The 91,264-nt window shown below is 37.1% G+C and carries 80 protein-coding genes and 1 pseudogene; 40 read left to right on the top strand and 41 right to left on the bottom strand.

The genetic code is table 11. From position 1 onward, the window contains the following. Together ACLJX0_RS06220 and ACLJX0_RS06215 are read right to left on the bottom strand one after the other, a co-directional pair. The coding region (locus ACLJX0_RS06220) for a type IX secretion system membrane protein PorP/SprF (protein WP_410879238.1) at positions 1-247 on the bottom strand (247 nt) is incomplete at its 3' end. A gap of 63 nt (positions 248-310) precedes the next feature. Further along, positions 311-5,674 carry a gliding motility-associated C-terminal domain-containing protein gene (locus ACLJX0_RS06215; protein ID WP_410879237.1) on the bottom strand — a complete coding sequence of 1,788 codons (5,364 nt, stop codon included), beginning with the start codon at positions 5,672-5,674 and terminating at the stop codon, positions 311-313. Between the two features lie 343 nt (positions 5,675-6,017). Between ACLJX0_RS06215 and hflX the strand changes: the two genes are divergently transcribed. Both hflX and asnA read left to right on the top strand, forming a co-directional pair. After that, entirely contained in the window at positions 6,018-7,253 is a 1,236-nt protein-coding gene (gene hflX / locus ACLJX0_RS06210; RefSeq protein WP_410879236.1) for a GTPase HflX, read from the top strand. Positions 7,254-7,506: 253 nt separating this feature from the next. Further along, entirely contained in the window at positions 7,507-8,508 is a 1,002-nt protein-coding gene (gene asnA / locus ACLJX0_RS06205) for an aspartate--ammonia ligase (protein ID WP_410879235.1), read from the top strand. A gap of 53 nt (positions 8,509-8,561) precedes the next feature. Here the strand turns inward: asnA and ACLJX0_RS06200 are convergent, their stop codons facing one another. The 6 genes from ACLJX0_RS06200 to ACLJX0_RS06175 all read right to left on the bottom strand — a co-directional run bounded on the left by ACLJX0_RS06200 (position 8,562) and on the right by ACLJX0_RS06175 (position 13,112). Then, positions 8,562-9,407 carry a DUF3078 domain-containing protein gene (locus tag ACLJX0_RS06200; RefSeq protein WP_410879234.1) on the bottom strand — a complete coding sequence of 282 codons (846 nt, stop codon included), beginning with the start codon at positions 9,405-9,407 and terminating at the stop codon, positions 8,562-8,564. Positions 9,408-9,463: 56 nt separating this feature from the next. Next, on the bottom strand, positions 9,464-9,979 hold the full coding sequence (locus ACLJX0_RS06195; protein WP_410879232.1) for a DUF2480 family protein: 516 nt from the start codon (positions 9,977-9,979) through the stop codon (positions 9,464-9,466). Positions 9,980-9,981: 2 nt separating this feature from the next. Continuing rightward, the gene (locus ACLJX0_RS06190) at positions 9,982-10,302 is read right to left on the bottom strand and encodes an iron-sulfur cluster assembly protein (protein WP_410879230.1); all 321 of its coding nucleotides are present in this window, start codon (positions 10,300-10,302) and stop codon (positions 9,982-9,984) included. Between the two features lie 28 nt (positions 10,303-10,330). Continuing rightward, positions 10,331-10,747, bottom strand: a complete 417-nt coding sequence (locus ACLJX0_RS06185) for a SufE family protein (RefSeq protein ID WP_410879229.1) — start codon at positions 10,745-10,747, stop codon at positions 10,331-10,333. 23 nt (positions 10,748-10,770) lie between these two features. Next, entirely contained in the window at positions 10,771-11,985 is a 1,215-nt protein-coding gene (locus ACLJX0_RS06180; protein ID WP_410879227.1) for an aminotransferase class V-fold PLP-dependent enzyme, read from the bottom strand. Positions 11,986-12,314: 329 nt separating this feature from the next. Continuing rightward, positions 12,315-13,112, bottom strand: a complete 798-nt coding sequence (locus ACLJX0_RS06175; protein ID WP_410879226.1) for a M48 family metallopeptidase — start codon at positions 13,110-13,112, stop codon at positions 12,315-12,317. 274 nt (positions 13,113-13,386) lie between these two features. Between ACLJX0_RS06175 and ACLJX0_RS06170 the strand changes: the two genes are divergently transcribed. From ACLJX0_RS06170 to ACLJX0_RS06145, 6 genes are all read left to right on the top strand, one after another. Further along, entirely contained in the window at positions 13,387-14,253 is an 867-nt protein-coding gene (locus tag ACLJX0_RS06170) for a hemin ABC transporter substrate-binding protein (RefSeq protein ID WP_410879224.1), read from the top strand. A gap of 9 nt (positions 14,254-14,262) precedes the next feature. Then, positions 14,263-15,294: a FecCD family ABC transporter permease gene (locus ACLJX0_RS06165; RefSeq protein WP_410879222.1), complete on the top strand. Its 1,032-nt coding sequence runs from the start codon at positions 14,263-14,265 to the stop codon at positions 15,292-15,294. A gap of 1 nt (position 15,295) precedes the next feature. Then, positions 15,296-16,072, top strand: coding sequence for a heme ABC transporter ATP-binding protein (locus tag ACLJX0_RS06160; protein WP_410879221.1), 777 nt, complete (start codon positions 15,296-15,298; stop codon positions 16,070-16,072). Positions 16,073-16,084: 12 nt separating this feature from the next. Then, a complete protein-coding gene (locus ACLJX0_RS06155) occupies positions 16,085-17,125 on the top strand; it encodes a hemin-degrading factor (RefSeq protein ID WP_410879220.1) in 1,041 nt (346 codons plus the stop codon). 415 nt (positions 17,126-17,540) lie between these two features. After that, positions 17,541-18,518 (top strand): ribonucleotide-diphosphate reductase subunit beta, encoded by a 978-nt coding sequence (locus ACLJX0_RS06150; RefSeq protein ID WP_410879219.1) that lies wholly within the window; start codon positions 17,541-17,543, stop codon positions 18,516-18,518. A 28-nt stretch (positions 18,519-18,546) separates the two neighbouring features. Next, a complete protein-coding gene (locus ACLJX0_RS06145) occupies positions 18,547-20,241 on the top strand; it encodes a ribonucleoside-diphosphate reductase subunit alpha (RefSeq protein ID WP_410879217.1) in 1,695 nt (564 codons plus the stop codon). 474 nt (positions 20,242-20,715) lie between these two features. Here ACLJX0_RS06145 and ACLJX0_RS06140 read toward each other — a convergent pair whose 3' ends face one another. The 19 genes from ACLJX0_RS06140 to tssO form a co-directional block, all read right to left on the bottom strand. After that, positions 20,716-20,919, bottom strand: a complete 204-nt coding sequence (locus tag ACLJX0_RS06140; protein ID WP_410879216.1) for a hypothetical protein — start codon at positions 20,917-20,919, stop codon at positions 20,716-20,718. Positions 20,920-21,137: 218 nt separating this feature from the next. Continuing rightward, entirely contained in the window at positions 21,138-21,527 is a 390-nt protein-coding gene (locus tag ACLJX0_RS06135; protein WP_410879215.1) for a hypothetical protein, read from the bottom strand. A gap of 8 nt (positions 21,528-21,535) precedes the next feature. After that, positions 21,536-26,104 (bottom strand): HNH/endonuclease VII fold putative polymorphic toxin, encoded by a 4,569-nt coding sequence (locus ACLJX0_RS06130; RefSeq protein ID WP_410879214.1) that lies wholly within the window; start codon positions 26,102-26,104, stop codon positions 21,536-21,538. Between the two features lie 72 nt (positions 26,105-26,176). After that, complete coding sequence (locus ACLJX0_RS06125) at positions 26,177-26,476, bottom strand: hypothetical protein (RefSeq protein ID WP_410879213.1); 300 nt, start codon at positions 26,474-26,476, stop codon at positions 26,177-26,179. Beyond that, positions 26,473-27,813, bottom strand: coding sequence for a hypothetical protein (locus ACLJX0_RS06120; protein ID WP_410879211.1), 1,341 nt, complete (start codon positions 27,811-27,813; stop codon positions 26,473-26,475). Before ACLJX0_RS06120 ends, ACLJX0_RS06125 begins: the two co-directional genes overlap by 4 nt. A gap of 5 nt (positions 27,814-27,818) precedes the next feature. Next, positions 27,819-29,786 (bottom strand): type VI secretion system Vgr family protein, encoded by a 1,968-nt coding sequence (locus tag ACLJX0_RS06115; protein WP_410879210.1) that lies wholly within the window; start codon positions 29,784-29,786, stop codon positions 27,819-27,821. 176 nt (positions 29,787-29,962) lie between these two features. Beyond that, a complete protein-coding gene (tssD, locus tag ACLJX0_RS06110; RefSeq protein WP_410879209.1) occupies positions 29,963-30,370 on the bottom strand; it encodes a type VI secretion system tube protein TssD in 408 nt (135 codons plus the stop codon). A 356-nt stretch (positions 30,371-30,726) separates the two neighbouring features. Continuing rightward, entirely contained in the window at positions 30,727-32,097 is a 1,371-nt protein-coding gene (locus ACLJX0_RS06105) for a DUF5458 family protein (protein WP_410879207.1), read from the bottom strand. Positions 32,098-32,107: 10 nt separating this feature from the next. After that, positions 32,108-32,554, bottom strand: coding sequence for a hypothetical protein (locus ACLJX0_RS06100; protein WP_410879206.1), 447 nt, complete (start codon positions 32,552-32,554; stop codon positions 32,108-32,110). A 153-nt stretch (positions 32,555-32,707) separates the two neighbouring features. Then, the gene (locus ACLJX0_RS06095; RefSeq protein WP_410879205.1) at positions 32,708-33,862 is read right to left on the bottom strand and encodes a hypothetical protein; all 1,155 of its coding nucleotides are present in this window, start codon (positions 33,860-33,862) and stop codon (positions 32,708-32,710) included. A gap of 10 nt (positions 33,863-33,872) precedes the next feature. Beyond that, the gene (locus ACLJX0_RS06090) at positions 33,873-34,757 is read right to left on the bottom strand and encodes a TssN family type VI secretion system protein (protein ID WP_410879204.1); all 885 of its coding nucleotides are present in this window, start codon (positions 34,755-34,757) and stop codon (positions 33,873-33,875) included. An 18-nt stretch (positions 34,758-34,775) separates the two neighbouring features. Further along, positions 34,776-35,711 (bottom strand): hypothetical protein, encoded by a 936-nt coding sequence (locus tag ACLJX0_RS06085; RefSeq protein WP_410879203.1) that lies wholly within the window; start codon positions 35,709-35,711, stop codon positions 34,776-34,778. After that, positions 35,708-37,597: a type VI secretion system baseplate subunit TssF gene (locus tag ACLJX0_RS06080; protein ID WP_410879202.1), complete on the bottom strand. Its 1,890-nt coding sequence runs from the start codon at positions 37,595-37,597 to the stop codon at positions 35,708-35,710. Before ACLJX0_RS06080 ends, ACLJX0_RS06085 begins: the two co-directional genes overlap by 4 nt. Positions 37,598-37,609: 12 nt before the next feature. Continuing rightward, positions 37,610-38,050 carry a GPW/gp25 family protein gene (locus ACLJX0_RS06075; RefSeq protein WP_410879201.1) on the bottom strand — a complete coding sequence of 147 codons (441 nt, stop codon included), beginning with the start codon at positions 38,048-38,050 and terminating at the stop codon, positions 37,610-37,612. A gap of 2 nt (positions 38,051-38,052) precedes the next feature. After that, positions 38,053-40,551: an AAA family ATPase gene (locus tag ACLJX0_RS06070; protein WP_410879200.1), complete on the bottom strand. Its 2,499-nt coding sequence runs from the start codon at positions 40,549-40,551 to the stop codon at positions 38,053-38,055. Positions 40,552-40,562: 11 nt separating this feature from the next. Further along, positions 40,563-43,064, bottom strand: a complete 2,502-nt coding sequence (gene tssR / locus ACLJX0_RS06065; RefSeq protein WP_410879198.1) for a type VI secretion system protein TssR domain-containing protein — start codon at positions 43,062-43,064, stop codon at positions 40,563-40,565. 2 nt (positions 43,065-43,066) lie between these two features. Continuing rightward, positions 43,067-43,972: a hypothetical protein gene (locus ACLJX0_RS06060; RefSeq protein WP_410879197.1), complete on the bottom strand. Its 906-nt coding sequence runs from the start codon at positions 43,970-43,972 to the stop codon at positions 43,067-43,069. 6 nt (positions 43,973-43,978) lie between these two features. Continuing rightward, complete coding sequence (locus ACLJX0_RS06055) at positions 43,979-44,500, bottom strand: type VI secretion system transmembrane protein TssO (RefSeq protein ID WP_410879195.1); 522 nt, start codon at positions 44,498-44,500, stop codon at positions 43,979-43,981. Between the two features lie 5 nt (positions 44,501-44,505). Then, entirely contained in the window at positions 44,506-45,021 is a 516-nt protein-coding gene (gene tssO, locus ACLJX0_RS06050) for a type VI secretion system TssO (RefSeq protein ID WP_410879194.1), read from the bottom strand. 89 nt (positions 45,022-45,110) lie between these two features. Between tssO and ACLJX0_RS06045 the strand changes: the two genes are divergently transcribed. Next, entirely contained in the window at positions 45,111-45,767 is a 657-nt protein-coding gene (locus ACLJX0_RS06045; protein WP_410879193.1) for a DNA-binding response regulator, read from the top strand. Positions 45,768-45,978: 211 nt separating this feature from the next. Here ACLJX0_RS06045 and sufD read toward each other — a convergent pair whose 3' ends face one another. From sufD to ACLJX0_RS06020, 5 genes are all read right to left on the bottom strand, one after another. After that, positions 45,979-47,298: a Fe-S cluster assembly protein SufD gene (gene sufD / locus ACLJX0_RS06040; protein WP_410879192.1), complete on the bottom strand. Its 1,320-nt coding sequence runs from the start codon at positions 47,296-47,298 to the stop codon at positions 45,979-45,981. 53 nt (positions 47,299-47,351) lie between these two features. Further along, positions 47,352-48,098, bottom strand: a complete 747-nt coding sequence (gene sufC, locus ACLJX0_RS06035) for a Fe-S cluster assembly ATPase SufC (RefSeq protein WP_410879191.1) — start codon at positions 48,096-48,098, stop codon at positions 47,352-47,354. A 59-nt stretch (positions 48,099-48,157) separates the two neighbouring features. Then, complete coding sequence (gene sufB, locus ACLJX0_RS06030) at positions 48,158-49,606, bottom strand: Fe-S cluster assembly protein SufB (RefSeq protein WP_410879190.1); 1,449 nt, start codon at positions 49,604-49,606, stop codon at positions 48,158-48,160. Between the two features lie 87 nt (positions 49,607-49,693). After that, positions 49,694-50,023, bottom strand: a complete 330-nt coding sequence (locus ACLJX0_RS06025) for a HesB/IscA family protein (RefSeq protein ID WP_410879188.1) — start codon at positions 50,021-50,023, stop codon at positions 49,694-49,696. Positions 50,024-50,363: 340 nt separating this feature from the next. After that, positions 50,364-50,528, bottom strand: coding sequence for a hypothetical protein (locus tag ACLJX0_RS06020; protein WP_410879186.1), 165 nt, complete (start codon positions 50,526-50,528; stop codon positions 50,364-50,366). A gap of 25 nt (positions 50,529-50,553) precedes the next feature. On the opposite strand from ACLJX0_RS06020, the gene ACLJX0_RS06015 reads away from it, so the two are divergent. The 4 genes from ACLJX0_RS06015 (at position 50,554) to rnpA (ending at position 55,583) form a co-directional block, all read left to right on the top strand. Then, the gene (locus ACLJX0_RS06015) at positions 50,554-51,414 is read left to right on the top strand and encodes an MBL fold metallo-hydrolase (RefSeq protein WP_410879184.1); all 861 of its coding nucleotides are present in this window, start codon (positions 50,554-50,556) and stop codon (positions 51,412-51,414) included. Between the two features lie 74 nt (positions 51,415-51,488). Further along, positions 51,489-53,102 (top strand): S8 family peptidase, encoded by a 1,614-nt coding sequence (locus ACLJX0_RS06010; RefSeq protein ID WP_410879183.1) that lies wholly within the window; start codon positions 51,489-51,491, stop codon positions 53,100-53,102. A gap of 82 nt (positions 53,103-53,184) precedes the next feature. Next, positions 53,185-55,077: a M1 family metallopeptidase gene (locus ACLJX0_RS06005; RefSeq protein WP_410879182.1), complete on the top strand. Its 1,893-nt coding sequence runs from the start codon at positions 53,185-53,187 to the stop codon at positions 55,075-55,077. Between the two features lie 92 nt (positions 55,078-55,169). Then, entirely contained in the window at positions 55,170-55,583 is a 414-nt protein-coding gene (gene rnpA, locus ACLJX0_RS06000; protein ID WP_410879180.1) for a ribonuclease P protein component, read from the top strand. Positions 55,584-55,703: 120 nt separating this feature from the next. Here the strand turns inward: rnpA and ACLJX0_RS05995 are convergent, their stop codons facing one another. From ACLJX0_RS05995 to ACLJX0_RS05985, 3 genes are read right to left on the bottom strand one after another with little or no spacing between them, the layout of a single operon-like run. Next, positions 55,704-56,648, bottom strand: coding sequence for a DUF4837 family protein (locus ACLJX0_RS05995; RefSeq protein ID WP_410879179.1), 945 nt, complete (start codon positions 56,646-56,648; stop codon positions 55,704-55,706). Between the two features lie 50 nt (positions 56,649-56,698). After that, a complete protein-coding gene (locus tag ACLJX0_RS05990; protein WP_410879178.1) occupies positions 56,699-58,192 on the bottom strand; it encodes a transglycosylase SLT domain-containing protein in 1,494 nt (497 codons plus the stop codon). Positions 58,193-58,247: 55 nt separating this feature from the next. Then, on the bottom strand, positions 58,248-59,438 hold the full coding sequence (locus ACLJX0_RS05985; RefSeq protein WP_410879176.1) for a phosphoglycerate kinase: 1,191 nt from the start codon (positions 59,436-59,438) through the stop codon (positions 58,248-58,250). A gap of 265 nt (positions 59,439-59,703) precedes the next feature. Between ACLJX0_RS05985 and ACLJX0_RS05980 the strand changes: the two genes are divergently transcribed. Beyond that, the gene (locus ACLJX0_RS05980) at positions 59,704-60,852 is read left to right on the top strand and encodes an ATP-binding protein (RefSeq protein WP_410879175.1); all 1,149 of its coding nucleotides are present in this window, start codon (positions 59,704-59,706) and stop codon (positions 60,850-60,852) included. A 5-nt stretch (positions 60,853-60,857) separates the two neighbouring features. On the opposite strand, the gene ACLJX0_RS05975 is transcribed toward ACLJX0_RS05980, so the two are convergent. The 6 genes from ACLJX0_RS05975 to ACLJX0_RS05950 form a co-directional block, all read right to left on the bottom strand. Beyond that, the gene (locus ACLJX0_RS05975) at positions 60,858-63,143 is read right to left on the bottom strand and encodes a helix-turn-helix domain-containing protein (RefSeq protein ID WP_410879174.1); all 2,286 of its coding nucleotides are present in this window, start codon (positions 63,141-63,143) and stop codon (positions 60,858-60,860) included. Between the two features lie 95 nt (positions 63,144-63,238). Further along, a complete protein-coding gene (locus ACLJX0_RS05970; RefSeq protein WP_410879173.1) occupies positions 63,239-63,838 on the bottom strand; it encodes an OmpH family outer membrane protein in 600 nt (199 codons plus the stop codon). A gap of 264 nt (positions 63,839-64,102) precedes the next feature. After that, the gene (locus ACLJX0_RS05965; protein WP_410879172.1) at positions 64,103-64,966 is read right to left on the bottom strand and encodes a class I SAM-dependent methyltransferase; all 864 of its coding nucleotides are present in this window, start codon (positions 64,964-64,966) and stop codon (positions 64,103-64,105) included. An 884-nt stretch (positions 64,967-65,850) separates the two neighbouring features. Beyond that, complete coding sequence (mnmG, locus tag ACLJX0_RS05960) at positions 65,851-67,728, bottom strand: tRNA uridine-5-carboxymethylaminomethyl(34) synthesis enzyme MnmG (RefSeq protein ID WP_410879171.1); 1,878 nt, start codon at positions 67,726-67,728, stop codon at positions 65,851-65,853. A 20-nt stretch (positions 67,729-67,748) separates the two neighbouring features. Next, a complete protein-coding gene (gene ybeY, locus ACLJX0_RS05955; protein ID WP_410879170.1) occupies positions 67,749-68,168 on the bottom strand; it encodes an rRNA maturation RNase YbeY in 420 nt (139 codons plus the stop codon). A gap of 2,287 nt (positions 68,169-70,455) precedes the next feature. Continuing rightward, complete coding sequence (locus tag ACLJX0_RS05950) at positions 70,456-71,694, bottom strand: NAD(P)/FAD-dependent oxidoreductase (protein WP_410879168.1); 1,239 nt, start codon at positions 71,692-71,694, stop codon at positions 70,456-70,458. Positions 71,695-71,798: 104 nt separating this feature from the next. On the opposite strand from ACLJX0_RS05950, the gene hutH reads away from it, so the two are divergent. The 26 genes and pseudogenes from hutH (at position 71,799) to ACLJX0_RS05820 (ending at position 91,197) form a co-directional block, all read left to right on the top strand. Beyond that, complete coding sequence (gene hutH / locus ACLJX0_RS05945) at positions 71,799-73,316, top strand: HAL/PAL/TAL family ammonia-lyase (RefSeq protein ID WP_410879167.1); 1,518 nt, start codon at positions 71,799-71,801, stop codon at positions 73,314-73,316. A gap of 3 nt (positions 73,317-73,319) precedes the next feature. After that, a complete protein-coding gene (locus tag ACLJX0_RS05940; RefSeq protein WP_410879166.1) occupies positions 73,320-73,562 on the top strand; it encodes a WG repeat-containing protein in 243 nt (80 codons plus the stop codon). A gap of 52 nt (positions 73,563-73,614) precedes the next feature. Beyond that, positions 73,615-73,728 (top strand): annotated as a pseudogene (locus ACLJX0_RS05935) (WG repeat-containing protein); the annotation flags it as partial. 105 nt (positions 73,729-73,833) lie between these two features. Next, the gene (gene fabG / locus ACLJX0_RS05930) at positions 73,834-74,565 is read left to right on the top strand and encodes a 3-oxoacyl-ACP reductase FabG (RefSeq protein ID WP_410879165.1); all 732 of its coding nucleotides are present in this window, start codon (positions 73,834-73,836) and stop codon (positions 74,563-74,565) included. A gap of 14 nt (positions 74,566-74,579) precedes the next feature. Next, the gene (locus ACLJX0_RS05925) at positions 74,580-75,800 is read left to right on the top strand and encodes a beta-ketoacyl-[acyl-carrier-protein] synthase family protein (protein WP_410879164.1); all 1,221 of its coding nucleotides are present in this window, start codon (positions 74,580-74,582) and stop codon (positions 75,798-75,800) included. Positions 75,801-75,807: 7 nt separating this feature from the next. Then, entirely contained in the window at positions 75,808-76,056 is a 249-nt protein-coding gene (locus ACLJX0_RS05920; protein ID WP_002988622.1) for an acyl carrier protein, read from the top strand. A gap of 8 nt (positions 76,057-76,064) precedes the next feature. After that, complete coding sequence (locus tag ACLJX0_RS05915; protein ID WP_410879163.1) at positions 76,065-76,952, top strand: lipid A biosynthesis acyltransferase; 888 nt, start codon at positions 76,065-76,067, stop codon at positions 76,950-76,952. A gap of 6 nt (positions 76,953-76,958) precedes the next feature. Then, positions 76,959-77,867, top strand: coding sequence for a dialkylrecorsinol condensing enzyme DarA (locus ACLJX0_RS05910; protein ID WP_410879161.1), 909 nt, complete (start codon positions 76,959-76,961; stop codon positions 77,865-77,867). A 5-nt stretch (positions 77,868-77,872) separates the two neighbouring features. Continuing rightward, entirely contained in the window at positions 77,873-79,006 is a 1,134-nt protein-coding gene (locus ACLJX0_RS05905) for a beta-ketoacyl-ACP synthase III (RefSeq protein WP_410879160.1), read from the top strand. A 2-nt stretch (positions 79,007-79,008) separates the two neighbouring features. Further along, positions 79,009-79,443, top strand: coding sequence for a hypothetical protein (locus ACLJX0_RS05900; protein WP_410879159.1), 435 nt, complete (start codon positions 79,009-79,011; stop codon positions 79,441-79,443). Between the two features lie 6 nt (positions 79,444-79,449). Next, on the top strand, positions 79,450-79,905 hold the full coding sequence (locus ACLJX0_RS05895) for an ABC transporter permease (protein ID WP_410879158.1): 456 nt from the start codon (positions 79,450-79,452) through the stop codon (positions 79,903-79,905). A 3-nt stretch (positions 79,906-79,908) separates the two neighbouring features. Next, positions 79,909-80,313, top strand: coding sequence for a hypothetical protein (locus tag ACLJX0_RS05890; protein WP_410879156.1), 405 nt, complete (start codon positions 79,909-79,911; stop codon positions 80,311-80,313). A gap of 1 nt (position 80,314) precedes the next feature. Next, positions 80,315-81,310, top strand: coding sequence for a BtrH N-terminal domain-containing protein (locus ACLJX0_RS05885; RefSeq protein ID WP_410879155.1), 996 nt, complete (start codon positions 80,315-80,317; stop codon positions 81,308-81,310). Further along, positions 81,310-82,062 (top strand): ABC transporter ATP-binding protein, encoded by a 753-nt coding sequence (locus ACLJX0_RS05880; RefSeq protein ID WP_410879154.1) that lies wholly within the window; start codon positions 81,310-81,312, stop codon positions 82,060-82,062. The genes ACLJX0_RS05885 and ACLJX0_RS05880 overlap by 1 nt, the downstream gene beginning before the upstream one ends. Next, complete coding sequence (locus ACLJX0_RS05875) at positions 82,055-83,332, top strand: ABC transporter permease (RefSeq protein ID WP_410879153.1); 1,278 nt, start codon at positions 82,055-82,057, stop codon at positions 83,330-83,332. Before ACLJX0_RS05880 ends, ACLJX0_RS05875 begins: the two co-directional genes overlap by 8 nt. Continuing rightward, complete coding sequence (locus ACLJX0_RS05870; RefSeq protein WP_410879152.1) at positions 83,307-83,759, top strand: acyl-CoA thioesterase; 453 nt, start codon at positions 83,307-83,309, stop codon at positions 83,757-83,759. Before ACLJX0_RS05875 ends, ACLJX0_RS05870 begins: the two co-directional genes overlap by 26 nt. Next, positions 83,756-84,877 carry a beta-ketoacyl-[acyl-carrier-protein] synthase family protein gene (locus ACLJX0_RS05865; protein WP_410879150.1) on the top strand — a complete coding sequence of 374 codons (1,122 nt, stop codon included), beginning with the start codon at positions 83,756-83,758 and terminating at the stop codon, positions 84,875-84,877. Before ACLJX0_RS05870 ends, ACLJX0_RS05865 begins: the two co-directional genes overlap by 4 nt. Positions 84,878-84,884: 7 nt before the next feature. Then, positions 84,885-85,505 carry a 3-oxoacyl-ACP synthase gene (locus ACLJX0_RS05860; protein WP_410879149.1) on the top strand — a complete coding sequence of 207 codons (621 nt, stop codon included), beginning with the start codon at positions 84,885-84,887 and terminating at the stop codon, positions 85,503-85,505. A 5-nt stretch (positions 85,506-85,510) separates the two neighbouring features. Then, on the top strand, positions 85,511-85,768 hold the full coding sequence (locus ACLJX0_RS05855) for a phosphopantetheine-binding protein (RefSeq protein ID WP_410879148.1): 258 nt from the start codon (positions 85,511-85,513) through the stop codon (positions 85,766-85,768). Positions 85,769-85,770: 2 nt separating this feature from the next. Continuing rightward, positions 85,771-86,967 carry a beta-ketoacyl-[acyl-carrier-protein] synthase family protein gene (locus tag ACLJX0_RS05850; RefSeq protein WP_410879147.1) on the top strand — a complete coding sequence of 399 codons (1,197 nt, stop codon included), beginning with the start codon at positions 85,771-85,773 and terminating at the stop codon, positions 86,965-86,967. 3 nt (positions 86,968-86,970) lie between these two features. Further along, the gene (locus ACLJX0_RS05845; RefSeq protein ID WP_410879146.1) at positions 86,971-87,966 is read left to right on the top strand and encodes a beta-ketoacyl synthase N-terminal-like domain-containing protein; all 996 of its coding nucleotides are present in this window, start codon (positions 86,971-86,973) and stop codon (positions 87,964-87,966) included. Then, positions 87,951-88,718, top strand: a complete 768-nt coding sequence (locus tag ACLJX0_RS05840; protein ID WP_410879145.1) for a polysaccharide deacetylase family protein — start codon at positions 87,951-87,953, stop codon at positions 88,716-88,718. The genes ACLJX0_RS05845 and ACLJX0_RS05840 overlap by 16 nt, the downstream gene beginning before the upstream one ends. Further along, on the top strand, positions 88,715-89,344 hold the full coding sequence (locus ACLJX0_RS05835) for an outer membrane lipoprotein carrier protein LolA (protein WP_410879144.1): 630 nt from the start codon (positions 88,715-88,717) through the stop codon (positions 89,342-89,344). Before ACLJX0_RS05840 ends, ACLJX0_RS05835 begins: the two co-directional genes overlap by 4 nt. Beyond that, positions 89,322-89,948, top strand: a complete 627-nt coding sequence (locus ACLJX0_RS05830) for a hypothetical protein (RefSeq protein WP_410879143.1) — start codon at positions 89,322-89,324, stop codon at positions 89,946-89,948. The genes ACLJX0_RS05835 and ACLJX0_RS05830 overlap by 23 nt, the downstream gene beginning before the upstream one ends. After that, positions 89,945-90,553: a porin family protein gene (locus ACLJX0_RS05825; RefSeq protein WP_410879142.1), complete on the top strand. Its 609-nt coding sequence runs from the start codon at positions 89,945-89,947 to the stop codon at positions 90,551-90,553. The genes ACLJX0_RS05830 and ACLJX0_RS05825 overlap by 4 nt, the downstream gene beginning before the upstream one ends. Before the next feature lie 29 nt (positions 90,554-90,582). Beyond that, positions 90,583-91,197 carry an outer membrane beta-barrel protein gene (locus tag ACLJX0_RS05820; RefSeq protein ID WP_410879141.1) on the top strand — a complete coding sequence of 205 codons (615 nt, stop codon included), beginning with the start codon at positions 90,583-90,585 and terminating at the stop codon, positions 91,195-91,197. Positions 91,198-91,264 lie beyond the last annotated feature (67 nt).

The following is a 91,264-nucleotide window of genomic DNA, read 5'->3' as shown; positions in this document are numbered from 1 at the left end:
CAACACCAACTTTTTTACCTACACGACTGTTGATGAAAAAAGTTCCTGTTTCTGGTGCGCCATCAAAACCAGCCCATTGTTTGCGGTACAAGGCTCCCATAGAGACTGCATCTTTCGATCCAGCATACGCCGGATTCACCACACTCATATTGTACATATACTGCGTATACTGTGGGTTCTGTTGGGCGTGGACCTCAAGGCTACTAAGCAAACCCAGCACACCTAATGTTAAATATAGTTTCTTCATATACGGTTTAATTTTTTATAATAAAAACAACTGTGTGTTTACGCACACAGTTGTTTGTTTGTATTAATAATTCAGCTGTATCCAACCTGATTTACTTTCTCCATTGGCAATGATGAGATAAAAATAGGTTCCTGATGGCAATTTATTGCCCGATTTATCCTGTCCTCTCCATTCTTTTTCATACATCCCTTGGGAATAAACCTCGATTCCATTGCGGTTAAAAATTTGAATCTTAGAAATCCCATATCCCGTCAAATCAAAAGAATCATTTACTCCATCTCCATTTGGTGAAATTCCCTTTGGAATTGGGCATTCTTCGAAATCTATGGTAAAGCTACTTTCATCTACACAAAATGCACCATTTTCTCCTTTATTACTTGCAAAAATATAAATAGTTGTCGGTTCAAAAATAATCAAACCTGGAATTAATTCTTGTCCTTGTCCATTAGGCATCGTAAAATACTTGTTATACTCCGATAGTTCAGGTAGTTTAAATACCTTACAACTAAGCGTCATACTTTCAATTTTATCCGCCACTGGTTGATCTACAATTTCTAATTTAAATTCCGATTGACCATAACAAGCACCTTCTTCTTTATACACATAGATGGTGTGAATACCAATCTCCGAAAATACAGCGCCTCCTTCATATTTAGTTCCTTTTCCATATGGTTGCGTAAAATACGCTTCTCCTTCTGCTAATTTAGGAAGTAAATACGAACCACAAACACTTCGATTCTCTAAAATGGTCACTTCTAATGGTTCATCGACCCCTAAACTAAACGAAGAATATTGTGTACATCCCGTCAACTTATTCTTTAGTTTGATATAGATGGTTTTATTTGATCCCTTATACTTTATAATTTCATCTAATGGATTGATATCTAAGTCCCTATCACTAATCGATCCATAGAATTTAAGGATAAAACGCGTGGGATCCAGATCCCCAAAAATATCAGGATATGTATCTCTTAGTTTAAAGATATTCTCTTCCCCTGGTTTCCGTGTACAATCAATTAAATCATTCACTTTACCTAGCTTAAAATCTTCTTTTAAGAAGATAAATTCTTTGGTTATGATTGTTTCTTCATCTCCACAGATTTCATAGATTGCTTTTGCTGTATATTTTACCGTTTTATCTACTTCAATATGAATTTTTGCTTGATTAGAGAAAAACTCATCATCTTTTTCCCATAAGAATTCTGCTGTAGCCTCACCAGCTGGTTCAAAACGCCAAGCTTCATTCTGAGCTGTCCAACGTCCAACATTACGCCCTGGTGGTACATAAGCAATAGTTCCTGTACTATTTTGAATACCTAAAACTCCATTCCCTCCATTCCATGTACGTGCAGCAGGTCTATTTTTAACATATACTTCAATGATATTGGTTCCTTCATACAATACCACTTGTGTGGTTTGTGTAGATGTATCAATATCTTCACCTCCCTTATAACCATCACTATATAATCCTAAACGATAAATATTAAATACCAATGTTCTACATGGTGCTTTTCCCATAATTTGATAATTAATACTTCTTTCAGGAGGACTACCTGTAGTCCCAACTCTTGGATCTAAATCTTGCAATACACCAAATATAGCATCCACATAAGGAGGACTAGTCCCTCCTGGATCGTAAGGTATCGGATTAGTCGCATTCATTGAATAACCACTGCCACTACCTGCTGTATATCGTCCACCAGGTACAACATTTTTAATACTAAAGGTTATTGCCCCATTATCCGTAATTAACACATTATTGTACTTATTCCCGAAGAAACAGAAATCAAACCCTAAATTAATTACATCGGACCATTTATCATCCGTATTGATTTGTATCGCTCCTCCACCAGTAAAAGGAAATGGAGGTCTATAAGGAATTGGAACAATATTGTATTTTTCTGTTCGTTTAATATCTTCATATGAAGCGCCTAACGAAAAATTAAATGTTCCTTTTTCACAAATAATATATTCTCCTTTTTCATTTCTTGTCAAGCCCTCAATATCGCCAAACTCGATATCTGCTTCTACCTTAGCACAACCCGGTGGTGGAATAAAAGAAATAACAGCAGGACCTGTCCACTTTTTTATATTCGTTCCTTCACAAATAGGGCGAACATAGAAACGATAAAATCGATCCGTCATATTTGTTGGATCTGGATCTACAAATACATAACTAGGTTGATTAACAATAATTCCATTCGGTGTAGTATTCGGATTTGCAGGATCTTCTAATTCAAATATCATCACTTCCCATTGCGTTTCATTTCCATAGGAATCCCATGTTAACAAAGCGCTAACTGGTGATGATCCTTCTATCACTTCTGATTGAAGGTTTCGAACATTTGGACAATTTCCCTTTTCAATTTTAATATTATCAATCGCGGCTGGCGGTTGATCCCCGCTACTCGCATCTTGATTCCATTCAAAAATTAATCGCATAACTTGTCCTTGGAAACGGTTTAAATCAAAATCCGTTGCAACAAAACTGGTAAAGTTTCCTTGTTGATTAAACATAGTCCCAACTTGAATACGGTTATCATCTATTGATGCCGTAATTTGTTGGCCTGCAACTGGAAGATAAGAACCTGGAACGAGCCATACTTTAAAATAATCGCGCTTCGTTGTTGTACCTTCTCCCATACAACGCCAATCAAAACTAAAATTAGTCTCGGCTACTCCCATTGGAATAGCAATATCGCGATAAGCATGGGCCACCGTTCTTACATTTACATCATATGAATTGGTAACTCCTTCGTCTTTCGTTACATAAAGCGATTGAGTACCTCCATTCTGTACAGCTGTTCCAATCACCCATTTATTCACTGTTGGGCTACTAAAGTCCCAATCTAAATTACCTTCAAATTGCTCATCAAATGGAAATTCTGCGGGCACTTGCCCAGTATTAAGCACAAGAGGAACCCAGAAACTTCTGTTGCTATCATTACAAACCGTTCGAATCCAAACGTAATATATTGTTCTTGGTGTTAACCCTGTAATTGTATAGGGATTTCTTGTTGTAATCACAGATCCCGTCACTGTTTCAGCTGGCGGTGTATTGACCGTCGAATAATAAATCTCAAATCTATTTTGTCTAGATACTCTATTCCATTGCACAGTCGCTGTTGTACCGCGTGTTTCCACCACTCTAAAATTTGTCGGTGCTACACATGATTTTGCTTCTACTTTTAAATTATCAATGGCCGCTGGTGGCTGATTTCCACTACTAGCATCTTGTCTCCACTCAAACACCACACGCATATTTTGTCCCGCATAAGCTGTTGCATCAAACGTGTATTCTTCACTTTTAAAAGTCTCACGGTTATTAAACTGTGCTCCGCCTAAGCGAATTCTACCTGTTCCAACTGCAATTTGTGTTCCAATTGACGGAGTGTACGCTACTGGCACTACCCAAACTCTAAAATAATCCGAGATGGTCCCTTCTCCTACACAACGCCAATCAAAATTCACTTTTACTTCTTGTGTTCCTGTAGGAACGATAAAATCTTTATATACATGAGAAACTTGTGCTCCTGTTGGGTTATAGCTATTAGTTTCCCCATAATTTTCACTGATATACAAGGCTTTTGACCCACCATTATTCACGGCTTTTCCAACGAACCACTTATTTTTTGAATCATTTTTCTTAAACTCAAAATTAGTTGTTCGTTCAAAATCTTCACTATAAGGAAGGGCTACTGGTGTCATATTGGTTGCCAAAATTTTTGGTCCTTCCCAGACACTAACCTTACCGGGTTCACATATCGCACGCACCCAAACTAAATACTGTGTACCAGGATTTAAATCGGTAAACGTAAACGTTGGATCTGTCGTACGATAAGGGGTCCTCAATAAATTATTACTATGCGGCAGCGGAGTTCTTGCTCTATCTACAGGTAGATTAGGCGTATCCTCTAGATAAACTTCATAAGCTTCTGCATCAGAAGCCGCCCAACTAACGGTACCTGCTGTAGTTGTAATATCTGTAATTTGAATGGTATTGTTGACCACTTTTTTACAAAAAAATGCTTTGATATTGATGTTATCAATAGCTGCTGGAGGATCTTCCCCAAGGCTTGCATCTTGCTTCCATTCAAAAATAAGGCGCATTTGTTCTCCAGCAAAAGGAGCTACATGAACATAGAATCGTTCATTCAAGAACTCTTCATTTTCATAATACTGCGTTCTTCCCATTTGTACTCGCGTAGCGTTGGCTGTAATCTGTGAACGAACTGTCGGCAAATACGTGATAGGAACAAGCCATACTCTAAAGTAATCCTTTACATTCCCTTGGGCTACACAACGCCAATCAAACTTAATTTCTAAGTCTTCTGCATGTTCTGGAATTTGAACATTCATATAAGCATGAGAGACCTGTACCCCAACGTTATTATAGGTATTGGTTTGTCCACCATCTTTACTAATATACAGTCCTTTGGTTCCTGTGTTACGAGCCGCCGTACCAATATGCCATTTATTATTGGTGTCATTAACGTAGTAAAAAGCAGTTTCCCCTTCAAAATCTTCCGTAAATGGCAAGGTTACAATATCCTGTGGCGTAGTAAACGCTAGACCTGTAGAATACAACGAATTTTGATTATTAGCACATATAGCACGCACATACAAGGTATAATTGGTTTGCTGAACCAATCCTGTCACAACGAATGGTTGCGCACTCAAGTCTGTGATCGTTCCTGAAGCGGCTAAGCCCGTTGCTCCAGAACCTGCAGCACCACTGGTTCTAATTTCATAAGAAAAAGAACTTGTTGTTGTCTGCGATGTAATCGAAAAACGAACACTTCTTGCTTTCACAGTATCAAGAACCGCTTGAATACCATAACACGTAATTTCTGAACCAAACATCATCTTGATATTAGGTTTATTAGAAACAAAAGATAAATTACCCGATGCATCCGTATTATCCACTCGAGTAGTTAAATGTGTATTTGTACTTGTTGATGCTTTAATCTTTAATCCTTCTACCCCATCTATCCCTGCAGCACCAGCATTGGTTTCCACTAAAACCAATACATTTTTAGTTCTATCTGTATAACTAAAACTACGATCCAAATTAATGGTCTGATATCCTAATGCGGTAGTAGGCAAAAAACTACCATTGTAAACTAAGGTAGCACCTGTTGTTAATGTAGTCCAATTTGCAGCAACTAATGTATCTGCTTCAACTAATTTCAAGTAAATTTTCACAGGTCTACGATCGCCCATCTTACCGATATCCCATGCTAACTTATTGATAAAACCAGTCTGATTGATTTCAGTTCCGGTATACAAAGCTGCTGAACGCTGATAACCGTAATAATTAGATAAAGGATACTCTTGAGCAATGGTACCTGTGCCAATCGTAACTTCTTGCCCATGTATAAAGCATATACTGAGCAACAAGAAGAAAAGCACTGTAATTTTTTTCATGTGTATTCGTTTTAGGTTAGTTACTGTCAAATATATAATTTTTTTTATATTAATATTAACAAAAAGCAAATTAATATATGCATACAAATTTTCTTTTTTTATTTAAAAAATGTAGAATATTTCAATTACTTATTATTTTAAATGACTTTTCACGAATTACAACTTCCTAACAAGAAGCTAAAACAGGCTCTTTTATTAACATTTATTCGTCTTTACCTGTTACTAAAACGCTCTCTACCCCTTTGTTTATCCACAATTCCTTAGCTCTCCCCATAAACTCTTGTCCAACAAAACAATCAACCCATATTTTTTTACTAATTTTGTCTACCTAGACAGTATATATATGATTGAAAGAGAAGACATAAATTTTGAACGATCTGTTATTGTAGGGATTGTCAATAGAGATCAAGATGAAGCGAAGTTAAATGAGTACTTGGATGAGTTGGAGTTTTTAACCATTACGGCAGGTGGAGAAGTACACAAGCGTTTTAGTCAAAAATTAGATCAACCCAATGCAAAGACTTTTTTGGGGACAGGGAAAATGGAGGAGATTAAGCATTATATTGTCGAACACGATATTCACACAGTCATATTTGATGATGAACTTTCCCCAGCCCAGCAGAAAAATATTTCTAGATTACTCGATTGCAAGGTTTTAGACCGAACCAACCTCATTTTAGATATTTTTGCTCAACGCGCACAGACGTCTTATGCGCGAACGCAAGTAGAATTGGCTCAATTCCAATATTTACTGCCTCGCTTAGCTGGGATGTGGACCCACTTGGAAAGACAACGTGGAGGAATTGGAATGCGTGGTCCTGGAGAAACTGAAATTGAAACAGATAGACGTATTGTACGCGATAGAATTACCCTCTTACGTGAGAAATTAAAGGTAATTGACAAGCAGATGGCTTCTCAACGAAGTAACCGCGGAGCTATGGTTCGCGTTGCACTTGTTGGGTACACCAACGTGGGTAAATCAACACTCATGAATGCCATTGGAAAAAGTGAAGTTTTTGTAGAAAATAAACTATTCGCTACGCTAGATACGACCGTTCGCAAAATTGTGATTGGCAATTTGCCTTTCCTCTTGTCGGATACGGTTGGATTTATTCGCAAACTTCCAACGCAATTAGTTGAGTCGTTTAAAAGTACCTTAGATGAAGTTAGAGAAGCGGATTTACTTTTGCATGTGGTAGATATTTCACACCATGACTTTGAAGATCACATTGCTTCTGTCAACGAAATTCTAAAAGACATCAAAAGCGACGACAAACCGACGATTATGATCTTCAATAAAATCGATGCCTACCATCCAGAGGTGATTGCTGAAGATGATTTAATCACGGAACGCACCTCCCGTCACTACTCAATCGAAGAGTGGAAGAAAACGTGGATGAATAAAGTAGGTCCCGAGAACGCCATCTTTATCTCCGCAACAAATAAGGAAAACTTTGAAGAATTTAGAAAAACAGTGTATGAAGCCGTTCGACAAATTCACATCACTCGATTTCCTTACAACAATTTCTTGTACCCCGATTTTGATCATTTAATTGAAAATGAAGAAGATAAAAATTAACTTTTATTTTAGAAGGAACCTAAACTAAAAAGTACTACTTTTATTCTTCCGTTAATCAAACGCCAATTCGTTATGCTTATATCAATCTTAACTACTACTAATTTCTCTTCAAATTTGAATTGCAACTGCTCTTCGAAGGGGAATTTCTATGGATTGAGAATAGGCTAATATTTATATTATTTATTCAACGTTTCAAGGCTCCTCATTCGAGGGGCCTTTTTTTATTTATAAACTTTTTAAACCCCAAATTCTTATGCGTAAAGACGAAATTTTACAGACTGAAAAATCTATTGCCTTACTTAAACACACCTTTGCAACTAAACTAAGCGAAGCGCTAAATTTGTTTCCTATTTCATCTCCGATGTTGGTGAATGAAGGAACAGGAATTAATGACGATTTGAATGGCGTAGAAAAAGCGGTGTCTTTTCCTGTCAAATTTTTGTCTACCCATGCGGTGATTGTACACTCTTTAGCCAAGTGGAAGCGCATTCGCCTACAAGAATTGGAATTACCTGTATACGAGGGGATTCTAACCGATATGCGTGCTATACGCGCGGATGAAGAGTATAGCCCGATTCACTCTATTTACGTGGATCAATGGGATTGGGAATTGAGAATTGCACCTCACAACCGCTGTTTAAGCTATTTAAAGATGATTGTGCGCCATATCTACCAAGCGATAAGGGGTACAGAGGCGGTGGCTTGGCAAATGCTCCACATCGAACCTATTTTGCCTTCCACACTTTCGTTTATTCATGCAGAACAACTCTTGCAACTCTATCCTACTTTATCGTCAAAAGAGAGAGAACAAGCCATAACCAAAACGTATGGGGCAGTCTTTATTATCGGTATAGGAGACCTGCTTTCGAATGGGAAGCCCCACGATGGTCGAGCCTCAGACTACGATGATTGGAGTACCCCAACCGAAGAAGGATACCGCGGACTCAATGGTGACTTGTTAGTTTGGCATCCCATATTGGAACAGGCTATTGAACTAAGTTCGATGGGTATACGCGTGGATAAAACGGCTCTAGAACATCAATTAATGCTCACTCAAAGCAGCAGTCGAGCGAATTTATTTTACCATCAATTGGTGCTACAAGACCAAGTTCCCTTGACCATCGGTGGTGGCATTGGCCAATCGCGTTTGTGCCTGTTTTTACTGCGCAAAAAACACATTGGCGAAGTACAAGTAAGCCTTTGGCCCGATGCTGTTCGAGCGCAAGCCGCGCAGCAACAGATTCACTTATTGTAACAAAAAAAGCTCGTGCCTTTGGCACGAGCTTTTCATTAGTATACATTCTACGATTAAAACGTGTAATTTACACCTAAACCAATCATTTCACGTAATTGGAACCCTTGGTATGCTTTATCATCATAAATCGCTTGGAAAGTCAAGTTTGTAGATAAATACTTATTTACTTTCAAAACAACATTCAATTGATAATCCATAATTATATTTTCTGGCTTCTCTAAGTAGTTAGAATACAAGTTTAAGATATTCTCAATAGAAACATTTTCCATTGGATTAAACTTGTAGTACCCGTTGATAGCCATCCCCAGTTGATACTCCATCGTCTTACCTTGTTCAACCCCAAAAGCATCCCCAAATTCAGTAAAATGCTTATGAACCATAATAAAACGCGAAGTCGCAGGTGCAAAGTTTACTTTCAAATTATCACTGTCTTTCCACAATAAACCAGGTCCAATTTGTAAATAAGCAGGTGACATAAAGTGTGTATTCTTATTTCCATCTTCATCCCAACCAGAATCCATCTGCGTTTTGAAGTTCATAAATAAAGAGTAATACCACTTGTTCGTCATTTGTTTACCTAGTAAAGAGGTAAATTCTAAACGGTCATCCGTTTTCTTTTCTTTTTCTCCTTTTAACTTCGTTAAACCATAACTTACTTGAAACTTATTGTCCCAAGTCCAGTCGTCTTTCTTGTAGTTTAAATCGTAATTTAAATTGACATTTCCAGCAAGGTTATTGTCCCCCCCGGCTTGCCAATTGGAAAAACTCGATTGATTTGCGATAAGAGCAAAATTCCCTTTTGAAGTCCAGCTTTTTGGAACTTCCGTTTCTTCAGTCTCCTGAGCTTGTGCAGAATACAACATAAACACAGCAGCAATGCTAAGCAAAAATTTTCTCATAATACTGTTATTTTAACACGAAAATAACAATAAAGCGTGAAAAACCCAAAAAAAAATTACTTTTTTGCTAAACGTTTGTAAACAGGTACCGCAGAGCAAGCTTCACCAAACATCACCGATCGAGCCGTATTCATCATCAATTGTGTGGCTAAAACATAGGCTTCTTCTGGAATTTCCTTCTTAGAGCAACCTTTGATAATCACAGGTAGATCCTGGTACTCGCTGTAATCTATAGCAAATAACAACTCTTGATAAATTGATTTTTCTAAGTGATCTTTATCTCCAAGAAATATGCGTTTGGCAACGGGTTGTAAATAACTCGTTAAAAGCATATAGGCCCAACCAGGTAAAATAGCATCTGTGGAACAATATAAACCAACATAAGCGCCTTGATACACGCTCCAATCCACTTCTTTTAAAGCAGCTCTAAAGTCTTTCTCTCGCAAGACAAGACCTTCGAATAACCACTGCGTAATATCGACTTCCATTCTCGGATTTGTTGGATATAAATCCTCCAAATCAAAGATTTTCAATGCACTATTGGCAACTTTATTTACAATTTCTCCTTCCATACTTATAGCAATCCTAGCTCTAATTGTGCTTCTTCACTCATTAAGTCCTTCGACCAAGGTGGATCAAAAGTCAATTCAATTTCCACGTTGTTCACGTTGTCAATTGATTTTACTTTTTCCTCCACTTCCATCGGCAACGTTTCTGCCACGGGACAGTTTGGAGACGTTAGCGTCATCAAGATTTTGACGTCTTGGGTTTCGTTTACAAATACATCGTAAATCAACCCTAGTTCATAAATATCTACAGGAATTTCTGGATCGTAAATGGTCTTTAATATTCTTACGATATTTTCTCCTAATTGTTGTACATCTATTTCTTCCATACTAAAAACTGTTTCTTTTGAATTAAAATTATTGGGCTTGAAAAGCCAAAGCATACATGCGAATTTGCTTAATCATAGAGACTAAACCATTGGCACGTGTGGGGGATAAATGTTCTTTCAGACCAATTTCATCGATAAAAGATAAATCCGCTTCCACGATATCCACTGGATTTTGATTGGAAAAAACACGAATTAAAATGGCGATGATTCCCTTAGTTAAAATAGCATCACTATTGGCTGTAAACACCACATTTCCGTCCACACTTTCCGCGTGTAACCATACTTGAGATTGGCAACCTTTGATTAGATTTTCCTCTACTTGATACTTTTTCTCAATGATAGGGAGTGATTTTCCCAATTCGATGATGTATTCATAGCGTTGCATCCAATCCTCAAACATGGAGAATTCATCCTTTATTTCTTCTTGTGCTTCTCTTATAGTCATATTTTATCTATTTCTATGTTAAATTAGGAAAGCATTTGTTGCGCTTTTTTCACGGCTTCCACTAAAATATCGATTTCTTCTTTGGTGTTGTAAAAACTAAAGGACGCACGTATGGTTCCCAGAATGCCAAAGAAATCCATTATCGGCTGCGTGCAGTGATGTCCAGTACGAACCGCCACTCCTAATTTATCAACAATTACCCCAACATCATACGGATGCAAGCCTTCAATATTAAATGAAATGACCGACGTTTTATTGGCTGCTGTTCCTACAATGCGCAAACCTTCAATCTCTAATAAACGCTTCGTTCCGTAGGTTAACAATTCATGTTCATAGGCTTGAATATTGTCAAATCCAAGTTGATTAAGATAATCCAAGGCGTATCCCAATACAATTCCTCCAGCAATATTTGGAGTTCCCGCTTCAAATTTATGAGGCAAACACGCATAAGTTGTTTTCTCAAATGTAACAGTCTTAATCATCTCGCCCCCACCTTGATAAGGTGGTAATTTATTCAACCAAGCTTCTTTACCATACAATACCCCTGTTCCAGTAGGACCGCATATTTTATGTCCAGAGAAAACATAGAAATCACAATCTAAATCTTGTACATCTGGTTTAATATGAGGTGTTGCTTGTGCTCCATCAATTAAAACTGCAGCACCAACCGCATGGGCTTTCTCAATCATTTCCTTAATGGGATTGATGGTTCCTAAAGCATTGGAAATATGCGAAACCGCCACTACTTTGGTGTTCTTTGTTAACAGATTATCGTAGGCCTCCATGATCAACTCCCCTTTTTCATTCATGGGAATTACTTTCAGCGTTGCTCCTGAACGCTCACAAGCGAATTGCCAAGGCACAATGTTTGAATGATGCTCTAAAGCAGAAATAAGCACTTCATCCCCTGCTTTTAGCAAAGCACCAAAACCACTGGCCACTAAATTAATTCCAAACGTTGTACCAGGAGTAAAGATAATTTCTTTATCTTCTTTTGCATGGATGTGATGCTGTACTTTTTTTCTCGATTCTTCATACGCATCCGTAGCCAATTGACTTAGCGTATGCACTCCGCGGTGGATATTGGCGTTAATCGTTTCGTAATAGGTTTTGATTGCCTCTTCCACCACTTTGGGCTTTTGAGCTGTTGCAGCATTATCAAAATATACTAAGGGCTTTCCGTTTACCTGTTGTTTCAGGATCGGAAAATCTTCTCTAACTGCTTTTATATCTAACATAACCTGTCTTTTTAATCAAAATTATAGACAAAGATAGTGAATCCCATTGGTTTGTAACAAACAATCTATTCGCAACACAATGGACTATTTCTTACCAAATAGGTGTATTATTTACTAAAAGTCACTATACCTTTTACTTCTAAAAGCTGAAAATTAAAAACTATACGACTAAATACTTTAAATACCAAACTGAACTATTTTACTTTATTTTAAGAATCTCTCTTGAACTACTAACATCTACACCATAGTTGTCAATTCGTTTCTATTCACTCCAAAAAAGAAGGGACGATTTTAAAAAACCATCCCTTCTTTTCTATGTGCTAAAGCGATTACTTCTTATCCCCTTTTTTTATTTTTTCCAATACACGTTTTACGCGTTTCTCACTATCTGGATGGCTAGAAGACATTTTAGCGCCTAATGACTTATCTGCTCCATACTCTTTTTCCATATCCGCAAATTTTTGGAAGCCATCAGCCAAAGCTTGTGGATTTTTTCCGTTCGCGACTAAGAATTTATACGAGTAATCATCTGAATCTGTTTCTTGTTTTCGAGAGAACGAAGCACCCATAAATTTTTCAGCCATTCCGCCTAAATTCGAATTCATGATGTCAGCAGCCGTTCCTTTAGTAGATCCTACAAACTTAACAGCTCCTTCTGCTAAGAGAATTTGTCGATATGCATTCAAGGTATGTTCTAACTTCACATGACCGATCTCATGTCCAATAATGGCTAATAGCTCATCATCTGTCATGATATCCATCAAAGAAGAAAACACGCGAATACTTCCATCCGCGCAAGCAAATGCGTTGATATCTGTTACATAATACACCTTGTAGTTTAAGTTTAGTCCGTCGTAGTTTTTGTACGGCCCAAAAATGCGATCTAGACGTTCTGCATACTCCCGCATGTCTTTTTGCTTCGAATCTAAGGAACAAACTTGATTGTTTTCATCCATCCATTGAATCGCTTCCTTCGCTGATTGTTGAATTTCAGCATCCGATACGGTAAACGCAGACGCCGCTGTAGTCAAGGCGTCGATTTTTTTTCCACTCAATTTACCCAATTGAGCTTGCGCTGTTGTCATTACTAAAACGGCAACAACTGTAGTAAATAAAACTTTTTTCATCGTATTTTTTTAACGTACAAAGATACGAGTAATAAAGAAGAAGAGCTAGTTGAAAAAGAACTAAAAACCAAACCAACTTCCCCCTCATAAAATGCTGTTATAACACTTTAAAAAACAAATATTCAACGCTGTCCTTCTTGCTGTGTATTTTTAACATTTTTTGCCCCTATCCCTCACAATACCTATTATTTAAAATTACTCTTAATATGTTTTGATTGCGCTGAAAAAGTCCTATTTTTGCCTCTATTCAGATTTAATTAAAATAAGAATCCGTATGAAAAGAACTGCCCTTTTAGTCCTACTCGCATTATCCGTTGTTGCGTGTAAGAACAGCAAAGAAGAAAAAGCTGTTGAGACAACTAATACAGAAGTAGCTACTTCAAATGAGCGTATTGTTTCCTTAAGTGGAGCCATTACAGAAACGTTGGTTGATTTAGATCAACGAAACAATATCGTAGGAATCGATATTACAAGTACCTATCCAGCGGATATGAATACAACAGCGACACAACTAGAGCACGTAAATAAAATCAATATTGAGGCTTTAATGGCGTTAAAACCAACCCTTGTGTACATCGCCAAAAAAGATTTAAACGACAATTTGAAAAAACAATTGGAAGATGCCAACATTAAATTAGTTGTGATTGATCAAGATTTTTCTATTGCAGGAACAAAAGCGTTAATCAAAGACGTGGCAACTTCATTAAATCTTACAGACTATGAAGGATTAGTGGCTAAAATTGACCAAGATCAAGCGCAGTTAAAGACTTTGGAAAACAAACCCAAAGTTCTTTTCATCTATGCTAGAGGGGCGGCAAATTTATTTGTAGCGGGAGACAAGACTCCGATGCAAAATATTATTGAACTAGCTGGTGGACAAAATGCAGTAACGGGATTCGACGATTTTAAACCTTTAACTCCTGAGGCTTTACTAAACAGCAATCCAGATTATATTTTAATGTTTGACACAGGCTTACAAAGCATGGGCGGTGTAGAGGGGGTATTAAAAATCGAAGGTTTAGACCGTACCAACGCTGGGAAAAACAAGAAAATAATCGCCATGGACGGTTTATTGTTAACTGGGTTTACGCCTCGCGTAGGAACAGCCGTTACACAACTAAACCAACACTTATCAGAATAGGAAAATAGCATGCAAAAAAGACTCTCTTTTTATATAGGCACCTTGAGTATTGTATTATTGGGTATGGCAACCGTGTCTATTTTTTTAGGAGTTTACAACTTTGAGGATAGTAGTTTAAACACCATAATTAACTTGCTTTTTCATCCAGAAAAGGTAAACCCGAGTGATCAATATGTCATTACACATGTGCGATTACCTCGTATTATTATGGCTATTTTAGCGGGTGGTGGTTTGGCTTTATCGGGTACTGCCTTGCAAGGGATGTTCAAAAATCCCTTGGCATCGCCAGATTTGATTGGAATCACCTCTGGATCAGTACTCTTTGCTTCTATCACCATTGTTCTAGGCGCTTTTATCAAACCGTTTATCCCTGAAGTGCTCCACTATTCGCTTTTGAGCATCATGAGCTTTATTGGAGCCATTCTAACGATGAGTTTCGTCTATAAGATGTCCACCGTGAACGGCAAAACAAACATTAGCATTCTCTTGCTTTCGGGTGTGGCCATCACCGCCCTATCTGGATCTATTACAGGATTGTTGACTTTTGTGTCTAATGATGAAGAGTTGAGAAACTTAACATTCTGGACCCTAGGAAGTTTGGCTGGTGCAACTTGGACCAAAATAGCTATTTTAGCTGTTGTAATAGGGATATCTTTAATTTATTTGCTTAATTTAGGCAAAGCGTTAAATGCCATGATGTTAGGTGAACGAGATGCAAATCATTTAGGAATCACAGTAGAGCGCATTAAAAAGAGAATTATCTTATTTTCCGCGTTAATGGTTGGAACTATTGTTGCTTTTACAGGAACCATTGGTTTTGTAGGCTTAGTAGTACCGTATATTTTGCGCTTAATTTTTAAGTCAAATTACTACTTTATCTTACCATTATCCATCTTCGCTGGCGGGATTTTACTTCTACTGGCCGATGGGGTAAGTCGAACACTCGTTCCACCAACAGAAGTGCCCATTGGAATTTTAACAGCAATTATGGGAGCTCCTGTTTTCATTGCTATTTTAATTAAATTCAAAAAATCAATGTAATATGATTGAAGCACTTAAAGTTAGTTTTAAAGCAAAAGATACCTTTCTGATCAACAATATCGATTTTAGTTGTCAGAATGGAGAATTTATTGCCGTATTGGGACCTAATGGTGCAGGTAAATCAACCTTTTTGAGTTTACTTGCCGATGAGTTACACCAACCTGGGAATCGCATCCTTTTAAAGGAATGTGAATACCCAAAGTGGTGCAAAAAAACCTTACCCAAACACAAAGCTAAGTTCTCTCAATCATTCAATACCGATATTCCCTTGCAAGTGGAAGATGTAGTGATGATGGGACGCTATCCCTATTTTGAACATACCCCTTCGGAGGAGGACAAAAAAGCCATCCAACACAGCATGGAGTGCATTGATGTTTGTCCGCTTCAGCATAGGGAATACAATCACTTATCAGGAGGAGAAAAACAACGGGTGCACCTAGCGCGTGTGCTCTCTCAACTCAACAATTCGATTGAAAATAAGTTGTTGTTTTTGGATGAACCTTTGAATAATTTAGATGTTTTACATCAACATAAAATCCTTGATTTAATCAAAGAATTTACACGACAAGGCAATACTGCTATTGTGGTAATTCACGATTTGAATATTGCAGCGCAATATGCGGATCGCATCCTTTTACTGAACAAAGGAGAAAAAGTACTGTACGACACGCCGGAAAAAGTGTTGACCCAAGAAACGATTTCTCAGGTTTACAAATTTCCGTGTGTGGTGACAAAAAATCCAGTTAATAACGCTCCATTAATCATCTTTGGAGTATAAACACATTAAAAAATGAACACTGAAATAGTAGCATTAAAAGAACGTTGGGCCAAATTAAAAGAAGAAAATCCTCGTTTGCGCATCCGCAATGCCGCGGCTGAACTCAATGCAAGTGAAATGGAATTACTAGCCACTACCTTAGGAGAAACAGCAACTTTATTACGTCCAGAAATGGTCGCTATTTTAAGCGAAATTGAATCATTAGGCAAAGTAATGGCTCTGACACGCAACGATGAATGTGTACACGAGAGAAAAGGCGTTTATAGTAATCCTGATTTTTCAAATCCTCATGCGGGTTTATTTGTAAACCCTGATATTGATTTACGCATCTTCTTGTCACATTGGAAATTCGTTTTCGCTGTAGTAGAAGAAACGGGAAATATTGTACGCAAAAGCTTGCAATTCTTTGGAAAAGATGGAGAGGCCATTCACAAAATCTACTTAACTTCAATTAGTAATGCAGAAGCCTTTGACGCCTTAGTTGCGAAATACAAAGCGGATGTTCAGGAATTTAACGCCCAAACAGAGCCTTATCTTCAAAATTTAGATGAGCGTTTAGATGAAGAAGTGGACGTAGAAGGGTTCAGACAAGAATGGGAGAGCTTGAAAGACACCCATAATTTCTTCAGCCTGTTAAAAAAATATAATGTAACAAGAACACAAGCCTTGCGCTTAGCACCGAGTGAGTTCTATGCTAAAAAAATATCTAAAGAGGCTATTATCACGTTATTAGAGCAAGCTTCAGCGGAAAAAACACCCATCATGGTATTTGTAGGTAATCGTGGAAATATTCAGATTCACACGGGAGAAGTAAACAAAACCATGTGGCACCAAAATTGGTACAATGTTTTAGATCCTGATTTTAACATGCACTTAGACATGGATAAAGTAGCACAAACTTGGGTAGTGCGTAAACCAACCGAAGATGGCATTGTTACAGCAGTAGAAGTATTCAATGAAATGGGTGAAATTATCGTTCAATTCTTTGGAAAAAGAAAACCTGGAATTCCTGAATTAGAAACATGGAGATCCATTGTGGCCCAATTAAACTAGGTCAAAAATAGAACAAATAACGTGCAATTATTCCAATGGAATAGTTGCACGTTTTCATTTCAATCCCCGTTACTTTTTCTCCCTCCACCGACAAAAAAAATTGTTTTTCGCATTAAATAATCCAAATAAAAACAAGCAATAAACGTCTAAATACAACCCAAACAAGGCAGAAGTCAAGGCAGAATCAGGGGTATAAAAGTTATTAACAATATTTGATAACTTAATCTAAAATAAAGTTGACATCATAGCTTCTAAATAGTAACTTAGCACTGTTCACTTTTTATTTCACGCTCTGTTGTAAGCGTATAAAGCTAAGTGAGTTAAGCAAAAACCAAGTGACATTTTTGACTGAAACGTCCAGTGTATACTGCCTTTGCAAAAACTACGTCTGTTATTAATTTAAAAATATATTGCTATGTCTATTTTTGATAAAAGAGTTAACTATAAACCATTCGAATACCCAGGTATCTACCAATTCACAGAAGCGATTAACAAATCCTTTTGGGTGCATAGTGAAGTAGATTTCACAGCAGATACACAAGACTTCCATTCTCACTTATCTAAAGAAGAGCAATTGGCAATCAAACACAGCTTGTTGGCTATTGCACAAATCGAAGTAGCGGTAAAAACGTTTTGGGGAAATTTATTTCTTCACTTCCCAAAACCAGAATTTAATGGTTTAGGTGCTACTTTTGCTGAATGCGAATTTAGACATTCCGAAGCGTATTCTCGCTTACTGGATGTACTAGGTTACAACGATGAGTTTGAAGCCTTATTAACAATTCCCGTAATCAAAGAACGCGTAGAATATTTGTCTTCTGTTTTAGAGAATTCAAATAACAGTACTGATCGCAAAAAATACGTGGTATCCCTTATCTTGTTTTCATTGTTAATTGAAAACGTATCTTTGTTCAGTCAATTTGCTATCATCTTATCGTTTACACGCTTCAAAGGATTGATGAAAAACGTGAGTAATATCATTGCTTGGACGTCAGTAGATGAACAAATTCACGCGAACGCTGGAATCTATATCATCAACATCATTCGCGAAGAATATCCAGATTTCTTTGATGAAGAATTAATTAACCATGTCAATGACGTTGTTCGTACATCCATTGATATTGAAGCAAAAATCTTGGATTGGATTTTTGAAACTGGTGCGATTGAAACAGTAAGTAAGCACGACTTGTTGAACTTCATGAAATTTAGAGTGGATGAGAGTATGTTGAAAATTGGTTTGAAAAAAGTGTACAATATCACCCAAGAACAATACAAACCGATGGCTTGGTTTGAGGAAGAGGTATTCGCTAATAGTTTAGACGATTTCTTTGCCAAAAGACCGGTAGATTATACAAAACACGATAAGAGTATAACCGCTGAAGATTTATTCTAATAACCCCTTATAATTGCACAAAAATACTATGAACAATTTCGCATTACCACTAGAAGTAAAAGAGAACGATAACCTACAGGAAAAGCTGTGGTGGAAAAACTCCGAAAGTGAGCAGATCCTAAACAGGGGTTATTTGTTGAAAGGAGAAACGGTTGAAGGAGCTATTGACCGTATCACTACGGCAGCTGCAAAGCGCTTATTTAAACCAGAATTGAAAGAGTCTTTTCAAGAAATGATTGAACGTGGGTGGATGAGTTTAAGTTCACCAATTTGGGCAAACATGGGAACAGAACGCGGCTTGCCAATTTCTTGTTTCAACGTAAATATTCCGGATAGCATTGAAGGGATTACGCACAAATTAGGGGAAGTGATTATGCAAACTAAAATTGGTGGAGGTACTTCAGGTTATTTTGGAGGCTTACGCGAAAGAGGTAGTGCAGTTACAGATAATGGTAAAAGTAGTGGTGCAGTAAGTTTCATGAAACTGTTTGACACGGCTATGGATACGATTTCACAAGGGGGGGTAAGACGCGGTGCATTTGCGGCTTATTTGGATATTGATCACCCAGATTGTGATGAATTCTTAAACATTAAAAATATCGGAAATCCAATTCAAAACTTATTCTACGGGGTAAGTATTCCAGACTATTGGATGAAAGAAATGATTGACGGAGATAAAGAAAAAAGACAATTATGGGCTAAAGTGCTAGAAAGCAGACAGCAAAAAGGAATGCCATACTTGTTCTTCTCTGACAACGTGAACAGCAATAAGCCACAAGTATACAAGGATTTAAACATGCGTATCAACGCAAGTAACCTTTGTTCAGAAATTATGCTACCTTCTTCGGATGATGAGTCATTCATCTGTTGTTTATCTTCCATGAACTTGGAATTATACGATGAGTGGAAAGATACAGAAGCAGTTAAATTAGCGATTTTCTTTTTGGATGCTGTTTTACAGGAATTCATTGAAAAAACAGAAGGAAATTACTACTTAGCATCGGCAAATCGCTTCGCGAAAAGACACAGAGCTTTAGGATTAGGTGTTTTAGGATGGCATTCATTCTTACAAAAGAATATGATTCCTTTTGAAGGATTAGAAGCAAAAATGTTGACAAACAAAATTTTTGAAGACATCAGCGCAAAAGCAGATAAAGCATCTCAAGAATTAGCGCGTATTTACGGTGAGCCTGAAATCTTAAAAGGATATGGTAGAAGAAATACGACAACAATGGCGATTGCACCAACAACGTCTTCTTCTGCGATTTTAGGGCAGACATCACCTGGAATTGAGCCTTTCAGCAGTAACTACTACAAAGCAGGGTTATCGAAAGGAAACTTCATGCGTAAAAACAAATACCTAACGGCTTTATTAGAGTCAAAAGGCATGGATAACGAAGAAACGTGGAGAAACATCATGCTTTCTGGTGGTAGTGTTCAACAGCTAGAAGGATTGACAGAAGAGGAAAAAGCGGTATTCAAAACGTTCAAGGAAATCAGCCAATTGGAAATTATCCAACAAGCAGCAATCAGACAAAAATACGTGGATCAAGCACAGAGTTTGAACCTGAATATTCCGTCTTCCCTTCCGATTAAAGATGTAAACCGCTTGATGATTGAAGCATGGGAATTAGGAGTTAAAACGCTATACTACCAAAGAAGTCAAAGTGTTTCTAAAGAAATGGTGACCAACTTGGTAAACTGTAGCAGTTGTGAATCTTAATCCACACATACAATAACAAAAAAGCCTCAAAAGGAATACTCTTGAGGCTTTTTTGTTTCATAGCCTACTTTGTGTTCCCAGCGAGGCCTTTACCCCAGCGAAAAACGCATTATAAGCCTCGTATTTCCATTTTTTTACTGCTTTCTACAAACAGGCTATCATTGAATTTTGTGGCTTATTTTTAGCTTATTCACCCTTCCGCTGAAAAAGTAAGCAAATACCTCAGCGATTTACTTTTGTTAAATTCTTGAATTTTCAGTACATGACTTAAAGTTAAATTGATACTTGGTATCAATCCTATTCACTATACTTTAGTTCTATACATACTCAATTTTCTGATTCAATTACTTCAAATCTAATTTCAATTAAATCATTAATTGTTTGGAGAATTTCCCGAACATTGCTTGCTCTTTTTTCTTTATCGTCATTTTTTCCATGAGCAAACGAGGCAGTTACTAAAATAGGATAATTCTGCTATGCCTCTTCTTGCCACCAATCCTCCTCTTCTACATAATTTTCAAGAATAGAAAGTGTTTCCGCTATAGGACCAAATCTATATCCCAATGTTCCTCTTGACAAAGTCTTCAATTGAATCTCTAACTTACTTGAAGTTATTTCACTCAAATCTACTTTGTCTTGTTTCGAAAAGCCAAAGGTTAAATAATATGATTTTACCATCTTAGTTAATAACTTTTTATTGTATAACTTTTAGTCATACTAGAATCTATAGCAGCTTCTACGCTCTCAAATACTGTAAAATTAACGTCTAGACCTGTCTCTCAATCGTAGGTCTGCCCTTGATAAGGATAGTTACAAAATCCCGCATCGCCAACGATCATACGCACAATTCCAAAAACTGTCCAATGCGTTTAGTTAGAAACACAAACCATTCTTCCTCAATCTTTTAAATACGTAGAACATCGTTGAAATACTAAAGTAGACAAAACAAACTCTACGTACCAATCTACTCCTTTGAATTGAATATTTAACTGGTCATCTTGAACAAAAATATTTTGTTCATAACGTACACTTTCCTTGTTATTTTGCCAATTACTAATAGTTGCTTTGTGAATTACTGTTCCCAAAAATTCAATCGCCACTATATTGTAATCCTTTTCCCATTCACCCCATTTTTCTACTCGGATTGCAGGTTCTGTTTCTTCATGTAAAACCATCGTTACCCTGTCTTGTGTTAAGACAAAACTTCCTAAAGAGAAATGAACCAAACCATCTGGGTATATCTTATTCAAAAATGTACCATTATCAACTATATCAAGTATATTCATTATTAAAACTATTTATCAAAAGGATAATGCTCTTTTGTGTTCTTAACTTTTCCTGTACGTGTATTGGCAATAGGTCTAACATTAAAATGCGGTCCTTGATTACCGATTCCATCAGGATATTGATGTCCTGCAGCATGATTTTGTATTACAATATGTTCAAGTCTATTATTAATATAATAATATTCTTTAGTCATAATAGGCTGCTTATTCATATCTAATATATGTCCTCCCCATTTATCAGACATTGGGACTTTATCAACTTTATATGGCTGCTCACTCATTACTATACTCGCATCTCTTTTTGCCTCTCTAAATGCTTTTCGTTTAGAAGTACCATAACTATTACCAGCTAACCCCAGCACATCCAACCATCCAGTAGGATCGGCAACATATCCATACAAAGTTGGATTTCCACCAGCTAGGCCAATAGGATCCTGGCTGATGTAATTACCTACACTCGGGTCGTAGTATCGAAAGCGATTATAAGCTAGACCGGTCTCACGATCATAAGTCTGTCCTTGATAAAGGTAGTTACAAAATCCCGCATCGCCAACGGTCATGCGTGCATTTCCAAAACTATCCAGCTCGCGTTCCCATACTTTATCTCCTTGATCCGTATACGCGCGAATTGGCGTTCCTAAATGATCGGTAACCAAACTGTATCGCTTGTTTCCTTTGAGCTTGGCTATCGGAATAAAGCTATCTTCTTCAAACACCCAAGTAATAAGATCCTCTGCTGTTGTTGCTCCTGCGTCAAAGGTTTTATATTCATGTAAAACGACATCCCCTTGCCACACATAATGGGTAGTGGTGCTCTTATAGTGCTTACTTACGCGTCTGCCCAAAGCATCATACGCAAAGTCTACCGTATCTCCATTTGGGCGAAACACGCGACTAAGCATACCCGTGGCATTCCACTGGTAGGTCCACTTCTGTCCTGTGCTCTTTTCCTCTTTTGCAACAAGATATCCCTCTTTATCATAGTAAAATCGCGTAGTTTGAGTCTCTTCCAAGCGGTTTTTCTTGTAGGTTCTATCCTTGCAATTCCACCGTTGATAGAGGTTTCCACTCGCATCTACCCCTCGTTCTTCTTGTTCGTTTCCTCCATAATTAACTCCCTGTAGAAATCCTCTCTTATCGCGCTGATAAAACGTATGATGTTGTCCTTGATCCGTTATTTGACGGAGTAATCCGCCTGTCTCCCATACATAATTTCGATAGAATTGAGGTAAAACGCGATTTACGTCTTGTTGCTTGTTCACCCGTTGGCTTTGCAATTGTCCCAAAGCATCATATTCCCACACTTGTTGCACCCCTCCTTCATAATCTCTCAAACACTCCAGACCAAAAGGGTCATACTGTCGTTTAACTGTCCAATCGTTCCATTGGCTCTCTACTATATTATTCCAGGCATCAAACTGATAAGAAAAATGTGCACCTAAACTACTCGTTATACCTGTGCGACGCCCCTGTTCATCATAGATACTTTGCACTTCTTGTCCATTAAAGCTCTCCTTTACTACTTGACCGAGAAGATTGTACTGTAAACCTAGTACACCACTGGGATTTATTGCTTGGCGCAACAATCCTTTTTCATAGGTATAGGTTTCTTTCATTTCATCATGATATTCCACTTGAATTATCCGTCTCATTTCATCATACTCATATTGGGTCCATCGTTGATTAGGGCGCTCAACCCTAGTAATCCATCCCGCAGCATTGCGTTTGTATTTCCTTTCTACACCATCAAAGCCCTTTTCACGAACCAACTGACCTACTGCATCCAAGTCAAAGTCATAGCGTTCTCCTTCTTCGTTGATAATGCGTTTCAATCGTTCATTCGAATCATAGCTATAGCGAATCACCTGGCCATCTTCTTTTCTGCTCATTAAAGAATGAATACCCCTATAGCGCAAGGAAATACTTCGATGGTCATCGTCATATTGTATGACTCGATCTAACGCATCATAGTTAAAGCGTATTACATTTCCATCAAAATCGTTAATTACAAGAGGACGACCTAGGTCATCCAAGACTCTTCGTTGTTGAATTCCATTGGCATTGGTACAATGTGTACAGCGGCTCCATTCGTCATACTGATATTGCGTTCGCTGACCCGTCGTACTGATAATTTCTGTTATATTCTGGTATTTGTCATACTTCAATTGGGTAGAAACGCCTAATCCATTAGTAATTGCAATTCGCTGTCCCCTTGTATTGTAGGTCACTTGGGTTTTCGCCCCTAAGGGATTGCGCATTTCTCGCATACGTCCGGCTTGGTTGTACTTGTAGATCCATTTTCCCCCACGAGAATCAATAATCTCTGTGGGTAAATACGGAAAATCTCCATCGAGATACTTTAGTTGTATAAATTGTCCATCGGGGTGAATGATTTGGACTGCATTGCCCCAATCATCGCGAATAATGCTCTGCGTGTGCCCTAAAGGATCTACACTTCGTTCTAACTCTCCATATTGGTTGTGGTAGTTCTTCCAGCTTGCTCCTTTGGCATCAACCGTTTCGTAGACCACATGATTTTGATGCTTGTACGTCGTGCTATTCCCTTCTCCATCAATCACTAGGGTCTCGCCTTTATAATACGTTAGCTTAAAGTGATGTATTCCTCCCTCTCCCCAGGTTTCAATACACTTTGCTCCCGTTTTTTTGCCATCATACTTAAAGAACCAAGGATGTCCATTACGTCCTATTTCTTTTACTAGCAAGTGGTGTTCATACTTCATCCGTATGGGTTGACGCACTTCGTCATAATGCGCAATTAAATCTCCTTCCTCACTATAGACATATTCGGCTATACACAACTTAGTTCTATCTTTGACTGGTGCATCCGTCCATACCTGAGTCATTCGTCCTTTTGCATCACTTTTAATGGAATACTCCCGTTCTACGGAGTCGTAAATAGTTGTCAGGATGCCATCAACATTATAGGTAAAGCGAATTGAAAAATCATCTTGATTAGAGATTGCTGCTAATAGATGAGCTCCTTGTTTATTAGAATAGGCAGACGTGGTAAACCTATAGCATTCTTCTTGTTGATTTTTGAGATAGTAACTGCCTTTTTCATCATAGCACAGCCATACCTTTTCAGAACGATGGTAGCGCGAAGTTGGACTAGTTGAGGTTGGAATACGATCAAAGTTAATTAATCGACCATCTCCTATTCGCACTTGCACTCTACGTGTAGTTACATCAATAAACAAAGCCATATCGTAACGATGGTGCCATCCATGTCCCAAAGGTCCATCATAGTTGCTATCACTGTACCACACGCGTTCGAAAGACAAGGGAATCACCCCTGTAAAGGTAAAATCCGTACTTTCAGTAAATAAATCCCCTCCAGCGACATCCACAGGATGACCGACATAGGTCTTTAATTTTTTATCTATTTTGTTATAGAGTCCTTGGGTATGCTTATGGTTAAAAAGCTTCTCATTTACCTTATTTAAGGCTCTAGAGGTATGACTGCAGGGCTTTGCGTTCTCTTCCCGTCTACTAATCTGTTTGGCTCGTTTTACTTTGAGCTTGTTCAATCCTGCACGAAATAACATTTTAGGTGCTGCAAGCGGGTTGATTGGTGATGGAATGGGATTTGTTAAGACCATTCGGGTCAAAGGAATAGGGATAATCATCCCTGTAGGGACATATAATTTAGCTTTTACTCCACTTTCAGGATCGGAAACAGGACCTGCATCATGAATAGAGGTCATTCCTACATCCGAACATACATTTTGTAGATGAGCAAAGGCTCCCACTAACGGCGATCCATCTGCTACAACTAGCATACTTCCTAGCCACGCATGTCCTGTATTTTTGGTAAGGGTATTCTCAGCCACTGGGTGAAATCCTCCTCCAATAGGAATATGCTCTAAACAGCGAATACTCGTTCCAGCAACGGTACGAGGCAAAGCAATTCCCACTTTCACTGAGGCACCTAATTGTCCGATAAACATCCGAGCAATACTCGTCGCAAACGCAGCAGATTCATTAATCAAACCTGCATTTTCTTCTGATAGGTTCTCCTGTTCAACTTGTTGTTCAATAGTATCTTCAAATCCTTTACTCACAGCTACACTTACCGTCATAGCAGCTAGAGCGAGAAAATCCTTGGGGCGCAAGGAAAATCCCATAAAGGGATGCGGCACAGGTATTGGTGCTGTTGATGGAGGAACCATAATCATATGGATGTCCATTAGGTTAATAACTGGATCCAATTGCTTACACACCGGCAAACAGCCAATACCCTTAGCAAAATTGACCGTTCTCAACAAAGGTAACATCACTGCATCGCTGATTTTTGCAGGAAAACTAGTCACTTTTGAAAACGCGGTCAGCCCACCTTCCGCAAGATTGAGAACCACAGCCGTAGCTTTTTGTTCTCGAGTTAAGTGTTCGTCGGCTGTGATACGATGTTGTCTGTTCCACCAGCCCCAAAATACACTCTTGTACTCTTCATACTTGGCATCAAAAGTTTCTTCGTAATAGGTAGATCCCTTATAAGAACTATGTTCTATCTGCTGTGCTGTATGGGCTTTTCGATCTTTGACATTTTCTTCTATCATAATGATGATAATTAAGGTAATAACAAGACTTATAACTCTCTTTCATTACTCTACTTTGAATTGGTTACTTGTTTATTTATTTGTCGTTGTTGCGATTCTCAACCATATACCTAAGGCAATAAAGCCAATCCCTGCTACAATGATCCCCCATGCAATAAACATATTCAAACGCTGGGCTACTACTGTCCCAAATGTGTTGCGAATCCAAGTTATGTTGCTAAAAATACCTGGTCCACCCGTATCGTACATCCATTCTTTTCCTTGAATGGCCCAATAGCGGATAACCAACCCCACTACAAGCAATAATAAACCTGGTAATTCGGGAAATAGTTGAATGAGTACAACTAACCATCCCTTTTCTTCCGTTTTCATTGTATTATATTCTTTTCGATGATGTGTTTTACACTTTTCGTTTCTATTCTCCATTGCCCACCTAATAGTGGTTGGATGATTTCATCTAATTCACGATCAGAGATAAACCGTTGGTATCGAGTGGCTAAAACATCCTTAATTAGCAAAGGATATGTAGAAGCTTGGGCTAGCGTTGCGTTAAGTTTTACTCCTAAACGCACCCCTTTGTTCAAAGCCTCGTACCTCAGCGGAGTTTCTCCTTCTTTCTGAGCAGCTTTAGCAATTAAACGCAAGGCCTCTATTTGCATCAGGTAATCCTGGCTATCCGCATAGTACAGTTCTCCTTGAACAAAATCATCCTTTGCTATTTCCTCTTTTTTCAAAAGGAGATACAAATTTCCTCGAAACAATAAGCCTTGCCCTAAGAGGCGATAGACCATTTCATTGGGAAGAAGCCCCAAAACTGCTTGTACCTCTTCCAGGCCTTGATTAATATAATTCACAGCTTGTTGAAACTGTTTTTCACCATATTCAAACGTAGCCAACGCACTGTAAATTATCATTTTTTGGATTTTCCAATTGTCATTTGAAGCTGCATTTTTCGCAGCAATATCCAAGCAGATTTTAGCATGTTTACGAATCTCCTTTTCTTGTTTTTTACTTATCCCTTCAAACAATTGCATAAGATGGTATCGGTATTGCGTATCTGGAGCTTCAGGATCACCCATAGCAGCAATTTCTTTGATGGCTTGGTCCAATTCAAAATGATGTTCTAAAATCCGAGTAGATTTTGGGGCATAATCTTTCAACGCATTGAATATTGGAGCCTCAAACGTATCGCTAATGACAATATGGACACGAGGATGTAACTCCAATTGAGCTAAATCTTTCAACCAATGAAGCATTGCTTTTGGTGAACTATTTTTATAGTGGAATAAACATACGATATTGGAATCCTCTGCTAATTCAACTGCATCGCAAAAAGCGTTAATATTGGCAACAAATAAAGCCGCAACATTCTTTTTAGACGCCAAGCTCAAATCCATTTCCCAATCCACGTAATTATCTTCAACTCCTTGTGGTTTTTCAGAAAAATTCCACAAAAAAACCAACCCAAAAAGTTCTTCTACCAATGCCTTACTGTACGTTTCTTCTTGGTATAAGGGCGACTCGAACACCACCACTACATCATCAACTTCGTTGTCTATACCTAGCATATAGTCGTAAAAGGTTTCAAGCATATCCCAATCTCTTTGAGCTGTGCGCATAATGAGGTAGTTGTATACTTCCGCATACCGCAGTGTTAAATATTTTAATTCGAATTCTTCCATTCGCTGTTGAATGGGGTTATTTTCCATATTGTTTAATTTAGTTTAACAATAGCTCCTTCGATTGCTGCTGTTCCATCTGCACTTACCTTGGCTTCTATCCCACCACTTAGCGTTGCAGTACTAGCCCCATTAATTGTAGTCGACTTCGCACTCAACATTGCTTCATTCTCTTCTGCATCTAAGAGCAGTGTAGCGTTACCACTTTGTTCCGTCAATTTTTGACTCGCTAGATTGGAAATTGTTTCTCCTTTTAAATTCAAGGCGATTCCGTGTAAAGAAATTGTACCATCTTCATCTAAAACGAAGCTTGACTTTCCAGTTTGTAGCACAATGGATTTGGTGCTTTTTACTGAGATTTCACCTGCTCCATCTAATTGAATAACGTTATTTTTCTTATCTGCAATCTGGATTCCTCCCGCATCATCTAAGGCAATACGATGTCCACTTTTCGTACTCCAACTTTTTAGGTTATTGTCTTTTCCACCACCACTACTATTTTTACCGTGAAACAATCCTCCCAATACAATTGGATGATCGGGGTCTTGATTGATAAACCCAACAAGTACCTGATCCCCTACTTCTGGAATTGCAACAAATCCACGATTGGTATCTACGGTATTACTACTTCCTGCATCGGGAGCCACAACGCGGATAAAAGCAGTATTGAGGTCTCTTTGTTGCCAATCAAATTGCACTTGTACGCGTCCTTTCTGTTGTGGGTCAGCATTATTGACCACCGTTGCAATTTGTTGCTCTACGATAGGCCTTTGGTAGTCTGTAGTGGGCATATAACCCGTTTCTGCATCAACGGCTTCAAAACGTCCATTATAGGTTCCCAACGCATCAACCTCATGGACAATATGCGTAATCATTAATTTGGTAAAAAAATGACTTTCTCTTTCCTCTGTATGAAACATACTTAGTTCTACAATACAGCCAGGATATAGAAAAGGGACTGTCGTTGTTCCAGAAACTGTAAAAACGCGCATTCCTACATGACCAATCAATGCTTGTTGCGCTAGAGTAACCGCTTGAGTTGTTTGAGCATGTATTGGAGGTGCTTGTACAGAAGGTGCTGTAAAAACGCGCTGCGATCGCTCATACGCTTGTTTAGCTAACGTTCCGTTCAGTTGTAAATTTGTTTCACTTGTTGCATTTAAATACTCGTGATTCAAACTATCATATCCATATAATTCTCGATTGACGTGTTGTGCCGATACCTCTACTTTAATCTGATCCACATCACGTCCATACACCAACGGTATCGGAGCTTCCTGTCGAGGAATCGCACCAAAATGAAGTACTTCGCCATCATAAAAAAAAGGCATTCCGTAGGCTTCTGCCATGCGAACTAAATAATTATAAGCTGTTTCATTATACTGACAACTATATGAGAGCATCTGCCACATAGGCGTGTGAATCTCGTAATTGTATTTTCCCTTTTGTGCATACCCCTCTTCGACTAATTGATGGACGATAGTTTGCAGAGATAAAGCTTCACTACCTCCAAAACTCTGAATATGCGGAGCACGATCCAATAAAATAGTAGGACTATATCCCTCTAGTACAATATCACCTCTGCTCTCCCTCGATTGCTCAAAACTAACAGCTGTAATGACACCTATAAAATCACGTTCAGGCTTCTCTTTACCATACTTGTAGGTAAAACGTACACGTAATCGTTTACCTAACAATTCTTGCGTTTGCTCCAAATGATACGTTTCTTTTTTTCCTAATGCATAAGGAGATACGATAAGTACAAACGAATGATGCCCTTGGCTACTTTGCTGTACGTTTATTTTTTTAAATCCCTTACACGCCACACCTTCAATTACAATTTTAACATCAACTAGTGGAGTAACCCCAGAATGCAGGTGATTTGCGATGGCATTAGCATTACTAATGTCCTTTGAATAAACAAGGGGATTTTCCTTCAAATAGGTGTTTGCTTCTTGGGTTTGATGAGATTTTGGATCATTCCATACGCTTTTATCTGACATAGGTTATATGATTTGAAAACGGGTTGATTCTTAACTACTATTGAAAGAGTGAGCAGAAATCGAAGAAACAAAAGAGAAAAACAAATTCATTTTTTTTCATACGCGCTGTAAAACGGCGATTTCCACTCACTCCGATTAATGACAAACGGCGTTAAACACCTTACCTCGGTTTTGAATTAAGCACTTGGCCAAGTGCCCTGATATGCCGAATTCCCGTAGTCGATTTGCTCCGCACTGACCACAAAGGTGATATACATTGCATTCGAATTAATCGCATCAAAATCTACCTGATGTTGAATAACATAACCATTCACCCATTTTAGCGTGATTAACGTGCCTTCTTCATGTGATTTATTGAAGATAATTTCACCCGTTGTTGGCTTATACTTCCCATTGAGTAAACTTTCTAACACATCAGATTTATCTGTCGCTTCAACCGTAATAGTGATTAAAGCATTAGAAGGGTCGGAAGCGACACGACCTGAGACATCCACGGAACGAGATACTCCATATTTCAGGTTTAATACCTTTTGTGCATCTCCTCCATTGAATTTTAAAACGGCTCTTGAATTGTTTTCTGCCATACATATGAGTTTTAAATTATTATATAACCAAACTTAAAAAGTAATTCGAGCAGTTATCAAAATCCATTGCTCTATTCTTAAAAAAATAGGGATTTTACTGTAAAAAAAGAGTTAAAAATAAATTATTCAATGTTTTTATTTAGTAAAAAACGCTTTTATATTAGCTTATCTAAAGTAAAATTATTCTAGTGTATTGTTCTCAACTTTCAACTTTTAAACAATTTTTTAATCAAATAATTATATTCAATAATAGCTTTTCTTGATTCTACCATAGCTGGCAAAAAATGAATAAAAAAACCAGTAGTTTTGAGTTAAACTACTGGTCTAAAACAATATTTATTTTTAATGATTCTTGGTTATTCCTGGAGATATTCAGCTTCCCATTCATTCCCATCAGCCCCTTTGTGACCATCTAATTTGATGACAAAGCTTTTCGCAGGAAAGTAAGGAGTCAGTCGAATATCCAACCAAACCCGATCTTTTTGCTGCTTATCTTGCTCAAATCGCACGATTTTGAATTTTTCAATGAGTTTATCTGCTCCTTTTATTCCATCTAAAAAAACGACAATTTGCTTACGTAAATCATCTTCTGTTTTTGCGCTCCAATTCTCAAAAGCTCTTCGATTAAGAAAATCCAGCAACACCTTCGTAACATAATCAAAGACGCGAACAACGGAATAGGTTTGCAGTCCAATATTATCTCCATCAAACAACGTTTTAGCAGAGAAGGCCATAATCTTTCCATATTCATTCACCATGGGCACCAGTCCCATTTTTTCCAGCTGGGAAATTTCACTTTTTTTCAGCTCAAATTTTACCGCATCTACCTCGTTAATTCCTCCGTGTTTTTTCCCTGCTGCTACTTGAGACATCAATGTTCTATGAATCTTTCCAGTCAACGACGTAGAGGGAGCAATAAACACATCTTCCTCTTCTCCCACGTCTTCTGCACGACCACGCCCAACTAGCCAGTTACAGGTCATAATCACATTGCTTTTATGTACCTCTCCACTGGTTAAATTAGCCGAGTAAAATAAATCAACCACATCATCTGGTTTATCTAAATTGGCGAAATCAGTTATCAACATCACTTTATTTTCATTGCAAATTTTGGCCCATTTATCCACTATTTTATTGGATCCCATATACCCAGGAATAGCAAGTAAGGAATAGTTATCCCTCAAATCCAATCGATCATAATACAGCGTAAACTCCTTAGCTATATAATTAATAAACAAAGGATTATCTAAATCCGTTATTTGCTCCATGGAGGCATTAATCAAATGAACATTATCAACTTTGTCTAACCCTGTGTTTTTGTAAAACTGTGCAATCGTACGATAATTCACCTCTAACTCACGACATTGATTTAATGCCTGTTTGAGGTTGTCTTTCAAACTGCTTACCGCTTGACTAGACTTTTGCTTGTATTGTTGAATCAATTCCTCTATTGACGCTCCAGACTCGAGCAACTCCAACCAAAGCTTTATATTTTTCAGCAAGTCTGCCCGCTCTTCTTTTTTACTTGAATCCGCCAGAAAAATTTGTCGACGTGCCTTTCGTTCTGGATTCATATTGGCCATGCCCTCTACTACTGTTTCAACAAATCCAAATCCTCCTAGTTTTTCTAATTCAAACCCGATGAGTCCTTGACTTTCAATTTTCTCTCCTATTTGCGATGGAATATGATGTCCCATCGCTTGTAATTCTTGACTACCTTTTGCCATTTGCTATTTCTTACTTTTCTAATTCTTGTGCAATTGTGCGTAATGCAGCAGCAAACTCTTTCTTTGCTACATCATCCTGTAGAACCTTGCCGAGCATTTTATTTACTCTCAATTGCTTCACAATTTTATTATACTGTTCTTCATCCACTTGCAATCCTTTGAGATACGGAGAATTATTAACCATTTTTTTGGGTGTAAAATCCCCTAGGTTATTGAATTTGAATTCTTCCTTTACGGTTTGCCCCTCAGGCGTATTGTGCTCAACTGTAATATGGGGTGCATAATGGTTGAACACGTCTTCTACTGTTTTCAGTCCTGTTACAATTTCAGGAGAAATAGCTTCCTCGTTTGTTAATTTAGCGACCAATAAACTTTTATTTCCTTGAATCTCTTGGACTGCGTCGTTGGTGTCGACTTTGATTTCATTTCCACCAACACCATAATTAAACATTGTCATAGTTTCGTTTTTATATAAATTAGTACTTATTACTTTATCCTTTAAAATAGGTCTCCTGTCTTTTTTCTGCTCCATTAGGACTGTTGTTACACTCCTAATGATTTTTATTGCTTTGATTCCTTGTTTGAACAAACGCATCTTATCACTTTAGTGTTAGTCCAATACACTCCAACCTCGGTTAGTTTTTGGAATTGGCGTGACCTCAAATTCATTTACAATGATATTTTCTTTGCGTTGACCGATATAATCCAGTTCATTCAGCTTGAGGAAAATCAGTTCTAGAGTGCTCATTAGGGTTTGAATTTCTCCCAAAGGTGTCGCACAATCCCAATGTTGATAGGTAATTTCGGCTACGGTTGTCAATTGATTTAAAAACGCATGAGGAGGTATTTCACTCCATTCGCTTATGTAGTTGAGTACTTCTTCTAAGTCTGCGGGTAAAAGCGTCTGGGTTACTTGATACAAATGCGTAGCGATTTGCGAAAAACAACCAATAAAATAAAGAGGAGCCTGATGAGGAACTATATTTCTAAAATAAAAATAACCTGAGCCAATGTCCTGTACTAAGACTTGACAAAGCAACTTCACACTCCTCATTAATCTGGTATTTTGTTTCGTATTACTTTCTTTTTGCAGAATTTTTACTGCGTATTTTTCCAACAAAGGCATACAATGTCCCATACGGTTGTAATGATGGAGCAATACGGGGTGACTTAGCACACTTGTACAAGGCGGAATATACGTTTCCTCCAACTGAATTATATCTCCATGAACCATGATCTTACAGACGATCACATAATCACCTCCACTAGGATGGCAAAACGTACTATTCAGCATGGATACAGCGATTAACTCCCATCGGTATTTAGCTTTTGTATAGGGATAGCGAGGAGGAGACTCTTCCAATTGAAGAGAGCCAAAAGGGACTTTATCAAAAGGATCAACGATAAGAATCAGATAATAGTCACTCTTTTGTTGTTGCAACTCCTCTCCAACACTGGGAATTAACGGTTTAATATTGATTTTTGTTTCTGCACAATCAATGCGAAATCCTGAAGGCGTAATAGCATTGCATTGTTGCATGACAAGCTCTAAATCGCCTGAAATTGTTGGAAATACTTCAAAGACACACTTGCCTTGGGAATGGCTTGTCGACGGTAGTAATCCATATGAAAAAGCAGAGCTAGAAGTTGCCCTCACATCACGTAGTCCCTCTAGAATGAAATTCGTTTGAGCATCAAAGTGTTTTTGCGAAACTTTCATACCATCCACCCAGTTGACTGCATCATATTGAATTGATTTTATCATAATATTCTTTTTATTTTTGTTTGTTTTCAACGACTCTCCTACAACAGATAATGTCATTTTCTCTGACTTTATTTTCGGCCATATCGATATCAAAATCTAAGTATCTCCGGAAGTGAAATAGAGATCGTTTGCTATAAAATATCCAGTGATAATAGGTTCCATCTTCGTTTTGCAGAGCAATCGTGCTTGTAGCATTTTTAAAATTATAATCTTCTAATACCTTTTGAAACCAATCGCCAAAAGTGACGCCCGAATTCAGAGTTTTTGCCTTTATGCGAAATTGATGCCCATCGTTGACCTTCTTTGTCAACTCTATCGTAACCACTTTAAGTTGATTTAAGTCAACCCCATCAAAATCTAACTGTTCACGATAGATTTCATAGCTCCAGGTTTTGTAAATACGGAAGGGAATTTGTAGGAATTGGATATAAGTATAATAGAATAAAAGAGGGACGACATAAACCAAACTCGCTGTTGACGCGAGAGTAGCATAACCTATAAAAGGACTAAACCAATCAAAAATATACCGAAATAGACATATTCCTAAAAGTACATTGATTAAGGTTAGCATAACCTCGAATCCTTGGGTATAGCCTTGAGGTACTTCCTGCCCTCGAAATCGCTTTCGTACCTGACCTACATGCAGACATCCCATCAACAAATAAAAAAAGCTTCCCAACAGATACCAGTAGGGATTAAAACGATTACCCGAAAAACCCAATACACCAGGTAAGGCCAGTACAATTGCATTAACTAGTACATAAATCAACACTTCTTTTAACTTGATGTAAGGCATTTTTTGCTGAAGTAAAACCAAAGGAATCCCTACAAGTAAGGCTAGCAATGGAAGAAGTAAATGCGCAATAAAAAAGGATTGTATAAATTCGATTTGCATAAAGGGTGCTGTTTTACATCATAAATAGGTTGAATAGCCTAAACAACAATTGTTGTTATCCAAGCAAAAGGCCTGTTCTTTTTTCTGGGTAGTGAACCTTTCGAGAACCGCTACCGTAACGGGAACACAATAATCATAGAAGGTTTGCAATAGGACCCGTAAAGGGCTTCCTTCAACATACAGATGCAGTTCCTCATAAGCAATTGGGCCAAATTCAATTGTCCAATTGGCAGTTCCTTCAAAATAAGCTGCAGCTAATACCATGGTTAATCCTACTTGTGCATTTCCTAAGGTTACATCTTGAGCTAATTCGTCAAATCCAGTTAGTTTACTAGGTGTAATATGAATTTCAACAGGGACACCGAGCAAAGTTTTGAGGCATTTTTCAACCCAATCTTTCTTTCCTCTGTATGCGTGTAAATGAGGAAATAAACTTGCTAATATTCTTGTCTTCTTGTCATCCAAAAGCCTCAAAACAGGCCATAGTTCTTCAAACAAAGAAACCAATTGGTCTTGTTGTTCAAGACCATCGAAACTAGCTCTTAAGGCTAATGCATTGAGGTAGCTGAAGTACACCTCCAACTCAAAAGGTTGAAAGAAGGCTCTTAATTTTTGCTCTACTTTCTTCTCTTGTCTAATTTGTTCAACAACTTCCCCAATTGTTTGACGGGAGTTTTTAAATGACGGAGGGTGAAAAAGGCCTTCGGGTAAATAATCATAGAGTCCTTCTCTATAACTTTCGACACTAATTCTATTTTCCTTTACATCTAAAAACTCCACTTTTATCTGCTTCAAATCTTTGTGAAAGCTTCGATTATTACTCCCCAATCGCTTGAGAAAAACACCATCAAGTTCACTGTGCTTTTTCCAAATTGCATAGGCAATTACCTCTGCTTTATAATCCGTATGTTCTCCTTTATAGCCTTGTATATCAGAAAAGGTAATGTTTTTCATATCGATATTTTTTCACCTTTAAAACATACCTTATACTCAATACCATCAATGGCACGATCTACCAATTGTCGCTTAAAATTATGTGCATATTCCGTCCAGTACCTCTTACTTCCTATCTCAAAATTATCTACAACAATCTCAATATTGACCGTGCGAATAAAACCTTCTGTTGGTTTATCACTAACTTGGATTCCCTTTGAAATATGCACTTCCTTACAGTGTTCTTGTAGCATCATTTTACAGTAATTTTTAATATCCTCTACTGATATAATTTTATCGCGGGTTGTCAAAGCATATTTATAGGCTTGGATGGCATCTGTACCTTTTTTTTCTCGTTCACCTCCTTGAGTCGTACTCAATAAAATAGCAGGTTTATTCACATCAGCATACAATCGATTGTGTTGGGTGAGCAAAGTACCCTTTCGAATGTTATTGGCCAGATCACAATGGGTAATCCAATAGGATGCTTTGAAGGCCAATGTATCAGCGAATGCTTCAACAATAGCATAATAAACCTCATTGGCGATGCTTCCATTGACCATCTTGACCCTTTGATCTAACAGCTGCATGTGCTGCACCATTTGTTGTAGCGTTTCTATTACTTTATCACGTTCGAGAATTCCAAAAGCAGAAACCTCATCTCGCGTCAATTCAATCACATAGCTAATCATATCTACTGCATTTCGCGTACTAAACCGTTCCATTCCACCCTTTCGAATGGTATAAACTCCTTGTGCTAAACCACTAGATTCCGAAAAGGGGATTTCACGATATTCCCTCGCGTGCGTATCTACAATTTGTTCCATATACAAATAGGCTTCTCCCGCTTGTGTAACAAGAGGAATAGTATTGCCCATAATATCCAAACTCGATTCATTGCATCTCCAACCTCTATTATAGACCGGAAAGGCATTGAGGTAAAAAGAAAAACCCTGTATAATTTCTGGAGTATAAGGAGGAGGAAAATCAATTTGAATCCAAAGCAAACGCTTTCCCTTTAGACCCTCATACACCTGTTTCTGTTGGGTCAAACACGCGAGTGCTGGAGGCAGATGACCTCCTTTAATCTCACTTATTTTTCCTGTGAATCCACTTAATTCTATAAATTTACTTTCGTAAATTGATTTAATATTTTCACGGATGTTATGCTCCACAGAAAACCCATCAAAAGCAACTTCATCGCTAGTTTTATGCCCTTGTATTGGATAAGACAAACCAGCTGTTGCCATTAGTGGAGATCCTTGTGCAGATAGAGTAGTAAAAGGCAAGAGTTTATACACAAAATCCAGTGATTCAAAGCGCGGATTATCACAATATAAACTCAATCTCTCAGGTTCATACTCCTCTTCATACGCGCTGTAATCAACAGCTAAAAACAACTGATTCGCTGGCATAGCTAGGGTCGTCTTGTCTACTAGTATCTTATTGAAAAAAGCATCGTATTCCCACAGGCTACCCCCACAAAGACAATGACTTATCTTGGCTTTAACAAGATGAACTTCATCAATAGCCGTAAAAGGGATATCCAATTTGAGATCTGCTGCATTTTTCGTACTAGAGGGAAATACCTTTTTAATTGTAAATTCCTGATGATCTCGTAAGATTTGTTTAGCTTCTTCTGGTTCAATCACAGCAATGCCATGTGCGGGTTTAGAGTAGGTGTACATAGTTGGCGTCAACAAACGAGCCGTCTTCTCTAAAATACTTGCTTTAATCTGCTCTATTTCATTGTTGACTTTAAAAATCTCCGTACTAAAGGCATCGATTAACAAGCTAATAAATGGATCCAAAGCATGAGGGTTCGTCACTCCCCAAAGCTTCGTCGCCTGTTGCATTATGCGTGATTTTATTTCCTCTTTAGCTGAATTACTTCCAATTTTTTTCATCCTTTTTCACTTTTAATCAACTGTCATGGGGCTCAAATAAATATGCGTGCTAAACGTAAAGCGTTCGCCTGTATCGGTCATTCGTGCATTGATTCCGATGGTAGCCATCTTTTTTAGTTCAACAAAGTCTTTCGTTCCATACTGATGCTCTACATACGTTACATTCACCTGAATATCGGGGTGAGAGATTCGAGGTTCATATCGAATTATTTGCTCTGCTAAGCTTTCTGCAAATACGCGTTCCCAGACAACTAAAGTCACCGCATTATCAAATTCTAACTCCCATACTGCATTCCCATAATCCGGGTTAAATCTATGCTCCCCTTTTCGTGTTAAAATCAATAGCATTAAGTGTTGCGCAATACTTTCCCCCAAATTACACGTAGGTAATTCTTTCCCTTCAATCATGGCAAAATCGGGGTTAAAAGGAAATTTTAGAAATGTGTTTTGCATGTTTATTCTAAAGTGATAGTATGAAATACAACTGATTCCTTTTGCCAATCAACAATCAATTTTTGTCCTGCCACCAGCTCTTCCTTCACAATCATTTTGGAAAGGGGTCTAGCAATTTCTTGGCGAATTACGCCGTTGAGTGGTCGAGCGCCATATTGTTTGGTAAAGCCCAAAACAGCTAATTTATTAAGTGCTAAATCCGTTATTTCAAAAGCAATTTGCAAGCGATGAAGCGCTGTAATCAGCCCTTTTAACTGAATTGAAAATATTTCCTCTGCCCTCGCTGGCGTAATCGGAGCAAAAGGAACAATTTCAGTGATACGCGCTAAAAACTCAGGGCGAAAGTACCCTTTCAATTCTTGCATTAACTCCTTAGAAGTAGGGGTTTTTCCCTGTTCAAAAGCCTGAATTACAGCTTCACTAGCAATATTGGAGGTAAATAAAATTAGCGCATGGCTAAAGTCTCCTTCTTTTCCTAATTTATCGTGTATTTTCCCTTCATCCATCAACTGAAGAAAGATATCAAAAACAGCAGGATGTGCTTTTTCGATTTCGTCAAACAGCACTACAGCGTAGGGTTGCTGGCGGATTTTATTCACCAACATCCCTCCTTCTTCATAACCAACATAGCCTGGAGGAGCACCATAGAGCAACGCCGCGGCATGTTCTTCTTTAAACTCAGACATATCAAAGCGAATAATTGCCTTTTCGTCGTGAAAAAGAAATTCCGCGATGGCTTTCGCTAACTCGGTTTTTCCAGTTCCTGTAGGGCCTAAAAAGAAAAACGATCCAATAGGCTGCCCTGGTTTATTTAAGCCACTTCGACTTTCAATAAGCGCATCAGCTACCACTTTTAACGCCTGATGTTGTCCAACCACACGACGCCCTAAGACCTCTTCCATAACCAAGAGTTTTTCCTTCTCTTGGACTTGAATTTTTCCCAAAGGAATTCCCGTTTTTGCTGCCATAACCGCTGCCAATTCAACATCGGAAACACTGTTAATTTTCTGTTGAGCATGCACCATCAATTCATCATAAATGCCGTCGATACTATATTGTATTTCTTCACTTCCCATGGAAAGTTCCAATTGAGGTTGTTCTCTTAAATGCCCCCAAAGAATGGGGCTAACGCGTTGTTCCAATTGACGAAAGAACCAGAGCATTTCCTTGACTTTAGTCTGATCATCTTTAAAAATGCTGTTTACGCAAGCCTTATAATCGGCGTTCCATGCCCTTAAACCTGTTGTTCCTTCTTCGTTAAGCAACTTAATTGAAGCCATCGTACGATCTAGTAAATCAAAAGCAGTATCTGGCAGTTTTTTTTCCTTAGCATAACGTTTAGCCAAGGTAACACAGTAGGGTAACGCTTCAGGTTCAACTATAATAGTATGGTGTGCAACATAGTTCGACAACCGGCTCTCTAACATTTTAATACATGTTGCAAGGTCAGGTTCACTTACTTCTATTTTCTCAAATCTTCGATTAAAAGCAACATCGGGTTCAATAAGCTTGCGATAATCCTCTGTTGTCGTTACACCAATAACCGTAAAACAATCATTGGATAGATGTGTTTTCAACCCATTAATTACTCCTCCAAACATCCCCTTTTGATCTACTAACAAATGAATATCATCAATGTAAAGAATAACATTCCTCCTTTCACACTCTTGAATTACTTTTTTAAAACGATCTTCTATCTCACTTTTGTAATTCGTTTCCGCAGCTAACAAGCTCAGATCTAACTGATACAACTGACGGTTTTTCAAGAATATTGGACATTCCTCTTGCTCCAATAGGTAGACAAGTCCTTCCACTAAAGTTGTCTTCCCTACCCCGGGTTCTCCTACGATAAGTACATTGGACTTTGACTTTCGCCCCAAAATTTCAATCAAAGTGCGCATCTCACCTTCGCGTCCCAAAATCCCCGCATCAATGCTACCTCTTACGATTTTATCTCTCAGCGCTATACCGTAACATTGTAAGGGACTTTTATCAATCGAACTGTGATAATACTTGTATTCTTCCGCTTTATCACGCTCATTCGATCGATCAACTAGAGCGGATTCACAGTTCAAATACTGCCATTCAGAAATCAATTCTGATGCCTGGACAGGAAGCGATTTCAATTGGTCTATAGTGAAAAAAATATTGGGTTTGAGTACACTGGCTAGTAAACACAAGGGAATTACCTCTTGTGCTCCCATTTTACTCGAAATATCTTCCGCATTTTCCCACATGACTGAAATCGAGGCATCCTCTTCCACCTCATTTATCATTCGTGTGGCCTTGGGATACTCATCCATTCGAACTTTAGCCCATTCAAAAAAGTAAGAGGAATCTAGGCCGATAGCGGCTAAAAAATCATGTAAACTAATACGTGGATGCATCAAGGCTTGTAATACATGTGCTCCTGAATATTGGGCGTGATCATTTTCTTTGGCTATAGTTTTTGCTAGGTGAATCACTTGTTGTAAGGACTCGTGTTTGACAGCTACATTCATTTTTTATTTATTTATGGCATTCCTTTTTTTACTCGTTTTATATATTCATCACTAAGATTCTCCTCCTTATTTTTCGTGGATTTTATCGCTTTAATTCCCTCTAACTCCAAGAAAAAAAAATCAAAAGTTTCTTCAACTTCTTTTGCTTTTCGTTCGTCCAACACAGGCATATAAGTCTGATTCAACCAATAAAAATTCGCTTCATTTTGCTGTACTACCGTTAATTTATTTGCTTTTTCTTCCTCAATTTGGTCAGCAATCAATTTAAATTGTCGAAAGAAATCGGCAAGTATAGCTGTATTCAGTATATCTTTGTGCTTCCATTGTGCTAGGGATTGTTTAGCGATTGTATCTGAAGGATTTACGTACAAACCCGTTTGTTGAAACAATCCCAGAAACATCGTGTTTTTACGCCAGAAGCTTCTTTTTTTCTTTTGGGATGAACGGTTGTTCTTTTGCACAGCGGTGATGTACCTTCGAATCATTTTATTGTTGTCCAACGCTCCTTTTTTAAATACCCGCTGATAAATACGTCTATATTCTTCCTGCAATTGATTTACTTCCTGCTCATCTAACAATACACCATATTCCGTTATTTCCGTATCCGATTTTGTGGGTTTACGAAGAACTCCTTCTTGCCTAAACGCATAGTTTTGGTTCATCAACTGTTTGGCGATAGGAAGAGCTACAAAATCTTTTTCTTGCTGATAATTAGCTAAATAAGTTGCCTTTACTTTTGTCTGTGACAATCCTGCATCACTGTTAAATGCAGCTGTAAGTACGTGATCAACCCGTTGATTATCTTGGATGATATCATTGACCATTTTAACGAGAACCTGTTGCAAGTATATCGGTTTATTATCGGCTCCTTTTGCGGGAAAAATAACGGCTCCCTGATGCATGCTTTGCGCAGGATAATCCAACTGATAAATCCCTTGATTAGCCTGAGATAAATCAAACAAATGATGGCCTACTATTCCCTCTTGCTCCACAAGACGCTGCCGTTTTGCATTTCCTACTTGTTCAGTAGAAGCTTGAATCACAGCTTCTGCTGTCAAGACAAAATCGTTATGGGTATCTCCAGAATCCGCGTGCACTTGATAAAAGAGTACACGACTACCTGTTTGGGCTACTTGCTCGGCCAACTCCTCCTGTTTTACTAAATCTAAAGCTGTAAAACGTTGGCCTATAACCACAATCAGGTTCGTCTGATTTTCTCGTAAACCCAGGTATTTATTCACCTCAGCCATGGTTTCTTTGAACGTGACTTCTTTCGGAGACATGCGACTGAATACAAAAGGTTTTCCAATGGTTTGTCCCCAATGCTCCGCATCAAGTAAAGGAGCTTCATTCTTGCTTTTATCTTGTTGATTGAGGTGATAAAAAAAGGTAGCGTAAGAAAGGGAAGTAAAATACTTAGGTTCGGCGAATTGCTTGGTTAAACCTTGTAAAACCCCCTTTAATGCATCCAAATAGGGTACAACTTCTTTCGACCCATCTAAAAGAAATACAACGTTTAATTTCCGATTATTCTGGAGGATTTGTCTATAAGCATCATAATAAATAGGCTGCCCGTCAACATTGTACACTTTATTTTCTCGATAATCCAATACCTGATCAAAATAGTTAATTTTAAAATCCTGCATAGTCGTACCATACGTCAGAGGATAAAGTTGCATCAAACGCAATCGATCCTCTAGTGTATCTGAGCTCCGAACAGGAGTAAAGACGGTACCTGACGGAGTTGTAGTTTCCACTCCCAATTGAGTACTTTCTGTTCCTGTGGTGGGTTTCATTCGAAAAGCAGTACGTTCTCCCCATAATCCTACTATACGTGCATCTACCCAACCATACACCTTATTCTCTGAATTTTCCTCTTCCAATTGAGGAGCAGTCCCCAAGAGCACCTTTTTATTATCTGCGGAAAAACCATAGAGATAAACAAGTGTATTCAGGGGCAATTTACTTTCCCCTTTATGCTGTAAACGCGTATCTTTAAATATATAAATCGAATCCTTATCCATATACATTCCAAGCAAAGGAAGGATTGATTTTTCCTGTAGTGCAAGCATTCCTTTAATTCGAAACCCCGTTGTAGCATCGCGAAGAGACTCTGTCCACAACAATAAATCGCGCTGCTCCATCCATCCCTGTACTTTGATTCGCGTTGGATCGAGCTTCCCCTCCTGTATACTACCTGCCTCATAAGAAGCCACTAAGTAGCGATTCCCTTTGTGCTTAAGCACGACCAAAGGAGTAAGAAATGAAACACGGGTATCTGCGGCTTCACTTTTTGCGTTGGCGTAAAGAGGAGCGTTATCTGTATGGGCGTACACTACCCAAGGTTTGCTATTATTGGGACTACCAGACAACAATACATTGTCTTGATAGATACCCATAACATGGGGTTTAGGTGTCTTTTGAATGGTTATTCTTTTTGCTGTACAACTCGATAATCCAAGTAAAATTACTACGCTTAAACCGAAAAAATTCCTACTAATTTTATCTTTCATTTTTAATTACTTACTTGAACAATAGTCAATTTTGTCACACAATTCTCCTCTTCATTAAAACCAACCTTAACGGATTCTATAAAGGCTTTTCGATCAAATCTCAACCCCATACAGTAGTAGTAAAACGAATTGCGTTTGGTAGTATTCACCAACACTAGAGCATTCTCATTCTCACATAAATACCTGTCCACTAAATAATTATAATGCTGATTAAAAGGAGCTCCGTCAGCTATTTGTTGCAGATGTGTTTTAAAATCTTCGTCAATGGTCTTATAGTCCTCTTCCACATCCAATTCCGCATTGAGATTTTCAAATGAGGGATAGATTCTTATACTGTGTACCACAGGATATGCTGTTTCATCCGTATACAAGTAAACCTCATACTCTCCCGCTTCTTGGAAGGCGTAAACTACAAAAGGCTCCTTGGCATCTATCGTACCTGTTTCACCAAACTTCCAACTAAACAGACTTGCTTTATCGGTAATCGCTCGAAACATGACATTTTCAAATTGCATAGCCTCCGTTGGTGCTTCAATTTCTGTAAAATAATCACCATCATTCTCCTTGACACTAGGCTTAACCTCTATGGAAAATGTTTGAGACTCCTTTTGATTTATCTCATAGGTTAATTGATAAAAACCTGGCTTTTTATAGACATGATACCCCTTGGAGTCCGATGAGAAATCACCATCACCAAACACCCACTGTATAGTAGTAGGATGTGGGGTAGTTTCTTCAAAATATAGACTGTCTCCTACCTGTAGAATTGTTGGATAAACAGAAACCTCTACTTTTACCTTGGAGGGATACAAATACTGTTGAATGACGTACACTCCACCTAAGCACAGTAACAATATACCCCAGATAAGCCCTGTGGTTCTCCCTTTCTTTCTTTCGATGTAACTCATTTATTTTTATCGTGTTAAGACGCTATTTCTGCGTTGAATTAATTGCTGTTCTTTATCCTTAAAGCCAATAGAGCACGCCTCAAACTGCTTGCGAAACAATTCGATATTTTCTGTTTTCTTGGCGATAATTTTTTTATCTTCTAAATACATCCCATAAAAAGAAGCCATTTGCCCATACACTGCCTTACGAGGATCGTCAATCACGAGGGAAGTAAATGCCCGAGTAAGCTGATTGATGTGATGGTTTATTTCATTTTCTTCAATGGGCTTGGGATAGGTCAACGTTAGTATACTAATTTGATGAAAAGTAGATGCAACAATAGGTTCTAGCCTCTTTTGTTCCACGTTAAACGCGTATTTTTGATCTAACATTTCAGCTTCCATAACAGCCTCTTTTGCAAAAGGCGAAGAATAGCCTCGCAAAAAAATTGCCCCCAATAGAACCAAAACAAAAATCAACATACCAATCAAATACAACAGCTGATAGCGCTGTTCCTTTTGCGATAGAGATGAATGAAACTGTGCCATTATACCTACTTTTTAGTAAACTTTCGACTAGGATCATCCGTCAATTCAGTATATACATTTTTGAAGCGATGCATACAAGCATTTAAGTCACGTAAGGTTACTGCTTCTTGATTGCCTACCACGATAATCTCATGCTTCAAAAGCAGCAAACTGTCAAGTTGTGGCAAGAGCGCAGTGTATCCTATAAAATTTTCTTCATTTTCCTCTTTTAGTAGTTTTTTTATCTCAACTAAATCTTTTGTAATATACTCCTCTAAGTAACTATCGTGCTCCACTTTTCCACTATAAAGTAAGCGCATGTAGTAATAAATCGTATCTACTTTGCTCTTCAAGAGATACTGCTTATTCAACAGTGATTTATAGGCAATAAGATCGTTTTCTACTCGTTTTTTTTGTTGATTAAAACTTCTATAAAAGAAATAAATACTAATAAAAAATACAAAAATCAAAATTAAAAAATACACAATAAAAACTGCTATTTTAAAATATATTTCTTTATAATTTACACTTTTCAAATACATAAAATAAAATATATGGTTTATTTATTACGAATAATTCAACAAGTCAAAAATAATATTAATTTTGGATTTTACAAGCTAAAAAAAAATAAATGCCCATACAGCTATCCATCTGTGAATCAGATTTACACTTTAAAAATCTCTTAATTGAGCACATTAATCAATCGTTATTACTGGATTTAATACAGGAGTATTCTAATGGTTTTGAACTAATTAACCGGTTAAAATATCAAAAGAATAATTTTCTACTAATTGATGCTTTTACCCCATTTATGACGGGTATAGAAGCACTAAAAATATTGCGAAAAAAGCAGAATAAAACGCCTATTATTATCTATACTCAGATGTATCAGGAAGATTTATACGCCTTATTTAATGCCTATCAACACGTCTATTATTGTCAAAAGAACAGCGCGATTATATTTAAATTACTTCTAGCCTTGTTTCAGGAAGAGTCTCAAGCGTATGAACGCTATCTTCACGAATGGCAAGTACAATCTAATGCAGGTACAATTATCCCTACAACCATCGATCAAACAGCGACAGGTTACATCCCTTCCTCTGTCGAATTAAAGATTATTAACTATGCTTGTAGAGGATTGACAAACAATGAAATTGGAAGAGAAGTCCACCTAAGCGGAAGGACGGTTGAAACCTATATCAAGAAGTTGACAGAGAAATTTAAACTGAAAAATAAGGTGCAATTAATTACCTATTGTGTGGAACAACATTTGCACCTTTACAAGTAATAAGGCAACAATTCACAGCTAAAAAAAAGAAATCAACTAGTAGCTAATCCTCTCTTACAACAGCCTTTTGCATCGATTTATGGGACAGTTTACATTCTGACCACACAATACCGGTTAGTCAGAACAAAAGGGCTTAAAACGTCTAAAAATAAAAAAGGGCACTTAACCTTGTAGTTAAGTACCCTTTTTACTTATAACGAATAAAATAATATTAAATATCGAATCCCATTGCAACGCCTAATTTAGAGGCAATCACTTTGGCCACCTTTGCTTTTAGTTCTGGTATTTTTACCGATTCCATTACTTCATCAGTAAATGCATACATCAATAACGCTTTGGCTTCTTTTTGTGGAATACCACGTTGACGCATATAGAACATGGCATCTTCATCTAATTGCCCGATTGTACAACCATGTGAACAACGTACATCATCAGCGAAAATTTCCAATTGTGGTTTCGTATACACTTGCGCTTTATCGCTCAACAAGATATTGTTGCTCTGTTGAAAACCATCTGTTTTCTGTGCGATTTTATCTACGTAAATCTTACCATTAAATACCCCTACAGAATTGTCATCGTACAATCCCTTGTAGTTTTGGTGGCTTTCACAGTTTGGACTATCGTGAGAAACTAGCGTATAGTGATCCACATGTTGTTTTCCACCAATTAACGTAATTCCCTTCATGGTACTGTCGATACGCTCTCCATCTTGGTAGAAATTCAAGTTATTACGCGTTAATTTACCACCAAAAGAGAAGGTATGTACAGACACTCTACTTTCTTGCTTTTGTTTGATAAATGTATTATCGATTAATGTACCTGTATCTAAATCGTTTTGTAACTTATAAAAATCAACGATTGCACGTTTGTGTCCAATAATTTCCGTTACTGAGTTTGTAAATACGCTACATTCATCCAAACTTTGATGACGTTCCAAAATTTGTACATGTGCATTTTCACCCACAATAATTAAGTTACGCGGTTGTACCAACAAAGCTTGTTCACCAGCCGTGGATAAATAAATGATTTCAATGGGTTTAGAAACCACTTTGCTCTTTGGCACATGAATGAATGCTCCTTCCACAGCATAGGCTGTATTCAAAGCTGTTAAGCTATCCGTTTTATCCGCAAGCGTGTTGTAATAGGTATCGATTAGCATTTTGTACTTTGGCTTAGTCAAAGCCGAAGACATTAAGCATACATCAAGTCCATCATGAGTTGTAGCAGACAAATGAGAGCTAAATACCCCATTGATAAACACCAATTTATAGGTATCTGAGTCACTTAAAAAGTACTGTTTTACTTCTTTGTACTCAATTGCTACTTCTTTTTTAGGTACCACACAAAAATCTTGCTTCAAAATTGCGTTTAAAGAAGTGTATTTCCACGCTTCTTCTTTTTTGGTTGGGAAACCTTTATTTTCAAATGTCTTTAGTCCTTCTACGCGAATGTCGTGAAGCGTATCGTGTTCTCCACGCAACTGCTGTTCAAAAGCAACAAAAGACGTTATTAATTTATCTTTAAGTTCCATATTCTCTTTTACCTAGTAGATTAAAATGATTTTGTCTGTCTTACACTTATTTATTAAAGTGATTCCTTAATCCAGTCGTATCCTTTTTCTTCTAATTCTAAGGCTAGTTCTTTTCCTCCTGTTTTTACAATTTTACCATCATATAGTACATGTACAAAATCAGGAACGATATAGTCTAACAAACGTTGGTAATGCGTAATCAAAATTACCGCATTATCTTCGCTTTTCAATTTATTTACTCCATTGGCTACAATGCGCAATGCATCGATATCTAGTCCAGAGTCAGTTTCGTCCAAGATTGCTAATTTTGGTTCTAACATAGCCATTTGAAAAATTTCATTGCGTTTTTTCTCTCCTCCAGAAAACCCTTCATTCAATGAACGCGATAAGAATTTACGATCAATCTCCAACAACTCTGATTTTTCTTTAATTTTCTTCAACATTTCATTGGCTGGCATCTCTTCTTCACCTTTTGCTTTTCTTGCCTCGTTGATTGCCGTTTTAATGAAATTTGTTACGGAAACCCCAGGGATTTCAACCGGGTATTGGAAAGATAAAAACAACCCTTTATGTGCTCTTTCTTCTGGAGCTAATTCTCCTAATTCTTCCCCATCCAATAACATTTCACCTTCCGTTACTTCAAAAGCCTCATTTCCAGCAATTACAGTAGACAAGGTACTCTTACCAGCACCATTTGGTCCCATAATTGCGTGAATTTCACCTGCTTTTACTTCTAAATTAATTCCTTTTAATATTTCTTTATTTTCAACACTTGCGTGTAGGTTTTTTATCTGTAACATAAACTGTTTGTTATTTTAAATTTGTAATGATACGAAAGCCTCCAGTAAAAGTCAGTGGATTACCCCACACTTCCTTCTAAAGAAATCTCCAATAATTTTTGTGCTTCTACAGCAAATTCCATCGGCAATTTGTTCAACACTTCTTTTGAGAATCCGTTCACAATCAAAGCAATCGCTTTTTCAGTTGGAATTCCACGTTGGTTACAATAGAAAATCTGGTCTTCTCCGATTTTACTTGTTGTTGCTTCGTGCTCAATTTGAGCCGTTGAATTTTTTGCTTCAATATAAGGGAATGTGTGTGCTCCACATTCGTTCCCCATCAATAAAGAGTCACATTGAGAGAAGTTTCTTGCATTTTCGGCACGTGGCCCTACTTGCACCAACCCTCGATAACTATTTTGAGATTTACCTGCAGAAATACCTTTCGATATAATCGTCGATTTCGTATTCTTACCTAAGTGAATCATCTTTGTTCCAGTATCTGCTTGTTGAAAGTTATTCGTTACAGCTACAGAGTAAAACTCACCCACTGAATTATCTCCTTTCAATACACAAGATGGATATTTCCAAGTAACAGCTGATCCTGTTTCTACTTGTGTCCAAGCAATTTTAGCATTGGTTTCGCACAGTCCGCGTTTTGTTACGAAGTTGAATACGCCCCCTTTTCCTTCTTTATCACCAGGATACCAGTTTTGAACCGTAGAGTATTTAATTTCAGCATTATCTAAAGCAATTAACTCTACTACTGCAGCGTGCAACTGATTCTCATCACGAGACGGTGCTGTACATCCCTCTAAATAAGAAACATAACTTCCTTCATCCGCAACTACTAGGGTACGTTCAAACTGCCCTGTTCCAGCTTGATTAATACGGAAATACGTCGATAGTTCCATTGGACAACGCACTCCTTTTGGAATATAACAAAACGACCCATCTGAAAACACAGCAGAATTTAATGCTGCATAGAAATTATCCGTTTGCGGCACTACTGTTCCCAAATATTTTTTCACTAATTCAGGATATTCTCTAATGGCTTCTGAAATAGAACAGAATATAATTCCCTTTTCTGCTAGTGTTTCTTTAAATGTAGTGGCAACGGAAACAGAATCCATCACAATATCCATAGCTACTCCTGATAAACGCTTTTGTTCATCAATAGAAATACCCAATTTATTAAAAGTCTCCAATAGTTCTGGATCCACTTCATCTAAACTTTTGTATTTATCTTTACTCTTTGGTGCTGAATAGTAAGAAATCGCTTGAAAATCGGGTTTTTCATATTGAACATTGGCCCATTCCGGCTCTTTCATCTCTTTCCAAATACGGAAAGCTTCTAACCTCCAATTTGTCATCCATTCTGGCTCTTCCTTTTTCGCAGAAATCGCTCTGATGATGTCTTCATTCAATCCAATCGGAAATGTTTCAGATTCTATATCTGTGTAGAATCCATACTCATATTCCTTACCTTCTAATTCTTTTTTTAAATCTTCTTCTGTATACTTGCTCATATATTGGTACTTAAAAGCAATTATTACCTGCTTCTACATTAGACTTTACTTGGTTAAAAGGGAAGAACGGAATCTCCCCTTTTTGTTCTATAAAGAAAAACTTTCTCCACATCCGCAAGTTCTACTTGCGTTCGGGTTATTAAAATAGAAACCTTTTCCGTTTAGTCCTCCTGAATACTCAAGAGTTGTTCCTACTAAATACAAAAAGCTTTTTTTATCAACAGCAATCTTTACCCCGTTATCTTCGAAAACTTTATCATCTTCGCTAATGCCGTGGTCAAATTTCAATTGGTACGATAAGCCGGAACATCCTCCGCTTTCTACCCCTACGCGAACGTAATCTTTTGTAGAATCAAAACCTTCATCCTCCATCAAAAGAGCTACGCGTTTACTTGCTATATCTGAAACTTTTATCATACGTTTTACTTAAAATAGATTAATTCTATACCGATTGACAAAGGTATTATAAAAAAATGGTTTCTGACACTAACTAACATATTTATAACGATTAGAAGTTTTAATACTAAAATCGATAAAATCTATTGTTTTAACCCATTTTTAATTACTTATTACGCAGTAGATTAGCTAATTTACTACCGAATCTAAATCGCTTTACGAACCGAAATAAATTCTTTTTTCATTTAAAAAGCTTTCGTTACAAATTTCGCATCTATTTTTTACTTTACAAGACACAAATAAAAGAAAGGATTGAACAAATCCAAGAACTGTGTTTTTTGTTGCTATTTCCCTCGCAATTTTAGCTTACTTGCTCTAAATCAGAATTCTGTTTTTCTTCTTTAGCTGTCGGGTTTGCTTTATTCGATTTCTTCACCAATCCTTTTTCCCTTATTTTTACTCGTTTTCGCAGGGAAAAACGCCAGAGATGTTCCTTGTGCTTTGCAAGAATTTTCTTATTTTGCATCAAACACGTAGAAAAGGAAAAATACATGAAGTTATACAGCTTAGAAAGTGGCAATTTTAAACTAGATGGAGGAGCTATGTTTGGCGTAGTACCCAAAGTACTTTGGAACAAAACTAACCCCGCAGATGCCAACAATCAAATTGATTTAGGCGCTCGTTTATTACTTATTGAAGAAGGATCTCGTCTTATTTTAATTGACACGGGAATGGGAAACAAACAACCCGATAAGTTTTTCGGTTTTTACTCTCTTTGGGGAGATCACACCTTAGAAAAATCACTGGCAAAACACGGCTTTCATCCGGATGATATTACGGATGTATTCTTGACACACCTCCATTTTGATCACGTGGGTGGAGCAGTAAATTGGAATGCCAACCGCACGGGCTATGTCAATGCCTTTAAAAATGCGCGTTATTGGTCAAACGAAGAGCACTGGAATTGGGCCATCCATCCCAATGCACGAGAAAAAGCGTCCTTTTTACCCGAAAACATACTGCCCCTTCAAGAAAGTGGCGCCCTCCATTTTATTAATCGCGGAACAACGGATTTTCTACAAAACACAGAATTGGGGTTCTCAATCTTCTTTGCTGATGGGCATACGGATAAACAGATGATTCCTATTTTAGACTATCAGGGACGCAAATTGGCCTATGTTGCCGATTTACTTCCTACAGCCGGCCATGTTCCCTTGCCTTATGTTATGGGATACGATACTAGACCCTTGTTAACACTTAGTGAAAAGGAAAAATTTTTAAAGCAAGCCGCAGATGAAAATTGGCTTTTATTCCTAGAACATGATGCTCATAACGAAATAATTACAGTACAACATACCGAAAAAGGAGTGCGATTGAATGAAATTCTACGTACATCTGATATCTTAATTTAATGTTAAGCTATACGTTTTCAATCAATTAAATACTATTTTTATCGGTCTTAAACGAAATTAAAAAACACAAAACAATGCGTTTGATTAAACCAATTTATCTTTCAGCGGCCTTAGCTCTTGCTTTAGCAAGCTGTGGAGGCTCAAAAGCTATCATTCAAAAACCAATTTCAAATGTAGATCAACTACCTACAAGAACTAGTGCACTACCAGAAGATCAACTAAAAAGATGGAGTCATTTAGACATCTTACGTGATACAGTACCTGGAATGTCAGTAGATCGCGCTTATGAAGAACTTTTAAAAGGAAAACCACTTCCTAAGAAAGTCGTTGTTGGTGTAATTGACTCTGGAATAGAAATTGATCACGATGATTTGAAAGATCAAGTTTGGACCAATCCAAACGAAATCGCGGGAAATAATATTGACGACGATAACAACGGATACATCGACGACATACACGGATGGAACTTCTTAGGAAAATCTGTCCATGAAAACGTCGAAATGGTACGTGTTGTTCGCCGTGGAGACGATGGATCTGATCAATACCAAAGAGCGGTAAAAGAACTAGCCAAAGAAATTCAAGAAGCGAAAGAAATCCAAGTTAGAGCGGATATGTTAATGCGCGCAAACGAGCGATTAGCAGCATTCTTAGGCAAGAAAGATTATACTATTGAAGATTTAAATGCAATTGGAGCAGATGCGTCAGAAGAAATTATACACTCTAAAAAAGTAATTTCAAACATCTTAAACAATGGCCGTGAGCTTTCTTGGTTAGAAACGTATAAAAACTACGGAGACAGCAAATTAAACTACCATTTAAACATTGATTTTAACGGACGTGAACTAGTAGGTGATGATCATAGTAATATTGACGATCGCGTATATGGAGACAACGATGTAATTGGTCCAGATCGCGATGAAGCAAAACACGGAACACATGTTTCTGGAATCATTGCGCAAACAAGACACAATAATCTAGGTGGAGACGGTGTAGCTTCAGAGGTTGCAGAAATCATGGCTTTACGTGCTGTTCCAGATGGAGATGAGTACGATAAAGACATTGCTTTAGCTATTCGCTATGCAGCAGATAATGGAGCGAAAGTAATCAATGGAAGTTTTGGAAAATACTTTGAAGAAAATAGCCAATGGGTACGCGATGCGATTCAATATGCAGAATCAAAAGACGTGCTAATTGTGGTTGCAGCAGGAAATGATGCGATGGATTTAAACATTGAAGGTGGCGTAGAGCGCTACCCGAATGACAACGTAAAAATGGGACCTGAAGTAGCTAATAATTTCTTAGTTGTTGGAGCATTAAATCCTAAATTTGGAGAAAACATGGTAGCAACTTTCTCAAACTACGGGCACTATGATGTGGATGTTTTTGCTCCTGGAGTAAAAATTTACGCGACAACTCCGCACAATACTTATGAATACTTACAAGGAACGTCAATGGCATCGCCAAACGTGGCTGGAGTTGCTGCTTTAGTAAGAGCTTACTATCCTCAATTTACAGCAGCTGAAGTGAAAAAAATCATCATGGATTCTGGTGTAGCAGTAAATATTGACGTTATCGTTGGAGAAAAAAGAGAGGTAAGAAATTTCAATTCCATTTCAACTTCTGGAAAATTTGTCAATGCATATAATGCCTTATTACTAGCTGAAAAATTAGCTAAGTCAAAAAAATAATCTTTTCTATTTTTAAAGAAAATAATTCCATACTCCACAACTTAGCTGTTCTTTGTTGTGGAGTTTTAATTTAAACAGAGCCATGAAAAATTTAGTTGTAATACTCTTCTTTTGTTTGCCTTTTTTAGCACAGGTAAACGCACAAAACAACCCTAATCCAGGGTATTGGCAACAGCATGCTGATTACAGCATGGAGGTGAAAATGGACGTGAAGAAATTCACTTATACTGGGACGCAATCAGTCGCTTATACCAATCATTCTCCAGATACGTTGCGCAAAGTTTTTTATCACTTGTACTTTAATGCTTTTCAGCCGAATAGCGATATGGATGCTTTGTTAATGAGCATTCCAGACCCCGATCCGCGCATGGTAGATACCAAAGAGGTTCGCGGTAGAAAAATCACAGAGAGCAAAATCAATAAACTGAAAGAGAATGAAATTGGCTTTGTCAAAGTAAAAAAACTAGCACAAGATGGTACAGCAGTTGAAAGTAAAGTGGTAGGGACCATCCTAGAAGTAACCTTAAACACACCATTAGCGCCACATCAAACTACTATTTTAGATTTAACTTTTGATGGACAAGTGCCTCAAATGGTTCGTCGTGCAGGACGCAACAGCAAAGAAGGAGTAGCCTTATCTATGGCACAATGGTTCCCTAAACTAGCGGAATACGATTTTGAAGGTTGGCATACAGAACAGTACTTGGGTCGTGAATTTCACAGCGTATGGAGTAATTACGACGTAAAAATCACCCTTGATAAAGACTATACCGTTGGTGGAACAGGTATTTTGCAAAACAACAATGAAATTGGACATGGATACGAAGATAAAGGGGTAACGGTACCAAATACCAAAGGAAAAACACTTACTTGGCATTTCAAAGCAGAAAATGTATTAGACTTTACTTGGGCTGCTGACCCCAATTACCTCCACGACATTTACGAAGGACCAAATGGTGTTAAATTGCATTTTTTATACAAAAACAACCCCAATATTATTGAGAATTGGAAGCAATTACAACCTGTTACTGCTCAGTTAATGGATTTTTTCAATAAGAATGTCGGGGAATATCCTTATACACAATATTCTGTGATTCAAGGAGGCGACGGCGGAATGGAGTATTCGATGTGTACCTTGATTACAGGAGAGCGAAATTTTCCGAGTTTAGTAGGCGTTACTGCTCATGAACTTGCCCACAGTTGGTTCCAACATACCTTAGCAACAAATGAAACCAAACACGAATGGATGGATGAAGGATTTACAACCTTCATTTCGGATTTAGCGATGTTACAAATTCTACCGAAAGAAAATTTAGAAGACGAGAATCCATTCGCTTCGACCTACAAAAGCTACTACAACATGATTGCGCGTAATATTCAAGAACCATTAACAACGCATTCAGACCATTATTTAACCAATAGAGCGTATTCGATATCAGCTTATAGTCGTGGTTCAATTTTCTTAACACAATTGGCCTATATTATCGGATGGGATAATATGATGAAAACCCTACAAGAATTCTATAGCCAATATAAGTTTACACATCCGACGCCAAACGATTTTAAACGCACGGCAGAACGCATTACAGGAGCCAATCTAGATTGGTATATGACAGATTGGACCATGACTACTAATACCGTAGATTATGCCGTACTGTTTGTGGAAGAAATTCAAAAAAATCAATCCTTAGTGACCTTAAAACGTATAGGACGTGCAGGTATGCCCTTGGATATTTTGGTTACCTATCAAGATGGTTCAATGGAGACTTTTTATGTGCCTTATACCTCTATGCATTGGAACAAACCGAATCAGTATATAGAATACGAGCGCACCATTTTAGAAGGTTGGGGCTGGGCGCAACCTGAATATAAATTCATCATCAATAAACCGAAAAGTGAAATTAAAACCATTTTAATCGATCCAAGTCAGTTTATGGCCGATGTTAACCAAGAAAATAACGTGTACCATAACTAAGCAGGTCACAAGTAATAAAATAAAAGTCCTAGAAATATTCTAGGACTTTTATTTTATACATATCGTTTTCCTTTTCTACCTTTGTACCACCTATGACAAAACAAGACGAAACCTATCCAAGAGAAGAGAAACTGAAAGCAAAAAGGCTTATAGATGAATTATTTATAACAGGTAAATCCGTTAGTAAATACCCGCTTCGCTTGGTGTATATCGAAGTAAAAGACGAACAAGCTCCTCCATTACAGACAGGGGTATCTGTGTCTAAACGCCACTTTAAAAAGGCCGTAGATCGCAATTATTACAAGCGTTTACTTCGAGAAACCTACCGTAAAAACAAACATCTACTTGTCAATCATATTGATCAAAAATTTGCAATGATGCTTTTTTATCAAACCAAAGATCGATTGAGCTACCAAGAAGTAGAGCACAAAATGATTGCCTTGTTTGAAAAATTTATCAAACAACAGCAAATATTGAGCACAGAAAAGGATAATGAAGCGATTTAAACCTCGTTTTCAATACGATTACCAGCAAGACAGGCTAATAGAGGTTTATTTATTTTAAAAGGCTTAAAATGTCTTAATTTACCTAGCACAATAAAAAAGCCGAGACTTATCTCGGCTTTTTTATTGTGCTATTTCTAATGTTTGCATAATGGCTTCTAATTCAAGCATTACATTGCGCTTGCTCATAGAAGGATTATATGTAAATCCTTCTAGAATTAAATAATACCCCTCTTTTTTGACGATATACGACATATAAGGTCCTCCCATAAAACTATTTTCCATATCCCAAGTTCCTTTGACTTCTGTGACTTCCTGTTCTTTAAGAAAAATAGTTCTATAAAATGGCTCAAAATCAACGCTCATATTCATAAAAGTGTCTGGTTCCGCCGAGTGAATGTATTTTCCCACGACCGAATCCCGCAAATAATCCATATCTAAGACAAACTCCCGTTGGGTTTTAAATGGTTTTACACGATCAAAAGGCAAACTATACACTAAAATATTGCTATTTCCTGAAGCAATTTCTTTCTTATACCAAACAAAATTATCATCGACTAACACGCGTTTATAAGCTGTAGGTAAGTCTAAATCGATTTTGTATTTATCACGTAAATAAAACGTTTTATAACGTGGTCCTTCTTTGATTCGCGTTTGGATATTCTCAATCTCTTGCTTGTGAAAGCGTTGAATTATAGTCTCCTTGTTTTTCAAAAAAGTAGCAATAATACTCTCAGTATCAGTTCCTTCAATCAGGAAATAATGTTGCGGTTGAGCATAGTAATCTACTAGTAACTCAAAATTATTTCTATTTTTATTTGTAGATACATAGACAATATTCTTGTTGTTTTTTTGCGTATTGGCAAAAATACTCGGTGATTGTTGACTCAAATCAAACATGGGTTCGACAGGTGTAATACCATCTATTCCAGCAGCCAAATAATTTCGAATTGTATCCCCTACTTCACTTAGCCACAAATCGTCATCCATTACCAAAAGAACATGATTAATTGCACCTTGAGAAGGAATGCGTGCCTCATCCTTTTGCATGGGGTTCTTACAACTCATGCAAAATAAGAAACAAATGATATAGCATACGAGATATCTCAATGTCTGTTCTAATTAATTCTCAATTTCATTCCTGGTTGTAAGGTCACATTTTCTCCCATATTATTCAACGCTCTTAGTTTTGAAATGGTTACTCCAGGTATATTTTTACTGATGGAATATAGTGAATCACCTTTTTTTACCACATAATACCCACTGGCAGAAGCTTGTGCAACAGTAGATTTTCCGACCACCAATTTCTTACCTGGATAAATTACATTGGTTTTCATGTTGTTTAATCGTTTTAATTCGACAATCGATAAACCGTATTTTTTTGCAATAACCCCTACACTTTCCCCTTTTCGGATTGTGTGATATTTATTTCGGACACCCGAAGTTTGAGCAATTGCAATATCGTAATTTGGTTTTTCTTTGCGATCTTCTTCAAAGTCAACATAGGCATAAATTTTTTCTTCATTTGAAACCAACATACCAGCTTTATCTAAAGGCAAACGCAAAAAGTGCAATTCACTTGACGAATAAGGCACCACTTTCAATTTGTATGTAGGATTCAGAAACTCCAATTCCTCTTGACTAACGTCTAATAACTTAGCTATTTGGTCAAAGCTCATCATGCGTTTTACAGCCACTGTATCCGTTTGAACCAATTTCATTGGAATATTCGTATCGGCTTTAATTCCATGCTCTTTCGCATATTCAAAAATATACATGGTTGCATAAAAAGCAGGGAGATAATTTTGGGTTTCACGTGGTAAATTCGGGCGAATATTCCAGTAATTTGTCAATCCATTCGAACGGCGAATCGCTTTAGAAACATTTCCTGGTCCAGCATTATAGGAAGCTAAAACCAAATCCCAATCACCAAAAATTTTATATAAATCACCTAAAAATTTAGCAGCTGCCTCAGAAGATTTCAACGGATCAATACGGTCATCTTTAAAAGAAGAAACTTCTAAATTATATTGTTTTCCAGTTGCATACATGAATTGCCATAATCCAGTAGCTCCCATATGTGACACCGCTTTTGGGTTTAAAGCAGATTCTACAATAGCCAAATACTTTACTTCCAGCGGAATATTGTTTTTTGCCAATTGCTCTTCAAACATTGGAAAATAATACTCTGACAACCCTAGCAAACGTTCAAATGATTTTTTTCTCTTTTTCAAAAACGATTTGATTAAACGTTCTAATGATTCGTTATACTCGACATTAAATGGGGTTTTTTCGTTCAACAAAGCCAAACGTTCTTTCAAAACGGCCGTTGTCAATCCGTCCCATTCACCATCTTCATTGCTAAAGAATTCATCGCTTGTCAAGTCTTCGCTCATCTCTTCAAATAAGTCTTGATTGATCAATTCATCTAGCCAAAGCTTCTCGATGCGTTCGCTAGTAGAATGATTGACAAAACTTGCTTTAATCGAATCCAAATATACCTGTGGATCTAATTCTTTGTTTATTACTTCAATTCCTTCTGTCTGTTCTTGTGCACTTAACGTAAAAGATAATAGGCTAAAGAGGGATAACGCTACTCCTTTGTAATTCATAATTGTATAGTTTGAAATAGGGTATAGCCACCTCCCGTAGCTATACCCTAAGATATTATTCTTGTATTGCTTTGATACCAGGCAATAGTTGACCTTCTAACATTTCTAACATGGCACCACCACCTGTAGAGACATAACTCATTTTAGGCGCTAACCCAAATTGTTTCACTGCGGCTACAGAATCACCTCCACCAACTAATGAGAAGGCTCCATTTTTCGTTGCTTCTGCAATGAAATTTCCTAATTCAATGGTTCCCTTGGCAAATTTATCCATCTCAAATACCCCTAATGGTCCATTCCACAGGATAATTTTGGAATCCAAGATTACTTTTTTCAAGCTTGCTAAGGTTTCAGGACCTACATCGAGTCCTTGCCATCCTGCTGGAATTGCTTTTACATCAACAATTTGTGTATTTGCATCGGCAGCAAATGCATCCGCTGCTACTACATCAATTGGCAAATGAATTTGCACATTTTTCTCTTTGGCTTGCTGCATAATGCGCAAAGCCAATTCTAATTTATCTTCTTCACAAATGGAATTTCCGATACTTCCACCTAAAGCTTTTACGAACGTAAACGCCATTCCTCCACCGATAATCAGGTGATCCACTTTATCCAAGATATTTTCGATAATTGTAATTTTAGACGATACTTTTGATCCACCTAAAATAGCAGTTACTGGTTTTTCAGTGCTATTCAATACTTTATCAATACTCTCGATTTCTTTAGCTAGTAAATACCCAAAACATTTGTCGTTAGGAAAAAATTGAGCCACAATTGTCGTTGAAGCATGAGCACGGTGAGCCGTACCAAAAGCGTCGTTAATGTAAAAATCTGCAAAAGAAGCTAAAGCCGCTGCGAAAGATTCCGTTCCCTTCTCTTCCTCTGGGTAAAAACGCAAGTTTTCCAATAAGATGATATCTCCTGGCTGGCTTTTGTCTACGGCTTGTTTTACTGATTCACCAATACAATCTTCAACAAATGTAATGTTCTTCCCTAAAACTTCTTGTGTTTTAGCAACGATATGACGCAGCGAATACGCTTGGTTCTTCTCTCCTTTTGGACGTCCTAAGTGCGAAACTAAAATCGCTACTCCCCCATCTTTGATTACCTTTTCGATGGTGGGTTTTGCAGCTTCAATACGGTTCGTATCCGTCACCTCAAAGGCCTCATTTAAAGGTACATTAAAATCAACGCGAATTAAGACTTTTTTGTTATTAAAATTCACATTATCAATTGTTTTCATAGTTGTATTGTTCTAAAATAAATTCTGATTAACGCAAATATAAATCTTTTTAAAATCCAATGCCGTTTATTTTTGAATATTCTATCCACTTCTATTCTTTTTTGCGTATATTCCAACAGTTTTACACTCTTTTGTTACAGGAAGAATCCAAGTATACCTCTTCTTTTAACAACCAATCAGAAAATCATTTATCTGTTATAAAAAACAAATGTGTTTTCTTTTTAAGACCACAACATACCCAAAAGAAATCGTTTATATTTGCACCATGTTATTTTCAGAAATCGTTGGTCAGAACCACATCAAGAATCACTTAATTCAAAGTGCCACATCAGGTAGAATCCCTCATGCTCAATTGTTTATTGGTCAAGAGGGTACAGGAACATTGCCTATGGCTATTGCCTATGCACAGTATTTGCTATGTAAAAATACAGGCAATGAAAACACGGGTGGAAACGAGAGTTGTAACATCAAATTCAATGGATTAATGCATCCTGATTTGCACTTTGTCTATCCTGTAGCAACCACGAGTGAAGTGAGTAAACACCCAACGAGCGATAAATTTGCAGAGCAATGGCGAACGTTTCTAAAAGCCAATCCTTACGGCAGTTTGATGGATTGGTACAACCATATCGACATTCAAAATAAGCAAGGCCAAATTGGCGTGGATGAAGCAGGTGAAATACTGAAAAAACTAGCATTAAAATCCTATGAAGGAGGCTATAAAATCATGATTATTTGGATGGCTGATAAGCTCAATACAGAAGCTTCCAATAAAATTTTAAAGATTTTAGAAGAACCACCTGCCAAGACAATCTTTCTTTTAATTGCAGAAAATGAGCAGTCCATCTTACAGACGATTTTATCGCGTTGTCAATTGTTGCGTTTTAATGCGTTGAACAGTGTGGAAATAGAACAGGCTCTTATTGCTAATCAAAGTTGTGAAAAACAACAAGCTGCTTTGCTTGCTCGTCAAGCTCAGGGCAATTACAACAAAGCCTTGCAATTGGTTTCTAACGCAGCTGACTCTGCTGATTTTGAACAAAAATTTGTCACTTGGGTACGCGCTGCCTTTCGAGCAAAAGGCAATGCAACTGTGATTAAAGATTTAATTGAATGGAGCGAGGATTTAGCAACCCTAGGACGCGAACAACAAAAACAATTTCTAGAATTTTGTATTGAGCTGTTTCGTCAAGCACTTTTGTGTAATTATCAGTCACCTAATTTAGTTTACTACCAAACGTCCGTCGACAAATTTAAGTTAGAAAACTTTGCTCCTTTTGTCAATGGAGCTAATATTGATGAAATTTTTGAAGAATTATCTCAAGCCATTTACCACATTGAGCGCAACGGCAATAGCAAAATGATATTTACGGATTTATCTATCAAATTAACGCGCTTAATTCACAAAAAATAGCGAAACTAATCTGTTTTGCTATCTGGTAATGTTCGTTGATATAACTTCAATTCCTCCCAAGTAAATTCGTTGTTAGACGCATTTTTAATATCCGTTAAGGATTTACCTTCATTGGCCGTAAAAAGTTCTTCTAATCGCTTAATTTTACTTTCTTCTAGCACTTCGTTTAGTTGAATTTTACCATCGGCAATCAATTTGGCTAAATGCGAAAAAATAGTGGTTGGCGTTAACTTTCGCTCTTGTGCAATCGCTTCTACGCGCAGACCTTCTTTCCACAGCTCGTAGGTTATAACAAATGTACTCTTCTTTTTCTCCTTTTTTTGCTTGTCTTTCGCCTTTAAATCTTCAATTAAATCATAGTCATCCTCCAAATCTAAGCGACTTGTACGCAATAAGGTAGCAATATGGGTGAGGTGATTAATTCGGTACTCACCTACTTCTAAACTTCTTAAATTTTCCTTAGTTAAGCGCTTTTTTTCAATGACTAAATCGACCATTTGTTTGGCTTTTTTCAAATCGAGAACGGCTTTAATTGTCTGATTTTCCAAGGCTTCTAATTCCGTAAAAAAGGTTTTCATTTGCCGTTTTCCCCTTACCTGAGCCATAGTAAATAACAATTCAAAGACCACGTGATCCAACGTCGGAAAAAAGTAAGCATAAGCTTTGTCTACCCGTTCTTTGACAAACTGTAGATCCACTGTGGGTTGTAGGAAAAGGCGATTTAACTGCACAATAAATTTATTAGCTAAAACCACTAATTCTTCTAGCGTTTGCACAATTTTTACCGTCCAACTCTTAAATTCATTCTTCTTGCTTCGTTCTGCTTCATCCGCAAACGAATATAGGTGATTGCGCCAATTTTGCGTCAGTACTTTCCACGAAAAAGCTTCAGTCAAACGCTCTTCTAAGAAAAGCAGCGTTTGTCTGTGTATTTCCTCTTCCAAGGTTTCTTGATCGGCCCTATTTTTGGCATACTGCATCACGTCGTAGTCGTTCCTTAACCCATTCATTTGAATCGGCGATAAAAGAACCAATCCCTGCAGCGATTTCAATCGAGACAAGGCAACATAAGCCTGTCCTGGTAAAAAGACCTTAGAAACGTCTAAAATCGCTTTTTCGAAGGTTAATCCCTGGCTTTTGTGCACTGTTATCGCCCACGCTAATTTTAAGGGATAATGAGTAAAAGTTCCCAAGAGTTCTTCTTCAATTTCCTTGGTATTAGGGTTGACTTTATAGCGAATATTCTGCCATTCATAACGTTCTACTTCGATTACTTCATTTTCTTCTGGAAACTTGACATAAATCTCATTGGGACTCACTTTTTGAACAATTCCCATCTTGCCGTTGTAATACTTCTTCTCAAACGATAAATCGTTTTTGACAAAAATGACCTGTGCCCCTACTTTCAACTGCAACTGATTTTCCAGGGGATAAATATTCGAAGGAAAATCACCTACAACTTCCGCTTGAAAAGCGTATGATTTAGCTTCTAAAGCCGCTAAAGAATCAGAATTAATAGTATCCGCCTTGGCATTGTGTGTAGTTAGGGTAATATAGCCTGTATTTTTTTGTTGATCAAAAGTCGGGTTAACGTATTGATTAAGTAGCTGTAAATTAGCTGGTGTAATGGTATTATTTCTCAGATTATTTAAAATCTGAATAAAAGCGTCATCCGATTGACGATATACTTTATCTAATTCAATGTACAACGGTGGATTGGATTGAATCACATTAGAGTGAAAAAAATAAGCCCCTTCATAATAGCGACGCAAAACCTCCCATTCTTCATTTTTTACAACCGGAGGTAACTGTAGCAAATCACCAATAAACAAAAGCTGTACTCCGCCAAAAGGCTTGTTATTTCGTCGAATCGTTTGCAACATAAAATCCATAGCATCAAGAACATCTGCACGTAACATACTCACTTCATCGACAATCAACAATTCCAGATTAAGGAAAAGCGTTCGACGCATCGTACTCATTCGAAAATGCTTGCGAATCGACACGCGATTTTCAAACTTAACATATTCACTAAAAATAGGAGGATTTACCGCATCGGGAATAAAGGCTGCTAGGGGAAAATGGAAAAATGAGTGAATCGTCACCCCTCCCGCATTTAAAGCAGCAATGCCAGTGGGCGCAACAATAACGGTATTTTTATGTGTACTATTGACGATTTCTTTCAACAACGTTGTTTTACCTGTCCCAGCCTTTCCTGTTAAAAAAATAGATTGCTGGGTTTCGTTGATAAACTGTAAAACATACGTGGCTTCTCTAGAAAAATTTTCCATTTTTTGAGGTAAGATAAAACTAAAATTGGTTTAAAAATAAAAATAGTCCCAAGAATACTTAGGACTATTTGATTAATATATGCAATTAGTAATTCTTATTTTTCTTCTTTAACTGCTGGGGCTGCTTCTTTTTTATCATCTACCGTTGTAGCTGCAGCAGAGCCTTGGTATTTTGCATTTAATTCTTTGATAATCTCTTCTGTGATGTTATACTCGTCTTTACCATAAATTACAGTCGAAGCTTCTTCCGTATTAAACACATAGTCTAACTTCTTTTTCTTCGCATAATCAGCGATGTGAGACTTCACTTTCTTAACGATTGAATCCATCTCTTTTGTACTTTCCGCTTGTAATTCTTGGAAGATTGTTTGTTGCTTTACTTGTAACTGTTGCTCTCTACGTTGTAATTCTCCTCCTTTTTGCTGTGCCCATGCTTGCCCTTTTTGAGCAGCATTGGATTGAAAGTTTTGAACCTCGCGTTGAAATTGCGCAATTTCTCCTTCGAAAGCTTTTCCTTTCTCTTCAGATTTTATTTTGTATTTTGATTCAATATCTTTTACTTCTTGATATTCTGTCATTAATTTAGAAGAATCAATATACGCAGTTTTAAATTCTGTTGTAGCAGCAGTGTTTGTATTGTTGTTACAAGAAAATAACAATCCCGCTAATCCTAATACGAAAATACCTTTTTTCATTTTTTATTTTTTTAAAAACATGTAAAATTAAAAAAACTTTTAATGTTTACTACTTTATTTCCATTTATATCTATTCATAAATAATATTTATATAAAAAATATTATCTATAAATTTAATCTATTAAAAGCTCCTTTCATAGCTCACTCCTGCTTTATTATCTTTATTTTGCAATAGTTAGATATAAATGAGTCATAAAAAAGAGCTTAAATCGCTTTAAAATGATTTTAATTACTCTTTTTGGTGTGACTTAGCGTCAAAATAGATTAAGAAACCTTTTTGGACAGACAATAGATAATGGAAGAGTATTCCATTGTACTTCTCGCTTCAATATTTGATCGCAAGCCAACGAAGAAAGCTTTAATCCAATTTTTCTTTCCCGTTTTGTATTCCTCCGACAAAAGAGAAACATAAAAGCTATCAAATAGCATGGGCTGTAATTCATCCACTTTAAATTGAAAGGCAGAAAAAATTGCAGTAATAGACTTTTGAGAAAAATGCCACAGATGACGAGGAGCATCAAACGCTGCCCAATGGGATTTGTAATAGGTAGCATCATAGGATTTGAAATTGGGTACAGCAATAACCAACTTACCTTCTGGTTTCAACAACCGATTCAATTCAATAATCTGTTCTTCTAAATTTGGAATATGTTCTAACACATGCCAAAGTGTAATTACATCAAATGAATGATTGGGAAGCTCCCTTAGATTTGTTACAACAGAAATACCTTTATTAAAAGCTAAAGTACTTGCTTTATCATTTGGTTCAAATCCTGTTGTTGTCCAACCACGTTTTTTTGCTTCTACTAAAAAATCTCCCGTACCACAGCCAATATCCAAAAGCGCTCCTACGGTATGATGTTGTTTAAACAACAAATCCACTTTTTTGCGCAAAGCAATTTTCTTTACCTCTTGATACAAACGCTCAAAAAGATTTCGTTTTCCATCGGTATGTGAAATATAATTTTCACTTTGATAATAACGTCCCAAATCTTCTTTAGCAGGCATGGGATCCGTCAACAACAAATCGTACGTTCGATTATAATACAAGGAGAATTTTTCTTGAGAAACCGTATAATCTTTTACCTCTAAAAATTTTTCGTCTTTGCTAAAATCTAAATGTTGCATTGTTGTTTCAGTTGTTAGTTTTTTATTCTTTCTAGTTGTAAAGAAAATTATCCCATTCCTCAAATGTAAAATTAATTCAACGAAAAGTAGACTCTTTTCTGAAATTTATCTATCGTCTATTTTTGTGATTCCTCTTTCTTATTTTTATTCTCTTTCAATTCTATTTTTTTTAAAAAAAAACTAGTTCTCCTATCTCTTACTTATTTTTTCTATCGATTTTTCTCAAGTAAAAATAATCTTTATTTTTTTACTTTTTCACTTCCTTTTTAGAACAAAAAAAGAAGTGTTTTTCAACCTCAAATTTTACTTTTTAAAATTTTCTTCTCTTTCCTTTTAGTAAAATATGTATTTTATTTTTTGCTTTTTCTTCAAATTTTTAATCAAAAAAGATTTCTATTTTTTGATTAAAAATTCTCTTTTCTGTAGAGCTATTTTTTTTACTACAATAAAAAAAAATCACTTTCATTTTTAATTTTCGTTTAACTATTGAACCGAAAAAGGAGCAGTTTTTACACGTAATTTTTTCTGCTTAATTTTTTGACTTTTTACATGAAATTTGAACAGAAAAAAGCAATCGATTTAGAACGTAATTTTGTTTTTTGTAGCACATTTTTTTTCTAAGCTAACAAATAAAAAAACTTAGTTTCTAATTTTAATTTCCTTCTTCCCGCTTCTATTTTAAACTGAAAAAGAGCAGCGTTTTTTAGACTTCATTTTCCTTATTCACGCATCATCCATTACACATTACCCATTACCAACCTAATCTATTACTTTAACTCACACTCTAATTGATTGTAAAGACGCTGATTACTTCAATCCCACTAAACAAAAAAATAAGGATTGTTCCACGTGGAACAATCCTTATCTAATTCTTTACTTTCCTTCTATCTCCCCATATGGATCAATAGAATCGATATATCTGTGGGTGTTACACCGCTGATGCGAGAGGCCTGAGAGATTGTAACGGGACGGATCTTTTTGAACTTCTCGCGGGACTCAAATGACAGAGAAACGATCTTATCATAATCAAAATTCTCTGGTATTTTTACGTCCTCTAAACGATTTAATTTATCTGCATTATTCTTTTCCTTTTCAATATATCCAGAATATTTCACTTGGATTTCTGCTTGCTCAATTACCTCTTGATCAATGCCGGAACTAGCAATATACTCCTCTACTTTTTTGAATTTCAAAATGTCATCCAACTCAATTTGTGGTCGAGAAAACACCTTAAACATCTTATCTGGTTGACTCATTAAAGAGGATCCTTTAGCTTCTAAAATCGGATTTGCTTCCTCCGTTTTAACGCTTGTCTCTTTAAAAAATTCAACGAATTTTTCTGATTCATCTCGCTTATATTCCATTCTTTTCATGCGTTCTTCTGATGCTAATCCTATTGAATAAGACATTGGAGTTAGACGAAAATCAGCATTATCCTGACGCAATAAAGTGCGATATTCAGCTCGAGAAGTAAACATGCGATAGGGTTCTTCTGTACCCTTAGTAATCAAATCATCAATCAAAACTCCGATATAAGCTTCGTCTCTTCGCAATATTAAAGGTTCCTTTTCCTGCACTTTTAAGTGCGCATTTATACCAGCCATTAGTCCTTGAGAAGCTGCTTCTTCATACCCTGTTGTACCATTAATTTGACCCGCAAAATACAACCCATCAACTAACTTTGTTTCTAAGGTATGCTTCAATTGCGTAGGCGGAAAATAGTCATATTCGATAGCATATCCAGGTCGAAAGATCTTCGCATTTTCAAAACCAGCAACTGCACGCAAGGCTTTAAATTGGATATCTTCAGGTAGCGATGTAGAAAATCCATTCACGTAAATTTCGCATGTATTCCACCCTTCCGGCTCTACAAAAATTTGATGTCTTTCTTTATCTGCAAAGCGATTAATCTTATCTTCTATTGAGGGACAATAGCGTGGACCTAAACTTTTAATACGTCCTGTGAACATCGGAGAGCGATCAAATCCTTCGCGCAATAGATCGTGAACCTCTGCTGATGTGTAAGTCATATAACAGTCACGTTGCTGTTTCAAAGGCGAAGTAACATCTAGATAAGAGAACTTCGCAGGATTTACATCCCCTCCTTGTACTTCCATTTTAGTGTAATCCAACGAACGACCATCTACACGTGGTGGCGTTCCAGTCTTCATTCGACCCGCTGTAAAACCTAAATTGACTAAGTCTTCCGTAATACCAAATGCAGCACCCTCTCCTGCTCTACCACCTCCAAATTGTTTTTCACCAATATGAATTAAACCATTTAAGAAAGTACCATTCGTTAAAATAACGGTTTTTGCTTTGATGGTTAAGCCCAAACTCGTCACGACTCCTTCTATTTTATGCTTGTTTACCAACAAGGATTTGACCATATCTTGGTAAAAATCCAAATTGGGTGTACCCTCTAACATCAACCGCCAAGTTTCAGAAAAACGCATACGATCTGATTGTACACGCGGTGACCACATGGCAGGACCTTTGGATTTATTCAACATTTTAAACTGAATCGCTGTTTGATCGGAAACTATTCCTGAATACCCACCCAGGGCATCGATTTCGCGAACAATTTGTCCCTTAGCAATTCCTCCCATAGCTGGATTACAGGACATCTGTGCGATATTTTGCAGGCTCATGGTAATCAAAAGAGTTTTGGATCCCATATTAGCTGCTGCTGCTGCTGCTTCGGACCCTGCGTGCCCACCACCAACAACGATTACATCATATCTATCTTGAAAAATACTCATTTTTAAAAAAATCTAATCGATTATTGTTCCACGTGGAACATTTTTATCTTTTCATCTTCTTTTTGACGCATTAAAGTCTCCTCTGCCTCACTCTTGTCCTTATAGCCACAATAATGTAGAACCCCATGCGCCATAACACGCAATAATTCTACATCAAAGGCTACACCAAAATCTGCTGCATTCTCCTTTACGCGCTCAACACTTATAAAAATATCCCCACTAACTACTTGATTTTCAGTATAATCGAAACTAATTATATCTGTAAGTGTATCGTGATCCAAATACTTTACATTGATTTCATGTAAGTATTCATCCGTGCAAAAAATATAGTTGATTTCCCCCGTAGTAAAACCTTCTGAAGCTAAAATGGAATCAATCCAGCTTTCATATTGATCTTCTTGTTGGAGCGAAAAATCTAATTCGTAATTAAAAGTTATCATATAAAATTCAAAATATCAGGCAAAGGTACGAGGAAAATTAAAACAGCAATACACTGAAATCTAAAAACATTGCCAAATACAACAGCTGGTCGACTCAAAAAAACCTCCTCACTTCTACACGCATTTAAGCAACCCGAAGAAAATATAAGATGAACAGGAGGACAATCGTTCAATGATCCCTAAAAAAAGAGCTAAATCAGGTTAAATTCAAAAAACAACGCCTTGTGTTTAGCGTAAACGGGAAAAATAAAAATACAATTCATTTTAAGCAAACTACACGACCTACTTTAAAAAGTATCTTTCAAAGATACAAAATTAGCCAGCAGTACGCGAAGAAAGTATGAACAAACGCAAAAAAAAAAAAATCTATTTCTCCTTCCTATCTTTCGCGTAAACCAAACAAAAAAAAATTAATAGCCTATACGCAAAATACAGTCACTCAATTTTGTCCTACATTTTTTTGAGCGTAACATAAACTAAAAAATCTACGACTCACCATTTGCGTAAAATCAACCAAGGGGTATGAAAAAAAATATACGCAAAATACAGCAACATTATTTTATCCAACATCTTTTTGTAAAAGATCAAAACTAAAAAATCTAGAGTTCACCATTTGCGTAAAACGAACCAAGAGGCATGAAAAAAAATATACGCAAAATACAGCCGCTCGATTTTATCCCCAATTTTTAGCAAGTGATATAAACTAAAAAATCTAGAGTTCACCATTTGCGTAAAACGAACCAAGGGCCATTTAAAAAAAAATACGCAAAATACAGCCGCTCGATTTTATCCCCAATTTTTAGCAAGTGATATAAACTAAAAAATCTAAGTCGCATCTTTTGCGTAAAACCAACCAAGGGAAATGAAAAAAAATATACGCAAAATACAGCCGCTCGATTTTGTCCAACATCTTTTTGTAAAAGATCAAAACGAAAAAATCTAGAGTTCACCATTTGCGTAAAACGAACCAAGGGGCATTTAAAAAAAAATACGCAAAATACAGCCATTCGATTTCATCCTTCATTTTTTTGAGCGTAACATAACTAAAAAATATACGACTCACCATTTGCGTAAAACGAACCAACTACCACAAAAAAAAATATACGCAAAATACAGCCATTCGATTTTAAAATTTATTTTTGAGAAGTAACGATCACTTGAAAAAAACAAGGCCTATCTTTTGCGTAAAACGCCCCAACTCTCATTTAAAAAAATATACGCAAAATACAGCCTGAACAAAAAAAGAAACTTTCCTCTTCATCTACTCTTTCTGCAAAAAAGAAACGGCTAAATTTTGCGCAACCAACTCCATTACTCAAGCACAAAAAAATACGCTAACTACAACCACTCAAAAAACACCATTCAACACTCCAAAACAAGAATCAACAAAAAATTTGACTTATCAACGTTATCAACACTATAAATAATAGAATTAAAATCTTTTAAAAAAATAAAAAAAAACTTCTCTATTATATTGTTTGTTAATATGTACAATAACTTTTAAGCCAGAATTTGCAGTTTTGACTTATAAAAACTTATTAACAGCTTATCATTTCTTAAAACGCTTGAAAATAGCTTAATAGCTATCTTATTAACACGGTTAATAACCATTATCAACAGCTTGTTTGCTATAACTTAGGTGTTAATTTCTGTTGATAAGTGGTAGATAGAGTATGAATATCTAGCTGATAGATTCTAAAAAATAAATTTGCACAGCTCCTGCTTTATGCTGTATTGTAATTTATTTTAACTAAACAAAAAATACTTATTCTATTCTTTCCTTACTTATCAACAAAAACTGTTCATTGCGTTTCTTTTCATTATCAAGGGATTAGCTCTTTTTAAAAACGAGGTTGTTGATAAGTATTAATGCGCTGTAAATCAGTTAATTGTTTTTAAAAAAGATGTTTTTTACTTTTTATATTTTTCTTGATTACTCTTTTTTTATGAGCTAAAAAACACCAGATTGAAAGGCAAAATAAGCAGTATTCATTTTGTTTTTTGAGTAAAATATGGGAAGAAAATCGGGTAATTTTGCTTTTATTTTTTTTGGAATAAAAGGTAGTATGCGTAGTAAAATGGAAATAAAAAAAGAAGGTATAAGTAGCAGTAAATTGAATTTTTCTATGGAAAATAGGTAAGCATGAAAGGGAAGTTTTTAAAACTAGAACACCATTTTTTAGTTTCGTACAAGATGAAAATAGTAGTTGTGTTTTTTGTCTTTTTGACCAAAAAAAAGTCTTATACAAGCGCATAAGACTTTTATTTATTTTTAGATCAAATGGGGTTATTCAATCCCTTTTTCCATCTTTATTAGGTGTGCCATATTGCGTATTACACTGTTGTGTTTTAACACAAATGGATTGGTTTTATCCCAAACATACCCTGCTAAAACGGAGCATATTTTTCGTTTAACATCCGGATTTTCGGGTTGATGAAAGAAGAGTTCTTGTAAATTTCCTGTGTACCATTCTTGGATATAAGTCGTAAAAACATCGATTCCTTCATTCATATAGTCTGCATATTCCCTTTGCCAATCTACAGCTTCTCCCTGTAAGGTTTTCAGGGCTAATTTAGCAGCTAGCATCCCTGACTCAGTCGCAAAACAAACGCCAGAGGAAAAGACCGGATCTAAAAATTCTGTACTATTTCCAGTTAATACGTAGCCTTCTCCAAACATTTTAGAAACACTAATGGAATAATTAGCTAGTTTTTTAGGTTCAAAATCGAAAGGTAAATCACCAAAACGATTGATATAGAAATCAGAAAGATTGATAGCATTTTGTAGCGCTTCTGTTGGATTTGTCCCTAGTTTTTCAATATATTCTGTAGGGCCAACGATGCCTACACTTGTTTTTCCATTAGAGAAAGGAATCACCCATAACCATACTTTAGTCTCTAAAATATCGAATGAAATTTGCGTTCCTTCTACTCCATCGGGTCTTCGTTCGTCTATAATATGACTAAAAATAGCAGAATGTGGGCTTAATTTGGAGGCCGCATCTAGGTTGAGCATACGGGGTAAAACGCGCCCGTATCCACTGGCGTCAATTAAAAATTTAGCGCGAATTTGCGATTTTTTACCTTTTGTATTGCGAACAGTTGTTAAGGAATCTGTTCCTTCGAATTGAACGTCGGTTACTTCTGTTTCAAACTGAATATCGATGCCTTTGCGTTGCATTTCATCCGTTATCGCTTTGTCAAAATCTGCACGCGGAATTTGCCAGGTCCAATCCCAACCTGTTGAAAATTTATCACTAAAATCAAAAATGCAAATCTCTTTACCACGAATAAATCGAGCACCTGGTTTAGGTTGAAAATTATAGGTATTTAATGCTGGAAGTAAATCTGCCGCCTCAAAATGATCCATTACACGAGGTATTAAGCTTTCGCCTACTACAATTCTAGGAAACTTTGTTTTTTCTACCATTTTTACATTTACCCCCATTTTATGTAAGTAACTGCCTGCAACACTTCCAGATGGACCTGCTCCAATTATGAGAACATCTACATTTTCAATTGACATTGTTTGCTATTTATTATGTTAATAGTATTAAATTTGCCTCTGTTTTATGCATCAAATGGTTATGCATAGAAATATGATACAAATATAACTAATATACCAAGTTAATGAACACGTTGAATGGTTTCTTATCCTTAGAAAATTTTGTACAATATCTAAAGGTAGAGCAAGAATTAGTATTAGCTCCAGCATTGAAAGAGCGCGTAGATGAAAGTTTTAACTTTTTGAAGGATTATGCTAAAAATAAAGTTATCTATGGGGTGAATACTGGATTTGGTCCTATGGCGCAATACCGTATTCAAGATGAAGAATGTGTAGCTTTACAATATAATTTAATTCGAAGTCATGCTTCAGGTATTGGAAATCCGTTGCGCGTGGAACAAGTTCGAGCAGCAATCTTAGCACGTTTAAACTCGCTTTCTCTAGGCTATTCTGGAATTAATTTAGAGGTGATTGAGTTGATGAAAACCCTCTTAAATAAAGAGGTTACTCCTTTGATTTTTGCACATGGAGGTGTTGGTGCCAGTGGAGATTTAGTGCAATTGGCTCATTTAGCTTTGGTATTAATTGGAGAAGGTGAAGTTTTCTATAATGGAGAACGAAGAAATACAAAAGAAGTGTTTGAATTGGAAAATATCACTCCTATGCGCATCAGCATTCGCGAAGGTATTTCTTTGATGAATGGTACTTCTGTGATGACGGGAATAGGTATTTTGAATTGGCACCATGCCAATATATTACTCGATTGGTCTGTAAAAATAGCGTGTGCTATTAATGAATTAGTGGCAGCGTATGATGATCATTTATCTGCTGAATTGAACGAGGCTAAATTGCACAAAGGACAACAGCATATTGCCCAACAGATGCGTCAAAATTTACAGGATAGCCAGCTGATTAAGAAAAGAGAGGAACACCTATATAACGGAACGAATCAAGAAGAAATATTTAAAGATAAAGTACAAGAATACTATTCAATTCGCTGTATTCCTCAAATTTTAGGCCCGATTTATGATACCATTCAAGAAGTAGGAAAAGTGCTAGAAAATGAAATGAATTCGGCCAATGACAATCCTGTTATTGATGTGAAAAGTAAGCAAGTGTATCACGGCGGAAATTTCCATGGCGATTACATTTCTTTAGAAATGGATAAATTGAAGTTGGTGGTTACGCGTTTGACCATGTTAGCGGAACGTCAGTTGAACTATCTACTCAATGCAAAAATTAATGAATTGTTGCCTCCTTTTGTCAACCTTGGTAAATTAGGATTTAACTTTGGTATGCAAGGTGCTCAGTTTACAGCTACTTCTACTACGGCAGAATGTCAAGCACTAGCTACATCGATGTACATTCACAGCATACCAAATAACAATGACAATCAAGATATTGTGAGTATGGGAACCAATGCGGCTGTCTTGTGTGATAAATTGATTGAAAATAGTTTTGAGGTGTTAGCTATTGAAATATTGACTTTAGTTCAGGCTATTGATGCATTAGCCTATAAGGATAAGGTTTCCGAAACAACCAAAAAATGGTATACAGAAATTCGTCAAATTATTCCTGCGTTTTCAGATGACCAAGCCTTATATCCTTATTTACAACAAATAAAAGAGTATTTAAAAGCTTAAAATATGATACGTCTCTCTCTTTTTTTACTTTTCTTTTTCTGTATTGGTTTAGTACAAGCACAGGAATTAGCCTTAGTTCGAACAGATAAAAACTTTGGTTACTTGAATAGGGAAGAAGAATATGCTATTGTACCACAATTTGTTCAAGCTCATTCATTTTTAGAGGATTTAGCTTGTGTGTATGATGGCCTGTTATGGGGATATATTGATCGTCAAGGGAAATCAAGTGATTCTCTATACGTTTGATAATGCACTTCCTTTTAGTTCAGCTGGCTTAGCCGCTATAAAATGAAAAGAATGGGGATTTATTAATCGAGAAGGAAAAATTGTTATTCCAATGCAATATAAAATCACCGTTTCTTTATTTTTAGTCAAGAGAAAGAAGTTGATAAAGGATTTAACGAGGGATTAGTCCGTGTGAAATACAAGAACAAATGGGGCATATTGGATGTAAATGGGAATTTATTTACAGGCAAATGGTACAAAAATGTAGAATTATTTAATTAAAATAGAACGAATGAAAACCGCGATTGTAACTGGTGGATCTAGAGGAATTGGCAGAGCGATTTGCTTGCGTTTAGCACAAGAAAAGAGGTATCACATTTTGATTAATTATCAATCAAATGAAGAAAAAGCGTTAGAAACGTTGCGTGATGTTGAACAATTAGGAGCAACGGGAGAGATACTTCGCTTTGATGTCAGCAAAAATGAGGAGGTGACTGAAATTCTAACGCAATGGGTAGAAAACAATCCAACAGCTGTGGTAGAAGTAGTGGTAAATAATGCGGGCGTTACTCGAGATGGACTATTTATGTGGATGTCGTATGAAGATTGGAATACGGTGATTCAAACGAGTTTAAATGGCTTCTACAATGTGACGCAGTTTTTTATGCAAAAGATGTTGAGAAATCGCTATGGACGCATTGTCAACATGGTTTCTGTATCAGGAATGAAAGGAACACCAGGACAAACGAATTATTCCGCGGCAAAAGCGGCTATTGTAGGCGCAACAAAAGCTTTGGCGCAAGAAGTGGCTAAGCGAAATATTACGGTAAATGCAGTAGCACCAGGGTTTATTGAAACGGATATGACTGCCAATTTAGATGCAACAGAATTAGTCAAACTAATTCCAGCAAATCGATTTGGTCAAGCAGAAGAAGTAGCTGATTTAGTGGGCTTTTTAGCTTCAGATAAGGCCAGTTATATCACAGGTGAAGTAATCAATATTAACGGTGGAATTTATTCATAAATACGCGTAATTTGATGGAAAGAAGAGTTGTTATTACAGGAATGGGAATTTATTCTTGTCTTGGGTTGAATCTAGACGAGGTAAAAGCCTCACTATATGAAGGAAAATCGGGAATTATTTACGACGAACAACGACATGAAATGGGATTTCGATCTGCCTTTACGGGCATGGTTCCACGTCCAGATTTGAAAGCAGAATTGAATCGTAGACAAAGACTTTCTGTAGGGGAAGAAACGGAATATGCATATGTGGCAACCATGGAAGCATTGAAGAATGCTCAGATTAGCCTGGATTTTTTAGAGCAACGTGAAGTTGGAATTTTATACGGAAATGACAGTGTTTCTAAGGCGGTGATTGAAGCAACGGATATTTTTAGAGATAAAAAAGACACGGCTTTAATTGGTTCAGGTGCCATTTTTAAATCGATGAATTCAACCGTAACGATGAATTTGTCCACTATTTTTAAGTTGAGGGGAATCAACATGACCATTAGTGCGGCTTGTGCGAGTGGCTCTCATGCTGTTGGTTTAGGATTTGCCATGATTAAAGGTGGAATGCAAGATATTGTCATTTGTGGAGGAGCACAAGAAATTAATCCCTTTGCCATGGCTAGTTTTGATGGACTGGGCGTATTCGCAGAAGAAGGTGTGGATCCTTCCCAGGCTTCTCGTCCTTTTGATGCCCATCGAAATGGACTTGTTCCCAGTGGGGGTGGTGCAACGTTGATTTTGGAAAGCTATGAGTCAGCCATGGAACGCGGAGCACCTATTATTGCAGAGGTAATTGGCTATGGATTTTCGTCCAATGGCGGACATATTTCAACGCCAAATGTGGATGGTCCTGCAACAGCGATGCGCAGAGCTATTCAAAATGCGGGTGTTGCAGTGGATGAAGTAGGCTATATCAATGCACATGCCACATCTACACCTTTAGGAGATGCTAATGAGGCCAAAGCAATTTATGAGGTATTCAAAGACAGTATGCCTTGCGTCACCTCAACAAAATCCCTAACAGGACATGAATGCTGGATGGCTGGAGCAAGCGAAATAGTTTATTCTACCTTGATGATGAACAACAACTTTATCAGCCCCAATAAAAATTTCAAAGAAGGAGATGAGGACTCCAATCGACTTAATATTGTTAAAAAAACGTTAGATAAAAAATTTGATTTATATTTGTCGAATTCTTTTGGATTTGGCGGAACGAATTCTGCACTCCTAGTTAAAAAAATATAGTTGATAAATGGATAATAAAGAGATTTTTGAAAAAATTAATCAAATTTTAGTTGAAGAATTTGAAGTAGATCAGGAGGTAATTGAAGCAGAAAATAACTTAAGAGAGAGTTTAAATTTAGACAGCTTGGATTACGTTGATTTAGTCGTGTTAATTGAATCAAATTTCGGTGTTAAATTAGTCGAGGCAGATTTTACAGCTATCGTTACTTTTCAAGATTTTTATGATTTAATCGAACGCAAGATTACACAAAAGTAAAATGACCCATGGCTCAATGGAAAGGACAATCAAAAGGTAATTTACTCGGGTATAAAATTTTCGTTTTATGTATAAAAAAGCTCGGTATCAGAACAGCGTATAGCGTGTTGATAGTTGTAGCTTTTTACTATTTTATAACCGCATGGAAATCCAATAGAGCCCTTTATTATTACCTGCATCAAAGACATCGCTTTAGCATAGTAAAAGCATTAGTGATGCTCTATGCTAGCTACTTTAGATTTGGGCAAGTTTTAATTGATAAAACAGCTATTTCTATCGGATTGAGAAACCGGTTTACCTATGATTTTGATGGTATCGAAATTCTAAAAGAATTACTTGCGGAAAAAAAAGGAGCTATTTTAATTAGCGCACATGTTGGTAATTTTGAAGTTGCTGAATACTTCTTTGCAGATATAGATTTTGACAGTCAGATCAATTTAGTAACAACGGATCTAGAACACAGCTTTATTAAGGCATATTTTGATCAGATTTCAATTAAAACAAAGTTGAATTTTATTCTTGTCAAAGACGATATGTCCCATATCTTTGAGATTAATACGTGTTTGTCTAACAATGAAATTATTTGTTTTACAGGGGACCGTTTCTTCCCTGGAAGCAAAACGTTACAAGAAGAATTTTTAGGGGAATCAGCCCTATTTCCAGCTGGTCCCTTCAGTATAGCTTCTCGCCTGAACGTGCCTGTGGCTTATGTATATGTAATGAAAGAAAATAATTTACACTATCATTTGTATACCCGACGAGCCGAGGTAAAACACCGCGATGCACAACACTTGCTCCAATCGTATTGTTCGAGTGTAGAACAAATAGTAAAGAAATATCCCTTACAGTGGTTTAATTATTACGACTTTTGGGAACTACCTTCTCAAACTAAATAGAAGATAATGAAGCGTGTATTAATTATTTACTATAGTCAATCTGGACAGTTAAAGCAGGTTTTAGATCAAATGGTACGTCCTTTGCTTGAGGATGATACCATAGCGCTTACATGGTATGAAATTGAAATGGAAAAACCTTATCCTTTTCCCTGGAAGAAAACAGATTTTTTTGGTGTTTTTCCAGAATCGTTCAAACAAATTGAACAACCTATTTTACCGCCTTCAGCGTCTGTTTTAGACAAAAACTATGATTTGGTTATACTCGGCTATCAAGTGTGGTATTTAACGCCTTCTATCCCCATTAATTCCTTTATGAAAAGTGAATATGCCCAACAATTGTTAAGGAATACACCTGTAATTACGGTCAGTGGAAGTAGAAATATGTGGATTATGGCGCAAGAGAAGCTAAAAAAACAAATTCAAGTTGTACAGGGTACTTTAGTAGGAAATATTGCCCTAGTAGATCGAGCAATAAATCTAGTGAGTGTTATTACAATCGTTGATTGGATGTTCTCAGGGCTACAACGCAAAGTTTGGGGGGTATTACCTAAACCTGGTATTAGCTCAGAAGAGATTTTAGCCAGCCATCGATTTGGCGAAACAATAAAAAAATATTTATATAGTACTAATTATCAAGGATTACAAGAAGAGTTAATTCAACAAGATGCGGTAGAAGTACGCCACTTTTTGGTGTCAATGGATCGTAAAGCCAATCGATTATTTGGTATTTGGTCCTCATTGATTTTGAAGAGTAGCCCACAGCGAAGACCTTTGTTATTAAAGTGTTTCAATGTGTATTTATTTCTAGCTATTTGGTTGATTTCACCACTTGTTCACTTCATACATATCCTTTTGTATCCTTTGAATTACAAAAAAATCCAACAGGATAAAGTGTATTTTCAAGGAATAAAGTAAATCTTATGGGAAGAGTTTTTATAACCAGAGCTGCAAAATTTTTACCAAATGCGCCCATTTCAAATGACGAAATGGAAGACGTATTGGGAAAAATAGACCAACAAACGTCAAAAGCACGTCGTATTGTGTTGAGAAATAACGGAATTCAAACCCGATATTATGCGCTGACTAAACAAGGAACTATTACACATACCAATGCGCAATTGACCTTTGAGGCTATACAAGCATTATGTGATACAGATTTTGACTTAGCTCAAATCGAAGTACTATCTTGTGGAACCTCAACTCCAGATAGCTTATTGCCTTCTCATGCGGCAATGGTACACGGATTGATGAAAACAAAATCACTTGAATTAAACTCGTCTTCAGGGGTGTGTTGCTCTGGAATGAATGCCTTAAAATTCGGCTTTTTATCCATTAAGTCTGAGACAGCTGCTAATGCAGTTTGTACGGGATCAGAACGGGTATCAACTTGGATGAAAGCAGAAAAATTTGAAAAGGAAATTGCTAATTTAAAAGATTTAGAACAAACGCCTATTCTTGCTTTTAAAAAGGATTTTTTGCGTTGGATGTTGTCGGATGGTTGTGGTGCCTTCTTGTTAGAAAACCAACCTAGAGGACCTCATTCTGCTGAAATTATATGGATGGATTACTATTCTTATGCTTTTGAATTAGAAGCGTGTATGTACGCTGGTGGAGATAAATTAGCAGATGGTAGTATTAAGCCATGGAGTGATTATACTTCAGAAGAATGGCTTACAGCATCCGTTTTTTCGCTGAAACAAGATGTTAAAATATTGAACGAAAATATTTTAGATAAGGGGGTGGAAAGTATGAAGGCTACCTTAGAAAAAAATAAGATTACGGTTGACGATATCGATTATTTCTTGCCTCATGTGTCTTCCCATTATTTTGTCGATGGATTATATAATAAATTTGTTGAAGCGGGTATTGAAATTACTAGAGATAAATGGTTTATGAATCTCAAATATGTGGGGAATGTCGGGTCGGCTTCCATTTATTTGATGTTTGAAGAATTGATGAACTCTGGTAAACTAAAATCAGGGGATCGTATTTTGCTTTCTGTTCCTGAAAGTGGACGATTTTCCTATGCCTATGCGTATTTAAAAGTTGTTTAACTATGGAGAAAAGAGCCTTGATAGCACCGGAATTAGTGGGAATTTTAATTCCACAACGTGCGCCAATTGTAATGGTAGATACATTATACCAATTTGGTGAAGATTTTATTGAAGCTGGATTATCCATCCATAGCGATAACCTGTGTGTAGCTAATGAGTATATGCAAGAACCAGGTATTATTGAACATATGGCACAAACGGTTGCTTTACATACGGGATATGCCTATTATTTACAAGATAAAGAAGCTCCAACAGGCTATATTGGGTCTATTAAAAAAATAACAATTGATCAATTGCCTCAAGTTGGGGACCAATTGGTTACAAAAGCCCAAATTTTACATGAGTTTATGGGGGTCACTTTAGTAGAGCTGACTACCACTTGTAACGGGACCATAATTGCAACAGGGCAAATGAAAACCGTCCTTGCACAATCTTAATTTCCTATGGTCAATACAAAAGTAATTGAAATACAAAATTATTTACCCCATCGTGCGCCTATGCTGATGGTCGATATTATTACGTCAATCAATGCTGATAGTGTTGCCACTTTATTTCAGGTCAAAGAAGACAATATCTTCGTAGAAAATGATGTACTTTGTGAGGCAGGCTTAATGGAAAACGCAGCTCAAACCTGCTCCGCCATTGTGGGGCAGACGTTTTTTTTTGATGAAAACCATCAAGAACGCCAAAATGTCAATGTATTGGGCTTTATAAGTGCCATGAAAAAAGTAGAAATCCTGAGACTTCCAAGAGTGAAGGATACACTTTTTACCGAAGGAAAGTTAATTTCTCGTATGGATGGAGATGATTTTTCAATTTGTTTAATCGAAGTGACAAGCCGCACAGAGACCCAACCCGTATTCAAAGCAGAAGTCAACCTTTTTTTACAAAAACAATAAGTCATGAAAGAGTCTGAAGTACCACAAGATAAAAGCAGTTTGCTGGATAATGACATCCAAGAATTGTGTTATGCAGTCAATGATCAAGGCGAGTATGTTACGGCCTTAAGTTCGGGATGGGAAACCAAAACCATTGTACAGGTTGCCACGTTAGAGGGAATTAATGCTCGTGTACAAGAAGCGAAAGAGCAAGTAGCCAATGGGGTAGTTAGTCCGATTGTATACTTTATGGAGTTGAATCGTATGGATTTACCTACGCTAAGTGCTTATGTTTCCATGTGGAGATGGCGGGTAAAACGACATTTTAAACCTCAAGTTTTTAAAAAATTAAGTGCGAAAGTACTACAAAAATATGCGGATGCTTTTGAGATTTCTGTAGCGGAATTAAAAGCATTTAGCGCTAAATAAGATGAAAATAGATTTTGTACACAAACAGTCTGCCCATTGTGAAAATGGAGTAGCGTCAAATTTATTGAGTAACCAAGGGATTCAAATCAGTGAACCCCTGGCTTTTGGCCTGGGTTCAGGACTATTTTTTGTTTACTTGCCTTTTGTAAAGGTCAATCACGCTCCAGCAATTAGCTATCGCCCTTTGCCTGGGTTAATTTTTAATCGTTTAGCCAAGCGTCTAGGGTTGAAAGTAAAGCGTATTAAATTTAATGACAAGCAAAAAGCACAACGCGAATTAGAAGCCAAGATTGCTCAAGGAATTCCCTGTGGACTGCAAGTGGGGGTCTATCACCTGCCCTATTTTCCCGAAGAATATCGCTTTCACTTCAATGCACATAATTTAGTGGTGTATGGCAAAAACGGAGACAATTTTTTGGTGAGTGATCCTGTGATGCCCCATGCAACAGAATTAACACCGAGTGAATTGGAAAAAGTGCGATTTGCACAAGGAGCATTTGCACCCAAAGGACAAATCTATTATCCCCTAGCTCTTCCACAACAAATTGATTGGGAAAAGGCCATTGTCAAAGCCATTAAAAAAACCTGTAATGATGTGTTAGCTCCTGTGCCTATCGTTGGAGTACGTGGTATGCGAATGGTAGCCAAAGCCATTGTTAAATGGCCTAAGAAACACGGAGTGCCTAAAGCCAATCACTTCTTGGCTCAAATGGTGCGCATGCAGGAGGAAATTGGAACAGGAGGTGGAGGATTTCGCTTCATTTATGCTGCCTTTCTTCAGGAAGCGGCAAAAAAGATAAATAAACCCATTTTAAACGAGTTTGCTACAGAAATGACTAGCATTGGTGATGCGTGGAGAGATTTTGCCGTAAACGCAGCCCGTGTGTATAAAAAACGCAAGAATGGGGAAGATGTATATCTAAGTTTATCCAAAGAACTCAACGGCTTAGCCGATCGAGAAGAACAATTCTTTAAAAAGCTCAAAAAAGCCCTCTAATGAAAGACGTGGTCATTGCTATTCAAAACGTATATAAACAATACAAAGGAGCCGATTTCTTTTCTATTGAAGCGGTGTCATTGCAAATTAATCGCGGAGATTTTATTGGAGTATTAGGCCCTAATGGCGCTGGAAAAACAACGCTTTTATCTATGCTTTATGGCCTGATTAAACCTACTTCTGGTGTGTTGGAAATTGAAGGTATGACCTATCAACAGAACCCCATCGAAATCAAAAGTAAAATCGGAGTTGTTCCTCAAGAATACGCCCTCTATCCTACCCTTTCTGCTCATGAAAATTTGATGTTTTTAGGGAGTATGTATGGATTAAAGGGAAAAGAACTCAAACAAAAAATTCAATATTACTTAGCTTATTTAGGCTTAGAAGCTTTTGCACATAAAAAAATTGACACCTTTTCGGGAGGAATGAAAAGACGCGTAAACCTCATCGCGGGAATTTTGCATGATCCAGCTATTCTGTTTTTGGATGAACCCACAGTGGGAGTCGATTTACAATCGCGTTTGTTGATTGTTGATTTCTTGAAAGAACTTAGCGCAAAAGGAACCACAATTGTTTATACCTCCCATCATTTGCATGAGGTACAAGAATTGTGTACGTCTATTGCAATTATCAATAAAGGACAACTATTTGGTTTGGGAACAAGTGAAGACTTGATGATGCAAACAAAAACAGCAAATTTAGAAGAAGCATTTTTGCAATTAACTGGTATTAATCTAAAGGACAATGTATAGACTACTGATGACCATTCGCAAAGAAGCGAAACTGTTGACCAGAGATTTGGGTGGCTTAGCGGTATTGTTTATTATGCCTGTGTTTTTGGTTATTGTAGTGACCTTGATTCAAAATAATACCTATGAAAATATCACCAATCAACGCTTAAAATTATTGGTGATTGATCAAGATCAAGCTGAAGTATCTCAAGCGATTTTCGATGAAGTAAAGGCTTTGGGAAGTTTTGAGCTCATTACATCCTTAGGCGGAAAAGCATTAACAGAAGAAGGAGCCGCAACTGCGGTATTAAAAGGTGAATATCAGCTGGCTATTGTGATACCCAAACAATTGACCCAGGAGATTCAAAGCTATATCACGGCAAATGTGGAAGAAGTACTTCAAATGGGAGAGGCAATCCATCCCGAGAAAGAAAAACCGATGTTTCAGCAAAAAGAGGTGGTACTTTATTTTGATCCTGCTTTGCAAATTGCGTATAAAGAGGGAATAAAAGCAGCGATTGATCGCATTGTAACCCAAACAGAAAATAAATTCATCTATAGTGCTTTTGCGGCTCAGCTAGATTTAGACTCCAATAGTACATTATTAAAGCAACAGGCGCTTTTTGCTTTTAAAGAAATATCCCCTTTAGATTTACAACAGGAAGTAAAACCTAATGCAGTGCAACACAATGTACCCGCTTGGTCACTGTTTGCAATCTTCTTTATCATTGTGCCTTTTGCGATGAATTTGGTCAAAGAAAAAAATCAAGGAACTAAGGTTAGACTCTATACGGTTCCTACGGGAATGGGAATACTTTGGGCTGGTAAGATTATTACCTATCTCGTGATTTGCTTGTTGCAATTTTACCTGATTTTAGCCGTGGGGAAATATGTTTTTCCTTTCTTAGGATTACTTCCCTTTACAATTGGAAATCAGTTGTTTAATTTGAGTGTATTGACCTTGTGTATTGGTTTATCCGCCATATCTTTGGGGGTGGTTTTTGGAACTATTGCTCAAACACAAGAACAATCGTCTCCATTTGGAGCTACATTTGTGGTTATCCTAGCCGCAATAAGCGGAGTCTGGGTCCCCACTTTTGCCATGCCTACGTTTATGCAGGTTGTAGCAAAACTATCTCCGATGAATTGGGGATTAGAAGGATATTATACTCTCTTGCTTCGACAAGGGAGTTTATGGGAAATTAGAACTGAGATTATTTTGCTACTTTTGTTCGCTTTAGTATTGATCTCAATAGCGTTGTTTTATGATAAGAAAAAAAGATCTTTATAAAGAAATTTCCGAACTGACCGTTGAAGTAGAAACAAGAGTGCGATTCAACGAAACAGATGCGCTTGGTATCGTTTGGCATGGAAACTATTTAGTGTATTTTGAGGACGCTAGAGAAGCCTTTGGTCGAACCTATGGGATTTCTTATTTAGATATGCTCCAAGCGGGGTATGTAACACCCATTGTAGCCTCTTCTTGTGCCCATAAATTAACGCTGAAATACGGTGATATTATTCGTATTCGAGCCACTTATGTAGCAAGTCCTGCTGCAAAGATTATATTTAGATTTAAGATTTTAAACCAACAAGATCAAGTAGTTTGTACTGGAGAAACAACACAAGTTTTTCTAGATAAAGCGAATAACTTGGCCTTGGCTATACCGCCTTTCTATGAAGAATGGAAAGCCAAATTAGGATTGACAGAAGCATGAGAAAGATATATATTAATAAATCAGAGTGTTTCAGTTCCCTAGGCTTTGGTTTACAACGCAATTGGAGCGCTATTCAACAGCAGCAATCAGGAATCCGAAAAATTGACCAATTGGGCTTTATCGCTGATTTTTATGGCGGACAAATTGCCGAGGAATGGATAACAGCGCAATGGGAAAAAGATACAAGAGAAGCAGCTACATTGACGCGTTTGGAACGCATGCTAATTAGTACGTTAGCTCCTTTAGTGGAACAAGGAACAGTGTCGGATCGAACGGCTTTAGTAGTTTCGACAACTAAAGGCAATATTGCTGCCTTAGCACAGGGAAAAGTAGCAGACGCCAATATCAACCAATTGGCTCAACGCATTGCGGATTTCTTTGGGTTTACTACCCAGCCCATTATTGTGTGCAATGCTTGTGTTTCGGGAATCCTCGCGGTTGCCGTTGCAAAAAGATTAATCCAAATGGAACAATTTGATGAGGCTTATGTTCTAGCAGGAGATGAATTAACTCCTTTTGTAACCTCTGGTTTTACTAGTTTTCAAGCAATGAGTGAGGTGCCTTGTAAACCCTTTGATGCTCATCGAAAAGGAGTAAGTTTAGGCGAAGCTGCCGCTGCTGTTTACCTCAGCACAAAAGCAGTAGTAGGAGAATCCTTTGAAATCCTAGGCGAAGCATCTATTGCAGACGCGAATCACATATCTGGTCCTTCCCGCACAGGAGAAGGCTTATACCTAAGTATTCAACAAGCGCTAGAAGAAGCGCAGCTGGCTGCTAATCAAATCGATTGTATTTGTGCACATGGTACAGCTACGGCTTATAATGATGAGATGGAAGCAATAGCTTTTGATCGCATGGGATTAGCGCAAAAACCCATTCACAGCCAAAAAGGATATTTTGGACATACCTTAGGTGCTGCGGGGTTATTAGAAGTAGTCATGTTAATGCAAAGTATGCGACAAAATCAATTAATTAAATCTTTGGGATTTGAGGAATTAGGTGTGTCAAGAGCAGTAAATATTACGACTGAAGCGGAGCAAAAGAACGTGCAGATAGCCTTGAAAACAGCCTCCGGTTTTGGAGGATCCAATACAGCCATAATCTTAAGTAAAAAGTAAGCGAAAAATGAGTGAACAATCATTTTATATCACCGATTATTGTACCATTAAAGAGGGGGAAGTAATCCTAAATGGAGCAGTGGTTTTTCGTATGAATACTGAAGAATCCGAAGATGTAATGTCGTTTTTGAAACGCATATACAAGGAGCAAGCAGTAGAATATCCCAAATTTTTTAAAATGGATAGGTTGAGTAAACTAGCTTTTATTGGTGCTGAATTATTGTTGAAGCCAACCACCCATTCACAACCCCAATATAAGACTGCTCTCTATTTGAGCAATGCAACCTCCAGTTTGGATACTGATCTCAAACACAGTGCATCCATTCTGGATGAACAAGCCTACTATCCGAGTCCAGCCGTATTTGTCTATACGCTAGCCAATATTTGCTTGGCAGAAATTAGCATTCGACACCAATTACAAGGAGAGAATGCCTTTTTTTTGGCACCTGCATATGACGCAAAAACAATGCATGCCTATGCAACCTATGCCTTGCAAACCAATCGAGCAGAACGCATTATTTGCGGTTGGGTTGATTACCTAGAAGAAGAATATCAATTGGTTCTGTACCTCGTTGAAAAACAAGGACAAGTGCCACACACAATAGAAAGTATTAAGCATTTATTTTAATTGAAATGGAAAATTTAAAAACAGAATTAAAAACTAAAATTATTGACGTTTTAAATCTTGAGGATATTGAAATCAACGATATTCAAGATACAGATCCCCTATTTGGTGATGGGTTAGGATTAGATTCGATTGATGCCTTAGAATTAATCGTATTGATGGATAAAGATTATGGAATCAAATTAAGTGATCCAAAAGAAGGAAGAGCTATTTTTCAATCGATTGAAACAATGGCTGCTTATATTGCAGCAAACAGAACAAAATAAAGATGCAAAATCGTATAGTCGTTACAGGTATGGGGATAATTTCGTCTATCGGTCAAACCGTGGAAGAAAATTATCGTGCTTTAGTTTCTCACCAAGTGGGTGTAGGAACATTAACGTTGTTTGATTCTATTCACAAAGAGCAGATTAAAGTAGGAGAAGTTAAATCCACAACAGCTGAATTAATCCGACGATTAAATTTGCCTGCAGATAATAACTATACGAGAACCGCTTTATTAGGAGTTTATGCGGCAAAACAAGCAGTAGAACAAGCCGGGATACAAGATATTAATGCTGTTCCCACGGGATTAATATCTTCTACATCGGTTGGAGGCATGGACTTTATTGAGCAATACTACCGATCTTTTCAGACCGATCCAGCAACGCGAAAATACGTATCTAGCCAAGAAGCAGGTGATTCTACGGAAAAAATAGCGGATTATCTGGGTTTACAAGGGTATATTTCAACAATCAGTACCGCTTGTTCCTCTGCTGCTAATGCACTGATGATGGGATGTCGTCTTATTAAAGCAGGTAAATTGGATCGTGTAATTGTAGGCGGAACGGATGCTTTATCGAAGTTTACAATTAACGGATTCAATACGCTGATGATTCTTTCAGATACAGATAATACTCCCTTTGACCAAAATCGAAAAGGATTGAATTTAGGTGAAGCGGCGGCTTATCTTGTTTTAGAACGTGAAGCGATTGCTATGGCGCGCAACCAACCTATTTTGGGGGTTGTAGCTGGTTATGGAAATGCTAATGATGCGTATCATCAAACCGCTTCTTCTGAAGATGGTGAAGGAGCCTTCTTAGCTATGCAAAAAGCACTGGCTATGGCTGAATTAGAACGACATCAAATTGATTATATCAATGCACATGGAACAGCAACACCCAACAATGATTTGTCTGAGGGAAGAGCCATTCAACGTATTTTTGGAACAGCTACTCCTGTGTTCAGTTCAACCAAACCCTTTACTGGGCATACGCTTGCAGCAGCAGGCGCAATAGAAGCCGTTTATAGCATCTTGGCGCTTCAACATAATGTTGTTTTTGCTAACTTGAACTTCCAAACGCCCATGGAAGAAGTAACACTCAGACCCCAAACCGAAACGCTTCATACACCCATTCATAGCGTTATGTCTAATTCTTTTGGGTTTGGCGGAAATTGTTCAACGATTATTTTTACTAAAGCTTAGCAGATGAAAAAGGTATATATCAATGGATTAGCCTCGATTTCAATCCAAGAGCAATCCCGCAATTTTACAGTAGAAACGCTGAATAAAATTAAGCAAGGGGTTAATGAGGCTCATCAGCCGTCATATAAAGAATTAATTGCTCCAGCTATGGTTAGACGCATGGCTAAAGGAGTAAAAATGGGTATTTACACGGCTCATTTAGCTTTAGAAGAAGCCGGTATTCAACTACCTGATGCTATTATAACAGGAACGGGATTAGGTTGTCTAGTAGATTCAGAAAAATTTTTAGAACTGTTGTTAGACAATGAGGAACGTTATTTAACGCCAACGTCTTTCATCCAATCAACACATAATACAGTTGGTGGACAAGTGGCTTTACATTTGGGATGTAAAGGCTATAACTTTACTTATGTACACCAAAATAGCTCCTTCGAATCGGCCTTACTCGATGGTTTCTTACAAGTTAAAGCAGATGAAGTTGCCAATGCTTTGATTGGAGGAATTGATGAGGTAGGAAAAACAACCATCATTAATCAACAATTGGCCCAATTAGTCAATACGGTGGATACCATTTTTGACAAGGGAATCAATACGGCTGAAGGCGCTACTTTCTTTGCTTTAGATCACAAACAAACCGAAACAAGTTATGCAGAAGTTGTGGATATCCACATTAGCAATACAAGGGAAGTAATGAATATCACTTCTTTTTTGCAACAACATAATTTAGCTGTGGAAGCCCTCGATGTTGTCTATGTGGGAAGTTGTAACTTACCTGTTGATCAAGATTATTTTGATGCAATTTATCACAGCTGCAACCAAGCTGAAATCGTAACGTATAAAGAATATGTCGGTCACCATCATACCGCTTCGTCTTTTGGTTTATTATTAGCCGCAGAACGAATGAAAAGAGATGAAGGGGTACAGTATATTCTCTTATACAATCAATTTCAGGGAAAAGATTGTAGTTTTATTTTGTTGAAACGATGTGGAGTAAAATAGTCCTTGGAATTACCCTAATCTATACGGGGATTGTGCTGTATTTAGCTGTAAGTACAAGCGTGTCTCTTGTATGGTTAATTCCCGGATTACTTTTTTTTATCAGTTTATTTAGCTGGGGAGTGTTTGATATCCGATTGGGTTTCTTTATTCCAACGGTTGTTAAAAACCCCAACCCCTTACCTAAAACGATTGCCCTCACCTTTGATGATGGGCCTACCCCCTATACGCTTCAGGTTTTGGACTTGTTGAAACAGTATCAGGCAAAAGCGACTTTCTTTTGTATTGGGAAACAAATCGAACAATATCCAGCAATTGCCCAACGAATCGTAGAAGAAGGCCACACAATTGGCAATCACAGCTATTCGCATCCCAATAGTATGGGATTTCTCTCAACGGCTCAAGTCAAAGCAGAAATTGTACAATGTGATGCTGTCATTCAGAAAGTCTTACACATTCAAACGCCTTTTTATCGTCCCCCTTTTGGGATTACCAATCCACATATTGCCAAGGCGCTTCGTCAAACGAAACACCGAGTTATCGGTTGGACTAATCGATCCCTTGATACGGTAATGCAAGACGATAAAGCCATTTTTAACCGCGTATATAGCCGAATTGATAGACAAACCATTGTATTGCTACACGACACCAGTGAGTCTTCTGTAAAGGCCTTAGAAAGACTTTTAAAACAATTGCAACAAGACAAGTATAAAATGGTTAATTTAGTAACGTTCTTAAACGAAGATAAATCATGAGAAAATTAATTTTTACTGCTTTAGTATGGGGAATAAGCCTCGTTGGGTTTAGCCAAGAAAAAGCCATGACAACGGAAGAGAAAAACGCATTTACAAAAGAAATTGTCCGTACAACTAAAGATATAAAAACCCTTTCAACTGATTTTGTGCAGTATAAAAACATGAGTTTCATGTCGAAAGAAATCGAATCCAAAGGACAAATGCAATTGAGTGTACCCAATAAACTTCTTTGGAAGTACACTAGTCCTTTCGCCTATAGTATTGCCTTTACGGATAACAAGATTACGATTAACGATCAAGGAAAGAAAAATAAAATCGATATTGGGAACAATAAAAAATTTGCCAAAATCAACACCCTGATTGTGGGGAGTATCAGTGGAAATATGTTTGATGAAAAAGAATTTACCATTGGGTATTTTAAAAACAAAAATCGACGTATTGCTAAATTAGTTCCACTGAGCAAGGAAATTGCACAGTACATTAGTGAGATTGTGTTGTATTTTGACGAAGGACAAAATACAGTGTCTGAAGTAAAGTTGATTGAACCTTCAGCAGATTACACCCGTATTGTGTTTACCAATAAAAAAGTAAATACGCAATTAGATGAAAAAGCTTTTACTAATTAGTTTCGCTCTTTTGTTCTTGTCTTCATGCAAGAGCTATTACGGCCCTAATACCCGAAAAGAAGAGTATACCAAAGGCGTATTTACAGTTGCAAATACCTATTTTGCCACTGTCGGAGAAGAGCATATTTTTCGTGCTCATATTCAGGTATTCAAAAAGGAATTGAGCGGTTTATTGGTGGTAAAACGCATGGATGAACACCTACATCGCGTTGTTTTAACTTCTGATTTCGGGAATACCCTTTTCGATTTTTCGATTTATAAAGACAAGCCTTATGCGATTAATTACGTGATGCCCGATTTGGATAAAAAAATCATTCTCAACTTCTTAGCTAAAGATTTTAGCTATTTGGTAGAAGATACTTATACCCTGAATGCCAAGGCAACACAACGTGATACAACGGTTTACAAGGGCTTATACAAAAAGAAAAAAACCTTTGTTGTTGTCAATCAACAGGAGGAAGTAACAGAAGTCATCGCTGCTAGTGCTCGAAAACCTAAAATTGTTTTTACCTATGCAAAAAAAGGAGTGGCCTTGGAAATAAAACACCAAAACTTCCCTTTATCCATTCAGTTAACACCATTAGAAAATGAAGATAACCGATGAGTACAACATTATTTGTTCTCACTTGTGTATGTATTAGCCTAGGGAGCATCAATACAACCCATGCACAAAAGCGATTTAAGCCAGGTCTTCGTGGAGGAATGGTGGTATCTACCCTAACGGATTTAGACGCGAACTATAAAACCGACTACTATGTAGGTACGCAATTTCCCATTCGATTAACTCGCTTCTATACGCTACAACCCGAGTTATCTTATATCCGTTTAGGTGCAAAAAATACGGCTATTTGGCAAGCAAGAGCGGAGAGCTGGGGAAATAATACAGGTGTTTTCGAAGAAGCAGATGTGAATATGTCATATTTAGATTTTATTATGATGAATAAAATTCACTGGGGAAAATTCAATGTACATGGCGGAATTGGAGTTGCTTTTTTGACCGAAGGAAATAAGTACACGGATTATAATTTTGATATGACGTGTACCGCTGGATTTGGATATGTCTTGATGAAAAATATAGGAGTGGAAGCAAGATTTAGGTACGGCGTAATGGGACTTATTTCATTAAAAAAGGAAGATTCCTATGAATTAGGGAGTAATAGCGACATTAAAGATTTAAGTGTACAACTGGGCTTAACCTATTCCTTCTAAACTGTAAAATAACCAATACCTTATAAATTATGATTAAAAAACTACTATTGATTACTTGTCTAGCTTTAGGAGTTACAGCTAGTACACACGCACAAAAGCGATTTACACCGGGGCTTCGCGGAGGTTTGAGTTTATCAACCATTACGCATGCGGAAGCTGACTATAAAGCTGGTTTCTATGTAGGAGCACAATTTCCTATTCGCTTAGCGAGTTTTTATACGCTACAGCCCGAGTTAAACTACACCATGCAAGGAGCGAAAAATGCCAACTTATCCTATGTGAAAAATAACAGTTGGAATAATAGCTGGAATGACCCTTCTTACCAGGGAGTAGTGGAAGATGTAAATTTATCCTACATCGATATTAACGTAATCAATAAATTCCGATTTAAAGATTTTAACCTCCACGTTGGACCTGGACTTGCCATTATGACTAGCGGAAGAAGTAAGACTGATTTCTACGGAGATTTAACGCTAAATTTTGGTGTGGGGTATCAAATTACAGAACAATTGGGAGTAGAAGCTCGTTATAGACAAGGCGTTGTACGTGTAGTGGACAAGGATGATTACTTCTGGGACAACTATTGGTATGAGAATGATAGTTATAACTCCAGTTTTCAATTGGGATTAACTTTTACGTTTTAATAAAAAATAAAACTCTCTTCCTTCAAGAAGGGAGTTTTTTTAGTTGTAAATTATAAGGTAAAAGCCA

The organism is Myroides sp. DW712, assembly GCF_046557355.1.
Lineage (GTDB): Bacteria > Bacteroidota > Bacteroidia > Flavobacteriales > Flavobacteriaceae > Flavobacterium.
Note: the sequence above shows the minus strand (reverse complement) of the source record. Positions and strands in the feature narration are given on the sequence as shown.

Excerpts from the sequence above, each read along its gene's own strand:
- ACLJX0_RS06215 (WP_410879237.1), bottom strand. The coding sequence starts at position 5,674 with ATGAAAAAAATTACAGTGCTTTTCTTCTTGTTGCTCAGTATATGCTTT.
- hflX (WP_410879236.1), top strand. The coding sequence starts at position 6,018 with ATGATTGAAAGAGAAGACATAAATTTTGAACGATCTGTTATTGTAGGG.
- asnA (WP_410879235.1), top strand. The coding sequence starts at position 7,507 with ATGCGTAAAGACGAAATTTTACAGACTGAAAAATCTATTGCCTTACTT.
- ACLJX0_RS06200 (WP_410879234.1), bottom strand. The coding sequence starts at position 9,407 with ATGAGAAAATTTTTGCTTAGCATTGCTGCTGTGTTTATGTTGTATTCT.
- ACLJX0_RS06195 (WP_410879232.1), bottom strand. The coding sequence starts at position 9,979 with ATGGAAGGAGAAATTGTAAATAAAGTTGCCAATAGTGCATTGAAAATC.
- ACLJX0_RS06190 (WP_410879230.1), bottom strand. The coding sequence starts at position 10,302 with ATGGAAGAAATAGATGTACAACAATTAGGAGAAAATATCGTAAGAATA.
- ACLJX0_RS06185 (WP_410879229.1), bottom strand. The coding sequence starts at position 10,747 with ATGACTATAAGAGAAGCACAAGAAGAAATAAAGGATGAATTCTCCATG.
- ACLJX0_RS06180 (WP_410879227.1), bottom strand. The coding sequence starts at position 11,985 with ATGTTAGATATAAAAGCAGTTAGAGAAGATTTTCCGATCCTGAAACAA.
- ACLJX0_RS06175 (WP_410879226.1), bottom strand. The coding sequence starts at position 13,112 with ATGAAAAAAGTTTTATTTACTACAGTTGTTGCCGTTTTAGTAATGACA.
- ACLJX0_RS06170 (WP_410879224.1), top strand. The coding sequence starts at position 13,387 with ATGAAAAGAACTGCCCTTTTAGTCCTACTCGCATTATCCGTTGTTGCG.
- ACLJX0_RS06165 (WP_410879222.1), top strand. The coding sequence starts at position 14,263 with ATGCAAAAAAGACTCTCTTTTTATATAGGCACCTTGAGTATTGTATTA.
- ACLJX0_RS06160 (WP_410879221.1), top strand. The coding sequence starts at position 15,296 with ATGATTGAAGCACTTAAAGTTAGTTTTAAAGCAAAAGATACCTTTCTG.
- ACLJX0_RS06155 (WP_410879220.1), top strand. The coding sequence starts at position 16,085 with ATGAACACTGAAATAGTAGCATTAAAAGAACGTTGGGCCAAATTAAAA.
- ACLJX0_RS06150 (WP_410879219.1), top strand. The coding sequence starts at position 17,541 with ATGTCTATTTTTGATAAAAGAGTTAACTATAAACCATTCGAATACCCA.
- ACLJX0_RS06145 (WP_410879217.1), top strand. The coding sequence starts at position 18,547 with ATGAACAATTTCGCATTACCACTAGAAGTAAAAGAGAACGATAACCTA.
- ACLJX0_RS06140 (WP_410879216.1), bottom strand. The coding sequence starts at position 20,919 with ATGGTAAAATCATATTATTTAACCTTTGGCTTTTCGAAACAAGACAAA.
- ACLJX0_RS06135 (WP_410879215.1), bottom strand. The coding sequence starts at position 21,527 with ATGAATATACTTGATATAGTTGATAATGGTACATTTTTGAATAAGATA.
- ACLJX0_RS06130 (WP_410879214.1), bottom strand. The coding sequence starts at position 26,104 with ATGATAGAAGAAAATGTCAAAGATCGAAAAGCCCATACAGCACAGCAG.
- ACLJX0_RS06125 (WP_410879213.1), bottom strand. The coding sequence starts at position 26,476 with ATGAAAACGGAAGAAAAGGGATGGTTAGTTGTACTCATTCAACTATTT.
- ACLJX0_RS06120 (WP_410879211.1), bottom strand. The coding sequence starts at position 27,813 with ATGGAAAATAACCCCATTCAACAGCGAATGGAAGAATTCGAATTAAAA.
- ACLJX0_RS06115 (WP_410879210.1), bottom strand. The coding sequence starts at position 29,786 with ATGTCAGATAAAAGCGTATGGAATGATCCAAAATCTCATCAAACCCAA.
- tssD (WP_410879209.1), bottom strand. The coding sequence starts at position 30,370 with ATGGCAGAAAACAATTCAAGAGCCGTTTTAAAATTCAATGGAGGAGAT.
- ACLJX0_RS06105 (WP_410879207.1), bottom strand. The coding sequence starts at position 32,097 with ATGGCAAAAGGTAGTCAAGAATTACAAGCGATGGGACATCATATTCCA.
- ACLJX0_RS06100 (WP_410879206.1), bottom strand. The coding sequence starts at position 32,554 with ATGACAATGTTTAATTATGGTGTTGGTGGAAATGAAATCAAAGTCGAC.
- ACLJX0_RS06095 (WP_410879205.1), bottom strand. The coding sequence starts at position 33,862 with ATGATAAAATCAATTCAATATGATGCAGTCAACTGGGTGGATGGTATG.
- ACLJX0_RS06090 (WP_410879204.1), bottom strand. The coding sequence starts at position 34,757 with ATGCAAATCGAATTTATACAATCCTTTTTTATTGCGCATTTACTTCTT.
- ACLJX0_RS06085 (WP_410879203.1), bottom strand. The coding sequence starts at position 35,711 with ATGAAAAACATTACCTTTTCTGATATACAAGGCTATAAAGGAGAACAT.
- ACLJX0_RS06080 (WP_410879202.1), bottom strand. The coding sequence starts at position 37,597 with ATGAAAAAAATTGGAAGTAATTCAGCTAAAGAGGAAATAAAATCACGC.
- ACLJX0_RS06075 (WP_410879201.1), bottom strand. The coding sequence starts at position 38,050 with ATGCAAAACACATTTCTAAAATTTCCTTTTAACCCCGATTTTGCCATG.
- ACLJX0_RS06070 (WP_410879200.1), bottom strand. The coding sequence starts at position 40,551 with ATGAATGTAGCTGTCAAACACGAGTCCTTACAACAAGTGATTCACCTA.
- tssR (WP_410879198.1), bottom strand. The coding sequence starts at position 43,064 with ATGAAAGATAAAATTAGTAGGAATTTTTTCGGTTTAAGCGTAGTAATT.
- ACLJX0_RS06060 (WP_410879197.1), bottom strand. The coding sequence starts at position 43,972 with ATGAGTTACATCGAAAGAAAGAAAGGGAGAACCACAGGGCTTATCTGG.
- ACLJX0_RS06055 (WP_410879195.1), bottom strand. The coding sequence starts at position 44,500 with ATGGCACAGTTTCATTCATCTCTATCGCAAAAGGAACAGCGCTATCAG.
- tssO (WP_410879194.1), bottom strand. The coding sequence starts at position 45,021 with ATGTATTTGAAAAGTGTAAATTATAAAGAAATATATTTTAAAATAGCA.
- ACLJX0_RS06045 (WP_410879193.1), top strand. The coding sequence starts at position 45,111 with ATGCCCATACAGCTATCCATCTGTGAATCAGATTTACACTTTAAAAAT.
- sufD (WP_410879192.1), bottom strand. The coding sequence starts at position 47,298 with ATGGAACTTAAAGATAAATTAATAACGTCTTTTGTTGCTTTTGAACAG.
- sufC (WP_410879191.1), bottom strand. The coding sequence starts at position 48,098 with ATGTTACAGATAAAAAACCTACACGCAAGTGTTGAAAATAAAGAAATA.
- sufB (WP_410879190.1), bottom strand. The coding sequence starts at position 49,606 with ATGAGCAAGTATACAGAAGAAGATTTAAAAAAAGAATTAGAAGGTAAG.
- ACLJX0_RS06025 (WP_410879188.1), bottom strand. The coding sequence starts at position 50,023 with ATGATAAAAGTTTCAGATATAGCAAGTAAACGCGTAGCTCTTTTGATG.
- ACLJX0_RS06020 (WP_410879186.1), bottom strand. The coding sequence starts at position 50,528 with ATGCAAAATAAGAAAATTCTTGCAAAGCACAAGGAACATCTCTGGCGT.
- ACLJX0_RS06015 (WP_410879184.1), top strand. The coding sequence starts at position 50,554 with ATGAAGTTATACAGCTTAGAAAGTGGCAATTTTAAACTAGATGGAGGA.
- ACLJX0_RS06010 (WP_410879183.1), top strand. The coding sequence starts at position 51,489 with ATGCGTTTGATTAAACCAATTTATCTTTCAGCGGCCTTAGCTCTTGCT.
- ACLJX0_RS06005 (WP_410879182.1), top strand. The coding sequence starts at position 53,185 with ATGAAAAATTTAGTTGTAATACTCTTCTTTTGTTTGCCTTTTTTAGCA.
- rnpA (WP_410879180.1), top strand. The coding sequence starts at position 55,170 with ATGACAAAACAAGACGAAACCTATCCAAGAGAAGAGAAACTGAAAGCA.
- ACLJX0_RS05995 (WP_410879179.1), bottom strand. The coding sequence starts at position 56,648 with ATGAGTTGTAAGAACCCCATGCAAAAGGATGAGGCACGCATTCCTTCT.
- ACLJX0_RS05990 (WP_410879178.1), bottom strand. The coding sequence starts at position 58,192 with ATGAATTACAAAGGAGTAGCGTTATCCCTCTTTAGCCTATTATCTTTT.
- ACLJX0_RS05985 (WP_410879176.1), bottom strand. The coding sequence starts at position 59,438 with ATGAAAACAATTGATAATGTGAATTTTAATAACAAAAAAGTCTTAATT.
- ACLJX0_RS05980 (WP_410879175.1), top strand. The coding sequence starts at position 59,704 with ATGTTATTTTCAGAAATCGTTGGTCAGAACCACATCAAGAATCACTTA.
- ACLJX0_RS05975 (WP_410879174.1), bottom strand. The coding sequence starts at position 63,143 with ATGGAAAATTTTTCTAGAGAAGCCACGTATGTTTTACAGTTTATCAAC.
- ACLJX0_RS05970 (WP_410879173.1), bottom strand. The coding sequence starts at position 63,838 with ATGAAAAAAGGTATTTTCGTATTAGGATTAGCGGGATTGTTATTTTCT.
- ACLJX0_RS05965 (WP_410879172.1), bottom strand. The coding sequence starts at position 64,966 with ATGCAACATTTAGATTTTAGCAAAGACGAAAAATTTTTAGAGGTAAAA.
- mnmG (WP_410879171.1), bottom strand. The coding sequence starts at position 67,728 with ATGAGTATTTTTCAAGATAGATATGATGTAATCGTTGTTGGTGGTGGG.
- ybeY (WP_410879170.1), bottom strand. The coding sequence starts at position 68,168 with ATGATAACTTTTAATTACGAATTAGATTTTTCGCTCCAACAAGAAGAT.
- ACLJX0_RS05950 (WP_410879168.1), bottom strand. The coding sequence starts at position 71,694 with ATGTCAATTGAAAATGTAGATGTTCTCATAATTGGAGCAGGTCCATCT.
- hutH (WP_410879167.1), top strand. The coding sequence starts at position 71,799 with ATGAACACGTTGAATGGTTTCTTATCCTTAGAAAATTTTGTACAATAT.
- ACLJX0_RS05940 (WP_410879166.1), top strand. The coding sequence starts at position 73,320 with ATGATACGTCTCTCTCTTTTTTTACTTTTCTTTTTCTGTATTGGTTTA.
- fabG (WP_410879165.1), top strand. The coding sequence starts at position 73,834 with ATGAAAACCGCGATTGTAACTGGTGGATCTAGAGGAATTGGCAGAGCG.
- ACLJX0_RS05925 (WP_410879164.1), top strand. The coding sequence starts at position 74,580 with ATGGAAAGAAGAGTTGTTATTACAGGAATGGGAATTTATTCTTGTCTT.
- ACLJX0_RS05920 (WP_002988622.1), top strand. The coding sequence starts at position 75,808 with ATGGATAATAAAGAGATTTTTGAAAAAATTAATCAAATTTTAGTTGAA.
- ACLJX0_RS05915 (WP_410879163.1), top strand. The coding sequence starts at position 76,065 with ATGGCTCAATGGAAAGGACAATCAAAAGGTAATTTACTCGGGTATAAA.
- ACLJX0_RS05910 (WP_410879161.1), top strand. The coding sequence starts at position 76,959 with ATGAAGCGTGTATTAATTATTTACTATAGTCAATCTGGACAGTTAAAG.
- ACLJX0_RS05905 (WP_410879160.1), top strand. The coding sequence starts at position 77,873 with ATGGGAAGAGTTTTTATAACCAGAGCTGCAAAATTTTTACCAAATGCG.
- ACLJX0_RS05900 (WP_410879159.1), top strand. The coding sequence starts at position 79,009 with ATGGAGAAAAGAGCCTTGATAGCACCGGAATTAGTGGGAATTTTAATT.
- ACLJX0_RS05895 (WP_410879158.1), top strand. The coding sequence starts at position 79,450 with ATGGTCAATACAAAAGTAATTGAAATACAAAATTATTTACCCCATCGT.
- ACLJX0_RS05890 (WP_410879156.1), top strand. The coding sequence starts at position 79,909 with ATGAAAGAGTCTGAAGTACCACAAGATAAAAGCAGTTTGCTGGATAAT.
- ACLJX0_RS05885 (WP_410879155.1), top strand. The coding sequence starts at position 80,315 with ATGAAAATAGATTTTGTACACAAACAGTCTGCCCATTGTGAAAATGGA.
- ACLJX0_RS05880 (WP_410879154.1), top strand. The coding sequence starts at position 81,310 with ATGAAAGACGTGGTCATTGCTATTCAAAACGTATATAAACAATACAAA.
- ACLJX0_RS05875 (WP_410879153.1), top strand. The coding sequence starts at position 82,055 with ATGTATAGACTACTGATGACCATTCGCAAAGAAGCGAAACTGTTGACC.
- ACLJX0_RS05870 (WP_410879152.1), top strand. The coding sequence starts at position 83,307 with ATGATAAGAAAAAAAGATCTTTATAAAGAAATTTCCGAACTGACCGTT.
- ACLJX0_RS05865 (WP_410879150.1), top strand. The coding sequence starts at position 83,756 with ATGAGAAAGATATATATTAATAAATCAGAGTGTTTCAGTTCCCTAGGC.
- ACLJX0_RS05860 (WP_410879149.1), top strand. The coding sequence starts at position 84,885 with ATGAGTGAACAATCATTTTATATCACCGATTATTGTACCATTAAAGAG.
- ACLJX0_RS05855 (WP_410879148.1), top strand. The coding sequence starts at position 85,511 with ATGGAAAATTTAAAAACAGAATTAAAAACTAAAATTATTGACGTTTTA.
- ACLJX0_RS05850 (WP_410879147.1), top strand. The coding sequence starts at position 85,771 with ATGCAAAATCGTATAGTCGTTACAGGTATGGGGATAATTTCGTCTATC.
- ACLJX0_RS05845 (WP_410879146.1), top strand. The coding sequence starts at position 86,971 with ATGAAAAAGGTATATATCAATGGATTAGCCTCGATTTCAATCCAAGAG.
- ACLJX0_RS05840 (WP_410879145.1), top strand. The coding sequence starts at position 87,951 with ATGTGGAGTAAAATAGTCCTTGGAATTACCCTAATCTATACGGGGATT.
- ACLJX0_RS05835 (WP_410879144.1), top strand. The coding sequence starts at position 88,715 with ATGAGAAAATTAATTTTTACTGCTTTAGTATGGGGAATAAGCCTCGTT.
- ACLJX0_RS05830 (WP_410879143.1), top strand. The coding sequence starts at position 89,322 with ATGAAAAAGCTTTTACTAATTAGTTTCGCTCTTTTGTTCTTGTCTTCA.
- ACLJX0_RS05825 (WP_410879142.1), top strand. The coding sequence starts at position 89,945 with ATGAGTACAACATTATTTGTTCTCACTTGTGTATGTATTAGCCTAGGG.
- ACLJX0_RS05820 (WP_410879141.1), top strand. The coding sequence starts at position 90,583 with ATGATTAAAAAACTACTATTGATTACTTGTCTAGCTTTAGGAGTTACA.